Consider the following 110,624-nt stretch of genomic DNA (forward strand, 5'->3'; position numbering starts at 1 on the left):
CCAAGCCGATGAGCCCGGAATACCAGGCGAAACAGGCGGCCCTGATCGCCGAGACCATCAAGAAGCAGGATATCGTCATCACCACCGCCCTGATCCCCGGCCGCAAGGCGCCGGAGCTGGTGACGGCGGAAATGGTGCAGTCGATGAAGCCCGGCTCGGTCATCATCGACCTCGCGGTGGAGCAGGGCGGCAACTGCGCGCTCTCCGAGCTGGGCAAGGTGGTCGAGAAGCACGGCGTGAAGATCGTCGGCCACGCCAATGTGGCCAGCCGGACGGCCGTGGATTCGACGGCGCTCTACGCGAAGAACCTGCTCAATCTCGTGCAGCTCCTGGTCGACAAGGAGACCAAGGCGCTGAAGATCAACTGGGAGGATGAGATCGTCAAAGGTGTCGCGCTGACGCGCGACGGCCAGGTGATCCACCCCAACTTCAAGAGCTGAGGAACCAGCCCATGAATCCGGAAGAACTCTCCCAGAAAGCCGTCGATCTCGCCAATGCCGCGCAGGACGTCGCGGCCCAGGCCGGCAAGCTGTCGCAGGACGTGACCTCGATGGCGGTCCAGGCGGTCGCCGAGCAGTCGGGGCATACGCCCTTCGTGCAGCTCTTCACCGTCTTCGTGCTGGCCTGCTTCGTCGGCTACTACGTGGTCTGGCGCGTGACGCCGGCCCTGCATTCGCCGCTGATGGCGGTCACCAACGGCATCTCCTCGGTCATCATCGTCGGCGCGCTGATCGCCGCCGGTCCGGCCGAGTTCGACATCTCGAAGATCATGGGTCTGGTCGCCGTTGCACTCGCGGCGGTGAACATCTGCGGCGGCTTCCTGGTCACGCATCGCATGCTCTCGATGTTCAAGAAGAAAGAGCCGGCGAAGGGAGGCAAGTAACGTGAGTCAGAATCTCGCCGCATTCCTCTACCTGATCGCCTCAGTCTGCTTCATCATGTCGTTGCGCGGGCTTTCCAGCCCGGAGACGTCGCGCGGCGGCCTGCGCTTCGGCATCGTCGGCATGATCATCGCGATCGTAACCACCTTGCTGCTGCCGAGCGTCCATTCCTACCTCTCGATCCTGGTCGCCCTGGTCATCGGCGGCGGTGTCGGCGTGGTGATCGCCCAGCGCATCCAGATGACGGCCCTGCCGCAGCTGGTCGCCGCCTTCCACAGCCTGGTCGGTCTCGCCGCGGTCGCGGTCGCGGGTGCCGCCTTCTACGACCCGCAGGCCTTCGGGATCGGCGAAGTCGGTGCCATTCACGCCGGCAGCCTGGTCGAGATGAGCCTCGGCGTCGCGGTCGGCGCGGTCACCTTCACCGGCTCGATCGTTGCCTTCGCCAAGCTGCAGGGCCTGGTCTCCGGGGCACCCTTGGTGTTCAAGGGCCAGCATATGTTGAATGCCGGCCTCGGCATCGCCATCGTCGTGCTGATCGTGCTGATGATCCTGCAGCAATCGCCGCAGCTGTTCTGGGGCCTGGTGGTCGTCTCGCTGATCGTCGGCTTCCTGCTGATCCTGCCGATCGGCGGCGCCGACATGCCGGTGGTCGTCTCCATGCTGAACAGCTATTCCGGCTGGGCGGCCTGCGGCATCGGCTTCACGCTCTCCAACCCCTTGCTGATCGTTACCGGCGCGCTGGTCGGCTCGTCCGGTGCGATCCTCTCCTACATCATGTGCAAGGGCATGAACCGCTCGATCTTCAACGTGATCCTGGGCGGATTCGGCACCGACAGCGGCGGCGCCGCTGCCGCCGGCGGCAAGGGTGCGGACCGCCCGGTGAAGTCGGGCAGCGCGGAGGATGCGGCCTTCATCATGAAGAACGCGAGCCATGTCATCATCGTGCCGGGCTACGGCATGGCGGTCGCCCAGGCGCAGCATGCGCTGCGCGAGATGGCGGACCTGCTGAAGAAGGAGGGCGCCAAGATTTCCTACGCGATCCATCCGGTCGCGGGTCGCATGCCCGGGCACATGAACGTGCTCCTGGCTGAGGCCAACGTGCCCTATGACGAGGTCTTCGAGCTCGAGGATATCAACCGCGAGTTCCCGCAGGCCGACGTCGCCTTCGTGATCGGCGCCAACGACGTGACCAATCCGGCGGCGAAGACCGACCCGAAGAGCCCGATCTACGGCATGCCGATCCTCGACGTCGAGGCGGCGAAGACCGTGCTGTTCATCAAGCGCTCGATGGCCTCGGGCTATGCCGGCGTCGATAACGAGCTGTTCTTCCGCGACAACACGATGATGCTGTTCGGCGACGCGAAGAAGATGTGCGAGGAGATCGTGAAGGCGCTCGACTGATCGGGAGCACCTCATGCATCGGAGCCAGCTCGGCGGCTTTATCATCGACTGCCAGACCGACGATATCGAAGCGGCGTCCCAGTTCTGGGGCGCCGCTCTCGGTATGCAGCCCGGCCCGGGCAGCGAGCCCGGTCAGCCGGGCTATGCCGGCTATGTGCGGCCGCATAACGGGCTCAACATCGAGGTCCAAGCGGTCGAGCATGCGAGCCGCATCCATATCGACATCGAGACCGACAATATCGAAGCCGAATGCGCCCGGCTGGAACGGCTGGGCGCCAAGCGCATTAAGGCGGTACGGGACTGGGTGGTGATGGAGGCGCCGACCGGCCAGCGCTTCTGCATCGTCCCGGCGTTCCGCGAGAACTTCCGCAAGGAAGCCAATATCTGGGAGTAGCCCCCTGGGAGGTGCAGGATGCACAAGAGCCAGCTCGCCGGCTTCATCATCGACTGCAAGACCGATGACTTGAACGCCGCGGCGGATTTCTGGGCCGCGGCCCTGGGTTTCAAGCGCGATCCGGCGGATACGCCGGCGCATACCAGCTACGTCCACTTCGAAAAGAACGACCCGAACGGCCTCCACATCGAGGTGCAAAAGGTCGACCACGAAAGCCGGGTTCACATCGACATCGAAAGCGACGACATCGAGGCGGAAGTGGCGCGGCTGGAGAAGCTCGGTGCCAAGCGCCTGAAGAAGATCGAGACCTGGGTGGTGATGGAAGCCCCGACCGGCCAGCGCTTCTGCGTGGTCCGCGCCAAGCGCGGAAACTTCGCCACGGAAGCCAACGTCTGGAAGTAGGCTTCGTCACTGACGCGTGCAGGCCTGCGCCGTCCCGTCGAGCTCCAGTCCCGAGAGGATCGCGGTAAAGCCGCGTTGGGCGGCATCGCGACAGACTGCATCCCAGTCCCGGATCTCGTTGCGGTACTCGATCTGGAACACGGCCTTCTTCGCGTCGGCGAAGGCCGCAAAGCCGTCGCAGTCCCGCTGGGCGGCGCAATTCTCGATGACGGCGAAGTCGAAGCTGTCGGCGAGGTCCGGCACGAGCTCGGCGGCGTTTTTCAGGCCGATGGCAAGACCGCGGGCATGGGCCGCCGCGGCGAGCCACAGATTGAAGTCGCGCTGGTCGTCCTTGGCGATGTCGAAGCCCGTCATATTGGTGAAGCCGTCGACATTGTCCGGATCGACCGCATCGCAGGCTTTCTCCACGGCATGGTCGAGGCGCGCTTCCAGGATCGGCGCCAGAACATCACGGCGGCGGACATCCAGCCAGCGCTCGCCGGGCCAGCCTTCGTAGTCGCGCCCCACCACCGCCGGCGGGAACTGCGCCGCGTCGGGCCGCCAGTCTTCGAGCGAACCCGCGCTGAAATAGCAGATGACGTAGCCGCCGGCGGCATGCAGCGCATCGATGGTGCCTTGCTCGGCGTCGAACAGGTCGAGCTCGTAGACGCCGACGCCGGACCGCGGCTCGAACTCGGGCCGGGACAGGCTGATCGCGAAGCCGGCGTCGGCCGGCGGCGGCTTGATCGATTCCGCATCCGCGGTGCCGGCCCCGAGCAGAAACGCGGCGAGGAGGAGGATTCTCATCAGGCGATCTTGCCGGATGCGGCGAGGCCTGACGAGCGGATCTCGGTCTCAGGCCAGGGCGGCGAGGGTCGGTACCCGCAGCCGTTCGCGCGGCAGCGTCACGGTCACGACGGTGCCCCGGCCGACCTTGCTGGCGATCGACAGGGTGCCGCCATGCATCTCGACCAGCGCCTTGCTGATCGCCAGTCCGAGGCCTGAGCCCTGGTGCTTGCGCGCATAGGTGGGCTCGACCTGCATGAAGGCCTCGGTCACATGCGGCAGGTCAGCCTCGGAAATGCCGATACCGGTGTCGCGGACCACGATCTCGACGCTGCCGTCGGCGGCGATGCCGCTGATAACCTCGACTTGACCGCCGGCCGGCGTGAACTTCACCGCGTTCGAAAGCAGGTTGAGCAGAATCTGGCGCAGGGCGCGCGCGTCGGCGCGCACCGTGAGCTCGCCCTGCGGCAGCTGCGTGCGCACGCTCACCCGTGGCGCGGCGGGCTGGGCGAAGCGGACGCATTCTTCCACCAGGCTCTTGAGGTCGACGACGCCTTCGGTGATGTCGAGGCGGCCGCTTTCGATCCGCGCGAGGTCGAGTACGTCGTTGACGATATCGAGCAGATGGGATCCCGCTTGATGGATGTCGGCGGCATAGCCGCAATAGCGGTCGTTGCCGATCGGTCCGAGCACCTGATTGCGGATCATGTCGGAGAAGCCGAGGACGGCATTCAGCGGCGTGCGGAGCTCATGGCTCATGTTGGCCAGGAAGGCGCTCTTCGCCTTGGTGGTCTGCTCGGCCATGGCGAGCGCCGCGCGGAGCTTGGCGTCGCCGGCCTTGCGTTCGGAGATGTCGCGGATGATGGCCTGGGTTTCGCCGCTGTCGAGCCGCCGGGTGCTGACTTCGATCGGGATGTTGCGGGAGCCGGGGCGGGCAAGGTGGCCCTCCCAGATGACGGTTGCCGATGGGTCAGCGGCGTCGGCCGGGTCCGTCCAGCCCGGAATGAGCTGCAGGATCGGGCGGCCCGCCAGTGCCGCGCGCTCGATGCCGGTCAACACTTCTGCGCGCTGGTTGGCGTCGATGATCCGGCCCTCGGCGTCGATCAGGAGGATGGAATCGGCAGCCTGCTGCAGCAACTGGCGATACTTCTCCTCGGAACGGCGCAGCCGGACGTGGGGCCATTGCACCGCCTCGACGAAGACCGCCCGGTAGATCAGGTAGGTGCCGGCGACCTTGTAGAGATGGCCGACGAAATTGTAGGCGTCGTGGACCGAGCTGTAGAGCGTCAACGCGGCCTCGCTGGCGACGAAGATCAGCAGGGCGGCCAGCAGCGGCGGGCTGCGGAACGTCGCGCCCGGCATCGCCCGGCGCCAAAACAGAACGGCTGTCGCCGCGAAGACGCCCATGACGGCGTATTCGGCGACGATCTTCGTGGTGGTGAGGCCCTGTCCCGCGATGAAGGTCCGCGGCAGCGCTTCCGGATGCCACAGCACGGCATAGTAGACCGCGCCGACGTAGCCCAGCCCGACGACGGCCGCCCAGAAGCGGAACCGTGGATCCGCCGGACGCTGCAGGATGCGCAGCGCGACGATCAACAGCGTCGCGGCACAGGCGAACCGCGCCGCGAGCCAGAAGGAGATCGCCTTCTCCGGCCCGGCGGGGGTCACCAGATCGGGCATTCCGGAATAGGAGAGCAGGTGGCCGAGGTCGAGCAGGCCGACCGCGAGGAATCCGGTCGCCATCAGCGTCAAGTCCGCGCTGCGCGTGTCCTGCATGGCATTCCAGCCGATCCCGGCGATCAGCACCGAGACTCCGACGGCGAAGAACTCCAGGAAGGTATGGACCTGCAGATACTGGTGAGAGTCGCGCAGGAAGGCGGGCGCGCTGATCACCGAAGCCATCGGCAGCGCGAGGACGGCAATGCCGGCCAGGATCAGCGCGCCGGTCGTCGTGCTTGGGAACTGGCGCCAAGGGCTGTCGCCGCCGAGTGACCTTGGTCGGTAGGACGCCTGCGAAAGAAAGGGCACGGTCGAAACAGAGCTCCGGGACGCAAGATCTTCGACATTCAAGGGTAAGAATTAAATCATCATTAACCCAAGCGACGTTGCGGTTTTTGTCGCGGGCAGCGCGCCGACCGGTCAGCTTGATGGAGATCAAGCCAAGGTCCGCGCGTCAATCGATGGGGCCCAAAACACTTCGGCCCGCGGGATCACTCCTGCGGGCCGACTGCCGATATTCGGGTGTGGTCGCGGTGAAGGCGACCGGAATTCAGGGAGGACTAATAGCCCTCGCGGTCCATGCGCTTGCGGAGAAGCTTGCGGTGGCGGCGGACCGCCTCGGCCTTCTCCCGCGCCTTGCGCTCGGAGGGCTTCTCGTAATTGCGGCGCATCTTCATCTCGCGGAAGATTCCCTCGCGCTGCATCTTCTTCTTGAGCGCGCGGAGGGCCTGATCGACATTGTTGTCACGAACGAGCACTTGCACTTTTGGCCAGACTCCTTTCCCGAATTTCGGCAGAAAACAGCAACGGGTGGACTCGAATCCACCCGAATGGAGGCGCTAGGTAGCACAAAGCTTTGGCCTTGTGAAGCCGTTCCGCAATGATTTCCAGCCGGTTCGCTCTTCCTAACCTGCTGAATCCAGCCCATATTCCCGTGGCAACCTGAGCGAGACCCGGATGGCCATCCTGAAGATCGCCCGCATGGGCCACCCCGTGCTGAAACGTCGCGCCGACCCGGTGGAGAACCCGACCAGTCCGGAAATCGCTCGTCTTATCAAGGATATGGAGGATACGCTGGCGGATGTCGGCGGGGTCGGGCTGGCCGCACCCCAGGTCCACGTGCCGCTGCGGGTGGTGATCTTCCATGTGCCCAAGGCCCGGATGGAGGCGGAAGACGGCGAGGCGCCGGCGATCGGGGTGCCGCTGACCTATCTCATCAACCCGGTCATAGAACCGCAGACCGAGGAGATGGAGGAGGGGATCGAAGCCTGTCTCTCGGTGCCGGGCCTGGCGGGGTCGGTGCCGCGCTTCCGGCAGATCCGCTATACCGGCGTCACCCCGACCGGCGAGCCGATCGACCGCACCGCCAGGGGTTTCCACGCCCGGGTGGTGCAGCACGAATGCGACCATTTGGACGGTGTCCTTTATCCGATGCGCATGACAGATCTCTCGAAACTTTCCTTCGTCGAGGAGCTTAAACGCTTTGCCGGCGAAGCGGCGGAGGACTGAGCCCATGGCTGAAGCTTATGACCGTGACGACGACCGCGCGCGCCTGCTGGAGGCGGCGCTGGATCATGTCGCCTTCGATGGCTGGAGCGAGACGGCTTTGCGCGCCGCCGCGGCGGATACCGGCATTCCGATCGAGCGGGCGCTGAACGCCTTTCCCGGCGGCGCCACCGAGCTCATCGCTTACCACAGCGAGACCGCGGATCGCCGGATGCTGGAGGCGCTGGAACTGGAGCCGCTTTCCGAGATGAAGGTGCGGGAGAAGGCGGCGCGGGCGATCCGGCTGCGGCTCGAGGCCAACTTCCGCCACCGCGAGGCGATCCGCGCGGCGCTGACCGCCTTGATGATGCCGCAGAACGCGGCCTTGTCGGCGCGACTCCTGTACAAGACCGTGGATGCGATCTGGTATGCGATCGGCGATCGCTCGACCGACTTCAATTTCTATACCAAGCGCGGGCTGCTCGCCGGCGTCTACACCGCGACCCTGTTCTATTGGCTGAACGACAAGTCGGAAGGTGCGGCCGCGACCTGGACCTTCCTCGACCGGCGCATCGCCGAAGTCATGAAGGTGCCGCAGATGCTCGGCAAGCTGACCCAGTTGACCGGCCGCCTGCCGCTGCCGCGCTCACCCTTCCGCCGCGCCTTCGGAACGGGGGCGCGCGGGCATTAGCTACCTCGACTTCGTCGGCGGCGTGCCGCCGATCCGCGCCGACATGTCTCGCGCGGCATCGAGCAGCGTCTGCTTGTAGCGACGGTGGTTCTGGTGCCCGTCCTCTCGCGGGGTCAAGAGGCATAGGGTGGCGACGCAGCTCCTCGCCTCGTCATAGACCGCAGCGGCGAAGCAATGGGTGAACTTGCCGCTGTCGTTGGAGTGGAAGCCCTCGACCCGGGCCGCCTCGACCTCCTTCAGGAAGGTCTTCTCGCTGATGCGCCGGCCGTTCGGGAGATCGAAGTCCGCTTTCGGAATAGCCTTCAGGATTGCGTCGTTGCCGAGATGCGAGACCAGCAGCCGGCCGGACGCGGTCCAGGGCAAGGGCACCGGCTCGCCGACCCCGGAACTGATACGGAAGGTCTGCTCGCCCTCCTTCATCTGGGCGACGACGTACTTGCCGTTCTCGACCACGCAGAACTGCGCGGTCTGTCCGGTCTCGCTGGAGAGCCGGGCGAGGTAGCCGTCGGCCAGCCGCATCACATCGAACTGGTTGGCGTGGCTCAGGCCAAACAGATAGAGCCGGCGGCCGAGGAAGACGCGGCCGTCGGCGTCGGCGGGTTCCAGGATGCCGCGGTTGAGCAGCACGCCGACGATGTCGTAGGTGGTCGATTTCGGCGCATTCAGCGCGACCGCGATCTCGTTCGGGCGGAGCGGGCGCTTCGCCTCATGCAGGTGATCGAGGATCTCGAAGGCCCGATCGATGCCGCGGGTGCGGCTGCCGGTCTCGGCGGTGGCGGTTTTTTTCGCGGGCGGCATGTTCAGAATTTCGCGTTCTTCAGGAACTCGGCCAGGCGCTTCGATTGCGGGTTGCGGAAGATCTCTTCCGGCGCGCCCTGTTCCTCGATTCGCCCCTGGTTCATGAAGACTACACGCCGCGAAACCTCATAGGCGAATTTCATTTCGTGGGTCACCAGCAGCATGGTCATGCCGTCGGCGGCAAGGCTCTTGATCACGTTCAGGACTTCGTTCACCAGCTCCGGGTCGAGCGCCGAGGTCACCTCGTCGAACAGCATGACCTTCGGGTTCATGGCGATGGCGCGGGCGATGGCGACGCGCTGCTGCTGCCCGCCGGAGAGCTGGCCGGGATAGTGGTTGCGCCGCTCGGCCATGCCGACCCGCTCCAGCCATTTCTCGGCGATGGCGACGGCTTCGGCCTTGGGCAGCTTCTTCACCTTGAGCAACCCCAGGGTCACGTTGCCGAGCGCGCTCATGTGCGGGAAGAGGTTGAACTGCTGGAACACCATGCCGGTCATGGCGCGCTGGCGGGCGATCTCGCTCTCCTTGCGGCGTCGGCGCTCGGGTGTCGCGGTGTAGCCGATCTCCTCGCCGTCGATCCGGATGCTGCCCTGCTCGAAGTCCTCCAGCAGGTTGACGCAGCGGAGCATGGTGGTCTTGCCCGAGCCGCTGGAGCCGATCACCGAGACGACGTCGCCGGTCGCCATGGCGAGATCGACGCCTTTGAGGACCTCGATCTCCTTGAACTTCTTGTGCAGGTCCTGGATTTCCAGAACCGGGGTTTCGGCGACGGGCTGGGACAACGCGGACTCCGGACGGGATCAGGAAGGCAAGGCGATGCGGCGCTCGACGACGCGGCCGAGCCGCTCGATCGCGAAGCAGATCAGGAAATAGATGAGCCCGGCGAGGAAGTAGAATTCCAGCGGCCGCGGCTTGATGGCGATGATCTGCCGCGTGGTCAGCATCAGCTCGACGACGCCGATCACCGCGAGCAGGGTCGAGGCCTTGACCAGCTCGGCGGCGGTGTTGATCCAGGCCGGAAGCGCCTGGCGCAGAGCCTGCGGCGCCAGGACGTAGATGAAGCTCTGCCGGAAGGTGAGCCCGATCGCCTTGGCGGCTTCGGTCTGGCCTCTCGGCAGCGCCAGCAGGGCACCGCGCAGGTTCTCGCCGACATGGGAGCTGCAGAAGACGGTGAGCGCGATCAGGCCGGCCTGGAAAGGGGTCAGCTGAATCACCCCGGAGAGCAGGTAGTAGCAGGCCAGGATCAGCACGAAGACCGGCGTGCCGCGCACGTATTCCAGGAAGACGCGGGTGACGAAGCGCTGGGCCCGGCCGCCATAGACCAGGCTCAAGGCGACGCCGATCCCGAGCAGGGTGCCGAGGACGATGGCGATCCCGGAGATGACCAGCGTCATGCCGACGCCCTCCATCAGGGCGTAGCGCGCGATCCAGAGGTCGGAAAAGAAGCGGGCGAGATCCATCAGGCCCCCCTCAACGCGGAATCGCCAGGCGCCGCTCGGCAAAGCGCAGACCGGCGGCGATCAGGTAGCAAGCGGCGACATACATGAGGCTGCAGACCGACCAGACCTCGATCACCCGGAAGGTGTTGTTGTTAATCTGGCGCGCATAGAAGGTGAGCTCCGGCACCGCGATCGCCGCGGCAACCGAGGTGTCCTTGAACAGCGAGATGAAATTGTTGCTCAAGGCGGGCAGGGCGTTGCGGACCATCACCGGGATGATGATCCAGATCCGGGTCCGGCTCTCGGTCAGCCCGATCGCGAGCCCGGCCTCGCGCAGGCCCTTCGGCAGCGCCAGCAAGGCGCCGCGATAGACCTCGGTGAGGTAGGCGCCGGCATAGATCGAAAGCGTGCCGGCGAAGGCATGGACCTTGTCGATCCGGACGCCGAGCTGCTGCGGCAGCACGAAGAAGGCGACCAGCATCAGGAAATAGATCGGCAGATTCCGGATCGTGGTCACGTAGACCGCGGCGATCCGGCGCAAGGCGGTGTTCCTGGAAGTCATGGCGAAGGCCGCCACCAGGCCGATCAGGTTTCCCACCAGCAGGACCGAGACCAGCGCCATGCCGATCCCCAGCGCGAGGCCGGAGAGCAGCAGGTCGAAGTCGCGCCAGACCGGTGCGAAATTCAGCTGATAACCCAAGGTGACGGCCCTCGCCCGACCTCGCGTTACTTATACTCGACCGGGAAGCCGATCGCCGGCACCGGCAGGTCGACGCCGAACCACTTCTTGAACGAGGCCTGGTAGACCGGGAAGTCGACGCCAGTCATCGCCTCGTGCAGCACGGTGTTGACGAAGTTCAGCCACTGCTGGTCGCCGCGCTTGACCGCGCAGGAATAGCTCTGCGGGCCCCAGCCGTAGCCGGAATCGACATACTTGCCGGGATTCTTCACGACCAGCCATTGAACCGAGGACTGATCGGTGGCCGAGGCGTCGGCCTGGCCGCTGTCCAGGGCCTGGTACATGAGATCGACGCTTTCATACTGGTCGACCTTCGCTTCCGGCAGGGCGGCGTGGACCATGTCCTCGGCATAGACGTTCTGCAGCACCGAGACGACGGCGCCGGAGCCCGCCTTCTTCAGATCATCGAAGCTCTTGTATTTGCCGTCGGCCTTGAGCAGCAGGCCGACGCCTTCGCGGTAGTAGGGAATGGTGACGGCGACCTGCTGCGCGCGCTCGGCGGTCACGGTCATGAACTGGCAGGTGATGTCGACCTTGCCGGTGGTTACGTTCGGGATCCGCGCGTCGGACGACTGCTCGACGAACTCGATCTTGCTCGGATCCTTGAACAGACCGGCGGCAATCATCTTGGCGATGTCGATGTCGAAGCCGACCAGGTTGCCCTGCTCGTCCTTGAAGTGCCAGGGCGCGTTGGTGCTGCCGGTGCCGACGATCAGCTTGCCGCGGGCAAGCACATCGTCGAGCAGGCTCTTCTCCTGGGCGATCGCCGCCGGCGCTGCGATCGCCGTCAATGCCGCTGCGGCGGTGAGGCCGGTCAGCGTCTTGCGCAAGGTCTCGAACATTGGCTGTCTCCCTGTGTCGCTGTTCGTTTGGTTCCAACCCAATGGAACTATGTACATGATAATGGACGTGTGACTATCGTATGACGGTCGGAGACGAGTCAAGACGAAGCCGGCGCGAAGCAGCGCCGGGCGAACCAACGCCGTCATGGCCGGGCTCGACCCGGCCATCTTTCGATGTTTGTCGCGAGATGCCCGGGTCAAGCCCGGGCATGACGGGTGGGGGCGTGACTACGCCTGGCTGTCGACCGTCATCAGCATGTCGATCTGCTCGCCGTCGCTGGAGAGCGGCAGCAGCAGGCGGGCATAGTTGTGGATGCGGCGAACGGAATCGATTTCGACCTTGTGCAGCAGCGGGCGCCGCTCACGGACGCATTGCTCATAGTGCTCATGCACCATGGCGCCGAATTGCGGCGGCTGGAGGTCGAGGGGCCTTAGACGCGTCAGTTCCGTGCCGAGGATGTTGCCGATCCAGGTGCCGGCGAGACGGAAGCGGAAATCGAGGCCGCCGTTGGGACCACGCAGGACATCGACCAGCTTCACCCGCGGCAGCGCATCCATGAACTCGCTGGGATCGATGGCGCTGCGAGGCGGCGCGAAGCGGTCGCCGCGCTTCTGGTTCCAGTAGCGCAGGATGGCGACCAGGTCGGGATAGGCGGGATCGCCGGCCGTGCGCTCCTCGGAAGACACCCGGGCGTCACGTTCGTAGCGCTCTGGAAAGCTGCGATCTGAGGACCCTTGCGCCATCGTTTCGTCGTTTCCGCCAAACCCCGTCGGTCGCATCGCCGCATGAGAGGGGATGTCCGTCCCGATTCTTTCACAAATTCCTAGGCATGGGTAAAGTTTCTGGCTTGCCCCACACCTGAAGATGCGCTCTCTGCGGGGAAAAATGGCGACAATTTGCGATGAATGCTGGGTGCGGCGAATGCCGAGCGCCCGCGACACACGCCTGTAACAGCCTGCCACTAGCCTGCGCTCGACGGCCGATTCCGGCCGGTGAACAGCTCAGCTCGGCGGGGAAAGATGAAAATTCAGGCGATCAATCGCGCGACCCGGTTCTTCGGCGCCAGCATCTTGGCGCTTGCGGCGGGTGCTCTCGTCGCGCCGGCCGCATGGGCGGTCGAAGCGCAGTCGGTGACCTTGGAGGGCGCCGCCTTCGTCAACAAAGGCCTGGTCGGCGTCGGCCGTGTGCCCGCCGATGCGAAGGACAAGCTGGGCGACACCCTGGGCGGCATCGGTTCCGGCATGGCCGCGGACCTCTCCAAATGGAAGCGTGAGGGCGACAAGTATACCGGCGTCTTCTACATGCTGCCCGATCGCGGCTGGAACACCGAAGGCTCGGTTGACTTCCAGGGACGACTGCAGAAGTTCTCGATCGAGTTCACGCCTTACAGCGGCAGCGAAGTCGCACCGCAGACCCAGCTGAAGCTCAGCTACGACGACGCCATCCTGCTGCATGAAGCTGACGGCAAACCGACCACCGGCCTCGACGCGACGGAAGTGCGCAAGGCGGCGAATGGATTCCCGGATCTCCCCAGCGCCGCCGGAAAGATCACCGTCGATAATGAAGGCGTCGCGCTGAGTGCCGACGGCAGCTTCTGGATCAGCGACGAATACGGGCCCAACATCTATCACTACACCGCCGATGGCACGCTGCTCGCCGCGATCCAGCCGCCGGCGGCCCTGGTCCCCATGCGGGGCGGGGTGGAGAACTTCGCCTCCAACAACCCGCCGAAGGGCGGCGCCGCGCCGAAGCCGAAGAATCCCGAACTCGGCCGCCAGAACAACCAGGGCCTCGAAGGCCTCAGCATGAGCAAGGACGGCAAGCGGCTCTACGCGCTGCTGCAGAGCGCCGCGATCCAGGACGGCGGCGAGGGCGGCTCCAGCCCGAAGCGGTTCAACACCCGCTTCCTCGCCTATGACATCGCCGATGCCAAGGCGCCGAAGCTCGCCGCCGAATACGTGGTGCAACTGCCGCGCTTCAAGGACGCCAAGGGCAAGCAACTGGTCGCGGCGCAAAGCGAGATCCTGGCCCTGGACGATCACCGCTTCCTGGTGATCGCGCGGGACAGCGGGCATGGGCAGGGGTTGAAGGATTCGGACTCGGTTTATCGCGGCATCGATCTCTTCGATACGAAGGGTGCCACCAACATCGCCGGCACCGATTTCGACAAGACGAAGCCGGTGGCGCCGGGCGGCGAACTCGATGCCGCGGTCACGCCGGCAAAGTATGCCCGCTTCATCGACATGAACGACAACGCGCAGCTCGGCCGCTTCGGCCTGCACAACGGCGCGCCGAACGATGCCAACGCGCTCTACGAGAAGTGGGAAGCGATGGCGCTGCTGCCGGTGCTCGATGACGCGGCGCCGAACGACTATTTCCTGGTGGTGGCGAGCGACAATGACTTCCTGACCCAGAACGGATCGATGCAGGGCCAGCCCTACAAAGACTCGTCGGGCGCCAATGTCGACAACGTGGTGCTGGTCTACCGCGTCACGCTGCCGGAGGGAATGGAGCCGCTCTGAGCGGCGATGACTCTGGCTCCGTGGAGCCTTGAGAAGTTTGAACTAGCGTGAATTCGGCATCTGCCCTCTCATGCACCGCCGTGGGAGGACAGATGGTCACGATGCATGGGGTGTTCGACCTGAAGCCGGGGATCGAGGCCGGTGAGTATCGTGCCGCCTTCGAAGCCTTTTGCCAGCACTTGCGCGGGCAAGGCTATGTCACCGGCTGGTCGTTCATGCGACGCTCGCCGCACGCCGGGTATGATCGAAGACCACCGGGAGCGGCCTACCATGTCGGTATCGACTTCCCGGATCGGTCCCGGGCGGAAGCTTGCTATCGCTATGTTGCGGCGAACGACGAACCTCTGCGTTCGCTCCATGTTGCGATGAATACGAAGGTGGTCGCGGCGACGACGCAGTTCTTCCTGCTCGAAGCGGTTCCGGCCGGGGATGGCCGGCCTACTGGAAATATGTGAAGCGAACGATGCGGCGGTCGGCCATCATGGCGACGGCTTCGCCTTCATTGGGCCGGGTCCGGCGGAATGTCAGCTTGCCCCGCACGCCGTCGTTGCAAGCGATCTCGCCCGTGCCTTGCTGCGGTTGGATCTTCATGTCGTAAACGAGGGTATAGTTGCAGATCAGGCCGCTCTTGACGGCATCCGCCGTGACGGCCCTGAAGGGCACACCTTCGCCATTTGCACATTCGGAACGGCCGGTTCCGTGCGTGGCGCTGTCGAACCAGAATTGTCCAGTGCAGGTCGCACCGGTGGCGTCGAGCGCCGGTGGCGCGGCGACGTCCCGGGAGAGGGACTTCAACAGGCAACAGTCCTCCGAGGGAGCGCTGCAAGCGGTTACCGCCAATCCCAGGGCGAGGACGGCGAAAGCTGCGCTGCGCATGGCGGGCATTCCGCGCCTCACCGCCGGTCGTCGCCGTTGCGCACCCCGGCCTTGGGCAGGAGGCGGGTGTAGTGGCCCATCTTGCGGCCGGGGCGGGCCTCGGTCTTGCCGTAGAGGTGGAGCTTCACGGTCGGGTCGTTCAGGAGCTCTTTCCAGCCGTTCACGTCGTCGCCGATCAGGTTCTTCATCACGGCGTCGGAATGGCGCTCGGTCGAGCCCAAGGGCAGGCCGCAGACCGCGCGCACGAACTGCTCGAACTGGCTGGTGACGCAGCCGTCGATGGTCCAATGGCCGGAATTGTGCGGCCGCGGGGCGAGCTCGTTGACCAGCACCTCGTCGTTATGGGTCACGAACATCTCGACCGCGAGGAGGCCCACGAGGCCGATCTCGTTGGCGATGTGGCGCGCGATCGCCTCGGCGCGGCCGGCCACTGCCTGAGAAATGCGCGCCGGCACCAGGGTTACGTCGAGGATGTGGTTCTTGTGCTGGTTCTCGACCGGCTGGTAGATCGCGGTGGCGCCGTCGGGGGCGCGGGCGACGATCACCGAGATTTCGCGCACGAAATCGACATAGGCCTCGAGGATGCCGACCTCGCCACCCATCTTCACCCAGGCCTCGAACAGGTCCATATCGCCGTCGATGCGGACCTGGCCCTTGCCGTCATAGCCGAACTCGGCAGATTTCAGGATCGCCGGGCGGCCGAGCGCCTTCACCGCGGATTCCAGGGCCTCCTGGCGCCCAACGTCGAGAAACTTGGTGGTCGGTACGTTGATCGACGCCAGGAACCGCTTCTCGCGCAGGCGTTCCTGGGTGAGGTAGAGCACGTTCGGCTTCGGCCGGGTCGGTTTCAGCGCCGCCAGATATTCGGTGGTCGACGAAGGGATGTTCTCGAACTCGAAGGTGACGACATCGACGCTCTCGGCAAAGGCCTTCAGCGCCGACTTGTTGTCATAGGCCGCGACGGTGTTGTGCCAGGAGACATGCGAGGCGGGTGAATTGCGGTCCGGGCAGAAGGTGTGGACGCGATAGCCGAGGCGGGCGGCCGCCATCGCCGTCATGCGGCCGAGCTGGCCGCCGCCCAAGATCCCGATCACGCCGCCGGGCGCGATGACCTGGTTCTCATCGGCGGTTTTCGGACCGGCGGGGTTCATCGTGTTCAATGCGCCCCCGCTCCTGGAGAAGCATGGGCCGACGCCCCGTGGGCCGAAGCATGCACCGGATGATGCGCGACCTCGGCGGTCTGGCGCTTACGGTAGGCTGTGAGCTTGGCCGCGAGCTTCGGATCGGAGAGCGCCAGGATCGAGGCGGCGAGCAGGCCGGCATTGACCGCGCCGGCCCGGCCGATCGCCAGGGTCCCGACCGGCACGCCGGCCGGCATCTGCACGATCGAGAGCAGGCTGTCCTGGCCCTTCAAGGCGGCGGATTCGACCGGCACGCCCAGCACCGGCAGGTCGGTCAGCGAGGCGGTCATGCCGGGCAGATGCGCGGCGCCGCCGGCGCCGGCGATGATCACCTTGATACCGCGGGACTTGGCGGTTTCGGCATAGTCGATCATCCGGCGCGGGGTGCGGTGGGCGGAGACGATCCGGGTCTCATGGGGGACGCCGAGCTGCTCCAGGATGGTCGCGGCATGGTGCATGGTCTGCCAGTCCGACTGGCTGCCCATGATGATCCCGACCAAAGGCCGACTGGAGGAGGATCGACGCGGCGCGCGGCGCTTCGCCGCAGCGTTGCGTTCCATGGGGGAACGAACCGAGGCTTTTTTCAGCTCCGGCTTTTTTGACGCTTTGGCGATGGCCATGTCCTCGATCCACTCCCGACGGCGAAGGCGGGATTATAGGTAGCGAACCCAGGAACACAAGCCAAGCATTTGACGGCACTGGATTATTGCGCGCCGCCCGGGCCCATGGCGCGGCGCGCTCGAATCGCGCATCATCCTGGCGGTGGCATTCGAAACCGGATGGCCGCCGAGGCTGCAATTTTTGCCGGGGTTAAGCCGCTGTTAACTACGGTCGAATAGGATTTCTGTGCTGAAATTCCGCCGGGCATCCGTGGGGTGCATCCCTGTGGTAGGGGGGCGGGGACGAGACAGGTAACCGGGGTCGGAAGACCGCCTCGGGCCAGAACGGGCAGCTCCACTGCGAAAGGTTGGGGCGAGGCGGCAGGATGAGAGTTCGTGAAAAGGCGATACCCGGCGCAGGCGCGGTGGTCGGACCCCGTCCGGTCGCCAAGGTTGCGAAGAAGAGCGCCGCCGAATCCGTCGCCAAGACCGAGGACGTCTCCCACGCCGAACCGGTCGACACCGCCACGTTCCTGGGCCTGACCGAAACCGAGCTTTCGCCTGCGGTTCGCGCTGCCCTGCAGACCCTGTTGGATGAAGTCGCGCATCTGCGCGACGAGCTGCAGCGGACCCGCAAGCGCATCAACCATCTAGAGCGCCTCGCCGACGAGGATGCGATGCTGCCGATCGCCAACCGCCGCGCCTTCGTGCGCGAGTTGACGCGGCTCATTTCCTATTCCGAGCGCTATGGCTCGCCGGGCTCGGTGCTCTATTTCGACTTGAACGGCATGAAGGTCATCAACGACCGCTTCGGCCATGCCGCGGGTGACGCGGTGCTGCAGCATTTCGCGACCCTGCTGGTCAACAACGTCCGCGATTCCGACGTGGTCGGTCGCCTCGGCGGCGACGAGTTCGGCGTCATCCTGGCCCAGGCCGATCGGCCGCAGGCGGAAGAGAAGGCGCAGCACCTGCTCGACGTGATCAAGGTCTCGCCGATGGTCTGGGAGGGTAACGAGATCACGCTCTCCTGCGCGGTCGGCATCCACCAGTTCTCCAGCGAGCAGTCGGCCGACGACGCGCTCAGCCAGGCCGATGCCTCGATGTATAAAGAGAAGAAGAAGCACTACGAAGGCAAGCCGCCGCGCGGCGGCACGGGCGAAAGCTAGCTCAGCGTCCTGGGATAGAATCTCCATCCTTGTCACATACTCGGTCGTCATCCCAAGGCCAAGCTTTGGCATGACTGGCTTGTCTGTATGAGCAGCTGAGACAGCGCGGCGCTAACCGTACCTAGAATTTATCGATCACCGTGATGCCGGCGCCGGTATAGCCGTTCATCGCCGCCAAGGCCGCGCCGGCCTCCACCAATGAAATCGTGTGGGTGACCAGCCGCGCCGGGTCGAGATGGCCGGCGGCGATCATCTCGAACAGCGCGGGAAAGCGGCTCGCGGGAATGCCGCGCGTGCCCATGACGCTGATCTGGCGCGAATAGACCAGCTCCAGCAGCGGAATGGTCGGCTCGGCGTGGCGGCCCAAAGGCATACCGATCTGCACATGACGGCCGAGCTTCCTCAAGCCACGGATCGAGTTGTGGAAGGTCGCGGTGATTCCAAGCGCATCCAGCGACACATGCGCGCCGCCGTTGGTCGCCTCACGGACAGCGGCGCCGACATCGGCGATGCCGGAGACATTGAGAGTCTTGGTGGCGCCGAGCGCTTGGGCCAGGGCCAGCGCATCCTCGTTGACGTCGATGGCCAGGACCGAAGCGCCGATCGCGTTTCCGATCAGTAGCGCCGAGAGGCCGACGCCGCCGGCGCCATGGATCGCCAGCCATTCACCCGGCTGTAGCTTGGCGCGATCGACGACGGCGCGGAACGAGGTGGTGACGCGGCAGCCCATGCCGGCCGCCGCGGTGAAGCCGATCGTCTCCGGCAGCTGCACCACGTTGAAATCGGCGCGCGGCACGGCGATGCGTTCGGCGAAGGCGCCCCAGGAGGAAAAGCCGACCACATGCTGGTGATTGCACACCGTCGGATCGCCGCCGACGCAGTCCGGGCATCGGCCGCAGGCGAGGATGAAGGGCGCGGTGACGCGGTCGCCGCGCCGGAAGCGCCGGCAGTCGCGGCCGACCTCTTCAACCACGCCGGCAAATTCATGCCCGGGGACGTGCGGCGCCGAGACGTCCGGATCGGCGCCGGTCCAGGCATGCCAGTCGGAACGGCAGACGCCGCAGGCCTTCACGCTGACGATGGCGCCATCGGGCGGGCAGGCGGGTTCGTCGACATCGCGGACGACGAGGGGCTTGCTAAAGGTCGCGATGACGGCGGCGCGCATGATGTTCTCTCTTCTTCTGACGGGACTATAGGCAGACGCGCGCGCCGTCACTTAGGTCTGATGATCCACGCCCCCGCCAGCACCATCAGCGCGATTACCGTCGGGCCGATCGCGACCCAGGAGCCGCCGGCGGCGATGGCGGCGCTGCCGGCCCAGGCGACCGAGGAGAAGGCTTCGGCGAACGTTGCGATCCGCGACGAGGTCTGGCGGCGGCGGAAATAGCGGCGCTTGGCCTGGCTGCGAAACCAGACCTGAATCAGGGTCGAGGAAGTGGCCGCGACGGCGATGCCGACGGCGACGATGCCGGCAATCTTGAGCGAGCGCCCCGCCATGGCGATCAGGAAAGGCGCGAAGACCAGCATGATCGCCAGCAGCACCGACTGCACCTTGGCGAGAATCATGCGGCGCTCGGTGATCGGCGCCGAGGCGATCAGATCCGGCGCGTCCTCGCCGGAGACTGCCAGCCAGGCCAGGCCGCCGCCGAGCTGACCCGCCGCCATGGTGAGCACCGGCGCCAGCACGATCAGCGCGCCTTGCGTTTCGCCGTACGAGCGCCAGAGGAAGATCGCCGGTGGAATAAGGTAAAGGAGCTGCATCAGGCTCTGCGAGGCGAGCCAGGGATCGCGCAGCAGCAGCACCCATTCCTTGCGGCGCAGCAGCTGCGCGCTGCTGCTCTGGCGGAAGCGGCCGAGGAAGAGCGTGGTGAAGCCGACGCGCGTGCTGTGGCCGAGCGCGTGATCGGCGCTGGCGGCCGCCATGGCGTAGTCGCCGAGCCGACCGGCCAGCAGCAGCACCGGCACGGCGAAGATTGCGGTGCCAATGATCAGGACGCCGATCAGCGGAATCGGATCGCCGAGGATGGCGCGGGCCGGCAGCCAGAACGGGCTGTCGAGGTCCGGCGCATGGGCAATCACCGATTCCGAATGGAAAAAGGCCGATTGCGACATGGTGCCGATCGAGACGATGGCCACCACCTGGATCGCGATGATGAAGGCCGAGCCGATCACCGCCGCGACGATCTGGGCGGCGAGCCGTGTGCGCCTTGCGCCCATCAGATCGAACAAGGCCGAGGTCAGGACCAGCGCGATGCCCGAGGCGCCGAGGCCGCCGGCGATGGCGACGCCATAGCCGCAGAGCCAGCGCGGCCCGCCTTCGAAGGTGAGCACGTTGATGAAGGGACCGGCTACGAAAACCGTCATGGCGCAGGTCGAGGTGGCGACCGAGAGCACGCGCAGGCCAAGCACGCGGCGCAGCGAGACCGGTGAGGATTTCAGCAGATCGAGATCGCCGCGGCCGTAGAACAGGCGCGTCACCTGTTCGAGCGCCTGGGACAGCATCAGGAAAAAGGCGAGGCCGATGCTGCCGGTGATCGCGGTGAGGGATCCGATGCCGGCGCCGAGGCCGATCCCGGCGTAGCGCGCCACCATGCCCCAGGCGATGACATGCATGATGATTGCGACGACCAGCAGCCAGATCACCACCGAGCGGCCGCGCCAGCGATAGCCGGCGGTCATCAGCCAGATGAGGTCGCGCCAGGAGAGGCGGCTTTCCTGCCGCGCCAGCCAGACCAGCGAGCGCGGATGCGTCGCAGCTCCATTCATCGTGCAGGCTCTTCGTCGGAGACCAGGGTGAGGAACACGTCTTCGAGGCTGGTGTCGCCGAGCTTGGATCCGGCCTGGTGCCGCAGCTCGTCCAGCGTGCCCTCGGCGATCAGCTTGCCGCGGGAGATGACGCCGATCCGTTCGGCCATGCGCTCGGCGACTTCCAGAATATGGGTGGTCATGATGACGGTCCGGCCCTGGCGCACTTTCTCCAGCAGCACGTCCTTCACCAGCCGCGCGGCACGCGCATCGAGGCCGGTCAGCGGCTCGTCGAGGATGATCAGCTTCGGGTCGTGGACCAGGGCGCCGGCCAGGGCCACCTTCTGCCGCATGCCCTTGGAGAAGCCTTCGCAGCGTTCGTCGGCGTTCGGCGCGAGCTCAAGCCAGCGCAGCAGGTCGCGTGCATTGGTCTCGGCCAGTTTCGGATCGACGCCCCAGAGTCCGGCGACGAAGGCGAGGTATTCGAGCGGGGTCAGCTTGTCATAGATCATCGGCTCGTCGCTGACCCAGGCGGTGATCTGCTTGGCGGCGTTCGGCTGGGCCAGGGCATCGATGCCGAAGATGGAAACGCTGCCGGCATCCGGCTTCATCAGCCCGGCGACCATCCGGAGCGTCGTGGTCTTGCCGGCGCCGTTCGGGCCGAGCAGGGCGTAAAACTCGCCGCGCCGGATCATGAGATCGAGCCCATCGACCGCCGGCCGCTGGAAGACCTTGCGCAGGCCGTTGACGGCCAGCGCGCTTTCAGACCCACCGCCGCCTCGGTTCGAATCCATTTCCCGCACGATCATGCTGTCGCTCTCAGCCCAGAATGCCGGGTCCATTGAGCCCTGTCACTATTGCCAAGCCCTTAACAAGGTTTGCAATTGTGCCGTCCCGACGGTCCGAAGTAACTTCCGCAGCGCCGGAGTGTTGTTTCGGTCTCGGGCGGCAGGGCGGGCGCGAATGGCATCTTTCAGTCTCTGGGTGTTTCAGCATTTCTGGAATGCCTACGGCGCCATCATCGGCACGGCCCTGCATGTGGGCTTGGCCGTGGCCGTCACCGTTCATGTCCTGCTGCACAAGCGCGACGTCGCCGCGGCGATCGGCTGGATGGGGCTGGCCTGGCTCTCGCCGATCATCGGCCCCGCGCTCTACTGGATGTTCGGCATCAACCGGGTCCGGCGGCGCGCTTATCGGATCAGCCGGCGCTATGCCGCGCGGCGTCCGCCGCCGCCCCCGATCGGCGCCTTGCGCAGCGAGAAATACGCCGCCTTGGAGCGGGCGGTCGGCGTCCTGACGCGTCGGCCGACGCTGGCCGGCAACAGAGTCACCGCGATGCGGAACGGCGACGAAGCCTATCCGGTGATGCTGCAGGCGATCGCCGAAGCCAGGATAACCATCGGCCTGTCCAGCTACATCTTCACGGCGGACGAGGCCGGGACGCCGTTCATCGAAGCGTTGATCGCGGCCAAGCGCCGTGGCGTCGAGGTCCGCGTGATCATCGACGGCGTGGGCAGCGGTTACATCTTCTCGATGGCCGTGTTCCGGCTGCAGCGCGGCGGCGTCAAGGTTGCCCGCTTCCTGCATTCCTGGCTGCCCTGGCGGATGGCCTTCCTCAATCTCCGGAACCACAAGAAGATCCTGGTGGTGGACGGCAAGCGCGGGTTCATCGGCGGTCTCAACATCGGCGCGGAAAACCTGAAGGCCTGCGATCCGAGAACCGCAGTGCGCGACATGCATTTCGAGGTGCGTGGTCCGGTGGTCGAGCAGATCACCGAGGCCTTCGTGACCGATTGGGAGTTTGCCACCGGCGAGGAGCTCCGGGGGCTGACCTGGTTCCCCGAAAGCCCGCCCTGCGGCCCGGCCTTGGCGCGGGTGGTGACATCCGGCCCGGACCAGGACCTGGAGAAGATCGAATTCATGTTCCTGCAGGCGATCGGTTCGGCGCAGCGCTCGATCAAGATCATCACGCCCTACTTTCTGCCCGACGAGCGTTTGGTCGCGGCGCTGGAACTCGCCGCCATGCGCGGCGTCGATGTGGACATCGTGATCCCGGAAAACAGCGACCACAAGATCATGGACTGGGCGGTGATGGCGCATATCGCGCCGCTGCTGGTCGCCGGCGTCCGGGTCTGGCGCGCGCCGCAGCCCTTCGAGCATTCCAAGCTCATGACCATCGACGGCGGCTGGTCGCTGGTCGGCAGCGCCAACTGGGACCAGCGCAGCCTGCGGCTCAACTTCGAGCTCAACATGGAGATCTATGACCCGGACTTCTCCGGCCTGCTCTCGGAGAAGATCGCCGCGCGTCAGGGCAACGAGGTCACCCTGAAATGGCTATACGCGCGCCCGTTCCTGGTGCGGTTGCGCAACCGCGCGGTCCGGCTGCTGCTGCCCTATCTCTAAGGCGCCGGCGCCAGTTCCATCCGGATCGGATGGTGGTCGGAGGGACCGCGGTCGAGCACGGTCGGGTGGTGGCAATGCAGCTGGCGCACGAAGCAGCGGTCGAGCCGAGTGCGGTATTTGTGCGTGCGCTCGCGCGGGCCCGCGTCGTGGAAGCCCTGGAGCCGGATCTGCCCGACCGCGTTGTAGTCGCCGATGATTGCCGCCGGTCCGTGCAGCCGGTCGGCCGCGGTGCGCAACTGGCGGCGATTCAGCAATTGGCCGTGCGAGAGATGCACGTTGGCGAAGTCGATCGCCTTCACCCGCAGCAGCTGCGCCAGGCGCGGCGGCACCCGGCCGGGCAGGTTGGAGCTCGGCAGCTCGACGAAGCCCGGTTCCGGGATCTCGTGCGGTGTCCAGGCGCCCAGGCCATAGACCCGCTTCGGCAGGGGCAGGAAGTGGAAGTGGCCGCCGACCAGCTCGGTCAGATGCGCGAGCGAGGATTTCGCCTCCTGCATCAACAGCAGGTCCGGATGCTCCGCCTCGATCAGCGCGGCGAGATGATCCCGCACCGCGCCGCCGCGATGCCAAAGATTCCAGCTGATGACTTTCAAGGTCGTCTACCCCTGCCCCTTCGGTATCAACCCGGGCGTCGACCTGGCGTTCCGCAGCCTGCGGATCGGCCTCGGCTTCAGCTGGCCCTAACGACGACGTGTTTCTTCTTGCCGAAGGACAGCTTGATGACGCCCTCGGCGTTGCGGTCGGCCAGCGATATCTTCCGGTTCTCGTCGGCGATGGTCTCGTCGTTCAGTCTGGCGCCGGCGCCCTTGATGATCCGGCGCGCCTCGCCGTTCGAGGCGGCGAGCCCCGCCCGCACCAGCAGGGCGAAGGCCGCGATGCCGGCTTCGAGCTCCGCCTGCGGGACCTCGATCACCGGCAGATCGGCGCCGAGACCGCCTTCGACGAAGGTCTTCTGCGCGGTGGCCTGGGCGGCTTCGGCCGCTGCCGCGCCGCGGCACATCCGCGTCGCTTCGTTCGCCAGCACGATCTTCGCGGCGTTGATCTCGGAGCCCTGCAGCTTTTCCAGTCGCGCGACTTCGGCTTCCGGCAGGTCGGTGAACAGGCGCAGGAAGCGCCCGACATCGGCGTCTTCGACGTTGCGCCAGAACTGCCAGTAGTCATAGGCGGGCAGCTTCTCCTCGTTGAGCCAGACCGCGCCGGAGGCGGTCTTGCCCATCTTGGCGCCGGAGGCCAGCGTGATCAGCGGCGTGGTCAGGCCGTAGAGCTCCAGGTCATCGACCCGGCGCCCGAGCTCAACGCCATTGACGATGTTGCCCCATTGATCCGAGCCACCGATTTGCAGCTTGCATCTGAAGCGCCGCGCCAGCTCCAGGAAGTCGTAGGCCTGGAGGATCATGTAGTTGAACTCGAGGAAAGTCAGCGGCTGCTCGCGCTCCAGCCGGATCTTCACCGAATCGAAGGCCAGCATGCGGTTGACCGAGAAATGCCGGCCGTAATCACGCAGGAAGTCGAGATAGTTCAGCTTGTCGAGCCAGTCGGCGTTGTTGACCATGACCGCATCGGTCGGGCCGTCGCCGAACTTCAGGAACTGGCCGAAGACCTTCTTGATGCCCTCGATGTTGCGGTTGATGTCCTCGGCGGAGAGCAGCTTGCGGCTCTCGTCGCGGCCGGTCGGGTCGCCGACCTTGGTGGTGCCGCCGCCCATCAGCACGATCGGCTTGCCCCCGGTCTTCTGCAGCAGGCGCAGCATCATGATCTGCAGCAGCGAGCCGACATGCAGCGAATCCGCCGTGGCGTCGAAGCCGATGTAAGCCACCAGACCGCCCTTCGCCGCCGCTTGGTCGAGCTCCTCGATCGCGGTGCATTGGTGCAGGAAGCCGCGGGCGATAAACTCCCGCAGGAACTCGGATTTCGGCTGGAAGGTCGTGGACATCGGTCTGGCCTGGATTTGAATGCGGCCGTGGTTTAACACGGGGCTGAACCCTGATTCTAGAGGTCAAGATGACCGAAGCGATATGGGCCATCGGCCTGATGAGCGGCACCAGCGGCGACGGCATCGACGCCGCGCTGCTCCGGACCGACGGCGCGCGGATCGTCGAGACCGGGCCGGGGATCGGCGAAGCTTATGAGCCGGCATTCCGCGCCCGCCTCAAATCCGCCTATGGGCATTGGGACCCGCCGGCCGGGCTGGAGCGCGAGCTGACCGAGCGCCATGCCGCGGTGGTGCTGCGCCTGGTGGCGCAGGCCGGCATGCGTCCGGGCGAGATCGGCGTGGTCGGGTTCCACGGCCAGACCATCCTGCACGAGCCGGAGAAGCATCGCACCCGGCAGATCGGCGACGGCGCGCAGCTGGCGGCGCTGACCGGCATCCCGGTGGTGAACGATTTCCGCAGCGCCGACATGGCGGCGGGCGGCGAGGGCGCGCCGCTGGCGCCGGTCTATCACCGCGCGCTGGCGGCCGGGTTGGAGAAGCCGGTCGCGATGCTCAACATCGGCGGCGTCTCCAATGTGACCTTCATCGGCGACGGTGATCAGCTGATCGCCTTCGACACCGGGCCCGGCAATGCGCTGATCGACGACTGGGCGTTGCGCCATACCGGCGAGCCGGTCGATCGCGACGGCGCGCTGGCGCAGAACGGACGGGTCGATGAAGCCGCGGTCGCGCGCTTTCTTGAGAATCCGTTCTTCAAGCGCGCGGCGCCGAAGTCTCTCGATCGCGATGCGTTTAAAGCATTTTCACTCGGCGCGCTGTCGGCGGCCGATGGCGCGGCGACCTTGACGGCGATCACCGCGGCGTCGATCGCGGCCGGCATCGCGCAGCTGCCGCAAGCGCCGAAACGCTGGCTGGTCTGCGGCGGCGGCCGCCACAACCCGGTGCTGATGGAAGCGCTCCGCACGCGTCTCGGCGCGGTCGATCCGATCGAGGCGATCGGCTGGGACGGCGATCTCGTCGAGGCCCAGGCCTTCGCGCTGATGGCGGTGCGGTCGCTGCGCGGGCTGCCGATCAGCTTTCCGGGGACGACCGGCGTCAGAGCGCCGACGACCGGCGGCCGGCTGCACCGTCCGCCGACCCGGGCTGCAAGAACCGGTTGATCAGCGCGCCGAACGGGCCTTGGCCGCCGCTTCCGGGATGGCGGTTTCGAGATAGGCGTCCACCGCGCCGGCGAGCTGGTCGAGATGCTCGTTGAAGAAATGCGAGGCGCCCGCGATCACCTTGTAGTCGATCTTGATGCCGCGCTGGTGGCTGAGCTTCTGGATCAGCTTGCCGACCGCTTCCTGCGGCACGACCGTGTCCTGGTCGCCCTGGATGATCAGGCCGGAGGACGGGCAGGGGGCGAGGAAGCTGAAATCATAGACATTGGCCGGCGGCGCCACCGAGATGAAGCCGCTGATCTCCGGCCGGCGCATCAGGAGCTGCATGCCGATCCAGGCGCCGAAGGAGAAGCCGGCGATCCAGCACTGTGCCGCGTTCTGGTTCCAGCTCTGCAGCCAGTCCAGAGCCGCCGCCGCGTCGCTGAGCTCGCCCTCGCCGCGGTCGAACTTGCCCTGCGACCGTCCGACCCCCCGAAAGTTGAAGCGCAAGACGGAGAAGCCCTGGCGCTGGAAGCTCTGGTAGAGCGAATAGACCACCTTATTGTTCATGGTCCCGCCGTGCTGCGGGTGCGGGTGCAGCATCAGGGCAATCGGCGCGTTCGGAGTCGCGCTCTGCTGATAGCGGCCCTCGAGGCGGCCTTCCGGCCCGTTCAGAATGATTTCCGGCATTGGGTGTGAATTTTCTTTACTTGCAATAAGTTAGGCGGCCGGTCGGGCCGCCCGGGATTGGCTCGGTATTACCTTACTCGGATTTAGGGTCTTCCCATTCCTTGCAGGGCTGCTCTGCCACGCTAATTCTTGACCAGGTTAGTCGGGGATACTATATGTCCGCCAGGAATCGCGACGATCTCTCGCGAGCAGATACCTGAGCAGCACCATCCACTTAAGCCCGGCGGCGCGACAGTAAACACGATGGCACTCGGAATTTTCAAGCGGATTGCGGAAGACGTGGACGCCACGATGGCGCGGGACCCCGCGGCGCGCTCGCGCCTGATGGTGATCCTGGCCTATCCCTGCTTCTGGGCGGTGCTCAGCCACCGGGTGGCGCACCGTATCTATAAGGCGCGCCTTTACACCCTGGCGCGGCTGATCTCCCAGTTCTCCCGCTTCCTGACCGGAATCGAGATCAACCCGGGCGCCCAGATCGGCCGCCGGCTGTTCATCGACCACGGGATGGGCGTGGTGATCGGCGAAACCGCGATCGTCGGCGACGATGTGACCCTCTATCACGACGTGACCCTGGGCGGCATCTCGCCCTCGATCAACTCGGCCTCGCAGGTCAATGTGAAGCGCCACCCGACCCTGGAAGACGGGGTGATCGTCGGTGCCGGCGCCCAGATCCTGGGCGACATCGTGGTAGGCCGGAATGCCCGCGTCGGCGCCAATGCGGTGGTGGTTCGCGACGTGCCGCCGGGCGTCGCCGTGGTCGGTATCCCCGGCCGCGTGGTGAAGCCCAAGGACGCCTGCAAGGATTTCGATGCCTACGGCATCCCCGGTCGCGAGCTTCCCGACCCGGTCGCGCGCGCGATCGACGGTTTGCTCGACCATATTTCCCGGCTGCAGGCGCGGGTCGCCGCGCTTGAAGCCGAAAAACTGAATGGCGTGCATACGAATGGAAATGGTGCGCCTGCATTCCCGGACGGAGAGGACGACCCGAAGGCCTTGGCCATCGGCGACTATCCGCCGAGAAGCCCCCTGTAAGGAGAACCTGCCGTGAGACTGAGCACGAAGGGACGTTACGCCGTGATGGCGCTGGTGGATCTTGCCGGCCACAGCAACGGCCGGCCGGTCGCCCTGGCCGACATTTCCGGGCGCCAGGAAATCTCGCTCTCCTATCTGGAGCAGCTGTTCGCGAAGCTCCGGCGCGCGGGCCTGGTGAAGTCGGTGCGCGGTCCGGGCGGCGGTTACCTGCTGGCCCGCAGCGCCGAGGACACGCGCATTTCGGACGCGATCATGGCGGTCGATGAACCGATCCGCGCGACTCGCTGCAAGCCGAATTCCGGCACCGGCTGTCACAGTGACAAGAGCCGCTGCCTGACCCACGATCTCTGGGAAGAGCTTTCGCACCAGATCCACATCTTTCTCAATTCGGTCTCGCTCGCCGATGTCTGCGAGAAGCGTGTGCTCGGTCGCTCCGGCGCGGTGAAGGCCGACGGCGTCGACGCCGTCATCACCCCGGTTCCGACCAATGGCGCGACGCCGCCCAATCCGGGCAGCAGCACGCCCGTGGCCGCGGAGTAGAAGCAAAGACCATGCAGCGCGCGATCTACATGGATTGGAACGCGACGGCGCCGGTTCGGCCGGAAGCCGCGCGTGCCGTCATGCGCGCGCTGGAAGCGGTCGGCAACCCGTCCTCGGTCCATGGCTTCGGCCGCAACGCGCGCAAGCTGATGGAAGAGGCCCGCGTCAGTCTTGCGAGCCGCGTCGGCGCCAAGGTGGAGAACGTGATCTTCACCTCCGGCGGCACGGAAGCGAACATGCTGGCGCTGGCGAGCCGCGGCGAGCGGCGCCTGATCGTCTCGGCAATAGAGCATGATTCGGTGCTGAAGCCGGCTTTGGCCGCGGGTGCGGCGGTGATCAAGGTCGATCGCAACGGCGTGGTGGATCTCGACCATCTCCGCAGCTTGCTGCAGCAGGATGCGCGGCCGGCGCTGGTCGCGCTGATGCTGGCGAACAACGAGACCGGCGTTCTGCAGCCGGTGGCGGCTGCGGCCGCGATCGCGCACGAACATGGCGCGCGGCTGCATTGCGACGCCGCGCAGGCATTGGCGCGGATCGACGTCGACCTTGCCGCTCTAGGCGCGGACACGCTCACGATCTCCGGCCATAAGTTCGGCGCGCCGCAAGGTGTCGGTGCGCTGGTGACCAACGGCGCGCCGGTCGCGGCGCTGCTGCTGGGTGGTGGTCAGGAGCGCAGCCGGCGCGCCGGCACCGAGAACGTGCCGGCGATCGCGGGCTTCGGCGCGGCGGTCGCGGCGATCGATCCGGCGGCCGGCACCAAGACCGCGCGCCTGCGCGACGCCTTGGAGCGCCGGTTGCTCGATTGGGATCCGGCGGTCACCATTTTTGGCCGCGATGTCGCCCGCCTGCCGAACACGCTCTGCTTCGCGGCCGGCGCGAAGTCGGCGGAGACCCTGGTTATGGCGCTCGATCTCGCCGGCATCGCGGTGAGCGCGGGTTCGGCCTGCTCGTCGGGCAAGGTTCGTCCGAGCCCTGTCGTGACGGCGATGGGCTTCGATGCGGACAAGGCCGGCACGGCTTTGCGCATCAGCCTCGGCGAGACCAACACGGAATCGGATATCGACGCCTTCATGGTGGCTTGGAAGCGGATCCAGGCGCCGGTCGCAACCCAGATCCAACCTGCAGCTTGATCGCGAAGGGTCACAGGCACAAATGAACGGTATGACTACGAACAGCAGCCCCACTCTCGAGAACCGGCCAAAGCTGCCGGTCTATCTCGACTACCAGGCGACCACGCCCTGCGATCCGCGCGTGGTGCAGGCTATGCTGCCTTACTTCACCGAGAAGTTCGGCAACCCGCATTCGCGCAACCACTCCTATGGCTGGGAGTCGGAGGAGGCGGTCGAGAAGGCGCGCAAGCAGGTGGCCGACCTGATCGGCGCCGACGAGAAGGAGATCATCTTCACCTCGGGCGCGACGGAATCGAACAACCTGGCGCTGAAGGGCGTCGCGCATTTCTACAAGGACCGCAAGGACCACATCATCACGGCGGCGACCGAGCACAAGTGCGTGCTGGATTCCTGCCGGCACCTGGAGCTCGAAGGCTTCAAGGTCACCTATCTGCCGGTGCAGCAGAACGGCCTCATCGACCTCGAGCAGCTGAAGGCCGCGATCACCGACAAGACCGCGATCGTGTCGATCATGTCGGTCAACAACGAGATCGGCGTCATTCAGCCGATCGCCGAGATCGGGGCGATCTGCCGCGAGCGCGGCGTGTTCTTCCACACCGACGCGGCCCAGGCCGCGGGGAAGATCCCGCTCGACGTCAACGCGATGAAGATCGACCTGATGTCGATCTCCGGCCACAAGATCTACGGGCCCAAGGGCATCGGCGCGCTGTTCGTCCGCCGCAAGCCGCGCGTGCGCATGGAAGCGATGATCCATGGCGGCGGGCAGGAGCGCGGTTTCCGTTCCGGCACGCTGCCGACCCCGCTGATCGTCGGCCTCGGCGAGGCCTGCGCGATCGCGCAGAAGGAGATGGGCGCCGAAGCCGAGCGGCTGACCGTGTTGCGCGACCGGCTGTTCAACGGTCTCAAGGCGCAGCTGCCGGACATCTATCTGAACGGCGATCTCGACCGCCGCATCCCGGGCAATCTCAACGTCTCCTTCGCCTATGTGGAAGGCGAGGGGTTGATGATGGGCATCAAGGACCTGGCTGTCTCGTCGGGCTCGGCCTGCACCTCGGCTTCGCTGGAGCCGTCCTACGTGCTCCGCGCGCTGGGCGTGGAGGAGGAACTGGCACACACGTCGCTGCGTCTCGGCCTCGGCCGCTTCTCTACCGAACAGGACGTGGACTATGCGGTCGAGCAGATCGTCCAGGCGGTCAAGCGCCTGCGTGAGATGAGCCCGCTCTGGGAAATGGCCCAGGAGGGAATTGACATCAAGTCGATCGAATGGGCGGAGCACTGAGCCCAGCCTTGAAATCCAGGGTTTCGATCGCCGACATCTTGAGGGAGTAAGAACATGGCCTATAGCGAAAAGCTGCTCGATCACTACGACAACCCGCGCAACATCGGCTCCTTCGGCAAGGAGGAAGGCGGTGTCGGCACCGGTCTGGTCGGCGCGCCCGCCTGCGGCGACGTGATGAAGCTGCAGATCAAGGTCGGCGCCGATGGGCGCATCGCCGATGCGAAGTTCAAGACCTTCGGCTGCGGCTCGGCCATCGCTTCGAGCTCGCTCGCGACCGAGTGGGTGAAGGGCAAGACCCTCGAAGAGGCGGAGCAGATCAAGAACACCGAGATCGCGCAGCATCTCTCGCTGCCGCCGGTGAAGATCCACTGCTCGGTCCTGGCCGAGGACGCGATCAAGGCCGCGATCAAGGACTTCCGCACCAAGCAAGAGAAAGACAAGGCGGCGGAATAATGAACGACCAGGCGATCAGCGCGACCGCCCCGAACGTAGAGGCGACGGCCGCCGGCGCGAAACCGCGCCGCGCGCCGCGTCCGCGCCCGGCCGCCATCACCCTGACCGCCGCCGCGGTCGAGCGGGTGCGGGCGCTGCTGGACAAGCGTGGCAAGCCTTCGGTCGGGATCCGGATCGGTGTCCGCACCAAGGGCTGCTCCGGCCTCTCCTACACGATCGAATATGCCGATGCGAAGGGTCCGGCCGACGACGTCGTCGAGCAGGACGGCGTCACCGTGCTGATCGATCCGAAGGCGACGATGTTCATCCTCGGCACCGAAATGGATTACGTGGAGGAGAAGCTGCAGACCGGTTTCACCTTCCGCAATCCGAACGAAAAGGGTCGTTGCGGCTGCGGCGAGTCCTTCCACGTCTAAGCCGCATCGATAGGTTTCTCCAACATGTCGCAGAACGGGCACGAGCGATTCACCCAATCGCCCGAAGCGGGCGCCGTTACGCCCTGCTGGTCGTGCAGGCAGCCGGTCGCGGCGCGCGCGCTGTTCTGCCACAGCTGCGGCGCGGTCCAGGCGCCGGGCCAGATCGATCATTTCGCGCGGCTCGGTGTCCAGCCCGGCTTCGATCTCGATCTCGACCGGCTGGAAAAGCAGTATCTCGGCTTCCAGCGCGCCATGCATCCCGACCGCTTCGTCACCAAGACGCCTAAGGAACGCGCCATCGCCGAATCCCAGGCGGTCTCGATGAACGCGGCCTATGAGACCCTGAAGGATCCCTTGCGCCGCGCCGCCTACCTGCTGGAGCTGGCCGGCAAGACCGCGGCCGTCGACAAGGACCAGACCGTCCACGATCCCGAGCTGCTGATGGAGGCGATGGAAGCCCGCGAGGCGCTTTCCGAGGTCGCCACCATCGACGACCTGGAGAAGCTGCAGGTCGAGGCGGGGGCCAAGGCGATCGATTTGCTCTCCCAACTCTCGAAGGCCTTCGCGGCGGATGACTACGAGGCGGCCAACAAGGCCGCGACCCGGATGAAGTATTGGCGGAAGTTCCTGGAAGAATCCCGCGCCCGCCGCATTGCGCTGGAGGATGCCCAGTGAGCACCTTGCTGCAGATCCACGAGCCCGGCGAGACTCCCGCGCCGCATGAGGAAGAGCGGGGCATTGCCATCGGCATCGACCTCGGCACCACCAATTCGGTCGCCGCGATCGCCGAGGACGGCAAGCCCGAGATCCTCCGCGACGACCATGGCGACGGCCTGCTGCCCTCGGTGGTCGCCTATACCGGCGCCGAACCGATCGTCGGCCGTGACGCCGCCGCGGAACTGACCCGGCATCCGGAGCTGGTGGTGAGCTCGGTGAAGCGGCTGATGGGCCGGGGTGCGGCCGATCTGAAGGCACTGTCCGGCACCCTCCCTTACGAGATCCACGGCGACCAGCAGGTCGGCATGGTGCGGCTGAAGATCGGCAGCCGGGTCATGAGCCCGGTCGAGGTCTCCGCCGACATCCTGCGCGCCATCAAGGCCCGGGCCGAAGCCGCTCTCGGCCAGCCGGTCGAGCGCGCGGTCGTCACCGTCCCGGCCTATTTCGACGACGCCGCCCGGGCCGCCACCAAGGATGCCGCCAAGCTCGCCGGTCTGGAGGTGCTGCGCCTGGTCAACGAGCCGACCGCGGCGGCGCTGGCTTACGGCCTCGATCACGGCGCCGAGGGGCTCTACGCGGTCTACGATCTGGGCGGTGGCACCTTCGACATCTCGCTGCTTCGGCTGCAGCAGGGCGTGTTCCAGGTGCTCTCGACCGGCGGCGATGCGGCGCTCGGCGGCGATGACTTCGATCACGCGATCGCGGAATATGTTCTGAGCCAAGTTGGCGCGGAGTCACCGTCGCTGGTCGATGCGAAGACCCTGCTGGCCGCCACGCGGCGCGCAAAAGAGGCGCTGACGAGCGCGCAAAGCGCCGAGCTCAAGTTTCACATCAACGGCAAGAATCTTCAGCAATCCATTGATCTTGCAAAATTTGAATCACTAATCGAGCCGATGGTCGCGCGCACCCTGCGGGCCTGCCGCCAGGTGCTCGAAGACGCGCAAGTCACCGTATCGGAAGTGAAGGGCGTGGTGCTGGTGGGCGGTTCAACCCGGGTGCCGCTGGTCCGCCGCATGGTGGCGAGGTTCTTCGGCCGCGAGCCGCTCTCGGACATTAATCCTGACGAGGTGGTCGCGGCGGGTGCTGCTCTGCAAGCCGAGGCGCTGACCCGCGGCGGCGATACCTTGCTGCTCGACGTCATCCCGCTCTCGCTGGGCATCGAGACCGTGGGCGGCATCGTCGAGAAGGTGATCGACCGCAACACCGCGATCCCGGTCGCCAAGGCCCAGGAGTTCACCACCTACCAGGACGGCCAGACCGGCATGCAGATCCACATCCTGCAGGGCGAGCGCGAGACCGTGGATGCCTGCCGGTCGCTCGGCCGGTTCGAGCTGACCGGCATCCCGCCGATGGCCGCCGGCGCGGCGCGGATCCGCATCACCTTCTCTGTCGATGCCGACGGCCTCCTGACCGTCAACGCCCAGGAGAAGACCACCGGGGTCAAGGCCGAGATCGCCGTGAAACCCAGCTACGGCCTCGGCGAGGACGAGATGGCCGATATGCTCCGGGACAGCCTGACCCATGCCCGCGAGGACATGGAGCGGCGCCTGCTGATTGAGGCCCGGGTCGAGGCGGAGCGGATGATGCTGGCCCTGGACGCTGCCTTGAAGTCGGACGGCGACCTGGTTTCGCCGTCGGAACGCGCCGGGATCGACGCCGCTTCCGGGAAAGTCCGCCAGGCCATGGCGGGGGAGGATCGGGACCGGATCGCCGCCGCGGTGGAAGCCCTTGAAAAGGCCAGCCATCCCTTCGCCCAGGCCCGCATGGACCGGGCGATGGAGCAGGCGCTGAAGGGCCATAGCCTTGACGAGGTCGAGGCCAGTATGGCAACTGACCGCGCCGAATAGGCCAACTGCCTGTAATAGTCGTTAAGAGCCTGAAAAATCAGGCATTGGAGAGCCTCTGAAATGCCGAAGATGACCTTCATTAAGCCGGGTGGCGAACGCGTCGAAGTCGAGGCGCCGCTCGGGCTCTCCGTGCTCGAAATCGCCCATCGCAACAACATCGACCTCGAGGGCGCCTGCGAGGGCTCGCTCGCCTGCTCGACCTGCCATGTGATCGTCGATCCGGAATGGTACGACGTGCTCGAGGGCGCGAGCGAGGACGAGGAGGACATGCTCGACCTCGCCTTCGGCCTGACCCACACCTCGCGCCTCGGCTGCCAGATCAAGATGACCGACGAGCTCGACGGGCTCACCGTGTCGCTGCCGACCGCGACCCGCAACATGATGGTCGAGAAGTAACCGGACCGCCGATGCCCAGGAAGCTGCGGTGGACGGACGTCCAGGACATCGCCATCGAACTGGAAGAGGCGCATCCCGACGCGGATGTGGTCAATCTCCGCTTCACCGATCTCTGGAAGTGGGTCCAGGCCTTGCCGGGCTTTGAAGACGATCCGCAGAAGTCGAACGAGAAGATCCTCGAGGCCATCCAGGCGGCTTGGCTCGAGGAGCGGGATTGAAGAACAACTATATCCTCGGCCTGATCGCCCGGCCCTGGGTCGACCCGGTCTGCCTCTGGGGCCTGAAGCGCATCTTCCCGGCGTCCCGTGCCTGGGCCGCCGCGGGGATCTCGCAAGGCAACCCCGATCGCTTCGCCGATGAACTCGATTGCGGCCGCGTGCCCGGCATGGCGAAACGGCTGAAGAAGACCGTCGACTTGAAGCGCAAGTCGGACGCCGCTTTCGCGCGCTGGAACGACACCGTGTTCGGCGGCAATGGCGATGCCGCGGCGGCCGAAGACCAGCGGCGCACGGCGGCGCAGAGCTGGTTCAGCCATCGCTTCACCTATCTCCTGTTCGCGCGGCGGCATGGGTTGCCGGCGGTGCGGCTCGACGTTCCGACGCCGGCCGAGGTAATGGACGAGTTCGCCGGCGCGATGGCCGACCCGGATGCCTATTTCGCCCTGCCGGACCGCTTGCCGGAAGTCGAGCGCAGCCGCGAGGTCGAAAACGGCAACGTTATCGAATACTGGCTGCGCTTTCCGACCCCGGGCGTCGATCACGACGCGGTCTACGCCCATGTCTATGAGCCGAAGCAGAAGCCTGCCGGTGAATTGCCGACCTTGATTTTCGGCCATGGGCTCGCAATCGAGACCGAGATGATGAAGGGCGACCTGCGCGGCTACGGCTCGCTCGCCGAGCGCGGCATGCGCGTCATCCTGCCGGACGCGCCCGGCCATAACCGCCGGGTCGCCGACGGACTCTATGGCGGCGAGAGCTTTATCATCGCGCCGCCGAGCTCGGGTCTGCGTCACCTCGCGCAGGCGGCGAAGGAGTTCGGCATCATCGCAGCCTGGGCCCGCGGCAACGGCTCGAAGCATGTCGCCTTCAGCGGCATGAGTCTCGGCGCGTTGACAAGCCAGGTCGCCGCCGGCCGCATGGGCGCTTGGCCGTCCGATGCGCGGCCCGACGCGCTGATGCTGCTGACCACCACCGACAAGGTCAGCAGCCTGGCGCTCGATTCCGCGCTGGCGGTGATCGCCGGACTCAACGTTGCCTCCGAGGCCGCCGGATGGACCGCGAACAGCTTCGTGCCGCTGGCCAAGATCGTCGATGCCGAAGCGACGCCGCCGATGGATCCGGCCCGCATCGTGCTGCTGATCGGCGAACGCGACACCGTCACCCCGATCGACGGCGGCCGGCGCCTGGCGGCCAAGTGGCAGGTCCCGGAGAAGAACCTGTTCCGCCGCGACCAAGGCCATTTTTCCGCGGCATTCGGGCTGGGGGCCGACCCTTCGCCCTTTCGCCGGATCTCGGAAATCCTGGCCGCCTAGGCGCGGCCGTTTCTGTTAGACTGGACTTATGGCGACTGGATTGAACTCATTAGGCTTTGCCAAGACGCCCGCTGCCACCCGTGTGGTGGTGGCGATGTCGGGCGGCGTCGACTCTTCGGTCGTGGCGGCGCTCTTGAAGGAGCAGGGCTATGACGTGGTCGGCGTGACGCTGCAACTCTACGACCAGGGCCTCGCCTTGCAGAAGAAGGGGGCCTGCTGCGCCGGCCAGGACATCTACGACGCGCGCCAGGTCGCAGATCGCATCGGCATCCCGCATTACGTGCTCGATTACGAGAACCGATTTTCAGACGCGGTGATGCAGGATTTCGCGGATTCCTATCTCGCCGGCGAGACGCCGATCCCTTGCGTGCGCTGCAACCAGCGGGTCAAGTTCCGAGACCTCCTGGACCAGGCGCGGTCGCTCGAGGCCGACTGCCTCGCGACCGGCCATTACGTGCAGCGGGTCATGGGCGCGCGGGGCGCGGAGCTCCATGCCGCAACCGATCCGACGCGCGACCAGAGCTATTTCCTCTTCGCCACCACCCAGGCGCAGCTCGACTTCCTGCGCTTCCCGTTGGGCGGCATGCCGAAGAGTGAGACACGCGCGCTGGCTGAGCGCTTCGGTCTGGCGGTCGCGGCGAAGCCGGACAGCCAGGACATCTGCTTTGTGCCCAACGGTAACTATGCCAGCGTGGTCGAGCGGTTGCGCCCCGGCGCTGCCGAGCCCGGCGCCATCCGCCATGTCGATGGCCGGGTGCTGGGCAGCCATGGCGGCGTCATCCATTTCACCGTCGGCCAGCGCCGCGGCATAGCGGTCAACGACCAGGCCCACAGCAACGAGCCGCTCTACGTGGTGCGCGTGGATCCGGCCACGCGCGAGGTGATCGTCGGCCCGAAGGTGGCGCTCGCCTGCGAGCGCATCGCCTTGCGCGAAGTGAACTGGCTGGCCGGCGCGGCCGAGGATCTGCCGGTCACGGTCAAGATCCGCTCCATGAGCAAGCCTGCCGCCGCGAAGATCACCGTCTCCGGCGACGGCGCCGAAGTCACGTTCGACGAAGCGCAGTTCGGCGTCGCGCCGGGCCAGGCCTGCGTCGTCTATCAGGGGAGCCGCGTGCTCGGCGGCGGCTGGATCCGCCGCGAAGCCGCGGGTGCAAGAACGGCCACCGCCGCTTGAGATGAACTTCGGGGGAGTAGCATGGATCTCGCGGAACTGACGGAAGAGCTGCGCAAGCAGGCCGCGCGCAACGTGAAGCTCGGCTACAAGGTGAAGTTCGTACTCGACGACGGCGTCATCTTCTGGGACGGCACCGACAGCAGCCCCGACATCGGCAACGAGGACAAGGGCGAGGCCGACACCACCATCAACATCAGCGCCGAGAACCTGGAGAAGCTGATGCAGGGCAACCTCGACCCGACCATGGCCTACATGACCGGGAAGCTGAAGGTCGAAGGCAAGATGGGCGTCGCGCTGAAACTCACCTCGATGTTTGCCGACTAATTCTTTGCGGCGGCGAGGATCGGTCCGGTATAGGCGCTCTGCACCAGGACCGCAGTCTTCAGTCCGGCCTCCGCCGGCGGCAGATCGAAGCTGACCGCTTCGCCGCTCCAGCCGCCGAGCCGTGTCAAATCATGCACCACATTCTTGTGCGGCAGGGTGCGGCCGCCATTCTCGCCACGCGCGACCGGCACCTGCACGATGTTGGGGTCATAGCGCACCAGCCAGACATCTGCCGGATCCTCGGGCGCGGCGGCGGCGCCGACCGTGACCTTGCCGCCGACGAGCGAGACCTGTGGCATGGTCGGCGGCGCTTCGCGGCGCGCGGCCTCGATGAAGCGATCGACCTCCGCCGCCGAGTTGCCGACCAGGTCCATATCGCCGTTCACCACCATCTGCGGCGTATAGGCGGTGGCGCGGTGCAGCGACTGCACATAGGCGTACTGGCGCTGGGTGAACTCCGGCTTGGCGAAGGAATCCGCCCAGCCGAGGTAGTCCCAGTAGGTGACGCCGAAGCTCAAGGCCAAGACGTCGGGCCGCTCCGCGATCGCTGCGAGGTTCGCATTGGCCGGCGGGCAGGAGGAGCAGCCCTGGCTGGTGAAGAGTTCGACCACCACGGGGCTCCGGGCGCCGTCGGCCTGCGCCGCGCCGGTCGAGAGCGCGAGGAGGGCGGCGGCAAAGGTTTGGAATTTCCAGGAATGCGTCATCGGGGGCTCCGGCTCGTCATGGGGCTGCCTGGACACTTCGCCGCAACCCGGCGGCGGGTTACCGCATTACCGCGGCAGGGCCCGGCGGAGCCTCCTCTTGCGCCGGGGCGCGGGCGTTATTACTTATCCGGATCAAAGGCTTGTGGATTTCTTGACAGGCCGGGGCGGCCGCTCTACAAGCTGCCCGCTCGACCTCTTCAGCAGGTCCCGGTGGCACCGTAGCTCAGCGGTAGAGCAGGGGAATCATAATCCCTTGGTCGGCGGTTCAAATCCGTCCGGTGCTACCAATTTCACCCCGCGTGATGATGAATTTGCCGGCGCGCTGGGCGCTGGCCAAGGGACGCGGTCCATGCTTCAAGCGGCAGCGCGTGACAGGCGTGCCTGCGGCAGCGGGCTTCCGCTCCGGTGTCGCCGTGAGCATGAGGGCGCGAGGAAGGGCCGGGGACATCGGGTTCTTCTTCTCGTGGTGAGCCACGCGTCCGTGGAAATCGCAACGGTTCGATCGCGGTCGGGCGCGGTAAAAACAGAAAAGAAGCCGCCGTTGCTTGTGACTCCACGCATGGAGATGACAGCTTCAAATCGCTGTGGATAGTTCGCTCTGGGCGCTTGACCTCAAACCGACCGCCGACAATTCTAGCGCTCTGGTTGTACTCAGACGCCGCGCGGGTTCGCTGACGCTTCATCGCGGGCTGGCTTGCCGGCGTGGTTTCGCGGGGCGGCGTGACAACAAGAAGATCCATATCGAGAAGATCCATAGACGGTGAAGCGAAAGGTGCTGAACGCGGCTTTCTGCTGACCCTGAGCCTTGCCTTCGTGGCGATCCGGCTCATCTGGCTGGTGCGGGTGTACGGCGGGCTTGACGGGCTTCTGGACGCGGCGGAGGCGACCAATGTCGCGCTGTCCGTCGCCCGTTCCGGCACGATCGGCGACGCCTATTTTCCGGGCCAGGGACCGAGCGCCCATCTTCTGCCGTTCAACCCGCTGCTTGCCGGCGGAGTGATGTGGCTGTTCGGTCCGGTAAGCCGCGCCGCGAATGTCGTGCTGCTGGGTCTCTCGCTGGGGCAGGTGCTGGCCGGCTATCTGCTCGTTCGCCTGGTATTCCTGCGGCTCGGCGTCGATCCGCGGGTGGTGCGCTGGGGCACGGCCTTGCTGCTGCTGGTGCCGCCCTTCGTGCGGCAGGAGACAGTCGATTTTCGTTATTGGGAGGGCGGCAGCGCGCTGTGCCTCGTCGCGGTCAACATGCTCGCGGCGATCGCGCTGGACCGCCGTGGTCGCCTGGCGCGCCGCGACCTGGTCGCGATTCCCGCGTTGTTCGCTCTGACCTTCTTCGTATCCCCCCAGGCGGGCCTCGCGGTCGGGGCCTGCTGGGCGATCGTCGCGCTCCGCCGCCTGCCACTGTCGTCCAGCCTGGCGCTGGGCGGCGCGACCGCCGCCGTCCTGGTGCTCGCCGTCGGTGCCTGGACCCTGCGCAACGTCGAGGTGCTGGGCGAGCCGATCCTGCTTCGCAGCAATCTCGGTATCGAACTGGCGCTTGCCAATCACCCGGCGGCGCTGTCGGGCGAGGCGCCGGAGTCCGTCTTCAACAACCGCCTGCGTGCAATTCATCCCGGTGCCAGTCCCGCGGCGCGCGCCGCCATCGCCGCCGGGGGCGAGGCCGCTTATTCCCGCGCGCTGCTGGACCAGACGCTCGCCTGGACCGCCGCCAACCCGCTCGACTTCGCTGGGCTCTGGGCCAGGCACGCCAGCGAGATCGTCGCGCCCCGCCCGTGGCAGATGTACTTCTCAGGCTGGGAGGGCGCCCGCACCGCGCGCGCGGACACGATCGCCATCGTCCAGCTGATCGGACTGGTCGGCCTCGCGCTGCTGGCGAGCCGGCGGCTCGGCTGGATCCCGGCCGCGTACATCGCCATCGTGGTGCTGTTCTACGGTTTCTTCCAGCCGATGCCCCGACACGGCTTCATCATCTATCCGTTCTTCTGCTTCCCGGCGGTGGAAGCGATCGCCGGGTTGGTCCGTCTCTCCCGCCGGCCCGTCCGTCCGGACACGCTGGTCCCGCAACTCAGCGGTAGAACAGGGGAATCATAATCCCTGGATCGGCGGTTCAAATCCGTCCGGTGCGTGTGGCGAGAGTCTGGTTCGGCACTTGGGGTCTTCGGCCGCCGATCACTTGCGATAGAGATCCCGGTTGATCGAGAAAACCAGGATCTTGTTGACCGTGCGGTCGTCGTCGGAAAGCGGCAGGAACAGGTTGGCCTCGCAGATGTAGCGATCGACCATCTGGAAATTGTCTTCCTCGTAATAGGGTGCGCGGCTCCGATAGACCCGGTCGTAGCGCTCCTCGGCGGCTTCGGGAGTCGCGGCGAAATAGCCGTCGCGCACCGACTTGCCGGTGGGGTCGTTGCCGCGGAGCTGCACCTCGCCGGTGCCGACCAAGCGGTAGACATAGCGGCGCGCGTCATCGACCACGTCCACGATCATGATGTTGGGCAGCAGGCCGACCATCTCCGCGGGGTCGATGTCGCTGCGCGGCGGCATGGAACGGCCGTGCCGCTTGCTCTCCCAGTAGGCGAGCATTTTCAGGATGTCCGGGTGGCACGTCGCTTTCCAGTCCTGCATAAAATCGTACTCACGCCATCGGAAAGACGCCGCGCCGGAAACGACGGCAACATATCCCCATGTTGCGTCGTCATACTACAGAACTCTGGTGCAAATATCAAAATGCCGCTCACAGGCGGTAGAACGCCGCCGCGTTGTCGTGGAAGAGATCGCGCTGCGATGCTTCCGGAAGCGCCGCGACGATCGCGCGGAAGGCATTGAAATGCGCGGCAAAATCGCCATGCAGGCCGGCGACGGGGAAGTCGCTGCCGAACATGCAGCGCTTGGCGCCGAAGGCCTCGATCACCGCGGTCACGATCGGCTGGTAGCTCTCGACCGTCCAGTCGTGATCGTAGGCGGCGAGATCGGAGATCTTGATCCAGACGTTCGGCGCCGCGGCCAGGCGCGCGAGGCCGTCGCGCCAGTTCCGGAGACCGGCCGGATCGCGGTCGACCGGGCTGCCGGCGTGGTTGACGACGATGCGCAAGGCCGGATGATCCGATGCCAGCCGCGCCACGTCATCGAGCTGCGGCGCATTGACCATGAGGTCGAGCGAGAGGTCGCGCTCGACCAGCAGGCAGAGGCCGCGCCGCCAGGCCGGATCGTCCATCAGGTCCGGCCGCGCCGCGAAGCGCAGCTGCGGCTGCTCGTGCCAGCTGGCGATGGCGCGGATGCCGCGCAGGTTGGGCGCGCGCGCGTGGCGATTCAGAATGGCGGCGAGATCGGGATCGGCAAGCGGCGCCGCGGCGACGATGCCGTGGGGGAAGCCGTGCCTTTCGGCGATCGCCTGCACCCACTCGGTTTCTTCCCAGGGCGCGCCGCCGAAGCCGGCCTCGATATGCACCGACTTGACGACATTCTCGCCGGCGATGTCGTGGAGATAGTCGGCGATCAGGTAGTTGCGCGCGAGACCCTCGCTCGGGCCGAACACCATCTGCGGCCGGCGCGCCGACCCCAGCCAGGGATAGCGGTCGTCGGCGAGATCCCAGAGATGGTGATGCGCATCGACGATCGGGCCGCGATAGAGCCGCATCGTCAGCGCCGCAGCATCGCCAGAGCGATGTCGCGATAGAGCGCCGCCGCCTGGATGAGCTCCGCCTTCGGCACGAACTCGTCCGGCTTGTGCGCCTGGTCGAGCGAGCCCGGGCCGAGGATGATGCCGTCGCTGCCGATCGCGCGGAAATGCACCAGGTCGCAGCCGCCAGTGAAGCCTTCGGGGGCGGCTTGCGCATTGGCCGCGAGGCTCAGGCGCACGATTGGCGACGAGGCTGCGGTCTCCGCCGCCCCGGCAACCGTGCGCACATCCACCACCTCGGCGGAGATGTCGTGCTCCTCCTTGGCATGGGACAGCAGCTCCTGCAGCTCAGCGAGTGCCGCACCGGAGTCTTCGCCGGGCAGCAGGCGGCGGTCGACCACGATCTCGCAGGAGCCCGGCACCACGTTGTCGGCGATGCCGCCGGAGATCCGGGTCACGGTGAGGGTGGCCGGTCCGACCAGATCATGGTGGCGGCGGCGCAGCTTCTTGTCTTCGGCGTCGAGCAGCGAGAGCAGCAGGCCCGCCTTCTGGATCGCATTGATGCCGAGCTCCGGGCGGCTTGAATGGGCGGTCTGGCCGTTGACTCGCAGCAGCGGCCGCAGCACGCCCTTATGCGCCGAATGGACCTGGTTGCTGGTCGGCTCACCGATGATGACCGCGTCGATCGGTGCCTGCTTTGCCTTCGCTTCGCTCGTAACTTGCTTCGATCCCGTGCCGTCGATCTCCTCGTCGGCGACGAAGGTCAGCAGCAGCGTGCCGCTCCATTCGTTCTTGCGCGCTGCGAGCCGGCGCGCCGCCTCGGTCATGCTGGCGATCGAGCCCTTGGCGTCGCAGGAGCCGCGTCCGTAAAGCAGGCCATTGCGCTCGACCAGGCGCAAGGGATCGCTGCTCCAGCCGGTGCCGACCGGCACGGTGTCGATATGCGAGTTGAAGGCGAGGGTGGGACCTGGCCCGTTTTCGAGCCTCGCCACCAGGTTCGCGCGTCCCGCGGCCACCGCTTGCAGCTCGGCGGCGAAACCGAAGCGGGCGACGGTCGTTGCGAGGAAGCGCGCGGCTTCGGCCTCCTGGCCCGGTGGATTCTGGGTGTCGAAAGCGACCAGGCGATCGAGCAGGGTGAAAATCTCTGCCGCATCAGCCATGGCGCATCACCGCATCGCTGGCCGCGCGCACCCAGTCGAGCCGCGCGGCGGGGACCAGTCCATAGTTGTAGTAGTCGATCTCGCCGGCGCCGGCGCGGATCGCGGCCAGCGAGCGCGCGGCGATGTCCTCGGCCGACCGCATCTCGGGATGGAAGAGCCGCATGCCGACACCCAGCTTCACGTCGCCGCCGAGCAGCGCGCGCACCTTGGCCGTGTCGGCTTCGAGCGCTTCCGGCGACCGGTCATAGGCGCAGAACACCACGCCCTCGCTGATCTTGCCCAGCGCCGCGAGATCGCTGCCGGAGCGCCAGCCGTCGTTGATGTCGATGACGTCGATCGGCACCCTGGGGTCGGCCTCATCGCGGATCGCGGCGATGAGGCTGGTGACCGGCTCGAACCGCCAGCGCACGAAGGCCTCGAGCTCCGGTTGATCGCGGAACACGTCCGGCCCGCGGGTGACGAAGTCCGGCCAGCGCGGCGCCGGCACTGCGCGCTCGGAAGCCTCCACGATCCATCGCTGCACGGTCTTGTGCGCGGCCCCGGCATCGACGCCGGATTTCGCCGCGCCTGCGATACAGGCGTCGCAGAAGCAGAGCGACATCAGGAAGTCGTCTTCCGCGGTCAGGCCGACGCCGTCTTTCTCGTGATGGAACTCATGCGCATAGCCCATGAAGCCCGGGGTCTCGAGCTGCACGATGTCCGGCCGGTAGCGCGTGGTGAGATCCTTGATGAGCGTGATGACGTAGCTGCGCACATCCGGATGGCTGGGGCAGAGGCTGTAGTAGTTGGTATCGCCGAAGGCATTGCGGGTGCAGCGGTCGGGATGCAGCAGCCCGAGGCGCATGTTGTGCAGGCAGACCGTCCAGCAGGCGACCGAGAGCCCGCCGCGATCCCGCGCCGCGATCAGGTCCCTCAGTACATCCTGCCCGGCGACGACGTCCGCGACCTTCGGCAGGATGCGCTGTCCCGCCCAGAGCTGGGGATCCGGCTGGAAGTAGATCGTGCCGTCCTCGGGGAAGTAGGCCTTGCGCTTCGGGCTGCGCGGCTGGAAGAAGCGGCCGGCGTGATAGGCTGCGGCAATGTTGATGCCGTTCAGGCCGGCGCGGTCCTGGAGATCGCGCGACACCGCCTCCAGCCCCAGGTCGATCACGTCCCAGGGATAGGTCCACATCGCCAACCTTGGGCCGGTGTCGCGCGGCATCTACTTGAACTCGACGATCGCTTCGATCTCGACCGTGATGTCGTCGGGCAGGCTGCCCATGCCGACGGCGGAACGGGCGTGCTTGCCCTTGGCCTCGAATACCTCGACCAGGAGATCGGAGCAGCCGTTGATGACTTTCGGATGCTGCTTGAAATCCGGCACGCCGTTGACCATGCCGAGCAGCTTCACGATCCGCGTCACCCGGTCGAGATCGCCGACCGCGTCGCGCAGGGCAGAGAGCAGCTGGATGCCGACGATGCGGGCGTGCTGGTAGGCCTCTTCGACGGTGACGCCGCCGCCGACCTTGCCGGTATGCATGCCGCCTTCGGCGCGGCGCGGGCCCTGGCCGGAGAGGAAGACCAGCGAGCCGGTGATCACGAAGGGCACATAATTGGCAACGGGTGTCGGCACCGGCGGCAGCACGATCCCCAGGGACTTCAACCGCGCTTCGATCGCACCACTCATTCCGTTCTCCTTTTCAGCGATTCTGGTCGCGACCGGACAAAGGCAGCATTCCGAGGATTAGGCAACCCAAAATGATGCTGCGCCACCCCGCCGAGGCGTTCACCACGGTGATCAGCGCCGTCATGGTGACCAGCAGGATCGCTCCGGCGATCGTGCCGGCGTAGGTGCCACGCCCGCCGAGGATCGAGGTCCCACCCAGAACTACCGCGGCGATCGAGGACAGGAGGTAGGGATCGCCGATCCCGACATAGCCCTGGCCGTTCATCGCCAGCAACAGCAGCCCCGCGCAGCCCGCGGTCAAGCCTGAGACGGTGTAGAGCAGCAAGGTGACACGCCGCTCGGCGACGCCGGAGAGCCGGCTCGCCAGCGGATTGGTGCCGAGGGCGAAGACGGTGGCCCCGGTCCTGGTTCCGTGCAGCCAGGCGAGGCAGAGCGCCGCGATCGCAGCCCAGACCAGGATATCGACCGGGATGCCCGCGACCCGCGCTGAGCCCAGCCAGACCAGCAGCGGGTTGCTGACCGTGACCGCGCTGCCGCCGGCGATGATGACGAGCAGGCCTTGCAGGGTCGTCGCCGTGGCGAGCGTCATGATCAATGGTGGCAGGCCGAGAATGCCGATGCCGATCCCGTTGATCGCACCGATCCCGCCGGCAACCGCCAGAGTGAGGATGATGGCGCCGATGCCGCTGGTGTCCGGCGCGAAGGAGACCAAAGGCATGACGATCGCCGCGACGGTGATGGTTGCCGCGACCGAGAGGTCGATGCCGCCGCCGATCACGACCAGGGTCTGGCCGATGCCGACCAGGCCGATCACGGCGGCGAGCTCGACCATGTAGCGGATATGTCCCGGCTTGGCGAAGCCCGGCAGGATGGCGCCGGCGGCCACCCAGAGGACGACGATCAGCGCATAGGGCAGGGCGGCGCGTGTCGTGTCGGTCATGGCGAAGCGTAGCTGCATCAGGCGATCCTCCGCAGCATCCGCTTCAACTGGGGCAAGGCGACGGTGATGACGATGATCAGTCCCTGCACGACATATTGCGCGACCGGCGGCAGATTCATGAAGAACATCACGTTGATCAGCACGCTCATCAGCAGGCTGCCCGCCAGCGCGCCGCGCAAGGTGCCCTGGCCACCGAGGAAGCTGACGCCGCCCAGGACCGCCGCCGCGATCGCCGCCAGGGTGAAGGGCTGCCCGATCACCGGGTCACCGGACCCGGTCTGCGCCGCCACATAGAGTCCGGCGCCTGCGGTCAGCAAGCCGCTCAGCGCATAGGCGAAGATCCGCGCGGTGCGGGTCGGCACGCCGGAGCGATAGGCGCCGATCGGGTTGTCGCCGCCCGCGACCAGGCCCATGCCCAGCGGTGTCGCCTGATAGAGCTTCCAGCCGAGGATCAACAGGATCAGCATCAGCACGGCGGTCGGGTGATCGCCGGCCAGGAAGTCGGAGAGCACGGGCGGGATGTCGCCGCCCGGCCGTGGCAGGATCAGCAGAGCGGCGCCGCCGATGACGAAGGAGGTCGCGAGCGTGACGATGATCGCCGGATAGCGCCCGACCGAGACGATGATGCCGACCATGGTGCCGACCGTAGCACCCATGCCGAGCGTCGCCGCCGTGCCGCCGGCGATGCCGAAGGCACCGCCCATGCTGGTGGCCGCGACCACCGAACCCAGGCCCACCATGGCACCGATCGAGAGATCGATGCCGCCGGTCAGCATGATCATCGCCTGCGCGACGGCGACCAGAGCCATCGGGAACCAGTTCTGCACGAAGCGTCCGGCGCCGCCGATGCTGAGGATTCCCGGGAACAGGATCGCATAGAGAATGAGGAAGCCGGCCAGCACCAGGAACAGGGCACCAAGCCCCTCGTTGCGCCGCCACTGGATCGCCCAATAGAGACTCATGCCGCGACACCCAAGGCCGCGCCGACTATCGCTTCCTCGCTCGCCGCGGCATGATCGAGCACCGCGGCAATCCGGCCCTTATGGAATACCGCGACCCGGTCGCAGAGATGCACCAGCTCCGGCGTGTCGGAGCTCAACAGGATCACCGCCTTGCCTTCGGCCGCCATCGCCTGCAGCGCCAGGTAGATCTCGCGCTTGGTGGCTACATCGACGCCGCGGGTCGGGTCGTTGAGCAGCAAGATGGACGGGCTGAGCGGCAGCCATTTCGCCAGCGCCACCTTCTGCTGGTTGCCGCCGGAGAGGGCTTGAACCGGCCGCTTGCGATCGCCGCGGATCGAAAGGCGCGCCGCGAGGCTCTCGGTGATGGTGCGTTCCGCACCGCGCTGCCGGAACAGCCTAGCGCCGGAGCGCGCGAGGCTCGGCAGCAGCAGGTTGAGATCGATGCTGTGCGGCAGCAGCAGGCCTTCCTTCTTGCGATCGGCCGGGACATAGGCGAGGCCGGCGCGATTGGCGGCCATCACATTGCGGAACGGCGAACTGGCGTCGCCGGCTTCGAAGCGATCGGCTGCGGACTCCGCAGCGCCGTAGAGGCCGAGCAGGAAATCCTCCTGGCCCTGGCCCACCAGGCCGCCGAGGCCGAGGATCTCACCGCTGCGAAGTTCGAGATCGATGCCGGTGACGGCGGCCGTGCGAAAATTCTTGAGCGCCAGCACGCGCTCGTCCTGGGCCCTCGATTGAAAGGGCGGAAAGAGATCGTTTGGATCGCGGCCCACCATCAGCCGCACCAGCCCTTGCGCATCCATCCCGGCGAGCGGCCGGTCGGCAGTGAGCGCGCCGTCCTTGAGCACGGTGACGTGGTCGCAGAAATCGAGGATCTCATTGAGCCGGTGCGAGATGTAGAGGATCGCCAGCCCTTGGGCCTTGAGTCGGCGGATGAGCCCGACCAGGATGCCGACGTCGTGGGCCGAGAGCGAGGAGGTGGGTTCGTCGAGAATCAGTACCTTGGGCTGGCGGAACAGCGCTTTGGCGATCTCCACCATCTGCCGCCGCCCGAGCGCCAGCTTGTTCACGGGAAGATCGAGCGGTTCATGGATCCCGGCCTCACGCGCGATCGCCGTGACCCGGTCCTTGACGGCACCGTAGTCGATCAGCCCAAAGCGCTTGGGTGCGGCACCGAGTGCAATATTCTCCGCGATCGAGAGATGCGGCATCAAACTCAGTTCCTGCTGCACGACTGCGATACCGAAGTCGCGCGCGCTCCGCGGAGTCAGCGACGGCAGCGACTGCCCGGCGATAGCGATCGTCCCGGCATTGGGCGGCAGCGCACCGGAGAGGATGTTGATCAGCGTGCTCTTGCCGGCACCGTTCTCACCGAGCAAGGCATGGATGCGCCCCGCCACCAGCGCGATCGAGACGTCGCGCAGCACCGGATTGCCGAAGAATGACTTGGAAATGCCTGCTGCGCTCAGCAGGACCCGACCGTCTGCCATCAGCTCAAAGCCCAAGGTTCCGCCGCCATCATCGCGGCGGAACCCTGCGCATGTCTACATTCAGCGTTATTTGCTGTCGGCAATCAGCTGGTCGAACAGCTTGGTGTCATAGGGAGAGTAGATATAGCCATCGGCCGGGAACTCGTCCTTGCGCGCGAGGTAGGAGTCGAGGTTCTCGTTGGTGATGATCGGCAGCGGCACCTTGATATAGGCGGGGATGTCCTCGCCTTGCTTGGCCTTCACGCCGGCATAGGTGGCGAGTGCGGCCAGCCAGTTCGGCTGCTGCGCGGCCCAGGCGTTGAGCTTCTTCTCTTTCCACATCTCCAGGAACTGGCGATAATTCTCGCCGGTGATGGGGACCAAGTCGCGGCCCTGCTTGTCGAAGGCCATGATCGCGCCGGCCGAGAGCGCACCGCCCAAGGACAGAACGCCGTCGATTTCGGGATGGCTAAAGAGAAGATTGGTCACCGCCTCTTGCGCCGGTGCCGCGTTATAGTCGGTATTGGTCTCGGCCAGGATCTCGATCCCCGGATTCTCCTTCAGCACCGGTTCGGCGCCCTTGCGCCGCGCGTCCGAGACGGAAATCCCCGCAGGGCCGTTCAACACCAGGATCTTGCCTTTGCCGCCGAGCTGTTTCACCAGCCATGTGGCGGCTTCCTTGCCCCATTCGAGCTGGTCGGTGTTGACCTTGGCGGTGAGCTCATTGGTGTCGACCATGGAGTCGAAGTTCATGACGGCGATGCCCTTGGCGCAGGCGTCGGCGATCACCCGGTCGAGCGCGGTCGCCGAGCCGGCGATCACCACGATGACGTCGAGCTTGGCGTCGATCATCGACTGGATCTGCTGGATCTGCGTGTTCGCATTGCCCTGCGCGTCGGTGATCATCAGCTTGCTGACCAGGCCTTCCTTCTTCAGCTCCTCGGCCATCGCCTCGATCGTGCCGGTGGTCTCCTTCATCCAGGTCGGCACCGAATAGATGTTGGCCCAGCCGATCGAATAGGGCGGCTTCTGCTCCGCGGTGATGCATTTCGATGCGGCGAATGCGGAAGATGCGCCCGCCGCGGCAAGCCCAAGGGCCAGCACGGCGGCGGAAAGATGACGCAAGGTTTGCCGTTTCATTTCTCAGAGCCTCCTGTCGGGTTGCGATCGCCGGGGCTCTGCTCTTCTGGGCAGACGCTTCCCCAAACGTCGTGTGAAATTCTCTTACAAGATTTTTCTCTTCGCAAGTCGATTCTGGGAGATTGTCGTCGCGTCTCTGGTAGAATGTTACCAAGAACCGCGGAAATCCTGCCTGAATGCTCTGTAAGTAAGTTACAAGGCGAGGGTGATAGAAATTAAGTTACAAACGGATATGCTGCCGCTGCGCGTAAAGGGATCGTCGCGAAAGGCCGGGTTGAGAGAGACGGGGATGAGCACGGTCGTCGACATCATTTCGAGGCTGCGGGCCATGGAGGGGCAGTTCCGCCCGGCCGAGGGCGAGGTGGCGAAGGTCGTGCTCGAGGATCCGTTCTTCGCCGGCCGCGCCAGCATTGCCGAATTGGCCGACCGCGCCGGCGTCAGCCAGCCCAGCGTCACGCGCTTTTGCCGCGCGCTGGGTTGTGAAAGCTTGCGGGACTTCAAGTTCAAGCTGGCGCAGAATCTCGCGGTCGGCACCAACTACATCAAGCAGCCGGAACGGCTCGACGACGACGTGGCGCATTTGGCGCAGCGCGTCATGAACGTGATCCTGGACGGCATCGCCCTGGCGCGCGACCAGCTCGACCACCAGGCCGTGCGGCAGGCAATTGAGATCATCGCCGAGACCCGGCGGCTCGACATCTACGGCGTGGGAGGTGCGAGCCACGGCGTCGCGATGGATGCCTATTATCGCTTCTTCCGCCTGGACATTCCCTGCGCCTGCTACGGCGACAACCATCTGCAACGGATGTCGGCTTCGACCCTCGGTCCCGGCGACAGCGTGCTCGCGATCTGCAACAGCGGCTATGTCCGCGAGGTGCTGGAGAGTGCCGAGATCGCGCAGCAATACGGCGCCAAGCTGATCGCGGTCACCAAGCCGGAGACGCCGCTGGCCCGCCTTGCCGACGTGCCGGTCCTGGTTAACGTTCCGGAGGATCCGGACATCTTCAAGCCGACCGCCTCCAGGCTTGCGCAGATCGCCGTCATTGACGTGCTGGCGACCGGGGTTGCGGTGCGGCGCGGCGCCGTCGTGCATGAAAAGCTGCGGCGAATTCGGCATAATCTCATTCCGGTCCACGCGATCACGCCGCCGCCGCGATCCACGGAGCCCGGCCCCACAACCAAATCCCAGCGTCGGAAGCGATCCCGATCATGAATGCCCAGAACAAAGCACCGCTGTACGACATCCTCTTCAAGGGAGCGCGGCTGATCGACGGCAGCGGTGGACCCTCGCGCAACGGCGATCTTGCGGTCAGCGGCGATCGCATCGCCCGCATCGACGAGACCGGCTCGGTCGATCCCATTGCCGCGCGCAAGGTGATCGACGCGACCGGCCTGGTGCTGGCGCCGGGCTTCGTCGACAGCCACACCCATGACGATTTCGCCGTAATCGGCGAGCCCGGCATGCGGCCAAAGGTGACGCAGGGCGTCACCACCGTCGTGGTCGGCAATTGCGGGATCAGCGGTGCGCCGATTCGGATCAAGGGCGACCTGCCGCCGCCGCCGCTGAACCTGCTCGGCGAATCCAAGACCTTTGCCTACGACACTTTCGCCGAATACGCCGCCAAGGTTGATGCCGCCAAGCCCGCGGTCAATGTCGCGGCGCTGATCGGTCACGGCACCTTGCGCGTCGCCACCATGTCGGACATCTCTGGCCGCGCCTCGGCGGGCGAGATCGATCGGATGCGCAGGCTCCTGGCGGATAGTCTCGATGCCGGCGCGGTTGGCTTCTCGACCGGCCTGTTCTACCCGATCAACAGCGGCGCCGATGCCGATGAGGTCGTGGCGTTGGCTGAGATCGTCGGCGCCAAAGGCGGCGTCTATACCACGCATATGCGCGACGAATACGACCAGGTCATGGAATCCCTCGAGGAGACCTTCGACACCGCGCGCCGCGCCAAGGTTCCGGTGGTGATCTCGCATCACAAATGCGCCCTGCCGGAGAATTACGGCCGCAGCCGCCAGACCTTGCGCCGCATCACCGAAGCTGCACAGCATCAGTCCGTCGGCCTCGACGCCTATCCCTATGACGCCGGCTCGACCGTGCTCTATCCCGAGGAGGCGCGCGACGACGTTCGAATCATGGTCACCTGGTCGGCGCCGCATCCAGAGATGTCCGGCCGCGACCTTTCCGACATCGCCAAGGAATGGGGCTGCTCCCAGCGCGAGGCGGGCGAGCGGCTGCTGCCGGCAGGCGCGATCTATTTCCAGATGGACGAGAAGGACGTGCGCGCGATCCTCAGCTTTCCCCTCACGATGATCGGTTCCGACGGTCTGCCGCATGACAAGCATCCGCACCCGCGGCTCTGGGGCACCTTCCCGCGCATCCTCGGCCATTATGTGCGCGACGTCCGGCTGTTCAGCCTGGAGAACGCGGTCCACAAGATGACCGGCCTCACCGCGGCGCGCTTCGGTCTCGAAGACCGGGGCCTGTTGCGCGAAGGCTATGCCGCCGACCTCGTGCTGTTCGATGCGGCCAAGATCCGGGATACCGCGACCTACGAGCATCCGATCCGCGCCGCGGAGGGGATCAATGCTGTCTATGTGAACGGCCAGCCGGCGCTGGAAGGCGCTCGCGCCGGGCGCCTCTTGCGCAAGGGCTGACGTTTCGGCTTCGCTGTCTCCTCGCTGTCAGAATCAAGCGGGGGGACGCAACATGGGTTCGGAGCAGGTCAGGCTGACGCCGAAGGCCGCGCGCAAGCTTATCTTCGGGGCGCTGACCGGGGCGGGCACCAAGCCCGCGAATGCGACCTATTTCACCGAGGCCATCCTCGACACCGAATTGAGCGGCCTCGAAGGCCACGGTTTCTACTGGCTGCAGTATTATTGCGCGCACGTCGCCAGCGGGAAGGTTGACGGCAAAGCCAGGCCCGCGGTGAAGAAGCTCTCACCGGTCGCCTTCCGCGTCGACGCCAGGCGCGGCTTCGCGCATCCTGCGATCGAGAAGGGTTTCGCGAGGCTGATCCCGGCGGCTAAGAAGTTCGGCATCGCCGGGATGGCGGTGCACAACTCCTACAATTCAGCGACCCTCGGCTTCCACACCGGCAGCTTGGCGAAGCAAGGCCTGGTCGCCTTCGGCTTCACCAATGCCATGCCGGTGATCGCGCCCGTTGGCGGCAGCAAGCCCGTCGTCGGCACCAATCCCCTGTCCTTCGCCGTGCCGGGCAAGCCGGGAAAGATCGCCTTCCTGATCGACCAGTCCTCTTCCGCCGTCGCGTGGACGGCGGTGAAGCGCGCGTCGGAAGAAGGCAGGGCGATTCCGCCGGGATGGGCGCTCGACAAGTACGGCAAGCCGACCACCGATCCGAACAAGGGTCTCGAAGGCTCGATGGCGCCTTCGGGTGGCTACAAGGGCTTCGGTCAGGGATTGATCGTCGAGGTCATGTGCGCGGCCTTGGCCGGCGCCCTCCGCGGACCGCAAATGGGATCCTTCATGGAGAATGACGGCAAGCCGATCGGCTGCGGCCAGTTCTTCATCGCCCTCGCCCCGGATGGCTTCTCCGGCGGACAATTCGCGAAGCAGGTAACGGCTCTCGCGAAATCGATCACCAGCCAGAAAGGCGCGCGCCTGCCCAACGCCCGACGCGAAGCCAGCCAGAAGCGCCTCGCCAAGGAAGGCCTGCCGCTGGACAAGGATCTCTACGAAAGGCTGAAAAGCTTCACTTGATTCCCGCGACGGCGGCGATTCTCGAGTTGTTGATTTATATCAAGAACTCACTGCGGGATGTTGAACTTGCCAAATTGGGGTTGGATGCGACGGGCCCACGCGGATCGCTCCAGGGAGCCTTCCCGGATTAGATAATTTCATCGGTACAATCGCTTGGTCGGTTTCGACATTGCGTGATCCCGGTCACTCACTTTCTTGTGACTTTATGCGGAAACTGAGGTAAGTCACACATCCTCCGTTGCAGCGGAAGACACAACCAGGGCGATAGACCATGCACCATCCTCCGAGCCGGCCGCACCGCGCTTCCCGGCGTCTCCCGCCGCAGGCTTTGCTGGCCATCGTGCCGCCGGCCGCGGTCCGGCCGGAGCCCGCGGTTTCGCCCGAGGTTTCGCGAGACCTGGTCGAGGCTTCGCCGCGGTTGCGGCATTGGCTGCGCCTGCGCAAGAGCTGCCTCGCGCTCTCGACCGGCGAGAGCGGCAAGATTCTTACCCTCGGCGCCGGCGCCTCCGGTCTCACGGTATTCGACGTGAGCTGCGAGCTGCCGGGCGCATTGCTGCTGACCGAAAAGGGCCTCCATGTCGCCGCGCACCGCCGGCTCTGGCGCTTCGACGATGCCTTGAGCGACGGCGAATGCTTCCACGGCAATGATCGCCTCTGCCTGCCGAGCCAGTGCCGGCCGACCGGCGCCATCGGCATCCAGGATCTCGCGGTCGCCGAGTCCGGAAAGCTGTTGGCGGCGGTTTCCGGGTTCAACTGCGTCGCGCGGATCAACAGCCGCGGCGACTTGAAGCCGGTCTGGCGCCCTGCCTTCATCGACAAGATCGTCCGCGAGGACCGCTGCCACCTGTCCGGATTCTGCCTGCGCGACGGTGCGGTCGCCTATGTCACCGTCACTGCGGCGAGCAACCTGAACGACGGCTGGCAGCAAGCACAGAACGGCGGCCAGGTCATCGATGCCGTCACCCATCGCGCCGTGGCCGAGGGCCTCGGCCAGCCGACCGCGCCGCGCCTCTACCGCAACCGGCTCTGGGTGCTGGAGAGCGGCACCGGCTGGCTCGGCTGGATCGATGCGGAGCGCCGCAGCTTCGAGCGCTTCGTGCAATTGCCCGGCACGCCGCGCGGCCTGCGTTTCGTCGGCGACCACGCGCTGGTGGTGACCTCGGGCGAGGGCGCCGGGATCCACTGGGTCAATCTCAGGAACCGCAAGATCGATCATCGGCTGGCGCTGCGCGGTTCGATCGCCCATGCGATCGACGTCGCCCTCATCCCGGGCGAAGCCGTGCCGCGCCTCGCTGGCCTGAGCTTCGCCGATTCAGGTCTGGACGAGCCGCAGCAGATCGCGGGCTAGCGCGATCTCACTGCCGATGGCTGTCGATCAGTGCGGCGATCATTCGCACGAGGCGTGAGGCGGGTCCTTCGACCCCGAGGCTCTGGATGTTCATCCGGGCACCTTCGATCAGCAGGAACACCTCGTCGGCCAAGCCTTCGGGATCGCGCAGCTTCGCATCGCCGAACAGCTTCACCAGGCGCAGGCGGTGGCCCTTCTTGAATTCCTCGATGACGGCCCGCGCCGGGTGATCCTTCTCGGGCAGTTCGACCGCGGCGTTCGCCAGCGGGCAGCCGCGCTCGCCGTCTTGCGTGACGCATTCCGATACCTGGGCGAGCCAGGTGCGGATCTCCGTCTGCGGATCGCCGGCGCATTGTTCGGCGATCTCGTCCCAATGCGCATCGGCCTCCTGGGCGAGCTTGCGCAGGTACTCGGCCACCAGAACGTCCTTGGAGGGGAAGTGGCGATAGACGGTCATCTTGTTGGTGGCGGCCGCCTCGGCAATGGCGTCCATGCTCACCGAATGAATGCCGTGGTGATAGAACAAGTCGCAGGCCGCGCTCAGGATCCGAATCCGCGGCGGGACGGCACGGGGTCCCGGGGTCTGCAGCTCGCTGCCTTGAGACCCGAGAGTTTCATTTTCGACCGGCTTATTGAGGCCTATTTCAATCTCCGTCTTCGCAACTGCACGCATTTCACTTGACGCGGTACTTACTGATCAGTACCGTCAGCGGTACTAAGTAGTACCATCGTTTCGACGCCTTGTCACGCGAGATGTGACGGTCATCACACTTCAAGCGGAACAAGGGATTAGCCTACTGACATCTTTGGGTCGTCGTTTCGGCCATAGTCGCCGGCCCGGTTCTGCCCTTCGTCCTAGCCTCCAGCACATAGAGTCCTAAGTGGTTGGTTTCTTCATCAGTCGCCCCGTCTTCGCATCTGCAATAGCCGGCATCATGGTGCTGGCGGGTCTCATTTGTTACCAGCTGCTGCCGGTGGCGCAGTTCCCCGACATCACGCCGCCGCAGGTGGTGGTGACCGCCGCCTATCCGGGCGCGAGTTCCAAAGTCGTCGCCGACACCGTGACCACGCCGCTCGAGCAGCAGATCAACGGCGTGCCCGGCATGGCCTATATGTCGTCGATCAGCGCCAATGACGGAACCTCCACGATCACTGTCACCTTCGACGTCGGCTATCCGATCGATGTCGCGGCGGTCGATGTGCAGAACCGCATCACCGCGGCCTCCGGCCAGCTGCCGGCGATCGTGAACCAGGGCGGCGTCACCATCGCCAAGCAGAACCCGAACTTCGCGCTGGCGGTGAACCTCTCCTCGCCGGATGGCTCGGTCGATCTCACCACCCTCAGCAACTTCGCCTACCTGCAGCTCGCGGACCCGCTGAAGCGGGTGCAGGGCGTCGGCAACGTGATCATCTTCGGCGAGCGCCGCTACTCGATGCGCGTCTGGCTCGACCCCGACAAGCTCGCCAATCTGGGCCTGACCGCGCTCGACGTCCGCGACGCGATCGCCAACCAGAACATCCAGGTCGCCGCTGGTAAGCTCGGCCAGTCGCCGGCGCCCGACGGCACCGCCTTCGAGGTCCAGGTGAACGCGCTGGGGCGCCTCAGCGATCCCGCGCAGTTCGGCGAGATCATCGTCCGCGCCGGCACTGGCAGTGAAGCGACGCTGCGCCTGAAGGACGTGGCGCGAATCGAGCTCGGCGCGCAGACCTATTCCTCCAGCGCGCATCTGAACGAGAAGCCCTCGGTCTTCCTCGGCATCTTCCAGGCGCCGAACTCGAACGCCCTCGCGATGTCCGCGGGCATCCGCAAGACCATGGACGCCTTGAAGGCGCGGTTCCCGAAGGGCGTCGAATACGGCATCGTCTACGACACGACCATGTTCGTCTCGGCCTCGATGGAAGACGTGATGAAGACCCTGGGCGAGGCGATGGTTCTCGTCATCCTGGTGGTCTTCGTCTTCCTGCAGAGCTGGCGTGCAACCCTGATCCCGGCGATCGCGATCCCGGTCTCGCTGATCGGCACACTCTGCATCATGTATGCCTTCGGCTTCTCGCTGAACACGGTCTCCATGCTCGGCATGGTGCTGGCGATCGGCCTGGTGGTCGATGACGCGATCGTCGTGGTCGAGAACGTCGAGCGACAGCTGCATCTCGGGCTGAAGCCGATCGATGCGGCAAAGGCCGCGATGGCCGAGGTGACCGGGCCGATCATCGCCACCACCGCCGTGCTGATGGCGGTGTTCGTGCCGGTCGCATTCCTGCCCGGCGTCACCGGCCAGCTCTATAACCAGTTCGCGCTCACCATCGCCATCTCGGTGGCGATCTCGGCCTTCAACTCGCTGACCCTGAGCCCGGCCTTGAGCGCGGTGTTCCTGCGCAACCAGCCGCCGTCGAAGTTCCTGCCGTTCCGGCTGTTCAACGCCGGCTTCACGCGCTCGGCCAACGGTTATGCCTGGTCGATCCGTCATCTGATCGGCATGCGCTGGATCGTGATGGCGTTCTTCGCCTTCGGCCTGCTGCTGACCTACGGCATCTACAGCCGGCTCTCGACCACCTTCCTGCCGGTCGAGGATCAGGGCTATTTCTTCGCAGTCATCCAGCTCCCCGACGGCGCTTCGGTCGAACGTACCGAGGAAGTGGCGACCCAGGTCCGCGAGATTCTGAAGGCGACCCCCGGCGTCTCGGATGTGGTCTCGGTCGCCGGCTTCAATTTCCTGACCGGCGCGGCGCAGTCCAACACCGGCGTCGAGTTCGCGGTGCTGAAGCCCTGGGCCGAGCGCGGGCCCGGCGAGAAGGCTTCCGATATCGTCAACCAGGTCCGCGGCAAGCTGCTGAGCCTGCCGGCGGGCATCGCCTTGAGCTTCGACCCGCCGTCGATCCCGGGCGTCGGCGCCACCGGCGGCTTCGAGTTCCAGCTCGAGGACCTGACCGGCCGGACCAGCGCCGAGCTCGACCAGGTGACCCAGGCGGTGCTCGCCGAGGCGCGCAAGCAGCCCGAGCTCAACCCGCACGCCCTGTTCTCGACCTTCTCAACCTCGACGCCGCAATACGACTATGCGCTCGACCGCACTAAGGCGAAGCTGCTGGGGCTCGACCTGCCGGACGTGTTCAGCACCCTGCAGATCTTCTTCGGCTCGCTCTATGTGAACGACTTCAACCAGTTCGGCCGGACTTTCCGCGTCACCATGCAGGCCGAACAAAACGCCCGCGCCCAGGCCGGGGACATCTCGCGTCTGTACGTGCGAAACAACGAAGGGCGCATGGTGCCCTTGAGCACGCTGGGCGAGCTGAAGCCGACCGTCGGTCCGGAATTCATCTCGCATTACAACGCTTATGCCTCGGCGCTGATCAACGGCGGCCCGGCCCCGGGCTACAGCTCCAGCCAGGCGATCAAGGCGATGGAGCGGGTGGCGAAGTCGGTGCTGCCGGGCGACTACAACTTCGAATGGACCGGCATCACTTATCAGGAGCTCAAAGCGGGCGACATCGCGATTCTGGTCTTCGCCGGCGCATTGATCTTCGTCTTCCTGTTCCTGGCGGCGCAGTATGAGAGCTTCTCCATGCCCTTCATGGTGATCCTCGCCGTGCCGCTGGCGCTGTTCGGTGCGGTGCTGGCACTCTGGGCGGCCGGGATGCAGATCGACGTCTATTCCCAGGTCGGCTTCGTCATGCTGATCGGCCTATCGGCCAAGAACGCGATTCTCATCGTGGAATTCGCCAAGCGCCGGCGCCTGGAAGGCCACACCATCGTGGATTCCGCCATGGAAGCCGGCCGACTGCGGTTGCGCCCGATCCTGATGACCGCCTTCGCCTTCATCCTCGGCGTGGTGCCGTTGATGACCGCGACCGGCGCGGGTGCGGCCAGCCGGCAGTCGATCGGCACCACGGTGTTCGGCGGCATGCTGGCGGCGACGCTGCTCAGCCTGGCCTTCGTGCCGGTCTTCTATGCCCTGATCGAGCGTTGGCGTGAGGGTCGGGCCGGCGCTGAGGAAGAGCAACACAAGACCGCGGCCCCGGCCGCGGGCGAATGAGATTGACGCCGGGCCGATCTGACCCATCGGGCCGATTGAGGACATTGGAGGACTAGGTCATGCGTGTTTGGACCGCTGCTCTTGGACTGGCCGTCGTCGCCGCTGCCGGCTACGGCACCGTGAAGTTCGTTTTCCCCGACGCCTTCCGCGAGATCGTCGCGGCCGATGCGGCGCAGCAGGAACAGGCGCCGGAAGGCGGCGCTCCGCAGGCTTTCCCGGTGCCGGTCGCGGTGGTCTCGAAGACCACGGTCCCGGTCTACCTGGAATATGTCGGCAGCACCGAGGCGATTCGCGAGGTGACCCTGCAGGCCAAGGTCGGCGGCTATCTGCAGGAGACCGGAGTCCCCGACGGTGCCGACGTGAACGAGGGCGATCTCCTCTATCGGATCGACCCCGACGATTACCAGGCGGTGCTGGATCAGGCCAAGGCGCGGCTGCAGAGCAATCAGGCCGCGCTCGAATATGCGACCTCGAGCCAGAAGCGCAATGCCGCGCTGACCGCGACGGGCGCCGTGGCCAAGGACACCAACGAGGAGAAGACCAGCCTGATGCATCAGGCCCAGGCCGCGATCATGGCCGACAAGGCCGCGATCCGCACGGCGCAGCTCAATCTCGGCTACACCCAGATCAGCGCGCCCTTCAGCGGCCGGCTGGGCAAGAGCCTGGTGCATGAAGGTGCGCTGGTGACGGCGCAGCAGACCAACATCAACACGCTGGTCCAGCTCTCGCCGATCTATGCGACCTTCAACCCGAGCGAGACCGACCTCGCTTTGATCCAGAAGTATCGCGCCAAGGGCGAGCTCACGGTCGATATCACTTTGGCCGGCGAGGATACCCCGCGGGTTTCGGGCAAGCTCACTTTCCTCGACAACACGGTCGATCGCAGCACCGGCACGATCACCGCGCGGGCGACGCTCGAGAATGCCGACAAGGCGCTGCTGCCCGGCCAGTACGTCAAGGTGCGCCTGCATCTGACCGACGAGCCGGACGCGCTGCTGGTGCCGCAGATCGCGCTGGGCTCGAGCCAGATGGGCCGCTTCGTCTACGTGATCGGCGCGCAGGGCACGGTGGAGCAGCGCTTCATCGAGACCGGCGCACTCATGGGGGACAAGGTGGTGATCAACAAGGGCCTGCAAGCCGGCGACAAGGTGATCACCGGCAACCTGCAGAAGATCGGCCCCGGCATGCCGGTGCAGCCGCTTCCGGAGCAGGCCAGCGCCTCCTGAAGCGTTCATGAACGCGTGCGGAAAAGGGGGCCATCCGGCCCCCTTTCTTTTAGGAATCCGCGCCGCATCTGCTAGAAGGTTTCTCCGGCCCACCGAAGCGGAGCTCTGGCAGCGATGGACCATCATACCCCCCTGATTGCGGCGATCGTCGGCGCCATTGTGCTCGCCTTCATCCTGGGCGCGCTGGCGCAGCGGCTCAGGATCTCGCCGCTGGTCGGCTATCTGCTGGCGGGCGTCTGTGTCGGCCCCTTCACGCCGGGCTTCGTCGCCGACCAGGGGCTGATCACCGAGCTGGCCGAGATCGGCGTCATCCTCCTCATGTTCGGGGTCGGCCTGCATTTCTCGCTGAAGGACCTGCTGGCGGTGAAGTCGATCGCCGTGCCGGGCGCCATCGGCCAGATCGCGGTCGCGACTCTGCTCGGCTGGGGCCTGGCCTGGGTCATGGGTTGGCCGACCTCGAACGGCATCGTCTTCGGCCTGGCGCTCTCGGTCGCCAGCACCGTGGTGCTGTTGCGGGCCTTGCAGGAGCGTCGCCTGATCGAGAGCACGGAAGGCCGGATCGCCGTCGGCTGGCTGATCGTCGAGGACCTGTTCATGGTCCTGACCTTGGTGCTGCTGCCGCCCCTGGCCGGCATCGCCTCCAGCCTCGGCACCGAAGGCACCGGTCCCAGCCTCGGCGACGTCGGTGTCACGCTCGGCATCACCCTGGGCAAGGTCGCCGCCTTCGTCGCGGTGATGTTGCTCCTGGGCCGCAAGGCGGTGCCCTGGATCCTGCACTACATCGCCCATACCGGTTCGCGCGAACTGTTCCGCCTCGCGGTGCTGGCGATTGCGCTCGGCATTGCCTTCGGCGCCGCGGCTTTGTTCGGCGTCTCCTTTGCCTTGGGTGCCTTCTTCGCCGGCATGGTGTTGAGCGAATCCGAATTGAGCCACCGCGCCGCCGAGGAGACCCTGCCGCTGCGCGACGCCTTCGCGGTGCTGTTCTTCGTCTCGGTCGGCATGCTGCTCAATCCGGCGGTGCTGCTGGACAGCCTCTGGCCGTTGCTGGGGGCGCTGGCGATCGTCCTGGTCGGCAAGTCGCTCGCCGCCTTCTTCATCGTGCGCGCCTTCGGGCACAAGCCGCAGGTGGCGCTGGTCATCTCCGCGAGCCTGGCGCAGATCGGCGAGTTCTCCTTCATCCTCGCCGGCCTTGGGGTCGCGCTCGGCGTGCTGACAAAGGAGGCGCAGGATCTGGTCCTCGCCGCGGCGATCATCTCGATCCTGCTCAACCCCACCGCCTTCGTCCTGCTCGACCGCTTCCGGGCCAAGGCGGCCACCGCCGCCGCGCTGGGGGAAGAGAAGACCGCGCGCGAGATTTCGCCGACCCAGCTCAGCGATCACATCATCCTGGTCGGCTACGGCCGGGTCGGCTCGGTGATCGGCGAGGCCTTGCGCAAGGCAGCCTCACCCTTCCTGGTGATCGACACCCGCAACAAGGCGCTGGAAGCGCTGGTCGCTTCCGGGATCGCGACCATCGACGGCAATGCCGCCGACCATGCGGTCTTCGCCGCCGCCCGGCCGGAAGTCGCGCGCTGCCTGTTCGTCGCCGTGCCGGATGCTTTCGAGGCCGGGGCCATCGTCGAACAGGCGCGTGCCGCCAACCCGACCTTGCCGATCATTGCCCGCGCCCATTCCGACGCCGAAGCCCAGCATCTGATCAGCCATGGCGCAACCGCGACCGTGATCGGCGAGACCGAGCTCGCTTTGGAAATGCTGCGCCGCGCGCCGGTGCAGGCCTAGTCGGCGGCGGAGGCGAGCGGGGCGCCGCTGTCCTCGAGGATGCGCAGCGCGGTCGCCGGCAGGTGCACCGCGACCTCGGTACCTTCGCGATAGGGGATTTCCTCGCCGGTGTTCTGCATCAGCGCCTGGATCCTGGCGCCGGTGGCGAGCCCGACGATGAGCTGCACCGAGTTCCCGAGATAGACCCAGCGTTGCACCGTGCCGGGAATGCGGTTCTCGCCACCCGACCCCTTAGCTTCGAGGCGCACGCGCTCGGGGCGGATCGTCACCTTGGTGGCGCCGGTCGCTTTGGCGCTGCCGCGGCCGGCATAGCAGTCGAAGCCGCCGACCTTCACCTTGCAGCGCCCGGTCGCATCCGCGCCCGACGCCGTCGCATCCATCAGGTTGGAGACGCCGAGGAAGTCGGCGACGAAGACCGTGGCCGGCGCCTCGTAGATCTCTTCCGGCGGCGCCACCTGCTCGATCCGGCCGTTGGACATGACCGCGATCCGGTCGCTCATGGTGAGCGCCTCTTCCTGGTCGTGGGTGACGTAGACGAAGGTGATGCCGACCTGCTGCTGGAGGCTCTTGAGCTCGACCTGCAGCTGCTTCCGCAAGCGCGCGTCGAGCGCGCCCAGCGGCTCGTCCAGCAGTAGCACCGCGGGCTTGAGCACCAGCGCCCGCGCCAGGGCCACGCGCTGCTGCTGACCGCCGGACATCTGGGCTGGCTTCCTTTTCTCGAAGCCGGTCAGCTGCACCAGCTCGAGGGCCTCGCCGACCCGGCGCATCACCTGTGTTTCATCGGCCTTCTGGCGCCGCAGGCCGAAGGCGACGTTGTCGAATACGTTCAGATGCGGGAACAGCGCATAGGACTGGAACACGGTGTTGACATGGCGCTTGTGCGGCGGCGTCTCGGTCATGTCGAGCCCGTCGAGGATGATCTGCCCGCTGGTCGGCCGCTCGAAGCCGGCGATCATGCGCAAAGTCGTGGTCTTGCCGCAGCCCGAGGATCCCAGCAGCGAGAAGAACTCGCCGCCCGGGATCTTGAGGTTGATGTTGTCCACGGCCCGGTGCGGGCCGAAATGCTTGTTGAGGTTGATGAGTTCGATTTCGCCGCCGCTCACGTCATACCCCCGCAAATCATCGAAGCATCAAAGATCAAAGCCGCCCATCGCCTGGCCCATGCCGCCCGGCTTGCCACTCTTGCGCTCGCCGCGCGTCATGTAGCGGTGCACAACCCAGGCGATGCCGATCGCCGTCAGGGTCATCGCCACCATCACGGTCGCCAGCGCGTTGATCGACGGCAGCGGCGCGCCGCGGGTCGAGCTGTAGACCCGGATCGGCACCGTGTCGCAGCTGGAGCCGCAGGAGAGCCAGGCGCTGATCACGAAATCGTCGATCGAGATCGCGAACACCATCATCAGGCTGGAGAAGATGGCGGGGAGCAGCAGCGGCAGCACCACCAGCCGCAGGGTCTCCCAGGGTGTCGCGCCCAGGTCCGCCGCCGCCTCCTCGTATTGCCGCCCGATCGAGAACAGCCGGCCGCGCACGATCACCACCACATAGGAGAGCGAGAAGGTGACATGCCCCAGCACCTGCGCCGTCGTCCCCAGGGGAATGAAGTCGAACAGCTTTGTGAAGACCAGGAACAGCGAGACGCCCATCACCAGCTCCGGCGTCACCAGCGGGAACAGCATGATGAAATTGGAGGCCGAGGAGAGCCGGCCGCGCCAGCGGGCGAGGCCCAGCGCCAGCATGACGCCGAGCGGTGTCGCGATCAGCATGGTGAGCCCGGCGAGCTTCAGGCTTTGCAGCAGGGCATGTTGCAGCCGGGGATCGTTGACCACCGAAGAGCGGGGATCGTCGAGATACCAGCGCGTGAGCGAGAAGCCCTGCCAGGCGGTCACCGACCGGCCGGCATTGAACGAGAACATGATCGCGACAATCACGGGCACGATCGAGATCACGATGTAGAGCCAGGTGATCAGCACCATGCCCCGCGGCTCGCCCCAGGGATTGAGGATCCAGTTGCGGATCCGCTGCACGGGCGTCGGCGCCGCAATCGCCCTGCGCGCGGTCGGGTTCTCGGTGACGGCCGTCATCCCGCCACCTCCTTCTGTGCCCTGGCGATGGTGATCATGTAATAGGCCATCAGCACCGCCAGGAAGGCCGAGAGGATCATGGTCAGCGACGCGCCCACCGAAGGCTGCGGCCCGCCATGGAAGAAGATGTCGATCTGGTTGCCGAGCATCGTGGTCTTGGGCGAGCCCGAGACGATGGTCGGCGTGTAATAGTCGCCGAACATCGGCAGCGCGATGATGACGCTGGCGCCGAGGATGCCGGGCTTGGAGAGCGGCAAGGTCACGTGGAAGAAGGCGGAAGCGGGGCTGGCGCCGAGATCCCGCGCCGCTTCCAACACGCTGCGGTCGATCCGGTCAAGCGCCGCCAGCAGCGGCAGGATGAGATAGGGGATATAGCCGTAGATCAGGCCCAGGATCACCGAGGCATGGTTGCCGCCGAGCCAGTCCGGCGGCGTCTGCACCAGGTTGGTCCAGAGCAGGAACTTGTTCACGAAGCCGTTGGGCGAGAACAGGTTCACCCAGGCCAGCATACGCATCATGTAGGAGACCCAGAAGGGCAGCACGATCAGCGCAATCAGCAGCATCTTGGTGCGCTTCGCGTGGCGCGAGATGTAATAGGCGACCGGATAGCCCAAGAGCAGCGATCCGGTCAGCGCCAGCGCGACATAGACCACGGTGCGGAGGAAGACGCTCCAATACTGGTTGCCCGGCAGGAAGCCCTGCAGCGTCTTGCCGAGGACGTCGAAATTCCAGTCCAGGGGGTTCCAGGTCGGCACCGCGGTCAGGAAGATGGGGTCGACGCCGCCGAAGGCGACGCCGATCACCGCGTAGAAAGGAACCAGGAACAGCAGGATCAGCCAGACCACGCCGGGAACGGCGAAGACCGGCCAGAGCCATTTCGGGTACACGCCCAGCGATCCCGATCAGCTGCCTATTCGGACCCCGAATTGAACTTGGCGTAGGCGTCCTGCCACATCGCCTGGCCGTTCGGCGTCAGCGCGCAGTATTGCAGCGAGCCGGCGCCGACGTCCTCCTCGGTCAGGATGATGTTCTTCAGCTGCTCCGGCAGGATTTCCGCCTTGATCAGCTCGTCGGCATTGAACGACTTCTGCGCCGGCTGGTAGCCGGTGTAGTTCACCGTGTTGTTGTAGGCCACCTCGGCATCGCAGATGTGGTTGAGCCAGAGATGCCCCAGCACCGGGTTCTTCGCCTTGGCCAGGACCGCCCAGCAGTCGTTCTGGGTGACGCCCTTGCCCTTGCCCGGCCACCAATACTTGATGATCGACTTGTCCTGGCCTTCAGGCCAGTAGCTGATGACGGCGCCGAGCATGTCGCCTGACCAGGCCTGGTGAATCCAGGAACTGCCGTCTGCCAGCGTCTGGTACTGCGTGATGTTGATCTTCGGGTTGGAGATCGGAACCGTCGCCTTCAGATCCGCCAGCGCCTTCTCGAGCTCGGCCGCGTCTTCCGTGTTCACGTCGAACTGGCCGCGATAGAGCATCGCCATGCCGAGCGATTCACGCGCATCGTCCATGATGCCGGTATAGCCGCTGTATTCGCTGGACTTGGCATCCCAGAAGATCGACCAGGGATTCTCCAGCGCACCAATATCCGTCTTCACCTTGTCGGTGCGCCAGCCGATGCCGGTCGAATAGAGGTTGTACGGCACCGAATACTGCGAACCCTGGTCGTAGAACGGGTTGGTCAACGACTTGAAGATGTTCTTCTCCAGGTTCGGCACGTAGCTGTGGTTGATCGGCTGCAGCAGCTTGCCGGCGACGCCTTGCGCCAGGCGGTCCGGTGTGATGTTGGTGGCGTCGCATTCGACCGTGCCGCTGGCGAGACGGGTGATCGCCTGGTCCATGCTGTCGAAGGTGGTCAGCACCACCTCGACCCCGTATTTCTTCGAGAAGGTGTCGATGACCGAAACCTGGTCGATATAGTCCTGGTAGTTGAAGATGTGGAACGGGCCCTTTTCGGGCTCGAGGCCGCTCTTGATCGGGTCCATGGTCAGCGGCAGCGTTACCGGCTTGTCGGGGCGGGAGAGGGGAATGCCGCCCGGTCCCGTCTGTTTGCCGGCCTCATCCGCCAATGCGGCGAAGTCGAGCAGCGGTGCGGCTCCGGCGGCCAGTCCGATGGCTCCCAGCGCGCGCAGCGCTTCGCGGCGCGAGAGGAAGCCGCGCCGATAGCCGGTCATGATGGTTTGAATCTTCGAATCCCGGTCCTTCATCGTCTTCTCCCTGTTTATTCATTCGCGCCGCTTCATACCGGAGCCGCGCTGGTTTTATTCCGCCCAGTATCTGAGATTCTGAACGTTCATTCAACTTCAGACCATGCTCGCTCTTTCGGGAGCGTCGATAGATGACGCCTGGCGACAGGTTATGCTGGCTTGCGACACGGCCTTCCCATTGCCGGCCGTCCGGAAAAGCGTAGACAGGGGTGGAATCGGGCACAAGTGACTTCTGCGCACAAAGCGAATAGGTTCAGAGACTTAACTCACATCCGCTAAGTCACCTTGGCTTCAGGGAAATTGTTTAAACCGCCACGGCCGTTCCCTCGGCGTCATGCCCGGGGTTGCCCCGGGCATTTCACGCAGGGGGCGCCAGACCCGCAGGGCGAGCCCGCGGGTGACGCAGCCTCAGGCCGCCTTCAGGAGCGAGAGGGCGATATAGCCGTCGACCTTCCCGCTCTTCACATGGGCCCATTTGCCATCGGGCGTCTTGGCGATGACGTCGACCTTGGCCCCCTTCTTCAAGGTGGCCAGCACCGGGCTCTTGGTGTTCGGGTCCTTTCGGATATGGGCGGTGCTGTGCGAGACCACCATGGCGACCTGGGCGGCTTGGACGACGACCGGCGCGTTGCCGGCCGAAGCGGGCGCTTGCGGCGACGCGGCCTGCGCCGCGCCGGTCAGCATCGCCGCCAGGATCGCGGCGGCGGAGAGAGAGATGATTTTCTTCATGGGCGTATTCTCCTCGGTTGAACCCGATTCAAACACTCCGCCCGCGCCGTGATTCCGTCCAGCATGCCGGCGGGCGTCTTGAAGACTTTCGTGTAACCAACGGTGACACGCCCAAGCTGCGCAACGCGCCGTTACAGACGCGTCAGGTAACGGGCGATTGTCATGTTGCTGCTCCCCACTTGCGTCATCGCCGGGCGTGACCCGGCGATCTCGTGACGTCGGAGACAGATGCCCGGGTCGAGCCCGGGCATGACGATTTCACCCGGGCATGACGATCTCAGAGGTGTCATTCCTCCAGCAGCTTCTTGATCTTCGTGACGAACCGCTCATGCTCCTCGGTATAGGAGATCACATCGGCGAACTTGCCTTCGCGGTTCATCAGGTAAAGCACGGCGGTGTGGTCCATGGTGTAGCCGCCGTCGGAGGTCGGGACTTTCTTGTAATAGACCCGAAAGGCCTTCGCGACCTCGGCGACCTGTTCGGGCGTGCCGGACAGCGCCACGGTGTTGCCGTTGAAGTTCGAGATGTACTCCTTCAGCACGGCCGGGGTGTCGCGTTCCGGATCGACGGTGATGAACAGGGTGGTCAGCTCCTTCGCCGGCGCGCCGATCTCGTCCTCGGTCCGGGCCATCTCCGACAGGGTGGTCGGGCAGGCATCGGGACAATGGGTGAAGCCGAAGAAAACGGCGTAGGGTTTGCCGGCGAGGCTCGCGGAATCGAACGGTTTGCCGTCCTGGTCGGTGAGGCGGATCGGCCCGCCGATCGGCACCGCCGCGGGGCCGCCGGCACCCTGGTTGAGATAGAGATAGCCGAGCGCCGCAGCCGAAATCGCGACGACGACAATCAGGATCGGGATGATGCGGCGCGTCATCGCTGCAGCTCCCCGCTCACATATTGTCCATGGAATGGCCGGTGCCGGCCGGCTCGATCATGAACTCAATCTTCACCTTGCCGGCTTTCTCGAAGGTGAGTTCGCCGTCCATCATCGTGTCGGGCAGCAGTTCCTGATTCACGCCCATGAACATGAGGTGCAGCGACTTCGGCTTCAGCTCGACCGTGGCGCCGGCCGGAATCTCCAGGCCCTCGGTCAGCTCCTGCATCTTCATCACGTCGCCGTCCATCTTCATCTCGTGGATCTGGCCCGCCTTGGCAAATTCCACGGTCACGGACAGCAGGCGATCAGGCGTGCTGCCATGGTTGATGATCTTCATGAAGCCGTCGGCGACGTCGCTGCCTTTGAGCGTCGCTCGCGCCCAGGGATGGACGATCTCGAGATCGCCGATTTTGAACTCATGAGCCCAGGCGGCCACGGCGCCGAAGCCGATGCAGGAGAGGATGAGAAGAGCGCGCAGAATACGCATGTTCAGGTCTTTCAAATAGGTGCGCGGAGTGGAACGCACGCGTGAATTGGAAGTGGGAGGTGAAAGGCGCTCAGCCGATCCCCGGCGGCGCCTGGGCGTCGGCGTCGGAGAGATACACACTTGCCGGATTGACTGGCGCGTGCCGATCCACGGCGTCCCGCAGGACGAAAGCGGAGGGCGGGGGCAAAGCCACCGCGCCACCGCCATCCGGTGCCTGCGCCATGCCGCCCATCGGGCAGGCGGCGCTGCAGAGAGTGCAATCCGGCTGATGCTGGTTTTGATGCCGGACCGGATCACCGGCGGGAGCGTTGCCCGAGGTATCGCAGGTGGCCGCTTCGGTCAGGGGGTCGAGCGCGGCGGCGACCGCCTGCAGGTTGAAGGCGGCGGCGGCGAAGGCATTGAGCAACAGGGCGAAAGCGAGAACGGCGCCGAGCACCGCCCCGCGCTGTCTCAATCCCTGAAAGCCGCCGCGCCGGACCATGACAACTCTATGGCACGCAAAGAAAAGCGCGGCAAGCTGACGCTTTGCCGCGCTTTATCAAGCGTTTGCGAGCTGAGCCCCGGCGATCAGAACGCCTTGCACTTGCCGCTGCCGTGCTTGTAGGTGCCGATCAGCGCGTCGCCGAAATAGTCCTTCTTGGCGGCGCAGGTGCTGCGGCAGACCATCAGGCCGCAGACGCTGAACTGGTCACCCGTGGTCTTGCCCGGCGAGCCGTCAGTGTTGGTGATATGGCACTGGCATTCGCCGTTGCGGTCGCTCGCCTGGTTGTCCTCGGAGCCCCAGACCAGCGCCTGGTTGGGATCCGATCGACCGCTGCCGCTATAGAGTTCGACGCGACCCTTCTTGCCGAGCGTCAGATAGTAGTTGCCCACGCCTTTGCCCTTCGTCGGAGCGCGCCACAACTCGGCGCCGCTGGGGCTCTTCACGACGAAGCTGCCGTCGTTCATCAGCACGGCCACGCTGCCCGGCTGCGGCTGCGGGATATTGGCTTCCCAAAGGACGGGTTTGCCGGGGTACCGCTCGTCTTTGAGGTCGAGGGTGCCGTCCTTGTGCATGAACAAGATGTATCGCGTGTCGGTCGTCCAAAGGCATTCTTCGGCCTTGATGACATGTTCCGCCCGGCTGGGCGTCACGTGCTCTGAGGTGGTGCAGGCGGCCGAGGCCGTGCCCGAGAACCCAACGTTGGCGAAGCCGAAAATCGAAAGAACTGCGATCGCGAACAGGAATGCGCGCATGGGATCCCCTGCAAGTTACGCCATTAGCGGCAAAAGCGATTGCTCAGCCCTTAATGCGTCGCCAGGGCCTGCCAAATCACTGCGGGAAGGGCATAGCGTCCCAGGCCGTCAGAGTCCACGCATTTGGCTGTCATCACCCGGTTTTGAGACGATCCGGATCCCAAGTTATCCACAGCACCGCGCCCTTGATTTGGCATCCTCCCTTCGCCAGACTCGGTCGCCAAGGACCTGCCCCAGCCTTGGAAATCGGCTTTCTGGAAAAGTCACCGGACGGCAGGCCGCGACGGGACGGGAATGCTGTTTTCTTACGATCCGATGATGGTGGCGGCCTCGGTTCTGGTTGCCATCATGGCGTCCTTCACGGGCTTGCGCCTCGCGGGCGATCTGAGCGCGCTCCCGATGCCGGCACGGCGCCTGCGAATCGCCGAGGCCGCCTGTGCGCTCGGCGGTGGCATCTGGTCGATGCATTTCGTCGGCATGCTCTCGCTTCGCCTGCCGGTCTCCATCAGCTACGACGCGCTCAACACTTTGAGCTCGGTATTGGTATCGATCCTGATCACCGGGCTCGGCCTCTCCTTCGTGCATATGGGGGCGCGCAAGCTATGGCGCACCGCCGTCTCCGGTACCCTGATCGGCCTCGGCATCGTGACCATGCACTATATCGGTATGCGCGCGATCGCCGGGAACTGCCTGGTCGAATACGGATCGGCGGGAATCCTGCTTTCTTCCGGGATCGCGATCCTGTCGTCGATCGCCGTGGTGCAGATCGCCTATCGTCGCCGCACGTTGCTTCAGCTCAGCCTTGCCGCGGTGCTGCTCGGGATCACGATCTCCAGCATGCACTACACCGCCATGGCCTTCACTCGCTTCATACCGGTCAGCGAGCTGGTCGCTCTGGCGCAGCCGACGATCCAGGACAGCTACCTCGCCCTGATCGTCGCACTCGCCGCTTTCGTCGTTTGCGGTCTCTTCCTGCTGACCGCCTTGCCTTTACCGGCCGCTGGCTGGATCGCCGCGCCCGCCGGCGCGCCGATCTCCGCGGCCTTCGCGGCACCGGAACCGCGGGCATTGCCGCATGCCACAGTGCCACGGACGGCGGCCGATACGCAGGAGCGACTGCGCCTGCCATACGAGCAGGGCGGTCTGACCTTCTTCGTCGACGCCAACCGGGTGACCGCGATCCAGGCCGAGGGCCATTACACGCGGCTCTATGAAGGACAGGAGAGTCACTTCTGCCCCTGGTCGATCTCGCGGGTCGAGGAGGCCGTCGCCGGCCGCAATTTCCTGCGCACCCATCGGAGCTTCCTCGTCAACCTGGAACACGCCCGCGCCTTCCAGCGGAAGCACGACAAGGTCTTCCTCGTTGTTCCCGGCCCCGAGGACAATCTCGTCCCGGTGAGCCGCGGCCATGTCCCCGAGGTGCGCAAGGCGCTCGGGATATAACAGCAGCCCCCGCGGGCCTCGCGCCGACGGTGACAGTCACTTCTTGAAATAGGCATCCCGATCGATGTCCGCGATCAGCCCCGGCCCGGTCGGTTCCCAGCCGGTTATTGCCCGTGTCCTTGCGCTCGAGGCGCGATTGTCCAACGCGGCGAAATGCGCGAACCAGGTGAAATGCGCTTGCGCCTCTTCGGGTGACTTCGAAACCACCGGCAAGCCGAGCCGACGGCCGATCACGCCGGCGATTTCCTTGAACGGAACGCCCTCCTCGGCCGTCGCGTGGTAGCGCGCAGGCCCGTTGCCCCTCTCCAGCACCAGGCGATAGAGCCGCGCGGCATCGAGCCGATGCACCGCGCCCCAGCGATTGTTTCCGTCGCCGATGTAAGCGGAGGCGCCCTTCTCGTGCGCCATCGCAATCAGCATCGGCACGAAGCCATGATCACCATCGCCATGCACGGACGGCGGCAAGCGCATCACCGAGACATTGACGCCGCGGGCTTGAACGCCCGCCGCGGCTTCTTCGGTGGCGACGCGCGGCAAGCCTTCACCCGGCGTATCTTCCTCGGTCGTGCGCCGACCCGAGGGCAGCAATCCCGTCCCGCTGGTGACGATCAGGGGTTTCGATGAACCGGCAAGCGTTTCGCCCATGGCGGCGATCGCTCGCCGGTCGATCTCGCAGCTTTCCTTGAACTTTGTGAAATCGTGAATGAAGGCGGTGTGGATCACGGCGTCGGCTTGTGCTGCGCCGCTCTGGAGGCTGTTGAGATCCTGCACGTCGCCGCGATGCACCGTGGCGCCGGTCGCGGCCAGCGCCTTCGCGCCGGCATCCGACCGGACCAGGCCAATCACCGCGTGGCCGGATTCGATCAATTCCTGCACGACGGCAGAGCCGACAAAGCCGGTGGCGCCGGTGACGAAAACCCGCATGGAGAAGCTCCGGATTGATTGCGATGCCAGGACAGATACAGCGTTGCTCTCGGACGATCTATGCGCTGTAGTCTGCTATATATTCGCAACCGTCCAAAAATGGCCATGGATCCGCTGTCCGACGTCCTCTCCCTCCTGAAGCCGCAGAGCCATGTCTCGGCGGGGTTCGACGCCGGCGGCGACTGGGCCATCGCCTTCCCCGGCAACATCGGCATCAAGTGCTACGCGGTCATGTCCGGCGGCTGCTTTCTCGCCGTCGAAGGCGTCGTTGACCCGGTGCGCCTGGAAGGCGGCGATTGCTTTCTGTTGCCGGGCGGACGTGCCTTCCGCCTCGCCAGCCGTCTCGATGTGCCGCCGGTCGAAGCGAGCACCGTGTTCCCGCCGCCGCGCGCCGGCGGCGTCGTCACCTATAACGGGGGCGGCGATGTCTTCCTGGTCGGCAGCCGCTTCACCTTGAGCGGCGCCCATGCCGGTATCCTGATGGCGATGATGCCGCCGATCGTCCATATCAATAAGGAATCCGACCAGGCGGCCCTGCGCTGGTCGGTCGAGCGCATGATGCAGGAGCTGCGCGAGCCGCGGCCCGGCAGTTTCCTGGTGGCGCAGCATCTCGCCCACCTGATGCTGATCCAGGCGCTGCGCATGCACATGGCCGAAGGCCCGCGCGGCGGGGTGGGCTGGCTGTTCGCGCTCGCCGATAGGCAGATGGGGGCGGCGATCGGCGCGATGCATGCCGATCCGGCGCGACGCTGGACCTTGAACGAGCTCGCATCCGAGGCGGGCATGTCGCGCTCAAGCTTCGCGCTCAAATTCAAGCAGACGGTCGGGTCGGCGCCGATGGACTATCTCACCCGCTGGCGCATGCTGCTGGCCGGCGACCGGCTGGCCCATACCGGCGAATCCGTCTCCGCCATCGCCCTCTCGCTGGGCTATGAGTCCGAGAGCGCCTTCAGCACCGCCTTCAAGCGCGTCATGGGCAGCGCACCCCGGCGCTACGGCCGCGAGACGGCCAGTCTCCCCACGATCTCCTGAGGCTTTACACCATCGTGTAGATTGGCTCGAGTTCGGCGTTAAACCACCGAGCGGATTCGCGCCGCCATTCGTGCAGGAAATCTGCATTTCGTGCAGATCGGGCGGAAATGGTCACTTCGGCCGCGCGCCGCTTCTCCCGTGGGATCAAGGTCTTGGCAACGAGAAGACCAGGGGAGGAGACCATGATACCTGCCACCTTCGACTATCACCGCCCGTCGAGCCTCGACGATGCCCTGAAGCTCCTCGCCCAGCATGGCGACGAGGCCCGGGTGGTCGCCGGCGGCCACAGCCTGATCCCGATGATGAAGCTGCGCCTCGCCCAGCCCGGCCACCTGGTCGATCTGCAGGACATCGCCACCTTGAAGGGCATCAAGGACAGCGGCGCCGCGGTCGAGATTGGGGCCATGACCACGCAGCGCGAAGTGATCCAGTCCGCTGCGCTGGCCGCCGCGATCCCAATCCTGAAGGAAACCGCCGAGCAGATTGCCGATCCGCAGATCCGCTATTGCGGCACCTTGGGCGGCAATGTCGCCAACGGCGATCCCGGCAACGACATGCCGGCGGTCATGCTGGCGCTCGACGCAGTCTACCTGGTGAAGGGCCCGGGCGGCGCCCGCGAGATCAAGGCGCGCAGTTTCTATCACGGCGCCTACGCGACCGAGCTCAAGGACGGCGACATCCTCACCGCGATCCGCATCCCGAAGCCGCCGGTCGGCCACGGCAGCGCCTACATAAAGCAGAAGCGCAAGATCGGGGACTATGCGACCGCCGCCGCGGCCGTGGTGCTGACCCTGTCCGGCGGAAAATGCGCCAGCGCCGCCGTCGCGCTCACCAATGTCGGCGACACCGCCCTTTTCGCCGAGGCTGCCGGCGCCGCCCTGGTCGGCACGAGCCTCGATGCCGCGGCGATCGACAAGGCGGTCGCGGCTGCCGTCGGCATTGCGCAGCCTTCCAAGGATGCGCGCGGCCCGGTCGACTTCCGCAAATCGGTGGCGGGCGTGATGGTGCGGCGCGCGATCGAAGCCGCCGCCAAGCGCGCGCGCTAGGGGAGGGAGCTCATGTCCAAGATGCATGTGAAGATGACGGTCAATGGCGGCGAGGTCGAAGCCCTCGCCGAGCCCAGGACCCTGCTGATCCATTTCCTGCGCGAGCAGCTCTCGCTGACCGGACCGCATGTCGGCTGCGACACCAGCCATTGCGGCGCCTGCACCGTCGATCTCAACGGCAAGTCGGTGAAGGCCTGCACCGTCTTCGTGGCACAGGCCAACGGCGCCAAGGTGACGACGATCGAAGGCATCGCCAATGCCGACGGCACCCTGCACGTTCTGCAGGAGATGTTCCGCGAGCATCACGGGTTGCAATGCGGCTTCTGCACGCCGGGCATGATCACCCGAGCGTACCGGCTGCTGCAGGAGAACCCCGATCCATCCGAGACCGAGATCCGCCACGGCATCGCCGGCAATCTCTGCCGCTGCACCGGATACCAGAACATCGTGAAGGCGATCCGCGCCGCCGCGGACCAGCTTTCCGGCAAGAAGGAGGCCGCAGAATGAGCGCCGCCGATGGAACCAGCGTTGAAGAACGCACCGCCAAGCTCGAGGGTTTGGGGTGCAAGCGGAAGCGCGTCGAGGATGCCCGCTTCACCCAGGGCAAGGGCAAGTATGTCGACGACATGAAGCTGCCCGGCATGGTGTTCGGCGATTTCGTCCGCTCGCCTTATGGCCACGCCCGCATCAAGAAGATCGACAAGTCGAAGGCGCTGGCGCTGCCCGGCGTCAAGGCGGTACTGACCGCCGACGACCTGAAACCGCTCAACCTCCATTACATGCCGACCCTCGCCGGCGACGTGCAGGCGGTGCTGGCGGTCGACAAGGTGCTGTTCCAGAACCAGGAAGTCGCCTTCGTCGTCGCCACCGACCGCTACATCGCGGCCGACGCGGTCGAGCTGATCGAGGTCGAGTATGAAGAGCTGCCGGCGCTCATCGATCCTCTCAAGGCCATGGACGCGAATGCGCCCCTGCTGCGCGAGGACATCAAGGACAAAAAAGAAGGCGCCCACGGCGCACGCCGGCACCACAACCACATCTTCACCTGGGAAGTCGGCGACGCCGCGGCCACCGACAAGGCCCTCGCCGGCGCCGAGGTGGTGGCGAGGGAGTTCATCTCCTACCAGCGGGTCCATCCCTGTCCGCTGGAGACCTGCGGCTGCGTGGCCTCGATGGACAAGATCAACAGCCACCTGACCGTCTGGGGCACTTTCCAGGCGCCGCATGCGGTGCGTACCGTGGCGTCTCTCATCTCCGGCATTCCGGAGCATAAAATCCGCATCGTCTCGCCGGATATCGGCGGTGGCTTCGGCAACAAGGTCGGGGTCTATCCCGGCTATATCTGTGCCATCGTCGCCTCGATCGTGCTCGGCGTGCCGGTGAAGTGGATCGAGGACCGGATCGAGAATCTGACCGCGACCGCCTTCGCCCGCGACTACCACATGACCGGCGAGATCGCCGCGACCAAGGACGGCCGCATCACCGGCCTGAAGTGCCACGTGATCGCCGACCATGGCGCCTTCGATGCCTGCGCCGATCCCACCAAGTTCCCGGCCGGCTTCTTCAACATCTGCACCGGCTCCTACGACATCCCCACGGCATTCCTCTCCGTGGATGGCGTCTACACCAACAAGGCGCCGGGCGGCGTCGCCTATCGCTGCTCCTTCCGCGTGACCGAGGCCAGCTACTTCATCGAGCGCATGATGGATGTGCTGGCCCGCAAGCTGAACATGGATCCGGCCGAGCTGCGACGGAAGAACTTCATCAAGAAGGCGCAGTTCCCCTACAAGTCGGCGCTGGGCTGGGAATACGACAGCGGCGACTACGACACCGCGCTGGACAAGGCGCTGGCCGCCGTCGATTACAAGGGCCTGCGTGCGGAGCAGAAACAGAACCGCGCGGACTTCGCCGCCGGCAAGACCCGCAGCCTGATGGGCATCGGCGTCGCCTTCTTCACCGAGATCGTCGGCGCCGGCCCCGTGAAGAACTGCGACATCCTGGGCCTCGGCATGTTCGACAGCTGCGAAATCCGCATCCATCCGACGGGGAGTGCCATCGCACGGCTGGGCACGATCAGCCAGGGCCAGGGCCATGCCACGACCTTCGCCCAGATCCTGGCGACCGAGATCGGCCTGCCGGCCTCGGATATCACGGTGGAGGAGGGCGACACCGACACGGCGCCGTATGGCCTTGGCACCTACGGCTCGCGCTCGACGCCGGTCGCCGGTGCGGCGACGGCGATGGCCGGGCGGAAGATCCGCGCCAAGGCGCAGATGATTGCCGCCTATCTGCTCGAGGTGCATGACAGCGACCTCGAATGGGATGTCGATCGCTTCCAGGTCAAGGGCGCCCCCGACCGCTTCAAGACCATGAAGGAGATCGCCTTCGCCGCCTATAACAAGGCGATCCCGGGCATCGAGCCGGGCCTCGAGGCGGTGAGCTATTACGACCCGCCGAACATGACCTATCCGTTCGGTGCCTATATCTGCGTCGCCGACGTCGATGTCGATACCGGCGTCACGTCGATCCGCCGCTTCTATGCGCTGGACGATTGCGGCACCCGGATTAACCCGATGATCATCGAGGGCCAGGTGCATGGTGGTCTCACGGAGGCGCTGGCCATCGCCATGGGCCAGGAGATCGCCTATGACGAGGTCGGCAACGTGACGGGGTCGAGCTTCCTCGACTACTTCCTGCCGACCGCGGTGGAGACGCCGGTCTGGGAGACCGACTACACCGTGACCCCGTCGCCGCATCATCCGATCGGTGCCAAGGGTGTCGGTGAGTCGCCCAACGTCGGCGGCGTCTCGGCCTTCTCCAATGCCGTCTGCGATGCCTTCGCCCATCTCGGCCTCACGCATACCCAGATGCCGCATGATCACTGGCGGGTCTGGAAGACGGCGCAGAAGCTGGGGCTGGTGAAGTGACGGAAATGGATGCACATCCTTTCCGTCATCCCGGCGCGAGGCGCCGGGATCCACGCCTTGGGTGCTGCGCGATAGAAAAGCGTGTATCCCGGGAACAAGTCCCGGGATGACGGCAGAGTTAGTGGGCACGATAGAACCATGAGCTTCGACTATCGCGCCTTGCAGCAGCGGCTGGACGCGGCGGGCTACATCGCCGAGGACAGCCTGGCGATGGCGCTCACGCTTGCGATCGACCTCCAGCGGCCGCTGCTGCTGGAGGGCGAGGCCGGCGTCGGCAAGACCGAGGTCGGCAAGGCGCTGGCGCGGGTGCTCGGCGCCCGCCTGATCCGCCTGCAATGCTATGAGGGCCTCGACGCGGGGGCGGCGATCTACGAGTGGAACTACCAGCGGCAGCTGTTGGCGATCCGCGCCCACGAGGCCGAAGGCATGAAGGCGGATGCCATGGAGCGGCATGTCTTCACCGAGGAATACCTGCTGCGCCGGCCGCTGCTGGAGGCGATCTCGCAGGAGAAGCCGCCGGTCCTGCTGATCGACGAGATCGACCGCGCCGACGAAGAGTTCGAGGCCTATCTGCTGGAAGTGCTGTCTGACTTCCAGGTCACGATCCCGGAGCTCGGCACTGTCACGGCCAAGGCCGTGCCGCATGTGGTGCTGACCTCGAACGGGACGCGCGCGCTTTCCGACGCACTGCGGCGGCGCTGCCTCTACGCCTATGTCGAGTTCCCCGACGAGGCGAAGGAGGTGCGGATCCTGCGGGCGCATCTGCCGGATGCCGATGCGCAGATCCTGCAACAGATCGTTGGCTTCGTGCAGCGGCTGCGCCGCGAGGACCTGGAGAAGAAGCCGGGCGTCGCCGAGACCATTGACTGGGCGAGGGCGCTGATCGGCATCGGCCTCGATCGGCTGGACCGCGATCCCGCGACCTTGCAGGCGACGCTGATGTGCCTGCTGAAGACCGACGCGGATTTGAAGGCCGTAACGCCGGAAGTCACCGCGCGCCTCATCGGCAAGGTGGCGTGAGATGTGCTGTTGCGGAAGTGGGCTATGGCTGGCGGTCTTGGCGGAAGAAAAAGCGGCGGCGTCGCTACCGTCATCCCCGGGCTTGGCCCGGGGATCTTTGGCCGCGAATAGCTCGGCGCGAGATGCCCGGCTCAAGCCGGGGCATGACGAACCACTATGGCCGCGTGTCCTCGCGGTTGTCGCGCGCTGGCGCCCCGCATGACTCCAATGCTGCCCTCCGAGCGCGTCGCAGGCTTCGTGGCGCATCTGCGCCGCAGCGGCTATCGCATCGGGCCGGCGGAGGCGGAGGCGACGATGGGCTTTCTCGCCGGCGGCGCAGATCCGATCGCGGCGCGGCTCGGCATGAAGGCGCTGCTCACCGGCAGCCGGGATCAGTGGGAAGGCTTCGACGAGCTCTACGACGCCTATTGGCATGGGCGTGGCCTGCGCCGCGTGACGCCGGCCAATGATGCCTCGACCGAGATGCGCGAGCTGAAGCCGCCGCCGGTCTGGGACCGGGTGCTGCCCTCGCCGCAGGATCGCACGGCGACGGTGCCGCAGGCGCAGCTTGCCGACGGCGACGAGCCGGTCCGCCATCGCGACGGCGCCGGCCGCTTGATCGCCAGCCGGCGCGAGCAGCTCGCGCGCAAGGATATCGCGCGGATCGCCGATGCCGAGGAGCTGGCAGAGGCGGCGCGCATCGCCGAGGACCTGGCGCGGGCGATGCGCTATCGCCTGAGCCGGCGCCGGCGCGCCGCGCGCAAGGGTAGGGGGCTGGACCTTCGCCGCACACTGCGCCGCAACCTTGTCCACGGCATGGAGCCGCTGGAGCTTTTGCGCAAGCGGCGCCCGGAGCGGCCGGTCAACATCGTCCTGCTGCTCGACGTCTCCGGTTCGATGAAGCCTTACGCGCGCGCCTTCCTCGCTTTCGCGCGTGGCCTCGCCGGATCGGAGATCGCGGTCGAGGTGTTCCTGTTCCACACCCGCCTCGCCCGCATTACCGAGGCCCTGAACGATCCCGATCCCGGCCGCGCGGTCGATCGGCTGATGCTGCTCAGCCAGGGTTTCGGCGGCGGGACGCGGATCGCGGAATCCTTGGGGGCGTTCAACGCGCGCCATGCCAAGGCGGTGATCGATTCCCGCAGCGTGGTCATCGTGATGAGCGACGGCTACGACACCGATCCGCCGGAACGCCTCGCTCGAGAATTGGGGCGCCTGAAGCAACGGGCGCCGCGCCTCGTCTGGCTCAACCCGCTGCTCTCCTGGCGCGATTACGCACCGGTCGCGCGCGGGATGAGCGCGAGCCTGCCCTTCATCGATTTCTTCGCCAGCGCCGCGACCCTGGCCGACCTCGCGGCGCTCGAGGCCGAGTTCGCACGCATCTGACTGGAGACCGTCATGCACCGCCCCGACCTCGACGTCATCCCGCTGATCGCCCGCTTGAAGGAAGCCGGTGAGAGCTTCTGTGTCGCGACCGTGGTTCGCACCGAGCACGCGACCTCGGCCAAGGCGGGGGCCAAGGCCGTGGTGCTGAAGGACGGGGCGATCAAGGGCTTCATGGGCGGTGCCTGCGTGCAGCGTTCGATCCGCGAGACCGCGGCGGCGGTCATTCAGGAAGGCAAGCCGCGTCTCATTCGCGTCAAGCCGAAGGACGAGGTGGTGAGTGCCGTCGATGTCGACGGCACGGAATTGCACAAGAGTTCCTGTCCCAGCGGCGGCACGGTCGACATCTTCGTCGAGCCGATGCGCCCCAGCCCGCGGCTGGTTGTCTGCGGCGCCTCGCCGGTCGCGATCGCCGTGGCCGATCTCGGGCGGCGGCTCGGCTATCGCATCGTGGGCGCCGCACTGGCCGACGATCTCGTTGCCTTTGCCGAGGAGGATCAGAAGCTTGCCGGATTCACTCTTGCGGAGGTCGGTGTCGAAGCGGACGACTACGTGGTCGTTGGAACCCAGGGCAAGCGCGACCGCGAGGCGCTGGCCGCGGCGCTCGGCACGCCGGCGCGCTATGTCGCCTTCGTCGGCAGCCGGCGTAAGGCCGAAGTGCTGAAGGCGCAGATCGTCGAGCAGGGCCTCGACACCGCGCAAGTCGCACGGTTGAAGGCACCGGCCGGGCTCGACATCCACGGCATCGAACCTGAGGAGATCGCGCTCTCGATCCTCGCGGAAATCGTAGCCTTCCGTCGCGCTGCGGTGAAGCACGAGAATGTGAGCGACGCTGCCGAGAGCGCGCCGCACTCCTGCTGCGGCTGACCGCCGAACGGCTTCATGCATCGCATTCAATCCTGTTGTGCAAGCAAGTCACGGCGCGGGCTGTGACGGCCGTCGCAGTTGCGCCGCCCCGGCATGGTGCATTGCAGCGGACTGCCTAGATCAATCGTACCGCCGCATCCATCCACGCGGGTCACCGCAGAGCGGCATGACAGAGAACACCAAGGTACGATCATGAAAACCACCATCGCATCGCGCGCGCTTCGCGCCACGCTCTTCGCTTTCTCCGGCGCCCTGCTGCTGGGCCTCGCGGCCTGCAACAACGGCTACGGCCCGCCGCTTCCAGGCCAGGAATCGCTGACCTGGGGCCAGCAGCACTATCTCGATGTGCAGAAGGCGCAGTCCGACCACGACGCGCGGCGCTCCGACAGCAGCAGCAGCGGCTACAGCCGCAACCGGTAGGCCAAGCCTCGGCCGCTGCCAGTGCGCAGCGGCCGGCCCGCTCGGGACTGGCAATGAGAGGGGCGCGACACTATCTATACCGACATGACTCCACCGGTGATCCGCGAACGCTTGCTGCCGCTGCTCGGCCTCCTGGCCGTGCTGTCGCTTTCGGCCTGCAACAACGAATATGGGCCACCGCCGGCCGGCGGTCCGCCACAGAACTGGGGCCAGCAGCACTACCTCGACAACCAGCGCTACCAGCAGCTCAACCTCGACCGCATCAACTGAGCATCACAAAGACGCGCACTATCACCATGGTGCGCGCTTGCATGCGCTGCCTCACTTCCCCACGCCGGAACTCTGACTATCCTCTGACGCGGGGACGGGATTCGGCCGGCGACGGCCGCAGCGAGGAATGACACCATGCACATCAACATCCCGCGCCTTCCCGTGACGCGCCTTCTCGGCCTAACATTGTTTTGGATCTCGGGCGGGCTGCTGCTCTCGGCTTCATCCTGCATCGTGCCCGAACCGCAACGCGTGCCCGGCGAACAGTTGACCTGGGCCGAGCAGCACGCGCTTGATCAGCAGGAATACCAGACCATGCACGAGAACCGGCGCCAGGACCGGCCCTGCAAGAAGAACGGTTGCCCCTGAGCCCCCAGGCGCGTGTTTCGGCGGGCGCGTAAGAGCGATTCCAATCTGGTCCGGAACCTTCCGGCATTGCGCGGCTTTTTGCTGTAGCCTGCCGGATTGAACCAGGGCGCGTCGATACCGACGCAGCCGGCGGCTTCCATTCTTCAGGGAGGATCGCATGGCCAAGTCGGCGCGTGGCGGAAGCAACGGCGGCAAGTCGAAATCGGAAATCGCGACGGCGCCGCGGAAGAGCGGCGAGACGCATCAGGTCGCCGCGCGCGGGCCGGTGCTGACCACGAATCAGGGCGCGCCGATCTCCGACAATCAGAACTCGCTGAAGGCCGGCGCGCGCGGCCCGACCTTGCTCGAGGACTTCGTCCTCCGGGAGAAGATCACCCATTTCGACCATGAACGGATCCCGGAACGCATCGTGCATGCGCGCGGCTCGGGCGCGCATGGCGTGTTCAAGCCGACCAAGTCGATGCGGCATCTGACCAAAGCGAAGTTCCTCAGTGATCCGAAACAGCAGACCGAGGTCTTCGTGCGCTTCTCGACGGTGGCCGGCGGCGCTGGCTCGGTCGATCTGCCGCGGGACGTGCGCGGCTTCGCCGTCAAGTTCTATACCGAGGAAGGCAATTTCGATCTGGTCGGCAACAACATCCCGGTCTTCTTCATCCAGGATGCGATGAAGTTTCCCGACCTGGTCCATTCGGTGAAGATGGAGGCCGATCGCGGCTATCCGCAGGCGGCGTCCGCGCATACCACCTTCTGGGATTTCATCTCGCTGATGCCCGAGAGCCTGCACATGGTCTGCTGGGCGATGTCCGACCGCGCGATCCCGCGGGCGCTCCGCTTCATGGAGGGTTTCGGCATCCACACCTTCCGCTTCGTGAACGACGAAGGCAAATCGACCTTCGTGAAGTTCCACTGGCGCCCGGTGCAGGGCTCCAGCTCGGTGGTCTGGGACGAGGCGATGAAGATCAGCGGCGCCGATCCCGACTTCCACCGCCGCGACCTCTACGAGGCGATCGAGAAGGGCGACTATCCGCAATGGGATTTCGCCATCCAGGCCTTCGACCAGCGGACTGCCGACAAGCTGCCCTTCGACATCCTCGACGCCACCAAGCTGATTCCGGAAGAGGTCGTGCCGCTGGAGGTGATCGGCCGGCTGACGCTCAATCGCAACCCGGACAACTTCTTCGCCGAGACCGAGCAGGTGGCCTTCCATCCGGGGCATGTCGTCCCCGGCATCGATTTCACCGAGGATCCGCTGTTGCAGGGGCGGTTGTTCTCCTATACCGACACCCAGTTGCTCCGGCTCGGCGGCGCCAATTTCCACGAGATCCCGATCAACGCGCCGCGCTGCCCGATGCACAACTTCCAGCGCGATGGGCTCCGGCGGATGGAGGTGAACAAGGGCCGCGCCAACTACGAGCCCAACAGCATCGCGCCCGACAGCCCGCGCGAGAGCCCGACCCAGGGCTTCGCGACCTTTCCGCGGGCGGATGTCGGCGACAAGCTGCGGCAGCGCTCGGAGACCTTCGCCGACCATTACAGCCAGGCGCGGCAGTTCTTCCGCTCGCAGTCGGAGCCGGAGCAGCGCCATATCATCGGCGCCTTCACCTTCGAACTCGGCAAGGTCGAGATCGAGGCGATCCGCAAGCGGATGCTCGGCCACCTGATGCTGATCGACAGGAGCCTCGGCCAGGCGGTCGCCGAGAAGCTCGGCATGGAAGGCGAGGCCGATGCGATCACGCCGGCGCGGAAGCCGATCGACCTGCCGACCTCGGATGCGCTCAGTATCCTGAAGAAGTGGAAGCCCACCCTGAAAGGCCGCAAGGTCGGCGTGCTGGTGACCGACGGCGCCGACGGCGCGCTCGTCATGCAGCTCATGAAGGCGATCGACAAGGAAGGCGCTACCGCGCAGATCGTGGCGCCCAAGGCCGGCGGCGTCACGGTGAAGGGCGGCAAGACTCTTGCCGTCGATCAGGCGCTCCGCGGCGCGCCGTCGATCGTGTTCGACCACGTCGCCATCGTCGCCTCGGCGGAGGGCGCCGCGATGCTGGCGAAACAGGTCGACCCGGTGAACTGGGTCCGCGACGCCTTCGGGCACCTGAAGGTCATCGGCTATACGGCCGAGGCCAAGCCGCTGCTGCAGAAGGCTGCGATCGAGGTGGATGCCGGCGTCATCGACGTGAAAGCCGGCACGCCCAAGTTCATCACGGCCGCGAAGCAAGGCCGCGTCTGGGACCGCGAGCCGAAAATTCGGGACTGATTCCACGCGGGTCGTCAGCTCCCTTGTCGAATTGGTCTGCATCCTGTCTGCGTTGGGTGAGGCTGGGCCTTCGCAGACGCGACACAGACGGCCAGTGGCCGTCTGCGTAAGGCAAGTCATTGATGCGGCCCGAAAGTTGGCGCTGTGCGCCGGCGTCGCCCCTCGATTTTGTCTGCGTCCTGTCTGCGATGCAGTGCAACAAAAGAGCGGCGGGGCGCGCGGCGGGTCAGAATCCGTACATGCACTGTACATGCATCCCGGCGATGGAGCGGTACTGCGGCGCGCGCCGGTCGGCAATCAAACACACACTATTATATATGGATTGCATCCGAAAGCCAAGCGCCGGGCTCCCGGATTTTAGGTGGCGCGCGATCTGTCCGGTTTAGCTAGCACACGGTCTATCCGGTTAGCGGAGGGCTCGTCGCAGAACAGCACCGTCACGTCGTGGGCGCCAAGGCGATATCCGCGGCCATCATGAAGATGGTGGACGACGACAAGGGCGCCCATCCGGTGAAACCAGCCGTCCCCGGCTCGCGGTTGCGCGGCGCGACATCGCGGTCGCAAAGCGCAACCGCTTCCACGGCTGCCGGAAAGCGGACCGCTCAGGGCGAGGGGCAACTTCCTTCAGCATCGATCATGCCGGCCGCCTTCGGATCGAGGTCGTCCGGGAGCCGGGTGGCGCAGTCGTACTTGGCGCCGGCCAGAGAAGAGTCCTCGAAATAGGCGTCGGTGAGATCGGCGCCGAGGAAGCTGGCGTTGCGGAACGAGCTGCGGACGAACTCGCAGGTCGCGAGCTGCGCGCGATCGAAGTTGGCGTCGTCGAAGTTGCCTTCGGAGACTTCGCATTGCTTGGCGGGTTTGAGGTCGGACCAGTCCTTCCAGCCGGGCGTCAGCCGGCCGGTCGCCACGAAGCGCGCATGCGCGATCTTGCGCTGCCATTCCGGCGTTCGCGGCGCCTTCCGCTCGACCTCCGCCAGGGTCGCTTCCGGCTCGTCGTCGGGCTGCACCTGGGCGCGGACGACGGCGAGGGTCAGCTGCAGGTCGAGGTCGGACGGATTGCCGGCGAGGATGCCCTCATACTCGATGAGCGCACGATTCAGCTCGTTGTTGTCGAACAAATGGGCGGCATAAGCCAGTCGTGCCGCGCGGTCCCCAGACTCTGCCGCCAGCCGCATCGCCTCGGTATCCAAATGATACTGGACCAGCAGGCGATCGAGCTCCGGATCCTGCAGTGGAAGACGACCAATTGGCATGGTCCGACTGGGAGCGTCAATGAAGAGGAAGTCGTCATGCGTCTCGATGAGCTGGGCTTGCTCCGGCGTCAACTCGATCGCATCCTTCACCAGCATGAAACGCTTCTCCAGCAAGCGGGCGCTGAAGCGCATCTTTTCTCCCAGCCGCAGTGGGGCAGTCGGACAGATCTTCAGACGCAATCCCATGATGACGACGACGTCCGGTGCGACCGCGCCCTTCCAGACACGGTCAATGTGCATGCGCGCCAAAGTGATGCCGAGATCATCGGACTCGGTGGGCTCGATGACTCCTTCGACGATGACTTCGGCAGTCTTGACGATGGCTTCGCGCTCGTCTTGCTCAAGAGCAGCTGGGTTCAGGTCAGAGGTCGGAGGGACCGAGCAAGCGACGGCAGGATGCGGCGTGGCGAGCAGAAGGCTCAGGAGCAGGATCGGTCGAAGCATGCCCCACCTCGGCCGGATCATCGCAGGGCGCATTCGCCGTCGACGTTGATCATGCCCGCCGCCTTCGGGTCGAGGTCGTCCGGCAGCTTGGTCGCGCAGTCGTAGCGTGCGCCGGTGAGGTCGGAATCCTGGAAGTAGGAGCCGGTGAGATCGGTGCCGCGGAAGCTGGCATTGCGGAAGCTGCTGTAGCGGAAGGCACATTCGGCTAGGTCGGCGCGATCGAAGACCGCGCTGTCGAAGTCTGCGCGGTAGCTGTAGCAGCCCTGGTGCATCCGTCTGAGGTCGGACCAGTCCTTCTGTTCCTCGGAGAGCAGGAGCAGGCCGCGTCTCGGAAGCTTTATGCCTTGGCGCCGCAACGCGTCCGCATATTCCTGCGCGCGGCGCCCGTCATTGTTGTCGTAGAGATGCTCGAGGAAGGCGAGTTTGGCCTGCTCGTTGCCGGCTGTGGCCGCCTTCTGCAATGCATCGGTGTCGGCTTGATACGCGGTCAGCACGCGGTCGAACTCCGGGTCATGGAGCGGCAAGTAGGGCGATCCCCAGCGGTGTTCCAGATAGAGGAGGTCGGTGCTCGGGTCGAGTTCGGGATAGCCGTCGCCCTGATCGCCCGCCTTGGCGAGGAACCGCGCACCGATGCGGATTCGCTCGCCGACCGGTATTGCAAGCGGACAGTCGGGCAACCTGGGCTGGAACGGCCATTCGTTGAAGAACAGTGGAGTAAAGACGGTCCAGGCGACCCGGGTGCTCGCGGCGCCCTTCCAGACCTTGTCGACCCGCAGGACTGCCAGTCCCCGGCCATGCAAATCGGTGCTGATGTCCGGGAGCCGGTAGGATTCGAGGGTGCCTTCGACGATAACCGCATATCCGCGGACAAGGGCTGCGCGCGGGAATCGGTCGAAAGTTTCGATCATGGCGCTGAGTGGCACTTCCTGGCAGCGCGGCGCCTGAGGGTGGCTCGTACCCATGTCTGCGCCGGCCGGCATTCCGGCCGTCAGCACGCTCAGACCAAGGAGGAGGGCGAGGATGCGCTTCATTGCGGCGCCGGCTGTGGGCAGCTCCCGTCGACGTTGATCATGGCGGCGGCGACCGGGTCGAGATCTTTTGGCAGCTTGGTCGCGCAGTCGTATTTGGCGCCGGTTAGATCGACGTCTTCAAGGACCACGCTGCTGAGATCGGAGCCCTTGAAATTTGTGCCACGGAACGTCGAGCGTTCGAAGTAGCAGTTGAGGTGTGAACCGGCAAAGTTGAAGTCGTCGTAGTGCTGGCCATAGCCAGAGCAGATTCCCCTGTTGGTGAGGTTCGACCAATCTTTCCAATCCGAGTCCAGATGCCCTGTGGTCTCGAACAAAGTGCGCGCGATTTTGCCGCGCAATACCTCGTTGTTGCCGGCGATCTTCCGCATTCCAGTCAATGTGTCCTCGGCATCGTTTGTGTTGCCGGTCTCGGTTTGGAGAGCGACCAGCGCGAAAGCCGTATCAAAGTCGTTGGGGTCTTCGCGGCTTAGCGCTTCGAGCATCCACAGCGCGCGATGTTTCTCACCGTGCTGCCGCAAATAGCCCGCAAAGGCCAGCTGCTCCGCGCGCCCACCCGCTTCGGCCTGGCGTTGCAGGATGAGTGTGCGCTCGCGATAGAGCTGCAGGCCAGCGTCCTCATTTGGCCCCCGAGACCCAAAATAGGAGAGCATGTCATAGCCAAAGACGTTGGGTGACCTCGGCGTCGGCGCAATGCGGAGTGGCGCACCAACCGGTGGGACCGCCTCGCACATGGAGCCGGGTTCGCCAAATTCCAGCGTGATGAATTCCGCAGCCTCGCCCTTCCACACGCGGTCCATGCGCATGCGGGCCTTCCTCCAATGGGAGTCGGTGGCTCCAGGCTCGCCGGCAATCGGCTCCCGTTGAACGACGACGCCCTCAAGCACGACTTCAGGCAGGGAGTCGGCGATCTGCTCGGGGGTCGGTGGCGGCGCGGTGCTGGGCGGGATCTCGTAAACTTCGCCGGTCACCGGATCTTCGGCGTAAACCTGCGTAGGCACACTACAGGCCATGGCGGACGAGCAGAAGCCCGTAAGCACCAGAATGGCTACCGCAAGATACCGCACTGTCACCCCAGCCACCTCCGATCGACCAGGGGGATTCTATCGCCACCTTGCCGAGTAGGCCATCGCACATTTTCTGCGACGGTACTGGTGCCTTAACAGGCGGGACCGAGCGACCCCTCACCCAACTGCGCGTAGGCTCGGCTTTGCCTCGCCAACGCTGCGTAACCCTCTCCCGCAAGGGGAGAGGGGAAGCGGGCGCCGTGCGACGTTGCTTTCTGACTTTACTTGCCGAGGATGCCGTCGCGTATCTCGGAGACCGCGTTCGCGTGCCCGACAAAGCCTTCGTAGGTCGCGAGGATGCGGGCCTTCGCTGCCAGCGGCGGGTAGCCGGCGGCGGTGACGTAGCCGATGGAGCTGCGTTTCATGTAGTCGAAGACCGAGAGCGGCGAGGCGGTCTTTGCCTGGCCGTTGGTCGGCAGCACGGCGTTGGGGCCGAGCACGAAATTGCCCAAAGTGCAGGGCGTGTGGTTGCCCAAGAGGATCTCGCCGGCGTTGACGATCTTGCCGAGATGCTCGAACGGCACGTCGGAGAGGATCTGCAGGTGCTCCGGCGCGAAGTCGTTCACGAAGGCGACCGCTTCGTCGAAGCTCTGCGTCAGCACGACGCCGCCGTTGGTGCCGCCGAGCACGGTCGAGGCGAAGCCGGCGCGCTGCTCGCCCATCTTGTCGAGGAAGCCGGGGATGGCGGCGATCGCGTCGGCCGCGACCTTCGGGCTGTTGGTGACGATGAAGGCAGAGGAATCCGGGCCGTGCTCGGATTCGATCAGGAGATCGAGCGCGGCGAGACGGCCGTCGGCGGTCTCGTCGCAGAGGATGATGGATTCACTCGGACCCGCCGGCACGCCGGGGTCGATGATGTCGGCGAGGAGATGTTTCGCGGCCACCACCCAGGGGCTGCCGGGGCCGACGATCTTCACGCATTTCTGTACCGTCTGGGTGCCGTAGGCGACCGCGGCCACGGCCTGGGCGCCGCCGCATTTGTAGACCCGGTCGACGCCGATCAGCCGCGCCGCCACCAGGGTGGCGTCGTCGATCTTGCCGTCGGGGCCGGGCGGGGTGACGATGCAGACCTCCTTCACGCCGGCGACCACCGCCGGGATCGCGGTCATCATCACCACGCTGGGGAAGGAGCCCTTGCCGCGCGGGACATAGCAGGCAACCGAGGGGATCGCGATGAAGCGGTCGCCGGCAAAGGCGCCCGGCCGGATCTCGTGCAGCCACATCTCCTCGGGCTTCTGGTCCTGGTGGAACTTGCGGATCGATTCCACCGCGAATTCCAAGGCCTTCAGCACCTCTTGATCCAGGTTCACCAGCGCCTTGTCGAAATCGCCCGGCGTCGCGGCAATGCTGTCGGGATTGACCGGCGACTTGTCGAACTCGCGGGCGAAGCGGGCGAGCGCGACGTCGCCTTCGTTCTTCACCGCCTCGATGATCGGCCGCACCTTGTCGAGGATCGGCGCGATGCTGGCCTCGCTGCGTTTCAGCAGCTGCGAGCGCTGCGCGGCGTCGAGCTTCGAGAGGTCATGCAGGCTGATCTTGCGGGTCGTGGTCATCCGAAAGTCCGATCCAATCCAGAGAGCGATTACAGGGCGGCCAGGGTGCCGCCGTCGATGCCGAGGCACTGGCCGGTTATATAGGCCGCGGCGTCCGAGGCAAGGAAGATCGCCGCACCGGTCAAGTCGTCCAGCTGCCCGAACCGCCCCAGCGGGATTTTCCTTAGCATGGCCTCCTGCCAGGATGCGTCATGATAGAAAACCTCGGTCAAATCGGTCCGAAAATAGCCCGGGGCCACGGCATTGACCCGGATCTTCAAGGGCGCCCATTCGGCGGCCAGCGCCCGGGTCATGCCGAGCAGGCCGGTCTTGGAGGAACCATAGGGCACCGCGGTCGGGATGCCCCGGTAGGTGGTGAGGGAGCAGAGGTTGATGATGGCGCCGCCTTTTCCAGAGCGCTGCATCTCGGCGGCGGCGGCCTGGGCGCAGAAAAAGGCGCCCTTAAGATTGGTGTCGAGGATGCGGTCCCAGAGCGCCTCGTCGATCTCCAGCGCGGGCTTCACCTCTTCCATGCCCGCATTGTTGATGAGGATATCAAGTCCACCCAAGGCAGCGGTCGCCTGCATCACGCCGAGGCGGCAGTCCTCGGCCTTGGCGACGTCCTGCACCACCGGCACCGCGACGCCGCCGGCATCGGAGATCGCCGCGGTGACTTCGTCGAGCGCGGCCTTCTTGCGGCCGGAGACCGCGACCGCGGCGCCCGCTTGCGCCAGGCCGAGCGCGATCGCGCGGCCGATGCCGCGGCTGGCGCCGGTGACCAGGGCGCGGCGGCCGGCCAGGCTGAAGGCGGCGAGTGCCGTCGGTTGTATAGACAAGAGGCTCTCCGTATAACGCTGCAACAAGCTAGCCGAGACGGACGGGATGGGCGAGAGCACAGAAGACGCACCGACGGCGAAAGCGCGGGCGCTGATGCAGGCGGGGCGGGTGGCCGAGGCGGAGGCCGTGGTCGCGGCGCTGATCGCCGAGGAATTCGGGCGCGCGGTCGGCAAGCTCACGATCAACCGCGATGCCTATAGCCTCAACTCGCTGAACGGCTTCGTCGAGACCGCGGCCGGGTCGTTCTTCTTCAAGTTCCACCAGGAGGAGGGCGAGGACCGGATGTCGGGCGAATACTACCGCGCCCGCATCCTGGCCGAGGCGGGGCTGCCGGTCGATCTCCCGGTCGAGACCAGCACCCGGCCCGGCCGGCAGATCCTGCTCTATCGGCTGCGCCAGGACCGGCGCCTCGCCGAGGTCGCGCGCGACCTGGATGAAGAGCGCGATGTAGCGAAGCTGGCGCCGGTGATCGCCGCGCAGGCGGCGCTCGATCGCGCGGTGGCCGATGTCTATCGGCGGACCTTGCATCCGATCACGCCGGAGCAATCGCGGGCCGAGCCGATCCATCGCTTGTTCCACGAACGCCTGCGCGATTTCGATCGGCCGGGGGAGATCGGCGGGCGCTTCGCGTCCTTCTATCGCGACCAGGATTTCGTGCTGCCGGGCATCACCTTGAACTGGCGCGATCTGCGCGATCTCAAGATCGCGTTCAACGGCGTCCTTTATCGCGACAGCCTCGGCAGTTTGTTCGATGCGGCCTTCGCCGAACTCGATCCATCGCGTTTCGCTGGTTTGGGTGTCACGGCGCATGGCGACGCCCACAACGCCAATGTCTGGTATGAGGAGGCGCAGACGCCGCCCCATCTTTCGCTGTTCGATCCGGCCTTCGCGGGATCGCATGTGCCGGCGCTGCTGGCCGAGGTGAAGCCGACCTTCCACAACATTTTCGCGCATCCCTACTGGCTCTATGAGCCGCAGGTTGCAGCGACGCGCTTCCGGGCCGAGGTGACGCGCCGCGGCGACTTGCTGGAGATCAAGACCGACTGGGCGCTCTCGCCCCTGCGGACGCGGTTCCTGGAGCGGAAGGCAGAACTGCTGTGGCGGCCGCTCCTTCGGGAGATGCAGGCGCGCGGCCAGTTGCCGCAGGACTGGCGGCGACGGTTGAAGCTGGCGCTGTTCTGCTGCCCGACCCTGGTGATGAACCTCCGGGCGGGCGCGGGATCGCATAAGCCGGTTTCGTCCGCCATCGGCCTCGGCATTGCCGTGATGATGGGCAGCGCGCCCAAGGAAGGGGCAGGGGACGCGCTCTCCGCCTTCCTCGATGCGATTGAACCAATTGGTTCTGCCCGGAATCCATGAGGCAAACGGTGACAGGTCGTTGACGGCAGCGGGTCCAATCACGACACTCCGAGCTTCATTTCCAACCGACCGAGACAGAGGGGGCTTCCATGAAATTTCAGACCAGCCGACGCCAGTTGATGGCCGGCGCCGCGGCTTTGGGTGTCGCCAGCACGTTCCGCAGCGCCTTCGCCCAGGACATTCCGGCAAAGCCGGAAGCCGGCGCGATCAAGATGGGCATCGAGCCCTGGCTCGGCTACGGACAATGGCATGTCGCCGCCAAGAAGGGCCTGTTCAAGGAGCAGGGCCTGGACGAGGTCGAGATCGTGAACTTCACCACCGACGCCGACCTCAACGCGGCGCTGGCCAGCGGGCAGCTGGAATGCGGCAACATCGCCACCCACACCGCGATGGCCTTCGCCGCCGCCGGCCTGCCGCTGAAGATCGTGCTGCTGCTCGACGTCTCGATGACCGCCGACGCGATGCTCTCCGACGGCTCGGTCACCGACATCAAGGGGCTGAAGGGCATGCAGGTCGCCTATGAGGAAGGGACGACCAGCGATCTCCTGCTGAACTATGCGCTGGCCGCGAACGGCATGAGCGTCGCCGACATCCAGAAGGTGCCGATGCCCGCCGCCGATGCCGGCAGCGCGCTCATCGCCGGCAAGGTGCCGGTGGCGGTCACCTATGAGCCCTACCTCACGCTCGCGCTCAATCAGAACAAGAAGACCAAGATGATCTACGAGGCCGGCGTGGCGCCGGGGCTGATCAGCGACGTGCTGGTGGTCAGCGACAAGTTCCTCGCAGAGAAGCCGGGCCAGATCCTGGCGCTCTTGAAGACCTGGGACGCGGCGCTCGCCGCCTACAAGGCCGACACGGCGGGTGCCCGCGCGATCATCTCCGAAGCGGTCGGCGCCAAGCCGGAAGAGCTCGCAACCGCCTTTGACGGCGTCACCTATTACTCGATCGCCGAGAACAAGACGCAGCTCGGCGGCGACTACAAGAACAAGGTGATGCCCGCCGTGAAGGACGCCGCCACCAAGGCCGGCATCCTGACCAAGGATGTCGACGGCCCGGGCCTGATCGATCCGCGCTTCGTGGCGGCGGCTTGAGAGAGAGCGCCGCGCTGGATCATCTCGTCGAGGGTCGATATCAGCATCACGGCTGCATCAACCCCCACCCCAACCCGCCCCCATCTTGGGGGCGGGAGCAGGCAAGAGTCGTCACTTGAAACAGCCTCTTCACTAGAGTTCCTTCCCCCAAGATGGGGGAAGGCCAGGAAGGGGGTTGATGCAGCCGGAGCATTCTCTGATTTCGCATCGTCGAGAGATCCAGTGCGAACTGTATGACCATGCCCACCAGGAAACCCAACTCTCTCTTCCGCCTGACCGCGTCGATCACGCGCGTGCAGTTCGTTGGGATATCGATCGTCGTCTTCGCGTCGTTGCTGGCGCTGTGGTGGATCGCGACGGCGCAGGAATGGGTGAAGCCGCTGTTCCTCCCCAGCCCGCCCAAGGTGGTGGCGCGGCTCGCTGAGCTCGCGGCCTCGGGGCAGCTCTGGCAGGACGCCGGGATCAGCATCTTCCGCATCAGCATCGGCTTCCTGATCTCCACGGCGTTTGCGCTGCCGATCGGCGTGCTGATCGGCTGCTACAAGGCCTGGGAGGCGATCGTCGAGCCGGTGGTCGATTTCATCCGCTACATGCCGGTGGTCGCCTTCGTGCCGCTGACCATCCTCTGGACCGGCACCGGCGACACGCAGAAGTATCTTATCATCTGGATCGGCACCTTCTTCCAGCAGGTGCTGCTGATCATGGACAATGTGAAGGGCGTGCCCTGGGACTTCATCAACCTCGGCCGCACCCTGCAGATGCCGGAGCGCCGCATCCTCGCCCGCATCGTGCTGCCGAGCGCGATGCCGGGGATCTGGGATTCGCTGCGCATCTCTCTGGGTTGGGCCTGGACCTGGCTGGTGGTGGCCGAGCTGGTCGCCGCGACCTCGGGCATGGGCTATCGCATCACGACTGCCCAAAGGTTCTTCCAGACCGATCTCATCATCGGCTACATCCTGCTGCTGGGCTGCTTCGGCCTCGCCACCGACCAGGCGATGAAGGCGCTCGGCCGCCGCATGTTCCGCTACATGGCGCCGCGGTGACCGGGATGCCGAAACTCACCATCTCCAACCTCTCGAAGACTTTCGGCGAAGGGCCGCGCGCCGTCACCGCCTTGCAGGGCGTCGATCTGGCGATCGGCGACAACGAGTTCCTGTCCCTGGTCGGCACCTCGGGCTGCGGCAAGAGCACGCTGCTGTCGATCGTCGCCGGCCTGGAATCCCACGACCAGGGTGCGGTGCTGGTGGACGGCGTGCCGGTGGACGGACCGGGCCTCGACCGCGGCGTGGTGTTCCAGAGCTACACGCTCTTCCCATGGCTGACCGCGCGGCAGAATGTCGAGTTCGCGCTGCGCGAGGCGGGGATGCGCGGCAAGGAAGCCGCGGACGCGGCGCTGGATCACCTGAAGCTGGTCGGCCTCGACGGTTTCGCCGATTCCTACCCGCGCGAGCTGTCCGGAGGCATGAAGCAGCGCGTCGCCATCGCGCGCGCTCTTTCCTATCGGCCAAAGATGCTGCTGATGGATGAGCCCTTCGGCGCGCTGGATGCTTTGACCCGGCATCACATGCAGGAGCTGTTGACCCGGATCTGGGAGAAGCATCGACTGACCGTGCTCTTCATCACCCATGACGTGGAAGAGGCGGTCTACATGTCGGATCGGGTGGCCGTCATGAGCAACCGCCCGGGCCGGATCAAGGAGATCATCGACATCGATCTCGAACGGCCCCGGCATTACGACCTGGTGGCGAGCCCCCGGTTCCAGCAGCTCCACCGCGCGGTGCTGGACTCGATCCGCGCCGAATCCATCGAAGTCGCCCAGCTCGGCACGGCCTTGGCCTAACCGACCTTCCGCGCTTCGGGTCTGGCTCTCACCACCTGCAGCGCCTCCTCTTCCGTGTCCTGCGGCCCGCCCCAGAAGGCGGCGACGCTGGGGCCGGTCTGGGTGCGGCGGTCGCGGATGAGGAAGTTCTTGATCTCGAACGGCCAGACCCGGCGGCCCATCTGCGAATACCAGCGCATGCTCTGGCGGAGCACCGGGTCGGGGTGCAGCCAGGTGCGCCGGAGCGCCTTCGGCCGCGCCTGCAAGACCACCTCGGTGAGCTTCACCCAGAGGAGCACGCGCCAGGGCGGTACGTGCCGCGTCGCCAGCACCTGGTGCTTGTAGTCCCAGCGGCTGCGGTCGAGCTGGATCACGCGCCGGTTCGCGGCGAGGCGGAAGTAGGGCGTCCAGCGGTGCGGCGTCACATAGAGCAGCTGGATCTGGTCGGGATCGTAGGCGAGCAAATGCCGCATCCCGCGCCAATAGTTGCGGTCGCGTTCCTCCTCGAAGCCGACCACCCAGGTCGCCATGGAGAGGATGCCGTTCTTGCGGAGTTCCTGGATCGCCCGGCGGTCGGTGGCGGTGCCGCCGCCTTTCTGGATCAGCTTCAGGGTCGCGGGATCGGTATTCTCCATGCCGAGCAGGAAGCGGATCCAGCCGGCCTTGCGGTAGAGATGCAGCAGATCGGCATCGCGGACGATGTCGTCGGCGCGGGTCGAGCCGACCAGGAGCACGTTCACCTTCTCGGCGATCAAGGCCTCGAGGAAGGTCTTCCAGGCACTGCGCGAGACGGTCGGGTTCTCGTCGGCGAAGTTAAAGAGCTCGACACCATGCTCGCGGTGCAGCCGGGCCAGCTCTGCCGCGAAGCGGCGGGGATCGCGGTGGCGCCAGCGGGTCCAGAAGCCGCGCTGGCCGCAGTAGTTGCACAAGTGCGGGCAGCCGCGAGAGAACTGCACCACCACCGCGCGCTTGCCGCCCCAATAGCTGTAGCGCTTGAAGTCGATGAGCTCCCAGCCGATGCGATAGGCGTCGAGATCCTGAATGGTCGGTGCGGGGATGGTGGCGACCGCCTTGAAGCCGCGGCGATAGGCGATGCCGGGGATATGGCCGAGTTCGATATCCTCGATCGGGATGTCGGCGAGCGCGCCGCCGCCGTCGAGGGCGTTCATCAGCCGCCGCGCGGTCTCCTCGCCCTCGCCGCGCACGATGACGTCGATCTCCGGCACTTCCGCCAGGACTTCGCGCCAATGATAGGTCGGGAAGACGCCGCCGTAGATGAGGCGCGCCGCGGGCAGAGCCTGCCGCAAGGCCTTGAAGATCGCCGTGGCGGCGGGATGGCCGGAGGTCGAGCCGGAATGGCCGATCAGCACGGCGTCGGGCGCGTGGGCGATGGCCTCGCGGATGATGGCGGTGAGCGGCATCGGCCCGAACTCGGCGTCGAGCAGGCGCACCTGATGCCCGTCATCGATCAGCGGCCCGCCGATCGAGAGCAGGCCCAAAGGCGGCAGGTGGTCGTCGGGAATCCGGCTGCCGATCGCCGGATGCGGCGGGTTGATGATGAGAATGCGCATGGCGACTCCCCCGTTGCTGGCGCTGCAGGGATAGCGGGGGAGTCCGGCGCCTTTCCGGCGCGATTGGGGCTGGAGTGTGGAAGCTTAGCGGCTTTCCTTCTCGCCGCCGGCGATGGCGATGACGGCGATGATGATGAGGCCGGTGGCAACCAGACGAATGCCGGCGCTGGCGCCGAAGGTGTTGAGCATGGTGACCAGCAGGAACATGAAGAGCGCCGCGCCCCAGATGCCGGGAACCGAGGCGCGTCCGCCGGCGACCGAGGTGCCGCCGATCACCACGACGGCGATCGAGCCCAAGAGATATTCCGCGCCCATGTCGAGCGCCGGTCCGCCGGAGAATCCGGCCAGCAGGATGCCGCAGATCGCGGCGAGCAGGGCGCTGGCGACGTAAGTCAGGAAGCGGAAGCGCTCGACCGGGATATTGGCGAGCCAGGCGGCGCGGGCGTTCTGGCCGATGGCGGAGATCGCGCGGCCGTAATAGCTGCGCCCGACGATGACGCCGACCACGACCGAGAACAGGATGGTGACGACGGCGAGCCAAGGGACACCAAGAGTCTCGCCGGTGGTGAAGGCGTCGAGCATCGAGGGCGGCTTGATGCGGATGCCGCGGTTATAGGCGATGGCGCTGGATTGCACGAGGAAGCTCATCGACAGCGTGGCGATGATGGGCGGGATCCGCAGGAAGCGGATCAGCGCGTAGTTGAGCGCGCCAACCACGGCACCCGCGGCGAGCGCGGCGACGATACCGACCGCGATCAGGGCGTTCTGCTCGTCCATCACCTTCATGGCGACTGTGCCGCAGAGCGTGATGGTGGCCGGGATCGAGAGATCGACATTGCCGGGGCCGGTGGTGATGACCAGCATCTGCCCGGTGCCGACGATCACCGTGAAACAGGCGAAGGAGAGAGCGGCGGTGACGATCTCGCCGGCGCCCAAGCCCCGGGTGAAGGCGATGGTGGCGATCCAGACCGCCGCGGCGCCGACGAAGGACCAGATCCAGGGCGCCTGTTGCAGCTTTCGAAGAGTGGCGACGCTCATCGCGCGGCCCCCCGGCTGATCAGCGCGCGCAAGGTGAGGACGATGATCAGGATGGCGCCCTGGGCGCCGATCTGCCAGTCGGGCGAGATGTGCAGGAAGCCGAGCAGCCAGCCCGCCGACGCCAAGGTCAACGCGCCGAGCACGGCGCCGGCCGGCGAGACGATGCCGCCCATGAAGGCGCCGCCGCCGAGGATCACGCCGGCGATGGAATAGAGCGTGTAGCGGTCGGCGATATGCGCATCGGCGGCGCTGGTGAGGCCGATCAGCGAGAGCCCGGAGAGCACGCCGAAGCTGCCGGCGAGGCCGAACATCACCATCTTGGTCTTCAGCAGCGACCAGCCGGCGCGGGCGACCGCCTTCGGGTTGCCGCCGGCGCCGCGCAAGACCACGCCGTAGGAGGAATGCATCAAGGCGAGTTGCACCAGCACGGCGATGACCAGCGCGGCGATGATCGGGAAGGGTATCACCGGCACCTTGAGGTTCATGAGGCCGTGCAGCCAGTCCGGCGCCTTGCCGCCGGGGGTGGGGAGCAGCAGCACGGCGAGCCCCGCCCAGACGAAGGACATGCCGAGCGTCACCACGATCGAGGGCAGGTTGCGCAAATGGATCAGCGCGCCGATCGCGGCATAGGCGGCGATGCAAAGCAGCAGCAGCACCACGCCGGTGAGCGGCTCGGTCGGCAGGTAGAGCCCGGCGATGCAGGTCACCAGGCCGACGAAGGCGCCGATCGAAAGATCGAGGTCGTTGACGGCGATCACGAACATCTGCGCGATGGTGGCCAAAGCGATCGGCACCGCGTATTGGAAGATCAGGGTCAGGCCGAACTGGCTCATCGCGATCGGCTGCATGATGAAGATCGGGATCAGCAGGGCCGCCAGCGATACGCCCGGCAGGATGCGGCGCAGCAGATCGCGGTTGAGGAGGAGAGCGGCGTTCACCGTTTTGCTCCGGGACAAACAACAACCCCAGCCGTCATCCCGGCGCTAGGCGCCGGGATCCACGCCTTGGATGCTGCAAGATGGAAAGGCGTGGATCCCGGGACCAAGTCCCGGGATGACGGCGGTGTTTGTGGCGCCGTCAATGCAACGCCGTAGAGAGCCTGCATCATCACGCGCTTTCCTTGAACGAGGATTGCAGGATCTTCTGCTCGGTCATCTCCTCGCGCGGCAGGTCGGCGACGATGCGGCCGTTCCTAAAGACGTAGATGTGGTCGCAGTGGGTGAGCTCGTCCATTTCCGTCGTGTACCAGAGGAAGGTGCGGCCGGCGGCGGCCTCGGCGCGCAGGAGATCGTAGACTTCGAGCTTGGTGCCGACATCGACGCCGCGCATCGGGTCGTCCATCAGCACGATCTCGGCGTCGGAACCGAGGGCGCGGGCGAACACCGCCTTCTGCTGGTTGCCGCCGGAGAGTGAGAGGATGTTGTTGCCCATGTCCGGGGTGCGGATCTTGATCCGCTGTTGCCAGGATTCCGCCATCTCGGTCTCGCGCTGCGGATCGACCAGCTGGTGCCGCAGCATGCGCGGGAGCGACCGCACGGTGACGTTCCGCGCGATCGACCAGAGCGGGAAGATGCCCTCGGTCTGGCGGTCGCCGGCGATGAAGGCGACCGGCCCCTGGACAGCGACGCCATGCATGCGATCGACCGCGCCGGCGAAGACCTGCAGCAGCATCCGGGTCTGGCCGTGGCCGGCGAGGCCGGCGAGGCCGATGATCTCGCCGCGATGCGCGACCAGTTCCTGCGCGTCGGCCTGCAGCGCGGATTTCGCGCGCACCACGACCGGGGCGCGGCTGCGCTCGCGGGTCTCGCGCACTTCCTGCGCGGCGCGATGCTCGACCACGGTGCCCATGGCGCCGACCAGGGAGTCACGATCGAACTGCCCGGCCGGGCGCTCGGCGACCACCTTGCCGTCCTTCATCACGACGACGCGGTCGGAATATTGCAGGATCTCGCCGAGGAGATGCGAGATCAGGATTACGCTGCGGCCGCGCGCGATCTCGCGGCGGACGAATTCCAGCAGCTGCCTGGCCGTCGCGGCGTCCAGCGAGGAGGTGGGTTCGTCGAGGATGACCAGGTGCAGCGGCGCGTCGGTGACGGTGAAGGCGCGGGCGATCTCCACCATCTGGCGCTGGCCGAGGCTGAGGTCGCCGACGGTGTCCCCCGGCTTGATGCCGTGGCCGGGCAGGATCTCGTCGAGCTTGTCCTTGATCAGCTTCCCGGCGCGCTGCTTCCAACCGAAGCCTTTGAGCGCCGGGTGCATGATCCGGGTGTTCTCCGCCACGGTGAGGTTGGGGCAGAGCGAGAGTTCCTGGAACACGCAGCGGATGCCGTGTTTGTGTGCGGCGCTGACCGAATAGCCGCCGGCCAGGTCGGTTCCATGGATTTCGATGGCGCCGGTATCCGGCGTGAGGGTGCCGGCCAGCACGTTCATCAGGGTGGATTTGCCGGCGCCGTTATGGCCGACCAGCCCCAGGCATTCGCCGGCGCCGACCGCGAGGTCGACGCCGGCCAGGGCGCGAACGGCGCCGAAGCTTTTCGCCACGCCCTTCAGGCTGACGATCTGCTCCGGCTGCGTTCCCATATGGTCCTCGTTCTCAAATCAATCGTCATTGCCGGGCTTGACCCGGCAATCTCGCGCAGACTGGAGCGAGATGCCCGGATCCCGTCCGCGGGGTCCGGGCATGACGGCCTTCTTGATTTACTTCGCGCCGGCGACGACCTTCTTGGCGTCTTCCAGCGTGTACTCGGTGTTGGCGACGCCGCCCTTCTCGGTGTTGGCGAGATTGGCTTCGAGATTGTCCTGATCGATGCGCAGGAACGGCACGGTCAGGTCCTTCGGCACTTCCTGGCCGTCGAGGATCATCTGCGCCACCCAGAAGGCGAGGGTCGAGACGCCCGGCGCGATCGAGACCGACATGGTCTTGTAGCCGTTCGCGTCCTTCTGCTCCTTCCACCACTTCAGCTCGTCCTCGCGGTTGCCCATGATGATGAGCGGGGTGGGGCGGCCGGCGGCCTTGAAGGCCTGGGCCGCGCCGTAGCCGTCACCGCCCTGGGTGACCACGGCCTTGATCTCCGGCAGCGAGGGCAGGATGCCGGCGACGGCCTTCTGCGCCACGTCCTGCGCCCAGTCGCCATGGACCGAGCCGACGATCTTGAACTGCGGGTTCTCTTTGACACCTTCCTCGATGCCGGAATGGATCGCGTCATCGACGAACACGCCGGCGAGACCGCGGATCTCCAGCAGATTGCCGCCGTCCGGCATGTTGGCCTTCAGATAGTCGATCTCCGACTTGCCCATCGCCTTGAAGTCGACGGCGACGCGCCAGGCGCAGGGCTCGGTCACGATGCCGTCGAAGGAGACGACGACGATGCCGGCGTCGCAGGCCTGCTTGATCACGCCGTTCAGCGCATCCGGCGAGGCGGCGTTGACGACGATCGCGTTGTAGCCCTGCAGGATCAGGTTCTGGATCTGCGCCGCCTGCTCGGTGACCTGGTTCTCCGAGGTGGTGAAGGGATCGGCCGCGGCGACGACGCCGTCGGCGACCGCCTGCTTGGTCACCTTGTCCCAGCTCTTCAGCATCGCCTGGCGCCAGGAATTGCCGGCGTAGTTGTTGGAGAGCGCGATCTTCTTGTCCTTGGTGTCGGCCATGGCGCTGGCACTGGCGATCGCCAGGGCAATCGCGGTCGCGCCGATCAGAGTCTTCTTAAGCATGGGGTATCCTCCGTTCTCCCGTGATGACGATGTTCGTGGTTTCTTGTGTCGGGTCTCACGCCTTCTTGGTCTCCTCCGCCGGAGGCGACAGCATGAAAGCAGCTTTATCTGAAATTCGGCCCCTGTCCTCATCGTCGCGCGTCACCTCGCGCGATCTTGTTGCGGCGACGCTAACACGACCGGTTTTCGCATGCAATGTTCATACAATTGCCCGGACGTCTTGGCGAGCCCGGTTCAGCCGATATAAGGGAGATCCGAGCCGGCGAAGCTCCTCCGGAAAACGGCCAGGCGATCGATCACCTTTGCCCGCGCGGTCTTGAGATGGGCCAGCATCCGGCCTTCGACTTCCGCCGGGTCGTTGCGCAGCATGGGCCGGACGATGTCCAGATGCTCGGCCATGAACGGTTCGGTCGCGGGATAGGAAACCTGGGCGCCGAGCATGTGCTTCTGGGTGAAATGCAGGCAGCGGGTGCGTTTCAACGCCTCCATGATCTCCTTGTTCTCGCAATAGCCGAGCATGGTGACGTGGAGATCATGCTCCAGCGCATCCATCTCGGCGGCGCTGACGTTGGGATAGGCGGCGAGCGCCGCTTCCAGCCGCGCCGCCATGCCGGCCAGAACCTCGGCCGGCACCCGGCCAATGCCGGCGGCCATCGCCTTAGGCTCCAGGAGCTCGCGCAGGTCGTAGAGATCGCAGACCCGCTTCTCATCGAGCGGCACCACGTACCAGCGCAGCCGCTCGTCCTTCGCCAGCAGCCCGGTCGATTGCGCCTGGACCAGCACGTCATGGGCGACGGTGCGGCCGACCTTGTAGTGGCGGGCGAGCTCGACCTCGTTGACCCGGAACTTGCCCAAGGCGGAGTGGAAGATCAGCGCGCGTTCGACGCTGTCGTAGATCCGCTGCCAGGCCCAGGTGCGCGGCAGCTCCGGATTGGCCTCATCGAGGCCGAGCAGGCCGGCGGTGACCGGCACGCGCCGCGGCGCCTTGGCGGAGCCGACCACGAAGCCACGCCCTTCGAAACGCTGGATCACGCCACGCTCGGATAGATCGCTCAGCGCCTGTTTGACCGGGGTCCGGCTCGACCCGAAGATCGCCGCCAGCGAGCCTTCCATCAGGATCGTGCCCGGCGCCAGGCGGCCGGCCTTGATGCTGTCATGCAGGATCACCGCGATCTTGCGATAGACCGGCAGGTCTTCTTGCTCTTGCATCGGCTTCATCCGCGGCGGGCTCCACATCCGGCAACGGCAGGGGCAGAGGCTAGCCGAATTTTCGGAGCAGGGCGAGGATTGCGGAGTGCCGTCCTATTAGGCCCTGGCTTATTTCGGCTTGGCCGCGAAACGCTGGGCATCGAGGTGGTGCAGCAGCCTGGTGCTCCGGGCCCGGACCTGGACGCAGAGCATAAGATTGTCGCCCGAAGCGGACAGCGACTTTTCGGCGGCCCGCGGCAGCGGCACGCCGACCTGGCGGCAATAGGCGATCATTGCCGCACCCAGCTGCTCGGCGGTGAATTCCCGCTCGGTCAGCTCCCCACTGCTGTCGTCGCGAATCCCCAAGGTGACCGCGATATCCGGCTCCGAACGGACCGCGCAACGTTCCAGCCGCCCGGGCGGCAGTGGTTGGTTGGCGGCGGCGGCCAGGAACTTGATCGCCGCGATCAGGGCGTCTTTCGGAAAGGTGATGGTGCGGACCTCGGACAGAGCCGGCAGCCCCAGATCCGGGTTCGAATACCAGGTCTGCTCCTTGCTGGCGATCACGGCTGGATCGCCCCTTTCTCCGAATAGTTTTTAGACAAACTCGGCATGATTTCGATCTGTTCTGTAATGATAATAGGAAAACAAGTATTCATTGAAAAAACTATAGAATAGACCCGTTACCCAATCGTAAATCCGGGTTCCCCGCAAATCCTTGCCCGAAAAGAATATTTTCCGAACTGCCGCGATTGGAATCCGCGCGCCCGCCAGCTAATAATGCGTCAGGAATCGGCTGGGCGGTGGGCGCAGACCAGCTTGATCAAGGGTTTGGGGAGAATCAGTCGATGCCGGCGCAGATTGGCCAGGTGACGGAAGTCACCGGCTCCAACATCAAAGCCTTGATGGATGCAGCCCAGCTCAGCGCGGCCCAGTCGGGGTCGGGCGGCGATCAGGGCGTCACTGTCGGCAGCATGGTCGAGGTGCAGAGCGGGACAGCCCGTGTCCTTGGCATCGTCTCCGCGATCCGCAGCGCCGGCGCCGACAAGGGCGCGGTCATGGACATCAGCCTGGTCGGCCAGTTCGTGTCGAACCCCAACGGCGGGTCCGACTTCAAGCGCGGTGTGGCGCGCTGGCCGGCGATCGGCTCGCCGGTCCTGACCGTTGCCGAGGCCGATGCCGGCTCGGTGGTGAAGACCACCTCGACCAGCACGGTCCATATCGGCAAGGCGGAGTTCAACGGCACACAGGACATCTATCTCGATGTCGACAACCTGCTGCGGACGCATTTCGCGATCTTCGGGAGCTCCGGCTCGGGTAAGACCTCGACCACCTCGGTGATCCTCCGCGCGATCCTGGAGCGGCTGCCGAACGCGCATATGGTGCTGCTCGATCCGCACAACGAATACGAAGGCGCCTTCGCCGGAATGACCGAGCGGCTGACGCTCCAGACCCTGCGGCTGCCCTACTGGATGCTGCAGTTCAAGGAGCTCTGCGCGGTCTTCAAGGTGCTGCCGGAATCCGAATACGCCTCCGAGGTGAAGATCCTGCGCGAGGCGGTGGTGCAGGCGAAGACGCTCTATGCGGGCATCGCCGCCGGTGGGGTTTCGAAGGCCCCGACGACCGCGACGGCCGGCACCTCGACTTCCAGTCTCAATCTCGACAGCCCGGTGCCGTTCCGCCTCTCGGATTTCCGCCGCATCATCAACGACATGATGGGCAAGCTGGACAATCCCGAGGCGATCCAGAGCTATCTCCGGGTCCTCAATCGCCTGGAGGAGCTCACTTCCGACGACCGTTACGGCTTCATGTTCGGTCCGCAATTCGTCCGCGACGTGATGGGCGAAGTGATCTGCCAGCTGACCCGCATCCCGGTCGAAGGCAAGCCGATCACCACCATCGACCTCTCCGACATTCCCGAAGAGATCGTGGACGTGGTGGTGTCGGTCGTTTTCCGCACCATCTTTTCCTTCGCGGTCTGGAGCGGGGAGGAGGGCGCGGTGCCGACCGTGCTGGTCTGCGAGGAAGCGCACCGCTATCTCTGGGACGACCGCAGCGGCAAGACCATCTCGCTCGCGGTTCACGCCGCCGGCCAGGTGGCGAAGGAAGGCCGTAAGTACGGTGTGGGCCTGGGCGTGATCTCGCAACGTCCGTCCGAAGTCTCGCCGTCGATCGTGTCGCAATGCGGCACCATCATCACCCTGCGCCTCGGCAACGAGCGCGACCTCGCCTTCGTGAAGAACGCGCTGCCGGATTCGGCGGCGGGCCTGATGCAGGCGCTGCCCGCGCTCAACACCCGCGAGGCGATCGTGTTCGGCCAGGGCGTTGCCTTTCCCACGCGCCTCACGGTCAACGAGCTGCCGGCCTCGGCGCGGCCCAGGCAGAAGGTGAAGTCCTTCATGGAGGCCTGGTCCAACGACACCACCGACACCGGCCTGGTCGCCCGCACCATCGAGCGCTGGCGCTCGCGCCTGCATCATATCCGCCGGGCCTGATCGCGGGCCGGCATGGATCTGCGTCGGCGGCTCTGGTCGGCGGTGATCGGCGCGCTCCTGGCGCTGGCGACGCTGGCGCTGTTCTATGAACTCGCACCGACGCCGTGACCGCCGCGGTCCGCAAGGCCGGCCGCGCCGACCTGCCGGCGATCGTCGCCATGCTGGCCGATGACGTGCTGGGGCAGTCGCGCGAGGCGCCGGGCGATCCGGCTTACGCCGAGGCCTTCGCCGCGATGGAGCGCGACGCGAACCAGTTTCCGGCGGTGCTCGAGGAGGACGGCGAGATCGTCGGCTATCTGCAGCTCACCTTCATCCCCGGACTCTCGCTGAAGGGCATGCTGCGCGGCCAGATCGAGAGCGTCCGCATCGCCTCGTCCCGCCGCGGGCAGGGGCTGGGCCATGTGCTGCTGCAATGGGCGATCGCGGAATGCCGGCGGCGCGGCTGCGGCATGGTGCAGCTGGCGATGAACAAGTCCCGCGACGATACCCTGCGCTTCTACCAGGCGCTCGGCTTCGTCGCCAGCCATGAGGGCCTGAAGCTCAGCCTAATCCCCTAGTCGCCGCGGCTCTTGCGCGGCTTGCCGCGGCGTTCCACCAGGGGCACGTCGCCGAACTCCTTGTGTGCGATCTTCAGCACCTTGGGGTCGATGATCGGCTCGCTCCACTTCATGCCCTTGTGCAAGGCGTCGACGATGACGTCGATCGCGGCGAGCCGGGCCGAGGGCTTGTGGTCCGACTGGATCGCGTGCCAGGGCGCGTGCTTGGTCGAGGTCTTGTCGAACATGTCCTCGATCGCCTTGACGTAGTCGTCCCACTTTTCGCGGTTGCGGAAGTCCTCGTAGGAGAGCTTCCAGCGCTTCAGCGGGTCGCGCAGGCGATCCTCGAAGCGTTTCAGCTGCTCGTCCTTGGTGACCGAGAGGAACAGCTTGATGACGCGGATGCCTTCGTCGTGCAGCTGCCGCTCGAAGGCGTTGATCTCGCCATAGGCGCGCTTCCAGGCCTCCGGCTTGGCGAAGCCCTCGACTCGTTCCACCAGCACCCGCCCGTACCAGGAGCGGTCGAAGACCGCGAGCTGGCCGTTGGCGGGCATCCGGATCCAGAAGCGCTGCAGATAGTGCTGCTTCTGCTCGATCGCATCCGGGGCGCCGATCGGCCAGACCTTGAGGCTGCGGGGATCGAGCGCCCAGGCAATGCGCCGGATGGTGCCGCCCTTGCCGGCCGCGTCCATGCCCTCGAACACGATGACCGCGCGGTCGCCGGTGAAGAGATAGGCATGTTGCGCCCGCTCCAGCTTCCGTTGCAGCTCGGTGAGGCGTACGTCATAGGTCGCCTCCTCCAGCTTCGCGAGGGGCTTCAGCTTGTCGAGGCGGATGCTCTTGGCCATGGCTGCTTCCTGTGGGTCGAGGCCAGGCAATTGAGCACTGGATCAACCGTCAGCGCAATGCATGAAGCACTCGGCCCGCATCAACCCGGACCCGCACCCAGCTTTGGGGGCGGGAAGAAGGAAAGCGCCGTCGCTCGCCGATCCCGCGCTAGAAGTTCAGCGCCTTGGCCTGTTTCACGCCGGGGAGCGCCTGGACCTCGTCGATCAGGTGGTTGGGCAGGGCGCCGTCGATCTCCACCAGGGCGATCGCGTCCTGGCCCGGGGCCGAGCGGCCCAGCGCAAAGGTCGCGATGTTGACCTTGTGGTCGCCGAGCAAGGTGCCGAGGCGGCCGATGAAGCCGGGCTTGTCCTCGTTGGTGACGTAGAGCATGTTCGGCCCGAGCTCGGCGTCGATCTTGATGCCCTTGATCTCGACCACCCGCGGGCGCTGGTCGGCGAACAGCGTGCCGGCGACGTCGCGCCGCCAGCGCTCGCTCTCGACGCTCAAGCGAATCAGCGTGTGGAAGTCGCCCTCGCGGTCGGTCTTCACTTCGGAGACTTCGATATCGCGCTCCTTGGCCACCAGCGGCGCGTTGACCATGTTCACCGAATCGAGCTGCGGCTTCAGCAGGCCTTGCAGCAGGATCGCGGTCAGCGGCCTTGTGTTGAGGCTGGCCACATGCCCCTCGTACTCGACGATCACCTTGCGGATGCCGGTCTCGGTTGCCTGGCCGGCGAAGGCGCCGAGCTGCTCGGCGAGCTTCATATATGGCTTCAAACGCGGCGCTTCCTCGACCGTGACCGAGGCCATGTTGATCGCGTTGGTGACGGCGCCGTGCAACAGGAAGTCGGACATCTGCTCGGCGACCTGCACCGCGACGTTGAACTGCGCCTCGGTCGAAGAGGCGCCGAGATGCGGCGTGCAGACCACGTTCGGGTGGTTGAACAGGATGTTCGCCTTCGCCGGCTCCTCGGAGAAGACATCGAGCGCCGCACCCGCGACCTGGCCGGAATCGAGGGCGCCCTTGAGGTCCGCCTCGACCACCAGGCCGCCGCGGGCGCAGTTGATCAGCCGCACGCCCGGCTTGCACTTGGCCAGCGCCTCGGCGTTGATGATGCCGCGGGTCTGGTCGGTCAGCGGCGTGTGCAGGCTGATGAAATCGGCGCGCTTCAGCAGGGTGTCGAGATCGACTTTCTCGACGCCGAGATCGACGGCGCGTTCCGGCGACAGGAACGGATCGAAGGCGATCACCTTCATCTTCAGGCCCTGCGCCCGGTCGGCGACGATCGAGCCGATATTGCCGCAGCCGACCACGCCCAGCACCTTCGCGTATAATTCGACGCCGACGAAGCGCGATTTCTCCCACTTGCCGTCATGGGTGGTGCGGTCGGCCAAGGGGATATGCCGCGCGAGCGCCATCATCATGGCAATGGTATGCTCGGCCGTGGTGATGTTGTTGCCGAACGGCGTGTTCATGACGCAAATGCCGCGCGCGGTCGCGGCCTTGATGTCGATGTTGTCGACGCCGATCCCCGCCCTCCCGATCACCTTCAGCTTCTTCGCCGCGGCGATAGCGTCGGCCGTGGCCTTGGTGGCCGAGCGCACGGCGAGGCCGTCGAAGCCGGCGATGATCTCGATCAGCTCTTTCGGCTTGAGGCCGGTCTTCACTTCGACATCGACGCCGCGATCCTTGAATATCTGCACCGCCTCGGGGGCGAGCTCGTCGGCGATCAGGACTTTCGGTTTGCTCATGATTAGGCCGCCTTCTCGGTCTTGGCTTTGACTTGCGCATAGGCCCAGTCCAGCCAGGGCAGCAGCGCCGCGATATCGGTCGCCTCGACGGTGGCGCCGCACCAGATGCGCAAGCCCGGTGGCGCATCGCGATAGGCGCCGAGGTCGAAGCCGACGCCTTCCGCCTCGATGGTCGCCGCCAGCTGCTTGGCGACCTCCTGCTGCGCCTCGGGGCTCAGCGCCAGGAACCAGGCGTCGACGATCTTCAGGCAGACGCTGGTGGTCGAGCGGGTCTTGGCATCCTCGGCCAGGAAGGCCGCCCAGGTGCTGCGCGCGACCCAGTCGGAGATCTGCGCGACGTTGGCCTCGGTGCGCCCGATCAGCCCCTTCAAGCCGCCGATCCGTTCGGCCCAGGCGAGAGCGTCCAGCTGATCCTCGACGCAAAGCATCGAGGGGGTGTTGATGGTCTCGCCCTTGAAGATGCCTTCGCTCAATTTTCCGCCTGCCGTCATGCGGAAGACCTTGGGCAAGGGCCAGGCCGGCTTATGGGTGGTGAGGCGTTCGACGGCGCGCGGCGAGAGTGCGATCATGCCATGCGCGGCTTCGCCGCCCAGCACCTTCTGCCAGGACCAAGTGACGACATCGAGCTTGTCCCAGGGCAGGTCCATCGCGAAGGCGGCGGAAGTCGCGTCGCAGATGGTGAGGCCTGCGCGATCGGCCGGGATCCAGTCCGACGCCGGGAGGCGCACGCCGGAGGTCGTGCCGTTCCAGCAGAACACCAGGTCATGCGTCCAGTCGATCGCCTTGAGCTGGGGCAGCGCGCCGTAGGGCGCTTCCAGCACCGTTGCGTTCAACTTGAGCTGGCCGGTGATGTCCTTGGCCCAGTCCTTGGAGAAGCTCTCGAAGGCGAGCACGGTGATCGGCTTCGGCCCCAGCAGCGACCAGAGCGCCATCTCGACCGCGCCGGTGTCGGAGCCGGGCACGATGCCGATGCGATAGTCGGCTGGCACGCCGAGAATCTTGCGGGATTGATCGATCACCGCGGCGAGCTTGGCCTTGCCGGGCTTCGATCGGTGCGAGCGGCCGAGCGCCGCGTTTTCAAGGAGGGAAAGAGTCCAGCCCGGGCGCTTGGCGCAGGGCCCAGACGAAAAAAGCGGCCGCTGAGGCCGCCCCGTCGGACGTGTCATCGGCGTTCCTTCCAGAACGATGCGCTCCGTTGGGGGAGCGTGACCCGCCGCCGATATTGGGGAAATTCGCGTCGCTGTCAATCGTGTTTGTCGGCCACGCGGGGGTGTATGCAGCTGACGATCTCTTGGTCGTCACCCGCGGACTTGATCCGCGGGTCTCGTGTCGACGAAGACAGATGCCCGGATCAAGTCCGGGGATGACGACTTTATTGGGCGAGCGCCGCGATGATTTCCGCGCTCGAGCGGATCAGCGATACCCGCGGCAAAGTCTTCTCGATCGCGAACCGGTGCAGCTCGGGGCCGACGCTGCTGCATGCATCTTCGGCGATCACGGCAGTGTAGTTGTGCTGCCAGGCGTCGCGCGCCGAGGACTCGACGCCGAAATTGGTCGCGATGCCGCCGAAGACCAGATGCGTCATGCCGCGCCGGCGCAGCTGCAGGTCGAGCTCGGTCCCATGGAACGCGCTCCAGTGCCGCTTGGTGATCCAGAGGTCCGGCGCGATGGCGGCGATTTCCGGCGCGTAGTCTGACCAATCCGCCGGCAGGCCGCCCGGCGGCAGGATCATCGGCACGTCGGTCAGGCCTTGCGGCCGGTCGGCATAGTCAGCGGCGAAGGCGACGCGCACATAGACCAGCATTGCACCGGCCTTGCGAGCACCATCAGCCAGCCGCGTCGCGGCCGCGACGATGTCGGCGGGGCCATGCGGCGAGAGATTGAAGCCCAGCGTCCCCTTCTGCACATCGATCAGGACGAGGGCGGTGCGCTTCGCATCGAGCGTCAGCATCGGACAGACTCCATCATCGGGGATGGAAGCTATATGGCCGTCCACGGCAGGGCCCGCAACGCAAAACGGCCGGAGCTTGCTCCGGCCGTTCGTGCTGCTCCGCGATTGTCAGCTTACTTGCTGAGCTTCGCCGCGATCTTCGCCACGTGCTCGCCCTGGAAGCGGGCCATGCCGAGCTCCTGCTCGCTCGGCTGGCGGCTGCCGTCGCCGCCGGCGATGGTCGAGGCGCCGTAGGGCGAGCCGCCCTTGATCTCATCGACGCCCATCTGCGCCTGGCAGGAATAGGGCAGGCCGACGATGACCATGCCGTGATGCAGCAGCACGGTGTGGAAGCTGGTGATCGTGGTCTCCTGGCCGCCATGCTGGGTGGCGCTGGAGGTGAAGACGCTGCCGACCTTGCCGACCAGGGCGCCCTTCATCCAGAGCCCGCCGGTCATGTCGAGGAAGGTCTTCATCTGCGCGGCCATGTTGCCGTAGCGGGTCGGCGTGCCGAAGATGATGGCATCGTAGTCGCCGAGCTCGTCCACGGTCGCGACCGGCGCCGCCTGGTCCAACTTGAAATGGTGCTGCTTGGCGATGTCGGCCGGCACCGTCTCCGGCACGCGCTTCAGGACGACTTCGGCGCCGCCGACTTTATTGGCGCCCTCGGCAATGGCCTGCGCCATCTTCTCGATATGGCCGTAGCTCGAATAGTAAAGCACCAGCACTTTGGTCATGACTCTCTCCGGGGAATCTTCTGGGTAGGGGCCTGATACTTCGTGCCGGAGCGGACCGGTGACAATCGCCCTTGAAGTGATAAGATTGTCAACGCAATGGGAACAATGCGGGAATGGCGATGGATCAGGTTGCGGCGATGCGAAGCTTCCGCAAGGTGCTGGAGCTCGGCTCATTTTCCGCGGCGGCGCGCCAGCTCGGGCTTTCCAAGGCCGCCGTCTCCAAGCAGGTCTCCGAACTCGAGGCCTATCTCGGCGCTACCTTGATCCACCGCACCACCCGTCGGCTGCACCCGACCGATGCCGGCCAGGCCTATTTCGAGAGCGCGGTGGGCCTGCTCGATGAACTGGAAGCGGCGGATGCGGCGGTCCGGCATCTGCAATCCGAGCCGTCGGGAACCTTGCGGGTCAGCGTGCCCAGCGCCTTCGGCCAGGTCTGCCTCTCCGCCATGCTGTCGGAACTCAGCCGCCGCCACCCGAAGCTCACCGTGTCGGTCGAGGCAACCGACCGCCTGGTCGACCTGGTGGAGGAGGGGTTCGACGCGGCGATCCGCATTCGCGCGACGCTGCCGGATTCAACGCTCATCGCCAAGCGCATCCGCCAGATTCCGATCCACGTCGTGGCGGCGCCGAGCTATCTCAAAGCTCACGGCACGCCACAGAAGCCGGAGGATCTGGCCCGGCACAACTGCTTCATCTACACCTTGAGCAGCCGGCCCTTCGAATGGAGCTTTAAGGGCCGTGGTGGGTCCAAAGGGGGCCAGGTGAAGGTGCGCGGGACCATCCATGCCAATCACGGACATTTGTTGCTGGAACCGCTGCGCGACGGCGAGGGAATCGCCATGTTGCCGGAGTTCCTGCTCGCACAGGATCTCGAAAAGGGGACCATCGTGCCGATCCTGACCAAGTTCCCGGCGGATCCGCTGACGCTGTTCGTCGTTTATCCGCCGAGCCGCCATTCCAGCCCCAAGATCCGGGCCCTGGTCGATATCGTCGGCGAGTGGTTCGCGCCCAGCCAGACCTGGGAGACCACGATGGAAAGGCCGACCACGCGCAGCCGTGCCGCACTTCGACAAAAGGAGCGCAATCTCCATGGCGCCTAATTCATCCACCGTCACCGCCGATCTCGCGCCGGTCCGGGTCTGGGACCCCTATGTCCGCGCTTTCCATTGGCTGCTGGTGATCGGCATCGTCGCCGCCTGGATCACGGGGGAGAACGGCTGGATGGAAACGCATTACCAGATCGGTCTCGCCATCGGCGGGCTGATCCTGTTTCGCATCCTCTGGGGCTTCGTCGGGTCATCGACGGCGCGCTTCACCCAGTTCATCAAGGGACCGGGCGCGGTCGTTGCCTATATGAAGACCATGTTCGCGCGGAAACCATCGCATGCCTTCGGACACAATGCCGGCGGCGGCCTGATGGTGGTCGTCCTGCTGCTCGTGGTCGGGATCCAG

Annotated in this window: 109 protein-coding genes and 1 tRNA gene (2 of these 110 only partly in view); 54 read left to right on the top strand and 56 right to left on the bottom strand. The window is 65.9% G+C overall.

Features of this window, described 5'->3' with window-relative positions:
• The 5 genes in view from ACYQ4T_RS05150 to ACYQ4T_RS05170 are tightly spaced (at most 18 nt apart) and all read left to right on the top strand, a layout consistent with a single transcriptional unit that may run on beyond the window.
• On the top strand, positions 1-440 hold the final stretch of the coding sequence (locus ACYQ4T_RS05150; protein WP_459851205.1) for a Re/Si-specific NAD(P)(+) transhydrogenase subunit alpha. 691 nt of this gene lie to the left of the window's left edge; the window shows 440 of its 1,131 coding nt (coding positions 692-1,131); its start codon lies off the left edge, out of view; its stop codon occupies positions 438-440.
• An 11-nt stretch (positions 441-451) separates the two neighbouring features.
• Entirely contained in the window at positions 452-883 is a 432-nt protein-coding gene (locus tag ACYQ4T_RS05155) for an NAD(P) transhydrogenase subunit alpha part 2 (RefSeq protein ID WP_459851206.1), read from the top strand.
• Between the two features lies 1 nt (position 884).
• Positions 885-2,282 (top strand): NAD(P)(+) transhydrogenase (Re/Si-specific) subunit beta, encoded by a 1,398-nt coding sequence (locus ACYQ4T_RS05160; protein ID WP_459851207.1) that lies wholly within the window; start codon positions 885-887, stop codon positions 2,280-2,282.
• Positions 2,283-2,295: 13 nt separating this feature from the next.
• Positions 2,296-2,676 (top strand): VOC family protein, encoded by a 381-nt coding sequence (locus ACYQ4T_RS05165; protein ID WP_459851208.1) that lies wholly within the window; start codon positions 2,296-2,298, stop codon positions 2,674-2,676.
• 18 nt (positions 2,677-2,694) lie between these two features.
• The gene (locus ACYQ4T_RS05170; RefSeq protein WP_459851209.1) at positions 2,695-3,078 is read left to right on the top strand and encodes a VOC family protein; all 384 of its coding nucleotides are present in this window, start codon (positions 2,695-2,697) and stop codon (positions 3,076-3,078) included.
• 6 nt (positions 3,079-3,084) lie between these two features.
• Here ACYQ4T_RS05170 and ACYQ4T_RS05175 read toward each other — a convergent pair whose 3' ends face one another.
• The 3 genes from ACYQ4T_RS05175 to rpsU form a co-directional block, all read right to left on the bottom strand.
• A complete protein-coding gene (locus tag ACYQ4T_RS05175; RefSeq protein WP_459851210.1) occupies positions 3,085-3,864 on the bottom strand; it encodes an endo alpha-1,4 polygalactosaminidase in 780 nt (259 codons plus the stop codon).
• A gap of 48 nt (positions 3,865-3,912) precedes the next feature.
• A complete protein-coding gene (locus ACYQ4T_RS05180) occupies positions 3,913-5,871 on the bottom strand; it encodes an MASE3 domain-containing protein (protein WP_459851211.1) in 1,959 nt (652 codons plus the stop codon).
• A 251-nt stretch (positions 5,872-6,122) separates the two neighbouring features.
• Positions 6,123-6,326, bottom strand: a complete 204-nt coding sequence (gene rpsU, locus ACYQ4T_RS05185) for a 30S ribosomal protein S21 (RefSeq protein WP_028099002.1) — start codon at positions 6,324-6,326, stop codon at positions 6,123-6,125.
• Between the two features lie 193 nt (positions 6,327-6,519).
• Here rpsU and def point away from each other — a divergent pair, with 193 nt between their 5' ends.
• Together def and ACYQ4T_RS05195 are read left to right on the top strand one after the other, a co-directional pair.
• Positions 6,520-7,071: a peptide deformylase gene (def, locus tag ACYQ4T_RS05190; RefSeq protein WP_459851212.1), complete on the top strand. Its 552-nt coding sequence runs from the start codon at positions 6,520-6,522 to the stop codon at positions 7,069-7,071.
• A 4-nt stretch (positions 7,072-7,075) separates the two neighbouring features.
• Complete coding sequence (locus ACYQ4T_RS05195) at positions 7,076-7,738, top strand: COQ9 family protein (RefSeq protein ID WP_459851213.1); 663 nt, start codon at positions 7,076-7,078, stop codon at positions 7,736-7,738.
• Here the strand turns inward: ACYQ4T_RS05195 and ACYQ4T_RS05200 are convergent, their stop codons facing one another.
• The 6 genes from ACYQ4T_RS05200 to ACYQ4T_RS05225 all read right to left on the bottom strand — a co-directional run bounded on the left by ACYQ4T_RS05200 (position 7,739) and on the right by ACYQ4T_RS05225 (position 12,300).
• On the bottom strand, positions 7,739-8,536 hold the full coding sequence (locus ACYQ4T_RS05200) for an IclR family transcriptional regulator (protein ID WP_459851214.1): 798 nt from the start codon (positions 8,534-8,536) through the stop codon (positions 7,739-7,741).
• 2 nt (positions 8,537-8,538) lie between these two features.
• Positions 8,539-9,318 carry an amino acid ABC transporter ATP-binding protein gene (locus tag ACYQ4T_RS05205; RefSeq protein WP_459851215.1) on the bottom strand — a complete coding sequence of 260 codons (780 nt, stop codon included), beginning with the start codon at positions 9,316-9,318 and terminating at the stop codon, positions 8,539-8,541.
• A gap of 18 nt (positions 9,319-9,336) precedes the next feature.
• Positions 9,337-9,996, bottom strand: a complete 660-nt coding sequence (locus tag ACYQ4T_RS05210; protein WP_459851216.1) for an amino acid ABC transporter permease — start codon at positions 9,994-9,996, stop codon at positions 9,337-9,339.
• A gap of 10 nt (positions 9,997-10,006) precedes the next feature.
• Positions 10,007-10,675 carry an amino acid ABC transporter permease gene (locus ACYQ4T_RS05215; protein WP_459851217.1) on the bottom strand — a complete coding sequence of 223 codons (669 nt, stop codon included), beginning with the start codon at positions 10,673-10,675 and terminating at the stop codon, positions 10,007-10,009.
• Between the two features lie 26 nt (positions 10,676-10,701).
• Positions 10,702-11,556, bottom strand: coding sequence for a transporter substrate-binding domain-containing protein (locus ACYQ4T_RS05220; RefSeq protein WP_459851218.1), 855 nt, complete (start codon positions 11,554-11,556; stop codon positions 10,702-10,704).
• Positions 11,557-11,784: 228 nt separating this feature from the next.
• Complete coding sequence (locus ACYQ4T_RS05225) at positions 11,785-12,300, bottom strand: PAS domain-containing protein (protein ID WP_459851219.1); 516 nt, start codon at positions 12,298-12,300, stop codon at positions 11,785-11,787.
• 276 nt (positions 12,301-12,576) lie between these two features.
• Here ACYQ4T_RS05225 and ACYQ4T_RS05230 point away from each other — a divergent pair, with 276 nt between their 5' ends.
• Positions 12,577-14,079 (top strand): esterase-like activity of phytase family protein, encoded by a 1,503-nt coding sequence (locus tag ACYQ4T_RS05230; RefSeq protein WP_459851220.1) that lies wholly within the window; start codon positions 12,577-12,579, stop codon positions 14,077-14,079.
• Positions 14,080-14,171: 92 nt separating this feature from the next.
• On the top strand, positions 14,172-14,534 hold the full coding sequence (locus tag ACYQ4T_RS05235) for a DUF6614 family protein (RefSeq protein WP_459851221.1): 363 nt from the start codon (positions 14,172-14,174) through the stop codon (positions 14,532-14,534).
• Here the strand turns inward: ACYQ4T_RS05235 and ACYQ4T_RS05240 are convergent.
• From ACYQ4T_RS05240 to purE, 3 genes are read right to left on the bottom strand one after another with little or no spacing between them, the layout of a single operon-like run.
• Positions 14,518-14,964 carry a hypothetical protein gene (locus ACYQ4T_RS05240; protein WP_459851222.1) on the bottom strand — a complete coding sequence of 149 codons (447 nt, stop codon included), beginning with the start codon at positions 14,962-14,964 and terminating at the stop codon, positions 14,518-14,520. The genes ACYQ4T_RS05235 and ACYQ4T_RS05240 overlap by 17 nt on opposite strands.
• An 8-nt stretch (positions 14,965-14,972) precedes the next feature.
• Positions 14,973-16,106, bottom strand: coding sequence for a 5-(carboxyamino)imidazole ribonucleotide synthase (locus tag ACYQ4T_RS05245; RefSeq protein ID WP_459852036.1), 1,134 nt, complete (start codon positions 16,104-16,106; stop codon positions 14,973-14,975).
• 5 nt (positions 16,107-16,111) lie between these two features.
• On the bottom strand, positions 16,112-16,621 hold the full coding sequence (purE, locus tag ACYQ4T_RS05250; RefSeq protein ID WP_459851223.1) for a 5-(carboxyamino)imidazole ribonucleotide mutase: 510 nt from the start codon (positions 16,619-16,621) through the stop codon (positions 16,112-16,114).
• Positions 16,622-17,121: 500 nt separating this feature from the next.
• Between purE and ACYQ4T_RS05255 the strand changes: the two genes are divergently transcribed.
• Positions 17,122-17,901, top strand: coding sequence for a GGDEF domain-containing protein (locus ACYQ4T_RS05255; protein WP_459851224.1), 780 nt, complete (start codon positions 17,122-17,124; stop codon positions 17,899-17,901).
• A gap of 121 nt (positions 17,902-18,022) precedes the next feature.
• Here ACYQ4T_RS05255 and ACYQ4T_RS05260 read toward each other — a convergent pair whose 3' ends face one another.
• From ACYQ4T_RS05260 to ACYQ4T_RS05270, 3 genes are read right to left on the bottom strand one after another with little or no spacing between them, the layout of a single operon-like run.
• Positions 18,023-19,066 carry a zinc-dependent alcohol dehydrogenase family protein gene (locus tag ACYQ4T_RS05260; RefSeq protein WP_459851225.1) on the bottom strand — a complete coding sequence of 348 codons (1,044 nt, stop codon included), beginning with the start codon at positions 19,064-19,066 and terminating at the stop codon, positions 18,023-18,025.
• A gap of 47 nt (positions 19,067-19,113) precedes the next feature.
• The gene (locus tag ACYQ4T_RS05265) at positions 19,114-20,667 is read right to left on the bottom strand and encodes a hypothetical protein (RefSeq protein WP_459851226.1); all 1,554 of its coding nucleotides are present in this window, start codon (positions 20,665-20,667) and stop codon (positions 19,114-19,116) included.
• The gene (locus ACYQ4T_RS05270) at positions 20,664-21,440 is read right to left on the bottom strand and encodes an ABC transporter ATP-binding protein (RefSeq protein ID WP_459851227.1); all 777 of its coding nucleotides are present in this window, start codon (positions 21,438-21,440) and stop codon (positions 20,664-20,666) included. Before ACYQ4T_RS05270 ends, ACYQ4T_RS05265 begins: the two co-directional genes overlap by 4 nt.
• Before the next feature lie 169 nt (positions 21,441-21,609).
• Between ACYQ4T_RS05270 and cls the strand changes: the two genes are divergently transcribed.
• Positions 21,610-23,049 carry a cardiolipin synthase gene (gene cls / locus ACYQ4T_RS05275; protein WP_459851228.1) on the top strand — a complete coding sequence of 480 codons (1,440 nt, stop codon included), beginning with the start codon at positions 21,610-21,612 and terminating at the stop codon, positions 23,047-23,049.
• On the opposite strand, the gene ACYQ4T_RS05280 is transcribed toward cls, so the two are convergent.
• Together ACYQ4T_RS05280 and tyrS are read right to left on the bottom strand one after the other, a co-directional pair.
• Positions 23,046-23,639: an endonuclease/exonuclease/phosphatase family protein gene (locus ACYQ4T_RS05280; protein WP_459851229.1), complete on the bottom strand. Its 594-nt coding sequence runs from the start codon at positions 23,637-23,639 to the stop codon at positions 23,046-23,048. The two genes, cls and ACYQ4T_RS05280, sit on opposite strands and share 4 nt — an antisense overlap.
• A 77-nt stretch (positions 23,640-23,716) precedes the next feature.
• Complete coding sequence (tyrS, locus tag ACYQ4T_RS05285; protein WP_459851230.1) at positions 23,717-24,979, bottom strand: tyrosine--tRNA ligase; 1,263 nt, start codon at positions 24,977-24,979, stop codon at positions 23,717-23,719.
• A gap of 68 nt (positions 24,980-25,047) precedes the next feature.
• Here tyrS and ACYQ4T_RS05290 point away from each other — a divergent pair, with 68 nt between their 5' ends.
• The gene (locus ACYQ4T_RS05290) at positions 25,048-26,139 is read left to right on the top strand and encodes an anhydro-N-acetylmuramic acid kinase (protein WP_459851231.1); all 1,092 of its coding nucleotides are present in this window, start codon (positions 25,048-25,050) and stop codon (positions 26,137-26,139) included.
• Here the strand turns inward: ACYQ4T_RS05290 and ACYQ4T_RS05295 are convergent, their stop codons facing one another.
• Positions 26,140-26,808 carry an alpha/beta hydrolase gene (locus tag ACYQ4T_RS05295; RefSeq protein ID WP_459851232.1) on the bottom strand — a complete coding sequence of 223 codons (669 nt, stop codon included), beginning with the start codon at positions 26,806-26,808 and terminating at the stop codon, positions 26,140-26,142.
• Between the two features lie 243 nt (positions 26,809-27,051).
• Between ACYQ4T_RS05295 and cysE the strand changes: the two genes are divergently transcribed.
• Genes cysE through ACYQ4T_RS05360 form a run of 13 tightly spaced genes read left to right on the top strand, consistent with a single transcriptional unit; the run spans position 27,052 to position 37,647 of the window.
• Entirely contained in the window at positions 27,052-27,840 is a 789-nt protein-coding gene (gene cysE / locus ACYQ4T_RS05300; RefSeq protein WP_459851233.1) for a serine O-acetyltransferase, read from the top strand.
• A gap of 12 nt (positions 27,841-27,852) precedes the next feature.
• On the top strand, positions 27,853-28,380 hold the full coding sequence (locus ACYQ4T_RS05305; RefSeq protein ID WP_459851234.1) for an Rrf2 family transcriptional regulator: 528 nt from the start codon (positions 27,853-27,855) through the stop codon (positions 28,378-28,380).
• An 11-nt stretch (positions 28,381-28,391) separates the two neighbouring features.
• A complete protein-coding gene (locus ACYQ4T_RS05310) occupies positions 28,392-29,510 on the top strand; it encodes a cysteine desulfurase family protein (protein ID WP_459851235.1) in 1,119 nt (372 codons plus the stop codon).
• Positions 29,511-29,541: 31 nt separating this feature from the next.
• Positions 29,542-30,789, top strand: a complete 1,248-nt coding sequence (locus ACYQ4T_RS05315; RefSeq protein ID WP_459851236.1) for an IscS subfamily cysteine desulfurase — start codon at positions 29,542-29,544, stop codon at positions 30,787-30,789.
• Between the two features lie 54 nt (positions 30,790-30,843).
• Positions 30,844-31,242 (top strand): Fe-S cluster assembly scaffold IscU, encoded by a 399-nt coding sequence (gene iscU, locus ACYQ4T_RS05320; protein WP_459851237.1) that lies wholly within the window; start codon positions 30,844-30,846, stop codon positions 31,240-31,242.
• Positions 31,242-31,658 (top strand): HesB/IscA family protein, encoded by a 417-nt coding sequence (locus ACYQ4T_RS05325; protein WP_459851238.1) that lies wholly within the window; start codon positions 31,242-31,244, stop codon positions 31,656-31,658. Before iscU ends, ACYQ4T_RS05325 begins: the two co-directional genes overlap by 1 nt.
• Positions 31,659-31,682: 24 nt before the next feature.
• Positions 31,683-32,333 (top strand): Fe-S protein assembly co-chaperone HscB, encoded by a 651-nt coding sequence (gene hscB / locus ACYQ4T_RS05330; RefSeq protein ID WP_459851239.1) that lies wholly within the window; start codon positions 31,683-31,685, stop codon positions 32,331-32,333.
• Complete coding sequence (gene hscA / locus ACYQ4T_RS05335; RefSeq protein ID WP_459851240.1) at positions 32,330-34,222, top strand: Fe-S protein assembly chaperone HscA; 1,893 nt, start codon at positions 32,330-32,332, stop codon at positions 34,220-34,222. Before hscB ends, hscA begins: the two co-directional genes overlap by 4 nt.
• A 60-nt stretch (positions 34,223-34,282) precedes the next feature.
• Entirely contained in the window at positions 34,283-34,618 is a 336-nt protein-coding gene (locus tag ACYQ4T_RS05340; protein ID WP_459851241.1) for a ferredoxin family 2Fe-2S iron-sulfur cluster binding protein, read from the top strand.
• An 11-nt stretch (positions 34,619-34,629) separates the two neighbouring features.
• Positions 34,630-34,836 carry a Fe-S cluster assembly protein IscX gene (gene iscX, locus ACYQ4T_RS05345; RefSeq protein WP_459851242.1) on the top strand — a complete coding sequence of 69 codons (207 nt, stop codon included), beginning with the start codon at positions 34,630-34,632 and terminating at the stop codon, positions 34,834-34,836.
• A complete protein-coding gene (locus ACYQ4T_RS05350; RefSeq protein WP_459851243.1) occupies positions 34,833-36,149 on the top strand; it encodes an alpha/beta hydrolase in 1,317 nt (438 codons plus the stop codon). Before iscX ends, ACYQ4T_RS05350 begins: the two co-directional genes overlap by 4 nt.
• A 40-nt stretch (positions 36,150-36,189) precedes the next feature.
• Positions 36,190-37,323 carry a tRNA 2-thiouridine(34) synthase MnmA gene (mnmA, locus tag ACYQ4T_RS05355; RefSeq protein WP_459852038.1) on the top strand — a complete coding sequence of 378 codons (1,134 nt, stop codon included), beginning with the start codon at positions 36,190-36,192 and terminating at the stop codon, positions 37,321-37,323.
• A gap of 21 nt (positions 37,324-37,344) precedes the next feature.
• Positions 37,345-37,647 carry an SCP2 sterol-binding domain-containing protein gene (locus tag ACYQ4T_RS05360; RefSeq protein WP_459851244.1) on the top strand — a complete coding sequence of 101 codons (303 nt, stop codon included), beginning with the start codon at positions 37,345-37,347 and terminating at the stop codon, positions 37,645-37,647.
• Here ACYQ4T_RS05360 and ACYQ4T_RS05365 read toward each other — a convergent pair.
• Positions 37,644-38,351 carry a DUF1223 domain-containing protein gene (locus ACYQ4T_RS05365; RefSeq protein WP_459851245.1) on the bottom strand — a complete coding sequence of 236 codons (708 nt, stop codon included), beginning with the start codon at positions 38,349-38,351 and terminating at the stop codon, positions 37,644-37,646. The genes ACYQ4T_RS05360 and ACYQ4T_RS05365 overlap by 4 nt on opposite strands.
• 212 nt (positions 38,352-38,563) lie before the next feature.
• Here ACYQ4T_RS05365 and ACYQ4T_RS05370 point away from each other — a divergent pair.
• Both ACYQ4T_RS05370 and ACYQ4T_RS05375 read left to right on the top strand, forming a co-directional pair.
• A tRNA-Met gene (locus ACYQ4T_RS05370) sits at positions 38,564-38,638 on the top strand.
• A 415-nt stretch (positions 38,639-39,053) separates the two neighbouring features.
• Positions 39,054-40,436, top strand: a complete 1,383-nt coding sequence (locus ACYQ4T_RS05375) for a hypothetical protein (protein ID WP_459851246.1) — start codon at positions 39,054-39,056, stop codon at positions 40,434-40,436.
• A gap of 78 nt (positions 40,437-40,514) precedes the next feature.
• Here the strand turns inward: ACYQ4T_RS05375 and ACYQ4T_RS05380 are convergent, their stop codons facing one another.
• From ACYQ4T_RS05380 to ACYQ4T_RS05420, 9 genes are all read right to left on the bottom strand, one after another.
• Positions 40,515-40,967, bottom strand: coding sequence for a PAS domain-containing protein (locus ACYQ4T_RS05380; protein WP_459851247.1), 453 nt, complete (start codon positions 40,965-40,967; stop codon positions 40,515-40,517).
• Positions 40,968-41,076: 109 nt separating this feature from the next.
• Positions 41,077-41,979 carry an amidohydrolase family protein gene (locus ACYQ4T_RS05385; RefSeq protein WP_459851248.1) on the bottom strand — a complete coding sequence of 301 codons (903 nt, stop codon included), beginning with the start codon at positions 41,977-41,979 and terminating at the stop codon, positions 41,077-41,079.
• Between the two features lie 2 nt (positions 41,980-41,981).
• Positions 41,982-43,121 carry a M20 family metallopeptidase gene (locus ACYQ4T_RS05390; RefSeq protein ID WP_459851249.1) on the bottom strand — a complete coding sequence of 380 codons (1,140 nt, stop codon included), beginning with the start codon at positions 43,119-43,121 and terminating at the stop codon, positions 41,982-41,984.
• The gene (locus tag ACYQ4T_RS05395; protein WP_459851250.1) at positions 43,114-44,322 is read right to left on the bottom strand and encodes a hypothetical protein; all 1,209 of its coding nucleotides are present in this window, start codon (positions 44,320-44,322) and stop codon (positions 43,114-43,116) included. The genes ACYQ4T_RS05390 and ACYQ4T_RS05395 overlap by 8 nt, the downstream gene beginning before the upstream one ends.
• Complete coding sequence (locus ACYQ4T_RS05400; RefSeq protein WP_459851251.1) at positions 44,323-44,787, bottom strand: RidA family protein; 465 nt, start codon at positions 44,785-44,787, stop codon at positions 44,323-44,325.
• A 13-nt stretch (positions 44,788-44,800) separates the two neighbouring features.
• Complete coding sequence (locus ACYQ4T_RS05405) at positions 44,801-45,745, bottom strand: ABC transporter permease (protein ID WP_459851252.1); 945 nt, start codon at positions 45,743-45,745, stop codon at positions 44,801-44,803.
• A complete protein-coding gene (locus ACYQ4T_RS05410; protein WP_459851253.1) occupies positions 45,745-46,689 on the bottom strand; it encodes an ABC transporter permease in 945 nt (314 codons plus the stop codon). Before ACYQ4T_RS05410 ends, ACYQ4T_RS05405 begins: the two co-directional genes overlap by 1 nt.
• Positions 46,686-48,179, bottom strand: coding sequence for a sugar ABC transporter ATP-binding protein (locus ACYQ4T_RS05415; protein ID WP_459851254.1), 1,494 nt, complete (start codon positions 48,177-48,179; stop codon positions 46,686-46,688). The genes ACYQ4T_RS05410 and ACYQ4T_RS05415 overlap by 4 nt, the downstream gene beginning before the upstream one ends.
• 66 nt (positions 48,180-48,245) lie before the next feature.
• Positions 48,246-49,298, bottom strand: a complete 1,053-nt coding sequence (locus ACYQ4T_RS05420; RefSeq protein ID WP_459851255.1) for a substrate-binding domain-containing protein — start codon at positions 49,296-49,298, stop codon at positions 48,246-48,248.
• A 289-nt stretch (positions 49,299-49,587) separates the two neighbouring features.
• Between ACYQ4T_RS05420 and ACYQ4T_RS05425 the strand changes: the two genes are divergently transcribed.
• The 4 genes from ACYQ4T_RS05425 (at position 49,588) to ACYQ4T_RS05440 (ending at position 54,370) form a co-directional block, all read left to right on the top strand.
• Complete coding sequence (locus ACYQ4T_RS05425; protein WP_459851256.1) at positions 49,588-50,511, top strand: MurR/RpiR family transcriptional regulator; 924 nt, start codon at positions 49,588-49,590, stop codon at positions 50,509-50,511.
• Positions 50,508-51,959 carry an N-acyl-D-amino-acid deacylase family protein gene (locus ACYQ4T_RS05430; protein ID WP_459851257.1) on the top strand — a complete coding sequence of 484 codons (1,452 nt, stop codon included), beginning with the start codon at positions 50,508-50,510 and terminating at the stop codon, positions 51,957-51,959. The genes ACYQ4T_RS05425 and ACYQ4T_RS05430 overlap by 4 nt, the downstream gene beginning before the upstream one ends.
• Positions 51,960-52,011: 52 nt before the next feature.
• The gene (locus ACYQ4T_RS05435; RefSeq protein ID WP_459851258.1) at positions 52,012-53,022 is read left to right on the top strand and encodes an Ldh family oxidoreductase; all 1,011 of its coding nucleotides are present in this window, start codon (positions 52,012-52,014) and stop codon (positions 53,020-53,022) included.
• 271 nt (positions 53,023-53,293) lie between these two features.
• Positions 53,294-54,370, top strand: coding sequence for a DUF4915 domain-containing protein (locus ACYQ4T_RS05440; protein ID WP_459851259.1), 1,077 nt, complete (start codon positions 53,294-53,296; stop codon positions 54,368-54,370).
• Between the two features lie 7 nt (positions 54,371-54,377).
• On the opposite strand, the gene ACYQ4T_RS05445 is transcribed toward ACYQ4T_RS05440, so the two are convergent.
• Positions 54,378-55,043 (bottom strand): TetR/AcrR family transcriptional regulator, encoded by a 666-nt coding sequence (locus tag ACYQ4T_RS05445; RefSeq protein WP_459851260.1) that lies wholly within the window; start codon positions 55,041-55,043, stop codon positions 54,378-54,380.
• 208 nt (positions 55,044-55,251) lie between these two features.
• Between ACYQ4T_RS05445 and ACYQ4T_RS05450 the strand changes: the two genes are divergently transcribed.
• From ACYQ4T_RS05450 to ybaL, 3 genes are all read left to right on the top strand, one after another.
• Positions 55,252-58,401, top strand: coding sequence for an efflux RND transporter permease subunit (locus ACYQ4T_RS05450; RefSeq protein ID WP_459851261.1), 3,150 nt, complete (start codon positions 55,252-55,254; stop codon positions 58,399-58,401).
• A 59-nt stretch (positions 58,402-58,460) separates the two neighbouring features.
• Positions 58,461-59,627, top strand: a complete 1,167-nt coding sequence (locus ACYQ4T_RS05455; RefSeq protein ID WP_459851262.1) for an efflux RND transporter periplasmic adaptor subunit — start codon at positions 58,461-58,463, stop codon at positions 59,625-59,627.
• A gap of 114 nt (positions 59,628-59,741) precedes the next feature.
• A complete protein-coding gene (gene ybaL, locus ACYQ4T_RS05460) occupies positions 59,742-61,406 on the top strand; it encodes a YbaL family putative K(+) efflux transporter (RefSeq protein ID WP_459851263.1) in 1,665 nt (554 codons plus the stop codon).
• Here ybaL and ACYQ4T_RS05465 read toward each other — a convergent pair.
• From ACYQ4T_RS05465 to ACYQ4T_RS05505, 9 genes are all read right to left on the bottom strand, one after another.
• Entirely contained in the window at positions 61,403-62,509 is a 1,107-nt protein-coding gene (locus ACYQ4T_RS05465) for an ABC transporter ATP-binding protein (RefSeq protein ID WP_459851264.1), read from the bottom strand. The genes ybaL and ACYQ4T_RS05465 overlap by 4 nt on opposite strands.
• Positions 62,510-62,536: 27 nt before the next feature.
• Positions 62,537-63,487: an ABC transporter permease gene (locus tag ACYQ4T_RS05470; RefSeq protein WP_459851265.1), complete on the bottom strand. Its 951-nt coding sequence runs from the start codon at positions 63,485-63,487 to the stop codon at positions 62,537-62,539.
• Positions 63,484-64,374 (bottom strand): ABC transporter permease, encoded by an 891-nt coding sequence (locus ACYQ4T_RS05475; RefSeq protein ID WP_459851266.1) that lies wholly within the window; start codon positions 64,372-64,374, stop codon positions 63,484-63,486. Before ACYQ4T_RS05475 ends, ACYQ4T_RS05470 begins: the two co-directional genes overlap by 4 nt.
• A 23-nt stretch (positions 64,375-64,397) precedes the next feature.
• A complete protein-coding gene (locus ACYQ4T_RS05480) occupies positions 64,398-65,696 on the bottom strand; it encodes a polyamine ABC transporter substrate-binding protein (RefSeq protein ID WP_459851267.1) in 1,299 nt (432 codons plus the stop codon).
• Positions 65,697-66,104: 408 nt separating this feature from the next.
• Complete coding sequence (locus tag ACYQ4T_RS05485; RefSeq protein ID WP_459851268.1) at positions 66,105-66,425, bottom strand: SH3 domain-containing protein; 321 nt, start codon at positions 66,423-66,425, stop codon at positions 66,105-66,107.
• Between the two features lie 286 nt (positions 66,426-66,711).
• Positions 66,712-67,296 (bottom strand): SCO family protein, encoded by a 585-nt coding sequence (locus tag ACYQ4T_RS05490; RefSeq protein ID WP_459851269.1) that lies wholly within the window; start codon positions 67,294-67,296, stop codon positions 66,712-66,714.
• A gap of 16 nt (positions 67,297-67,312) precedes the next feature.
• The gene (locus ACYQ4T_RS05495; RefSeq protein WP_459851270.1) at positions 67,313-67,786 is read right to left on the bottom strand and encodes a copper chaperone PCu(A)C; all 474 of its coding nucleotides are present in this window, start codon (positions 67,784-67,786) and stop codon (positions 67,313-67,315) included.
• Positions 67,787-67,856: 70 nt separating this feature from the next.
• Positions 67,857-68,267 (bottom strand): hypothetical protein, encoded by a 411-nt coding sequence (locus tag ACYQ4T_RS05500; protein ID WP_459851271.1) that lies wholly within the window; start codon positions 68,265-68,267, stop codon positions 67,857-67,859.
• Positions 68,268-68,353: 86 nt separating this feature from the next.
• Complete coding sequence (locus tag ACYQ4T_RS05505; RefSeq protein WP_459851272.1) at positions 68,354-69,022, bottom strand: hypothetical protein; 669 nt, start codon at positions 69,020-69,022, stop codon at positions 68,354-68,356.
• 294 nt (positions 69,023-69,316) lie between these two features.
• On the opposite strand from ACYQ4T_RS05505, the gene ACYQ4T_RS05510 reads away from it, so the two are divergent.
• A complete protein-coding gene (locus ACYQ4T_RS05510) occupies positions 69,317-70,465 on the top strand; it encodes an MHYT domain-containing protein (protein ID WP_459851273.1) in 1,149 nt (382 codons plus the stop codon).
• 36 nt (positions 70,466-70,501) lie between these two features.
• On the opposite strand, the gene ACYQ4T_RS05515 is transcribed toward ACYQ4T_RS05510, so the two are convergent.
• Positions 70,502-71,389: an SDR family oxidoreductase gene (locus ACYQ4T_RS05515; RefSeq protein ID WP_459851274.1), complete on the bottom strand. Its 888-nt coding sequence runs from the start codon at positions 71,387-71,389 to the stop codon at positions 70,502-70,504.
• Between the two features lie 105 nt (positions 71,390-71,494).
• On the opposite strand from ACYQ4T_RS05515, the gene ACYQ4T_RS05520 reads away from it, so the two are divergent.
• The 11 genes from ACYQ4T_RS05520 (at position 71,495) to ACYQ4T_RS05570 (ending at position 82,956) form a co-directional block, all read left to right on the top strand.
• Positions 71,495-72,421, top strand: a complete 927-nt coding sequence (locus ACYQ4T_RS05520) for an AraC family transcriptional regulator (RefSeq protein ID WP_459851275.1) — start codon at positions 71,495-71,497, stop codon at positions 72,419-72,421.
• A 182-nt stretch (positions 72,422-72,603) separates the two neighbouring features.
• Complete coding sequence (locus ACYQ4T_RS05525; protein WP_459851276.1) at positions 72,604-73,467, top strand: FAD binding domain-containing protein; 864 nt, start codon at positions 72,604-72,606, stop codon at positions 73,465-73,467.
• A gap of 12 nt (positions 73,468-73,479) precedes the next feature.
• Positions 73,480-73,974 (top strand): (2Fe-2S)-binding protein, encoded by a 495-nt coding sequence (locus tag ACYQ4T_RS05530; protein WP_459851277.1) that lies wholly within the window; start codon positions 73,480-73,482, stop codon positions 73,972-73,974.
• Positions 73,971-76,394, top strand: a complete 2,424-nt coding sequence (locus tag ACYQ4T_RS05535) for an aerobic carbon-monoxide dehydrogenase large subunit (RefSeq protein ID WP_459851278.1) — start codon at positions 73,971-73,973, stop codon at positions 76,392-76,394. The genes ACYQ4T_RS05530 and ACYQ4T_RS05535 overlap by 4 nt, the downstream gene beginning before the upstream one ends.
• A 138-nt stretch (positions 76,395-76,532) precedes the next feature.
• Positions 76,533-77,414 carry an AAA family ATPase gene (locus ACYQ4T_RS05540; RefSeq protein WP_459851279.1) on the top strand — a complete coding sequence of 294 codons (882 nt, stop codon included), beginning with the start codon at positions 76,533-76,535 and terminating at the stop codon, positions 77,412-77,414.
• A gap of 198 nt (positions 77,415-77,612) precedes the next feature.
• Positions 77,613-78,779, top strand: coding sequence for a vWA domain-containing protein (locus ACYQ4T_RS05545; protein ID WP_459851280.1), 1,167 nt, complete (start codon positions 77,613-77,615; stop codon positions 78,777-78,779).
• Positions 78,780-78,791: 12 nt separating this feature from the next.
• Positions 78,792-79,643: an XdhC family protein gene (locus ACYQ4T_RS05550; RefSeq protein ID WP_459851281.1), complete on the top strand. Its 852-nt coding sequence runs from the start codon at positions 78,792-78,794 to the stop codon at positions 79,641-79,643.
• A 192-nt stretch (positions 79,644-79,835) separates the two neighbouring features.
• Positions 79,836-80,063 carry a hypothetical protein gene (locus ACYQ4T_RS05555; protein ID WP_459851282.1) on the top strand — a complete coding sequence of 76 codons (228 nt, stop codon included), beginning with the start codon at positions 79,836-79,838 and terminating at the stop codon, positions 80,061-80,063.
• A 96-nt stretch (positions 80,064-80,159) separates the two neighbouring features.
• Entirely contained in the window at positions 80,160-80,333 is a 174-nt protein-coding gene (locus ACYQ4T_RS05560; protein WP_459851283.1) for a hypothetical protein, read from the top strand.
• A 135-nt stretch (positions 80,334-80,468) separates the two neighbouring features.
• A complete protein-coding gene (locus ACYQ4T_RS05565; protein ID WP_459851284.1) occupies positions 80,469-80,702 on the top strand; it encodes a hypothetical protein in 234 nt (77 codons plus the stop codon).
• Between the two features lie 157 nt (positions 80,703-80,859).
• Entirely contained in the window at positions 80,860-82,956 is a 2,097-nt protein-coding gene (locus tag ACYQ4T_RS05570) for a catalase (RefSeq protein ID WP_459851285.1), read from the top strand.
• A 602-nt stretch (positions 82,957-83,558) separates the two neighbouring features.
• On the opposite strand, the gene ACYQ4T_RS05575 is transcribed toward ACYQ4T_RS05570, so the two are convergent.
• The 5 genes from ACYQ4T_RS05575 to ACYQ4T_RS05595 form a co-directional block, all read right to left on the bottom strand.
• Complete coding sequence (locus ACYQ4T_RS05575; RefSeq protein WP_459851286.1) at positions 83,559-84,686, bottom strand: pentapeptide repeat-containing protein; 1,128 nt, start codon at positions 84,684-84,686, stop codon at positions 83,559-83,561.
• Positions 84,671-85,684 carry a pentapeptide repeat-containing protein gene (locus ACYQ4T_RS05580; RefSeq protein ID WP_459851287.1) on the bottom strand — a complete coding sequence of 338 codons (1,014 nt, stop codon included), beginning with the start codon at positions 85,682-85,684 and terminating at the stop codon, positions 84,671-84,673. The genes ACYQ4T_RS05575 and ACYQ4T_RS05580 overlap by 16 nt, the downstream gene beginning before the upstream one ends.
• Positions 85,681-86,754, bottom strand: a complete 1,074-nt coding sequence (locus tag ACYQ4T_RS05585; RefSeq protein WP_459851288.1) for a pentapeptide repeat-containing protein — start codon at positions 86,752-86,754, stop codon at positions 85,681-85,683. The genes ACYQ4T_RS05580 and ACYQ4T_RS05585 overlap by 4 nt, the downstream gene beginning before the upstream one ends.
• A gap of 215 nt (positions 86,755-86,969) precedes the next feature.
• Complete coding sequence (gene hisD / locus ACYQ4T_RS05590; protein WP_459851289.1) at positions 86,970-88,301, bottom strand: histidinol dehydrogenase; 1,332 nt, start codon at positions 88,299-88,301, stop codon at positions 86,970-86,972.
• A gap of 29 nt (positions 88,302-88,330) precedes the next feature.
• Positions 88,331-89,116: an SDR family NAD(P)-dependent oxidoreductase gene (locus ACYQ4T_RS05595; RefSeq protein WP_459851290.1), complete on the bottom strand. Its 786-nt coding sequence runs from the start codon at positions 89,114-89,116 to the stop codon at positions 88,331-88,333.
• A 46-nt stretch (positions 89,117-89,162) separates the two neighbouring features.
• Between ACYQ4T_RS05595 and ACYQ4T_RS05600 the strand changes: the two genes are divergently transcribed.
• From ACYQ4T_RS05600 to ACYQ4T_RS05615, 4 genes are all read left to right on the top strand, one after another.
• Positions 89,163-90,476 carry a hypothetical protein gene (locus tag ACYQ4T_RS05600; protein WP_459851291.1) on the top strand — a complete coding sequence of 438 codons (1,314 nt, stop codon included), beginning with the start codon at positions 89,163-89,165 and terminating at the stop codon, positions 90,474-90,476.
• Positions 90,477-90,565: 89 nt separating this feature from the next.
• Positions 90,566-91,567, top strand: a complete 1,002-nt coding sequence (locus tag ACYQ4T_RS05605) for an ABC transporter substrate-binding protein (protein ID WP_459851292.1) — start codon at positions 90,566-90,568, stop codon at positions 91,565-91,567.
• A 239-nt stretch (positions 91,568-91,806) separates the two neighbouring features.
• Entirely contained in the window at positions 91,807-92,610 is an 804-nt protein-coding gene (locus ACYQ4T_RS05610; protein WP_459851293.1) for an ABC transporter permease, read from the top strand.
• A gap of 5 nt (positions 92,611-92,615) precedes the next feature.
• Complete coding sequence (locus ACYQ4T_RS05615; RefSeq protein ID WP_459851294.1) at positions 92,616-93,407, top strand: ABC transporter ATP-binding protein; 792 nt, start codon at positions 92,616-92,618, stop codon at positions 93,405-93,407.
• On the opposite strand, the gene bchE is transcribed toward ACYQ4T_RS05615, so the two are convergent.
• From bchE to ACYQ4T_RS05650, 7 genes are all read right to left on the bottom strand, one after another.
• Positions 93,404-94,957 (bottom strand): magnesium-protoporphyrin IX monomethyl ester anaerobic oxidative cyclase, encoded by a 1,554-nt coding sequence (bchE, locus tag ACYQ4T_RS05620; RefSeq protein WP_459851295.1) that lies wholly within the window; start codon positions 94,955-94,957, stop codon positions 93,404-93,406. The two genes, ACYQ4T_RS05615 and bchE, sit on opposite strands and share 4 nt — an antisense overlap.
• Before the next feature lie 84 nt (positions 94,958-95,041).
• Positions 95,042-95,995 carry an ABC transporter permease gene (locus ACYQ4T_RS05625; protein ID WP_459851296.1) on the bottom strand — a complete coding sequence of 318 codons (954 nt, stop codon included), beginning with the start codon at positions 95,993-95,995 and terminating at the stop codon, positions 95,042-95,044.
• Positions 95,992-96,933, bottom strand: a complete 942-nt coding sequence (locus ACYQ4T_RS05630; RefSeq protein WP_459851297.1) for an ABC transporter permease — start codon at positions 96,931-96,933, stop codon at positions 95,992-95,994. Before ACYQ4T_RS05630 ends, ACYQ4T_RS05625 begins: the two co-directional genes overlap by 4 nt.
• A 169-nt stretch (positions 96,934-97,102) precedes the next feature.
• Complete coding sequence (locus tag ACYQ4T_RS05635; protein WP_459851298.1) at positions 97,103-98,575, bottom strand: sugar ABC transporter ATP-binding protein; 1,473 nt, start codon at positions 98,573-98,575, stop codon at positions 97,103-97,105.
• Positions 98,576-98,692: 117 nt separating this feature from the next.
• A complete protein-coding gene (locus ACYQ4T_RS05640) occupies positions 98,693-99,706 on the bottom strand; it encodes a substrate-binding domain-containing protein (RefSeq protein WP_459851299.1) in 1,014 nt (337 codons plus the stop codon).
• A gap of 234 nt (positions 99,707-99,940) precedes the next feature.
• Positions 99,941-100,915 (bottom strand): GntR family transcriptional regulator, encoded by a 975-nt coding sequence (locus ACYQ4T_RS05645; protein WP_459851300.1) that lies wholly within the window; start codon positions 100,913-100,915, stop codon positions 99,941-99,943.
• 108 nt (positions 100,916-101,023) lie between these two features.
• A complete protein-coding gene (locus ACYQ4T_RS05650; RefSeq protein ID WP_459851302.1) occupies positions 101,024-101,461 on the bottom strand; it encodes a hypothetical protein in 438 nt (145 codons plus the stop codon).
• Between the two features lie 281 nt (positions 101,462-101,742).
• Between ACYQ4T_RS05650 and ACYQ4T_RS05655 the strand changes: the two genes are divergently transcribed.
• Entirely contained in the window at positions 101,743-103,389 is a 1,647-nt protein-coding gene (locus tag ACYQ4T_RS05655) for an ATP-binding protein (RefSeq protein WP_459851303.1), read from the top strand.
• Between the two features lie 104 nt (positions 103,390-103,493).
• Positions 103,494-103,946 (top strand): N-acetyltransferase family protein, encoded by a 453-nt coding sequence (locus ACYQ4T_RS05660; RefSeq protein WP_459851305.1) that lies wholly within the window; start codon positions 103,494-103,496, stop codon positions 103,944-103,946.
• Here the strand turns inward: ACYQ4T_RS05660 and ACYQ4T_RS05665 are convergent.
• From ACYQ4T_RS05665 to wrbA, 5 genes are all read right to left on the bottom strand, one after another.
• On the bottom strand, positions 103,943-104,773 hold the full coding sequence (locus ACYQ4T_RS05665) for a polyphosphate kinase 2 family protein (protein ID WP_459851307.1): 831 nt from the start codon (positions 104,771-104,773) through the stop codon (positions 103,943-103,945). The two genes, ACYQ4T_RS05660 and ACYQ4T_RS05665, sit on opposite strands and share 4 nt — an antisense overlap.
• Before the next feature lie 148 nt (positions 104,774-104,921).
• A complete protein-coding gene (gene serA / locus ACYQ4T_RS05670; RefSeq protein ID WP_459851309.1) occupies positions 104,922-106,505 on the bottom strand; it encodes a phosphoglycerate dehydrogenase in 1,584 nt (527 codons plus the stop codon).
• A gap of 2 nt (positions 106,506-106,507) precedes the next feature.
• Positions 106,508-107,671: a phosphoserine transaminase gene (locus tag ACYQ4T_RS05675; RefSeq protein ID WP_459851310.1), complete on the bottom strand. Its 1,164-nt coding sequence runs from the start codon at positions 107,669-107,671 to the stop codon at positions 106,508-106,510.
• 206 nt (positions 107,672-107,877) lie between these two features.
• On the bottom strand, positions 107,878-108,456 hold the full coding sequence (locus ACYQ4T_RS05680; protein ID WP_459851311.1) for a hydrolase: 579 nt from the start codon (positions 108,454-108,456) through the stop codon (positions 107,878-107,880).
• 113 nt (positions 108,457-108,569) lie between these two features.
• The gene (gene wrbA, locus ACYQ4T_RS05685) at positions 108,570-109,172 is read right to left on the bottom strand and encodes an NAD(P)H:quinone oxidoreductase (protein ID WP_459851312.1); all 603 of its coding nucleotides are present in this window, start codon (positions 109,170-109,172) and stop codon (positions 108,570-108,572) included.
• A gap of 113 nt (positions 109,173-109,285) precedes the next feature.
• Here wrbA and ACYQ4T_RS05690 point away from each other — a divergent pair, with 113 nt between their 5' ends.
• A complete protein-coding gene (locus ACYQ4T_RS05690) occupies positions 109,286-110,272 on the top strand; it encodes a LysR family transcriptional regulator (protein WP_459851313.1) in 987 nt (328 codons plus the stop codon).
• Positions 110,262-110,624: the 5' portion of a cytochrome b/b6 domain-containing protein gene (locus ACYQ4T_RS05695; protein ID WP_459851314.1), read on the top strand. Its footprint extends 321 nt past the window's final position; 363 of the gene's 684 nt are visible here — the first part of the coding sequence; its start codon is at positions 110,262-110,264; its stop codon lies beyond the right edge, outside the window. Before ACYQ4T_RS05690 ends, ACYQ4T_RS05695 begins: the two co-directional genes overlap by 11 nt.

The organism is Dongia sp. agr-C8 (assembly GCF_054658695.1).

Bases quoted from the DNA above. Each gene is read 5' to 3' on its own strand.
- ACYQ4T_RS05155 (WP_459851206.1), top strand. From the start codon at position 452: ATGAATCCGGAAGAACTCTCCCAGAAAGCCGTCGATCTCGCCAATGCC.
- ACYQ4T_RS05165 (WP_459851208.1), top strand. From the start codon at position 2,296: ATGCATCGGAGCCAGCTCGGCGGCTTTATCATCGACTGCCAGACCGAC.
- ACYQ4T_RS05170 (WP_459851209.1), top strand. From the start codon at position 2,695: ATGCACAAGAGCCAGCTCGCCGGCTTCATCATCGACTGCAAGACCGAT.
- ACYQ4T_RS05175 (WP_459851210.1), bottom strand. From the start codon at position 3,864: ATGAGAATCCTCCTCCTCGCCGCGTTTCTGCTCGGGGCCGGCACCGCG.
- def (WP_459851212.1), top strand. From the start codon at position 6,520: ATGGCCATCCTGAAGATCGCCCGCATGGGCCACCCCGTGCTGAAACGT.
- ACYQ4T_RS05195 (WP_459851213.1), top strand. From the start codon at position 7,076: ATGGCTGAAGCTTATGACCGTGACGACGACCGCGCGCGCCTGCTGGAG.
- ACYQ4T_RS05200 (WP_459851214.1), bottom strand. From the start codon at position 8,536: ATGCCGCCCGCGAAAAAAACCGCCACCGCCGAGACCGGCAGCCGCACC.
- ACYQ4T_RS05210 (WP_459851216.1), bottom strand. From the start codon at position 9,996: ATGGATCTCGCCCGCTTCTTTTCCGACCTCTGGATCGCGCGCTACGCC.
- ACYQ4T_RS05220 (WP_459851218.1), bottom strand. From the start codon at position 11,556: ATGTTCGAGACCTTGCGCAAGACGCTGACCGGCCTCACCGCCGCAGCG.
- ACYQ4T_RS05225 (WP_459851219.1), bottom strand. From the start codon at position 12,300: ATGGCGCAAGGGTCCTCAGATCGCAGCTTTCCAGAGCGCTACGAACGT.
- ACYQ4T_RS05230 (WP_459851220.1), top strand. From the start codon at position 12,577: ATGAAAATTCAGGCGATCAATCGCGCGACCCGGTTCTTCGGCGCCAGC.
- ACYQ4T_RS05235 (WP_459851221.1), top strand. From the start codon at position 14,172: ATGGTCACGATGCATGGGGTGTTCGACCTGAAGCCGGGGATCGAGGCC.
- ACYQ4T_RS05240 (WP_459851222.1), bottom strand. From the start codon at position 14,964: ATGCCCGCCATGCGCAGCGCAGCTTTCGCCGTCCTCGCCCTGGGATTG.
- ACYQ4T_RS05245 (WP_459852036.1), bottom strand. From the start codon at position 16,106: ATGAACCCCGCCGGTCCGAAAACCGCCGATGAGAACCAGGTCATCGCG.
- purE (WP_459851223.1), bottom strand. From the start codon at position 16,621: ATGGGCAGCCAGTCGGACTGGCAGACCATGCACCATGCCGCGACCATC.
- ACYQ4T_RS05255 (WP_459851224.1), top strand. From the start codon at position 17,122: ATGAGAGTTCGTGAAAAGGCGATACCCGGCGCAGGCGCGGTGGTCGGA.
- ACYQ4T_RS05260 (WP_459851225.1), bottom strand. From the start codon at position 19,066: ATGCGCGCCGCCGTCATCGCGACCTTTAGCAAGCCCCTCGTCGTCCGC.
- ACYQ4T_RS05265 (WP_459851226.1), bottom strand. From the start codon at position 20,667: ATGAATGGAGCTGCGACGCATCCGCGCTCGCTGGTCTGGCTGGCGCGG.
- ACYQ4T_RS05270 (WP_459851227.1), bottom strand. From the start codon at position 21,440: ATGGATTCGAACCGAGGCGGCGGTGGGTCTGAAAGCGCGCTGGCCGTC.
- cls (WP_459851228.1), top strand. From the start codon at position 21,610: ATGGCATCTTTCAGTCTCTGGGTGTTTCAGCATTTCTGGAATGCCTAC.
- tyrS (WP_459851230.1), bottom strand. From the start codon at position 24,979: ATGTCCACGACCTTCCAGCCGAAATCCGAGTTCCTGCGGGAGTTTATC.
- ACYQ4T_RS05290 (WP_459851231.1), top strand. From the start codon at position 25,048: ATGACCGAAGCGATATGGGCCATCGGCCTGATGAGCGGCACCAGCGGC.
- ACYQ4T_RS05295 (WP_459851232.1), bottom strand. From the start codon at position 26,808: ATGCCGGAAATCATTCTGAACGGGCCGGAAGGCCGCCTCGAGGGCCGC.
- cysE (WP_459851233.1), top strand. From the start codon at position 27,052: ATGGCACTCGGAATTTTCAAGCGGATTGCGGAAGACGTGGACGCCACG.
- ACYQ4T_RS05310 (WP_459851235.1), top strand. From the start codon at position 28,392: ATGCAGCGCGCGATCTACATGGATTGGAACGCGACGGCGCCGGTTCGG.
- ACYQ4T_RS05315 (WP_459851236.1), top strand. From the start codon at position 29,542: ATGACTACGAACAGCAGCCCCACTCTCGAGAACCGGCCAAAGCTGCCG.
- iscU (WP_459851237.1), top strand. From the start codon at position 30,844: ATGGCCTATAGCGAAAAGCTGCTCGATCACTACGACAACCCGCGCAAC.
- ACYQ4T_RS05325 (WP_459851238.1), top strand. From the start codon at position 31,242: ATGAACGACCAGGCGATCAGCGCGACCGCCCCGAACGTAGAGGCGACG.
- hscB (WP_459851239.1), top strand. From the start codon at position 31,683: ATGTCGCAGAACGGGCACGAGCGATTCACCCAATCGCCCGAAGCGGGC.
- ACYQ4T_RS05340 (WP_459851241.1), top strand. From the start codon at position 34,283: ATGCCGAAGATGACCTTCATTAAGCCGGGTGGCGAACGCGTCGAAGTC.
- iscX (WP_459851242.1), top strand. From the start codon at position 34,630: ATGCCCAGGAAGCTGCGGTGGACGGACGTCCAGGACATCGCCATCGAA.
- ACYQ4T_RS05360 (WP_459851244.1), top strand. From the start codon at position 37,345: ATGGATCTCGCGGAACTGACGGAAGAGCTGCGCAAGCAGGCCGCGCGC.
- ACYQ4T_RS05365 (WP_459851245.1), bottom strand. From the start codon at position 38,351: ATGACGCATTCCTGGAAATTCCAAACCTTTGCCGCCGCCCTCCTCGCG.
- ACYQ4T_RS05380 (WP_459851247.1), bottom strand. From the start codon at position 40,967: ATGCAGGACTGGAAAGCGACGTGCCACCCGGACATCCTGAAAATGCTC.
- ACYQ4T_RS05385 (WP_459851248.1), bottom strand. From the start codon at position 41,979: ATGCGGCTCTATCGCGGCCCGATCGTCGATGCGCATCACCATCTCTGG.
- ACYQ4T_RS05390 (WP_459851249.1), bottom strand. From the start codon at position 43,121: ATGGCTGATGCGGCAGAGATTTTCACCCTGCTCGATCGCCTGGTCGCT.
- ACYQ4T_RS05395 (WP_459851250.1), bottom strand. From the start codon at position 44,322: ATGCCGCGCGACACCGGCCCAAGGTTGGCGATGTGGACCTATCCCTGG.
- ACYQ4T_RS05400 (WP_459851251.1), bottom strand. From the start codon at position 44,787: ATGAGTGGTGCGATCGAAGCGCGGTTGAAGTCCCTGGGGATCGTGCTG.
- ACYQ4T_RS05405 (WP_459851252.1), bottom strand. From the start codon at position 45,745: ATGCAGCTACGCTTCGCCATGACCGACACGACACGCGCCGCCCTGCCC.
- ACYQ4T_RS05410 (WP_459851253.1), bottom strand. From the start codon at position 46,689: ATGAGTCTCTATTGGGCGATCCAGTGGCGGCGCAACGAGGGGCTTGGT.
- ACYQ4T_RS05415 (WP_459851254.1), bottom strand. From the start codon at position 48,179: ATGGCAGACGGTCGGGTCCTGCTGAGCGCAGCAGGCATTTCCAAGTCA.
- ACYQ4T_RS05420 (WP_459851255.1), bottom strand. From the start codon at position 49,298: ATGAAACGGCAAACCTTGCGTCATCTTTCCGCCGCCGTGCTGGCCCTT.
- ACYQ4T_RS05425 (WP_459851256.1), top strand. From the start codon at position 49,588: ATGAGCACGGTCGTCGACATCATTTCGAGGCTGCGGGCCATGGAGGGG.
- ACYQ4T_RS05430 (WP_459851257.1), top strand. From the start codon at position 50,508: ATGAATGCCCAGAACAAAGCACCGCTGTACGACATCCTCTTCAAGGGA.
- ACYQ4T_RS05435 (WP_459851258.1), top strand. From the start codon at position 52,012: ATGGGTTCGGAGCAGGTCAGGCTGACGCCGAAGGCCGCGCGCAAGCTT.
- ACYQ4T_RS05440 (WP_459851259.1), top strand. From the start codon at position 53,294: ATGCACCATCCTCCGAGCCGGCCGCACCGCGCTTCCCGGCGTCTCCCG.
- ACYQ4T_RS05445 (WP_459851260.1), bottom strand. From the start codon at position 55,043: ATGCGTGCAGTTGCGAAGACGGAGATTGAAATAGGCCTCAATAAGCCG.
- ACYQ4T_RS05455 (WP_459851262.1), top strand. From the start codon at position 58,461: ATGCGTGTTTGGACCGCTGCTCTTGGACTGGCCGTCGTCGCCGCTGCC.
- ybaL (WP_459851263.1), top strand. From the start codon at position 59,742: ATGGACCATCATACCCCCCTGATTGCGGCGATCGTCGGCGCCATTGTG.
- ACYQ4T_RS05470 (WP_459851265.1), bottom strand. From the start codon at position 63,487: ATGACGGCCGTCACCGAGAACCCGACCGCGCGCAGGGCGATTGCGGCG.
- ACYQ4T_RS05480 (WP_459851267.1), bottom strand. From the start codon at position 65,696: ATGAAGGACCGGGATTCGAAGATTCAAACCATCATGACCGGCTATCGG.
- ACYQ4T_RS05485 (WP_459851268.1), bottom strand. From the start codon at position 66,425: ATGAAGAAAATCATCTCTCTCTCCGCCGCCGCGATCCTGGCGGCGATG.
- ACYQ4T_RS05490 (WP_459851269.1), bottom strand. From the start codon at position 67,296: ATGACGCGCCGCATCATCCCGATCCTGATTGTCGTCGTCGCGATTTCG.
- ACYQ4T_RS05495 (WP_459851270.1), bottom strand. From the start codon at position 67,786: ATGCGTATTCTGCGCGCTCTTCTCATCCTCTCCTGCATCGGCTTCGGC.
- ACYQ4T_RS05500 (WP_459851271.1), bottom strand. From the start codon at position 68,267: ATGGTCCGGCGCGGCGGCTTTCAGGGATTGAGACAGCGCGGGGCGGTG.
- ACYQ4T_RS05505 (WP_459851272.1), bottom strand. From the start codon at position 69,022: ATGCGCGCATTCCTGTTCGCGATCGCAGTTCTTTCGATTTTCGGCTTC.
- ACYQ4T_RS05510 (WP_459851273.1), top strand. From the start codon at position 69,317: ATGCTGTTTTCTTACGATCCGATGATGGTGGCGGCCTCGGTTCTGGTT.
- ACYQ4T_RS05515 (WP_459851274.1), bottom strand. From the start codon at position 71,389: ATGCGGGTTTTCGTCACCGGCGCCACCGGCTTTGTCGGCTCTGCCGTC.
- ACYQ4T_RS05520 (WP_459851275.1), top strand. From the start codon at position 71,495: ATGGATCCGCTGTCCGACGTCCTCTCCCTCCTGAAGCCGCAGAGCCAT.
- ACYQ4T_RS05525 (WP_459851276.1), top strand. From the start codon at position 72,604: ATGATACCTGCCACCTTCGACTATCACCGCCCGTCGAGCCTCGACGAT.
- ACYQ4T_RS05530 (WP_459851277.1), top strand. From the start codon at position 73,480: ATGTCCAAGATGCATGTGAAGATGACGGTCAATGGCGGCGAGGTCGAA.
- ACYQ4T_RS05535 (WP_459851278.1), top strand. From the start codon at position 73,971: ATGAGCGCCGCCGATGGAACCAGCGTTGAAGAACGCACCGCCAAGCTC.
- ACYQ4T_RS05540 (WP_459851279.1), top strand. From the start codon at position 76,533: ATGAGCTTCGACTATCGCGCCTTGCAGCAGCGGCTGGACGCGGCGGGC.
- ACYQ4T_RS05545 (WP_459851280.1), top strand. From the start codon at position 77,613: ATGACTCCAATGCTGCCCTCCGAGCGCGTCGCAGGCTTCGTGGCGCAT.
- ACYQ4T_RS05550 (WP_459851281.1), top strand. From the start codon at position 78,792: ATGCACCGCCCCGACCTCGACGTCATCCCGCTGATCGCCCGCTTGAAG.
- ACYQ4T_RS05555 (WP_459851282.1), top strand. From the start codon at position 79,836: ATGAAAACCACCATCGCATCGCGCGCGCTTCGCGCCACGCTCTTCGCT.
- ACYQ4T_RS05565 (WP_459851284.1), top strand. From the start codon at position 80,469: ATGCACATCAACATCCCGCGCCTTCCCGTGACGCGCCTTCTCGGCCTA.
- ACYQ4T_RS05570 (WP_459851285.1), top strand. From the start codon at position 80,860: ATGGCCAAGTCGGCGCGTGGCGGAAGCAACGGCGGCAAGTCGAAATCG.
- ACYQ4T_RS05575 (WP_459851286.1), bottom strand. From the start codon at position 84,686: ATGCGCCCTGCGATGATCCGGCCGAGGTGGGGCATGCTTCGACCGATC.
- ACYQ4T_RS05580 (WP_459851287.1), bottom strand. From the start codon at position 85,684: ATGAAGCGCATCCTCGCCCTCCTCCTTGGTCTGAGCGTGCTGACGGCC.
- hisD (WP_459851289.1), bottom strand. From the start codon at position 88,301: ATGACCACGACCCGCAAGATCAGCCTGCATGACCTCTCGAAGCTCGAC.
- ACYQ4T_RS05600 (WP_459851291.1), top strand. From the start codon at position 89,163: ATGGGCGAGAGCACAGAAGACGCACCGACGGCGAAAGCGCGGGCGCTG.
- ACYQ4T_RS05605 (WP_459851292.1), top strand. From the start codon at position 90,566: ATGAAATTTCAGACCAGCCGACGCCAGTTGATGGCCGGCGCCGCGGCT.
- ACYQ4T_RS05610 (WP_459851293.1), top strand. From the start codon at position 91,807: ATGCCCACCAGGAAACCCAACTCTCTCTTCCGCCTGACCGCGTCGATC.
- ACYQ4T_RS05615 (WP_459851294.1), top strand. From the start codon at position 92,616: ATGCCGAAACTCACCATCTCCAACCTCTCGAAGACTTTCGGCGAAGGG.
- bchE (WP_459851295.1), bottom strand. From the start codon at position 94,957: ATGCGCATTCTCATCATCAACCCGCCGCATCCGGCGATCGGCAGCCGG.
- ACYQ4T_RS05625 (WP_459851296.1), bottom strand. From the start codon at position 95,995: ATGAGCGTCGCCACTCTTCGAAAGCTGCAACAGGCGCCCTGGATCTGG.
- ACYQ4T_RS05635 (WP_459851298.1), bottom strand. From the start codon at position 98,575: ATGGGAACGCAGCCGGAGCAGATCGTCAGCCTGAAGGGCGTGGCGAAA.
- ACYQ4T_RS05640 (WP_459851299.1), bottom strand. From the start codon at position 99,706: ATGCTTAAGAAGACTCTGATCGGCGCGACCGCGATTGCCCTGGCGATC.
- ACYQ4T_RS05645 (WP_459851300.1), bottom strand. From the start codon at position 100,915: ATGCAAGAGCAAGAAGACCTGCCGGTCTATCGCAAGATCGCGGTGATC.
- ACYQ4T_RS05655 (WP_459851303.1), top strand. From the start codon at position 101,743: ATGCCGGCGCAGATTGGCCAGGTGACGGAAGTCACCGGCTCCAACATC.
- ACYQ4T_RS05665 (WP_459851307.1), bottom strand. From the start codon at position 104,773: ATGGCCAAGAGCATCCGCCTCGACAAGCTGAAGCCCCTCGCGAAGCTG.
- serA (WP_459851309.1), bottom strand. From the start codon at position 106,505: ATGAGCAAACCGAAAGTCCTGATCGCCGACGAGCTCGCCCCCGAGGCG.
- ACYQ4T_RS05675 (WP_459851310.1), bottom strand. From the start codon at position 107,671: ATGACACGTCCGACGGGGCGGCCTCAGCGGCCGCTTTTTTCGTCTGGG.
- ACYQ4T_RS05680 (WP_459851311.1), bottom strand. From the start codon at position 108,456: ATGCTGACGCTCGATGCGAAGCGCACCGCCCTCGTCCTGATCGATGTG.
- wrbA (WP_459851312.1), bottom strand. From the start codon at position 109,172: ATGACCAAAGTGCTGGTGCTTTACTATTCGAGCTACGGCCATATCGAG.
- ACYQ4T_RS05690 (WP_459851313.1), top strand. From the start codon at position 109,286: ATGGCGATGGATCAGGTTGCGGCGATGCGAAGCTTCCGCAAGGTGCTG.